This is a genomic window from Mesorhizobium sp. M1E.F.Ca.ET.045.02.1.1 (genome assembly GCF_003952485.1).
Classification (GTDB): domain Bacteria; phylum Pseudomonadota; class Alphaproteobacteria; order Rhizobiales; family Rhizobiaceae; genus Mesorhizobium.
The window spans coordinates 5,909,831-6,025,173 of sequence record NZ_CP034447.1 but is presented as its reverse complement, the minus strand read 5'-3'; the positions used below and the strand labels follow the sequence as shown (position 1 = coordinate 6,025,173).

Sequence of the window (115,343 nt, the reverse complement as noted above, 5' to 3'; positions counted from 1 at the left end):
GCGCCACCCGCGACCGCTCGGCGCTTGCGGTCGTGGCTGACGAAGTGGTGGCCTTGGTCGAGGCGGCGGTGCGCTCGGGCAAGACGAAGCAGAGCGCGCACGCTGCTGATCTCCCCCCTTGAGGGGGAGATGTCGCCGAAGGCGACAGAGGGGGTCGCTGCGCGTGGAGCGCCAGCGCCGTCTCTCGTCGCGGAAGGCGTCGGCGCCTTACCCCCTCAAGGGGGGAGATTGGCTGTCGCGCAGGCTTTCGCCAACCGCAGCTGTACGAAGCTTGCCTGCCTTTGGACTCTGGCCGCCGCAAGCCAAACAAAAAGGGCGGCATCTCTGCCGCCCTTTCCGTATACGCTATGGGACTGAACTTCTTAGAAATCCATGCCGCCCATGCCGCCCATGCCGCCGCCGGGCATGCCGCCCGGCATACCGCCGGCGGCTTCCTTCTTCGGAGCCTCGGCGATCATGGCTTCGGTGGTGACGAGCAGGCCGGCGACCGAGGCCGCGTCCTGGAGAGCGGTGCGCACGACCTTGACCGGGTCGACGATGCCCATGCCGATCATGTCGCCATACTCACCGGTCTGGGCGTTGAAGCCGTAGGTGTTGGCCTTGTTCTCGAGGATCTTGCCAGCAACGATCGAGGCTTCCGCACCGGCGTTGGCCGCGATTTGGCGGGCCGGAGCCTGCAGCGCGCGACGCACGATGTTGATGCCGGCTTCCTGGTCGGAGTTGACGCCGGTGGCCTTGAGGTTGCCCGAGGCGCGCAGCAGGGCGACGCCGCCGCCGGCGACGATGCCTTCTTCCACGGCCGCGCGGGTCGCGTTCAGCGCGTCGTCAACGCGGTCCTTCTTTTCCTTGACCTCGACCTCGGTCGCGCCGCCGACGCGGATCACCGCGACGCCGCCAGCGAGCTTGGCCAGACGCTCCTGCAGCTTCTCCTTGTCGTAGTCCGAGGTGGTCTCCTCGATCTGCTGCTTGATCTGGGCGACGCGGCCCTGGATCTCGGCCTTCTTGCCGGCGCCGTCGACGATGGTGGTGTTCTCCTTGGAGATCGACACCTTCTTGGCGCGGCCGAGCATGTTGAGGCCGACATTCTCGAGCTTGATGCCGAGGTCTTCCGAGATGACCTGGCCACCGGTGAGGATGGCGATGTCTTCCAGCATGGCCTTGCGGCGGTCACCGAAGCCCGGAGCCTTGACGGCGGCGATCTTCAGGCCACCGCGCAGCTTGTTGACGACCAGCGTGGCCAGAGCCTCGCCTTCGACGTCTTCCGAGATGATGAGCAGCGGCTTCGAGGTCTGAACGACGGCTTCCAGGACCGGCAGCATGGCCTGCAGGTTGGAGAGCTTCTTCTCGTGCAGCAGGATGTAGGCGTCTTCCAGATCGGCGACCATCTTGTCGGCGTTGGTGACGAAGTAGGGCGACAGGTAGCCGCGGTCGAACTGCATGCCTTCGACGACTTCCAGCTCGGTGTCGGCGGTCTTGGCTTCCTCGACGGTGATGACGCCTTCGTTGCCGACCTTCTGCATCGCTTCCGCGATCATCTTGCCGACCGACTCGTCGCCATTGGCCGAGATCGTGCCGACCTGGGCGACTTCCTCGGAGGTCTTGATCTTCTTGGCGGCCTTGCCGAGAGCGGTGACGACTTCACCGACGGCGAGGTCGATGCCGCGCTTGAGGTCCATCGGGTTCATGCCGGCGGCAACGGCCTTGTTGCCTTCCTGGACGATGGCCTGGGCGAGAACGGTCGCCGTGGTCGTGCCGTCGCCGGCGATGTCGTTGGTCTTCGAGGCGACCTCGCGCACCATCTGCGCGCCCATGTTCTCGAACTTGTCCTCGAGCTCGATCTCCTTGGCGACGGTGACGCCGTCCTTGGTGATGCGCGGGGCGCCGAACGACTTGTCGATGACGACGTTGCGGCCCTTCGGACCGAGGGTGACCTTCACCGCGTCGGCGAGGATGTTGACACCGCGCAGCATGCGCTCACGGGCATCGCGGGAGAATTTTACGTCTTTTGCAGCCATAGTTAGCTCCTGACAGGGGCTCGGACAGAGCCCGATAATTCAGTTGATGGAGAGACCGATATTCAGCCGATGATGCCCATGATGTCGGATTCCTTCATGATCAGAAGGTCCTCGCCATTGAGCTTGACTTCAGTGCCCGACCACTTGCCGAACAGGATGCGGTCGCCGGCCTTGACGTCGAGCGGCACGAGCTTGCCGTTTTCGTCGCGGGCGCCGGAGCCGACGGCGATGATCTCGCCTTCCTGCGGCTTCTCCTTCGCCGTATCCGGGATGATGATCCCGCCGGCGGTCTTGGATTCGGATTCGACCCGGCGAACGACCACACGGTCATGAAGCGGGCGGAACTTGGACTTTGCCATGTTTTCTTCCTCGAATGAGAACGGTGAGAACTGTTCCTCCATCCGGCGAGGCCGGATATGAGTTAGCACTCACCTAAGGCGAGTGCTAACGTGGCGCTGAAATAGGCTGGCGCCTTGCCAGAGTCAAGGCGCGCGGGAAGGGGCAATGGCGCGAAATTTTTCTGCGCATGACGCGATGCCGAAAAAGGCGGATTGCATGGGCGTATCAAAATAGAAGCGCCGTGTTTCGCTTCGCCGCCGACATTGAGGCAGGCCGCTTGATCGAAGTGCTTGCCGATCATCCGCCGATCGCGGTGCTCTATCCACGCAGCCGCCAACTGTCGCCAAGGGTGAGGGTGTCCGTCGATTGGCTGGTGGATTCTCTTCCAGCGTTGGCGATTGGCGAAAGCCGTGGTGACGTCCGATCTCCCCCCAAGTGGGGGAGATGTCCGGCAGGACAGAGGGGGGCGCGAAGGAACTCGACGCCTCCATTCTTCGCAAAAGCCAAAAGCTACAAAAACAACCGCAATTGCGCATGGATGATCGAGCGATAGTCCTCGATCGTGCGCCGCCCCTCCGCCTCGTCCTGCGTCAGCGCCAGCCGCACGACGCCGCCGGCGAGCTGGAAGATGAGGAACACGATGCGCGCGAAAGCCTCGCGCCGGTCCGGCTCGATCAGCGGCGCGACCGTCTCGCAGAACATCTCCGCCTGCCGCCTGGTCTCGGCGATGTCGAGATTCTTGAGTGCCTTGTCGGCCTGGATCGCGTTCTGCAGATCCTGGATTGCCGGATCGCCGGCGACGCGGCCGCGATAATCGTCGAGCAGCCGGTCGGCCGCCGGGATCACATCGTCGCGCTGCCGCACATTGGCGATGATCTCGCTGAGCCGCGCGCGGCTCTCCTCCGAGAAGCGCTCGTAGAGCATGGCGAGAATCGCCGATTTCGAGGGAAAATAGTGGTAGACGGTGGCGATCGGCCCGCCGGCCAGCGCGCCGACCTCTTTCATCGTCACCGCGTCGATGCCCTTCTCGCCGATCAGCCGCATGGTCGTGGCGAGGATCGCGTCGATGCGCTCGCGGCTGCGCTCCTGCTTGGGCCTGCGCCGAGGTTCCGTCGCCGTTCGTCTTGCTTCCGTCATGCGCCAAATCTCTCGGTGAGAGCTGCGATTTCGCGGTTGACAACAAACTGATCAAGTATCAGTTTCGTCAAATGCTGACAACTTGTCAGTTTTTCATGCGGGCTGCAAGGGAGAGCGCTCGTGACTGTCACCGATGCCGTGCAATCGGAAGATAGCGACTGGCTGGTCGGCAATCCGACCGGCCTGCAACTCGCTTCGGCGCTCTGGATCGGTTCGGTCGGTCTGCTCATCCTCGGATTGCAGCCGGTGCTGCTCGGCGCGCTCTACAGCGAAGGCCATGTCACCGGCGACGAGCTGGCGCTGGTCGCCACCGCGGAGATGATCGCGATCGCCATAGGCTCCGCGATCGTGGCGATGCTCTTGTCGGCGCGCAGCATGCGCTGGAAGAGCGCTGTGCTCCTCGTCCTGCTCGCGCTCGCCAATTTCTGGACGGCCTATGCCGCAAGCCCCAATGCGCTGATTGGCGCGCGCACCCTGGCGGGGCTCGCGGAGGGCGGCCTGGTCGCGGTCGCCACCGAGCTGATCGCCCGCTCGCGCCGGGCCGAGCGCATCGGCGGCTATTTCGTCACGCTGCAGACGTTGGCGCAATGCGCGCTGGCGCTGCTGCTTGCGCTCTATGCCGTGCCCGCGGCCGGCTCGGCCGGCGGCTTCATCGCGCTTGGCGTGGTCTGCCTTCTGTCGCTCGTCGTCGCCTGGACCGTGCCGGACGATTATGCGGACCTGCCTAAGGAAGAGCATTTTGCCAACGTGCTCACCATACCGGCGATCACCGCGCTGCTTTCGATCTTCTGCTATTTCATGTTCTTCGGCGCCGTCTGGGCCTTTCTCGAGCCGCTCGGCGCCGAGTTCGGCATCGACGGCCGCACCGTCGGCCTGATGGTTTCGGCAAGCCTCGCCGCGCAGGTGGTAGGCGCCATGACCGCGACCGTGTTCGAGGCGCACATCGACTACCGCCTCGCCATCACCGTCATCGGCGCGGTCGCGGCCGTCAGCTCGGCGCTGCTGGCGTCGGGACCGGGGCTCCTAGTCTTCTGGGCGGTGGCGTTGGTGATGGGCTTCATCCTGCTGTTCATCGTGCCTTACCAGATCCGGCTCGCGATCACCGCCGACGAGACACGAACAGCGGTACTCCTGGTGCCCGCCGCGCAGCTCTTCGGCCTCGCCATAGGGCCGATCGCGGCCTCGCTGCTGATCGACGGCGACAATTTCCGCCCCGTGCCGGAATTCGCAGCCGCGACCGCGCTCGCCAGCGTGGCGCTGCTCGGCATCTTCGCGCTGGTTGCGCGGCGCCGCATTCCAGCCTGAGCGGGAGGTGACGATGGCGAACGCCTGGAGCAACTGGTCGGGCTTCGTGAAGGCCGCGCCGAAGCTGATCGCGACACCCGCCGACGCCGGCGAACTGGTCGAACTGGTGCGCTCGGCGCCCGGACCGCTGCGCGTCGCCGGCGCCGGTCATTCCTTCACGCCGCTGGTGCAGTCGGACGGCACCATCGTCTCGCTGGAGAAGATCGAGGGGCTGGTCTCGCACGAGGCCGCGGCCAGCCGCGCGCGGGTGAGGGCGGGCACGCGGCTCGGCGCCTTGATGCACATCCTGCAGGATATCGGCCAGGGCCTGCCCAATATGGGCGACATCGACCGCCAGGCGATCGGCGGCGCGCTTGGCACCGCCACGCATGGCTCCGGCCCGACGCTCGGCGCCTATCACACGCAACTCGAGACGGTGCAATTCGTCGACGGGCAGGGCAAGCTGCGTGAATATAGCCGCGCAGGGGATCAGGACATGATCCACGCCACCGGTGTCGCGCTCGGCGCCTTCGGCGTGCTCACCGAAGTGACGATGAACAACGTCCCGACCTATCGGCTGCGCCGCCGCAAATGGGTGCTGCCGATCGGTGACATGCTGCGCGACTTCGAGACGATGATGGCCGCGCACCGCTCGGCCGAGTTCTACTACATCCCGTTTTCCGGCTACGCGCAGTTCATCGCCAGCGATCTCAGCGACCAGCCGACGACGGCTCGGCCGACCGAGGACGACGAGGAGGGGCTGGCGACGTTGCGCAAGCTGCGCACCATGCTGCGCTGGCTGCCCTCGCTGCGCCGCGCGCTGATCAAGGGCGCGGTGAAAAAGGTACCGTCAGAGGACTATGTGCAGGACTGGTTCAACGTCTATGTCAGCGACCGCCGCACCAGGTTCAACGAGATGGAATACCACCTGCCTTACGAGGATGGTCCGAAGGCCCTGGCCGAGATCATCGAATTGACGGAGAAGCACTTTCCGGAAGTCTATTTCCCGATGGAGGTGCGTTCGGTAGCGCCCGACGCGTTCTGGCTTTCGCCCTTCCACAAGAGGCTGACCTGCTCGATCGCCATCCATCACGATGCCGCGAACGATCCGCTGCCCTTCATGCGCGCGGCCGAGCCGATCTTCTTGAAGTATGGCGGCCGGCCGCATTGGGGCAAGATGCACAGCCTCAAGGCCGCGGACTTCAAGAAACTATATCCGTGCTGGGATGATGCTATGGCGGTGCGGCGAGACATCGATCCCGAAAACCGTTTCGTGTCGCCCTACATGGCCGGCCTGTTCGGCATCGAGCCCGGTCCTTTTGGCATCCGACAATGAGCGCCTATTTTGCCGAGCTGTCGAAGGCGCTGAAGGCGGCCGATATCTTTCGGCCCTGCCTGGTGCTCGACCGCGACCGGCTCGACGCCAACATCGCGCTGGTGAAGCAGAGGCTGGCGCCTGGCCTTGCCGTGCGGCTGGTCGACAAGTCGCTGCCTTGCCTGCCGCTGCTTGCGCATATCGCCAGAGCGCTCGGCACCAGCCGCTTCATGACCTTCCATCCGCCGGTGACGCAAGCCGTGCTCGACGCCTTTCCCGAAGGCGACCTGCTCTATGGCAAGCCGATGCCGATGGGTGCCGTCAAGGCGGCGCTGACCAAGGGCGGCGCCGGCTGGCGGTCGCGCGTCTGCTGGCTGATCGACACGCCGGAGCGGCTGGCAGAGTATGGCGCTTTAGCCGCCGCGCTCGATGCCGAATTGCGTTTCGCCTTCGAGGTCGATGTCGGGCTGCACCGCGGCGGCTTTTCCAGTCCCGCCGAGATCAAGGCGCTGACGATCCCGAAGGGCCTGCGCTGCGAAGGCATCATGGCCTATGAGGCGCATGCGCCGGAAATCCCCGGCTTGTTCGGCGGCGCGGCCAAGGCGCTGAAGCAGGCATCGGCGAAAGCCGCCGAATTCGTCGCCGTCCTCGGACCGGACCAGCGCCGCATCCTCAACATCGGCGGATCCAGGACGGCGCTGTTGCATGGCTCAGGCGTGGCCAACGAAGTCTCGATCGGCTCGGCCTTCGTGCTGCCCAAGGATTTCGACACGCCCGGCCTAGACGGCTTCCAGCCGGCCGCCTTCATTGCGACGTCGATCCTGAAGGCGCTCGATCCGGTGCTGCCCGGCCCGGCAGCGGTTTCCCGCACGCTGCAGGCGCTCGGCCTCTTCCCGCGCAAGGGCTGCTATCTCTACGGCGGCAAGTGGATGGCCGAGCCGGTGTTCCCCAAAGGCATGAAACCGAATGGCCTGGTCGGGCTATCGTCCAACCAACAGTTCATGGGCCTGCCGGCCGGGGCGAATGTGAAGCCCGGAGACTACGCCTTCCTGCGGCCGACGCAGAGTGAGGCGGTGCTGCAGCATTTCGGGGCGATTGCAGTGTTTTCCGATGGCCGAATCGTGGAGTTCTGGCCGACACTTCCGATGGGGTGAGGGTGCTTATCTCGCCGCCGTCTCAATCGGATAATGCTTGGCTTCATAAGCCTCCGTAAGGGATGCCAGCACGTCGAAGCGGTCGGCTTCCGGGCTGCCGATGGCCGGTTCATTCTCGAAATAGTGGGTGATCTCAGCAATCGCCCAGTCGTAGTCGGCTTCGGTCTTAATGGGTCGAATGTTTTCCATCACACTATCTCCGCGTCCACCTCACCGTATCCGGCGTCAATGACGAGTGGAACCTCGCAAGATTGTGAAGCTCCACTGATCGATTTATTGACTAAGTCAACTAAATGGTTGATCCTGAGCAGGGCAGGAGGAACATCCATGACCATCCACGATCACCCGGGCAAGCAACGCATCGACGCCGTGCGCGCCTTCAACCGTTTCTACACTCGCCAGATCGGCCTGCTCGACGAAGGGTTGCTGAAAAGCCCGTTCTCGCTGACCGAGGCGCGGGTGCTTTACGAGCTTGCCCATCGCAACGGGCTCGTCGCCACCGATCTCGTGCGCGACCTCGGCCTCGACCCAGGCTATGTCAGCCGTCTGCTGAAGAAATTAGAGGAGCGCGGCCTGGTCGAGCGCATCGCTTCCGAGGCCGATGCGCGGCGCTCGCCGATCGCGCTCACGCCCGCGGGCAGGGACGCCTTCGCGCCGCTCAACCAGGATTCGCATGACCAGGTGCGGACGCTGCTCGATCGTCTCGCGCCCGCCGACCAGGAGCGGTTGGTCAAGGCGATGCGCACGGTACAGGACCTGCTCGGCGACAAGCCCGAACCCAAGGTGCCTTACATCCTGCGACCGCTGCAGGTCGGCGACATCGGCTTGATCACGCATCGCCAGGGCCTGCTGTACGCGCAGGACTATGGCTGGGACGAAACCTACGAGGCGCTCGTCGCCGAGATCCTCGGCGAGTTCGTCAAGAACTTCGTCCCGCAATGGGAGCGCGGCTGGATCGCCGAACGTGAAGGCGAGGTGGTCGGCTCGGTTTTCGTCATGCGCAAATCGCCCAAGGTGGCGAAGCTCAGGCTGCTCTATGTCGAGCCGTCGGCGCGCGGCCTCGGCATCGGCCGGCGGCTGGTCGACGAATGCGTCGCCTTCGCGCGCGCCAAGGGCTACAAGACGCTGACGCTGTGGACCAACGACATACTGGGCTCGGCCCGCCGCATCTACCAGGCGGCGGGCTTCAAGCTGGTGGAAGAAGAGCGCCACCATTCCTTCGGCAAGGACTTGGTCGGCCAGACCTGGAATCTGGAGCTGTAGGCGCCTTTTCCTTCTCCCCTTGCGGGAGAAGGTGGATCGGCGCGCAGCGCCGAGACGGATGAGGGGTGTTCCAGCGGAGTGAGACGTCTGCTCCAGTCGTGGCGTCTAACGCTGGCGAAGGTCTGCGCCAAGCTGGAACACCCCTCATCCGTCGCCTTCGGCGACACCTTCTCCCACAAGGGGACCCACAAGGGGAGAAGGGAAAAGCGTCTCAACCTTTCACCGGCACCCAGATTTCCAGCCCGCCATTGCCGGTATCCGGATCGAATTCAGGCCCGTAGCGCTCGAATTCCGGCGAGTCGGCGATCTCATGGCCGGAGCCCGGCAGCCATTTGTTCCAGATCGTGTTGACGGTCCGGCGGATGGTCGAGATGTGCTCGCGATGCGCGAACACCGCATATTTCTGCGCTGGCACCCGCACGCGATAAAACTCCTTGGGCAGGTCGGAGAAATCCGACACTTCGACGCCGGCGATGTAGTCGAAATTGCCGGCGTCGTCGCCATTGACGCAGACGCCGTAGAAGACGCCGGGGACTTCGCCGGGGATGTTGCCGATATAGGGCCCGAAGCGCTGCCACTGCATCGGAATGCCGGCGCTGGTCTCGCAGCTGTAGCGCTCGCCGAGACCGGCGATGAGGAAGGGGCGGCTGGTCTCGAAGCGCGGCGACTCGAGCGTGGTGAGAAGGGAACTGTCCATTAGAATAGGCTCCACGAGGTCGAGGGTCTGGGTCGAGCCTTGCGCGCGCACCAACTCCGGCGTGGTGCCGAACTGCTCGCGAAAAGCCCGCGTGAAAGCCTCATGCGAGCCATAGCCGGCTTCGAGCGCGACGGCCAGGATATCGCGCGCGCCGCCGGCAAGCTGGCGCGCCGCTTCGCTGAGCCTGCGCGCCCGCATATAGCCCATGACAGACCGTCCGGTGGCGGCGCCGAAGGCACGCGTCACGTGGAAGCGCGACACGCCGCTGCTTGCCGCGACATCGTCGAGCGAAATCGCATCGGGCAGATGGCTTTCGACAAACCACAGCGCTTTCTCGGTCGGGTTCATGGCTCCTCGCATTTGGCGGGGCGACACTAGCCACCGCGCCGACAGCCAGTTTGATCGAAATTGCGCAGTGGGCAATAATGGCGATGCGCATGCCCCGTTGAGCGGGATCGATCGGGTATTGCGCGGGCCGGGAAGGGGTTCCCGATGACGACGGCGACGGCCGATCAGGTCTTCCGGTTTGGCGGGTTCACGCTCGACCTTGCCAAGGGGACGCTGTGCGGCGTCAACGAGCCGCTCTACCTCCGGCCGAAAGCCTACGCGCTGCTTTCGCATCTCGCCCGCAACATGGGCCGCGTCGTTCCGAAATCGGAGCTGATGGATGTCGTCTGGCCGGGCGTCTATGTCACCGAGGATTCGCTCACCCAATCGATCCGCGAGATCCGCAAGGTGCTTGGCGACGATATGGTCCGCACCGTCTCCAAGCGAGGCTATATGCTTGCCGCCGAGGCCGAGGCCGCACCTGAGATCAGCAGCCAGCCGATCGTGGCGGTGGTGCGCTTTCGCAACGACAGCGGCGATCCGGCCGACGAGGCGATGGTCGACGGCTTTGCCGAGGATATCATCAATGGCGTGGCGCGCTTCGGTACCGTCACGGTCCTGGCGCGCAATTCGAGTTTCTCCTTCGCTTCCTTCGGCCGCGCCGAGTGGCCGCAAATCCGTGCCCGCATCGGCGCCGACTACCTTGTCGAGGGATCGCTTCGCCGCCAGGTCGAGCATGTCGTGGTGGCTGTCAGCCTCGTCGATATCGCCACCGGGAGCCAGCTCTGGGGCGACCGCTACCAGTCGCAAGGCGCCGGCCTGTTCGCGATCGAGCGGGAGATTGTCGAACAGATCGTCAGCCGGCTGGTCACGCGGGTCACCAATGCCGGGCTGGAGCAGGCCTCGCGCAAGCCGGTGACCAGCCTTGCCGCCTACGAGCTTCTGCTGCGCGGCTTTGCGCTGCTGCGCGACCCGGCCCAGACCGACCAGCGCGGCGCCGAGGCCTTGTTCGAAGCGGCGATCGCCAAGGATCCGAATTACGGGCTGGCCTACACCTATCTCGCCTTGGCGCGGGCACTGGATGGGGAATTCGGACGCGCCAGCGACGCGGTGCTGGAAAATGCCCGCGACCTCGCCGACAAGGGACTGGCCCTATCGCCCGACCAGCCGACGGGGCATCGCGTGCAGTCGCTGATCCGCCTCTATATGCGCGACCATGTGGCGGCCGAGCATCACATGCGCATCGCGCTGCAGCTCAATCCTTACGATGCCGACAGCATCGAGCAGATGGGCATGCTGCTCACCATGCGCGGCCGGCCGCTGGAGGCGCTGACCTGGCTGGCGCGCGGCATCCGCATCGATCCGCTGCACCCGCACTGGTACCAGTTCGACCGCGCGCTGGCGCTCTACATGATGGGCGAATACCGGCAGGCCGCGGAAGCGCTGGAACTCGCGACGCGCCCCGCGCCCTGGATCAGGACGCGGCTGGCAGCCTGCTATGCCCAGATGGGGGAGATGGAGAAGGCGCGGCGGCAGATCGCCCTCATTGGCGAGGGCGAACCTTTCTCTCCGCTCGATTACGCCCTCCGAGGCGTGCCGTTTGAAAATCCGGCCGATGCCGAGCATCTCGCCGAGGGCGTCAGACTTGCCCTCGGCGTCGCGGCGTCCGCCGGTCAATCGACGACGACCACGATGTAGCGGCCCTGATAGAGCCGGTAATAGGTGCCGCCGCAGCGCCAGACGTCGAAGCCGTTGACCTTGGTGCGGACGCAGCCGGGCGGCAGCGTGGCGACCCAGGTCGTGGTGTGCCTGAGCACACGCCATGTCGTGGTGCGGCGGGCGACGCCCGCCGCGCTGCGTGGCGTCCAGGGCGCACCGATGCGAGCCTCGGCGGTGCCAACCAGCGACAGGGCCGGGACGGCGGTGCCGACGATTTCAATGGTGGTGAGAGCGAGTGCGAGCAAGGCCACGGCCGAGCGGAACTTCTTCATGGATTTCAAAGGCATTTCCGTTTCTCCTGATGTCGATTGAAGTCTAGTGGGAGGATGCGGCAAGCCGGGGCTGTGTCCCGCCAGCGCCGCTAGGTGAGCAACCGCGAAACGCTCGCGGTTGTGACGCCGCCGCCGATCACGTCGGCGACGACGAAGAACTGCCACGGCGGCGTCTCCGCAATGGTTTCAGCTCAGGCGGCCAGCGGCTGAGGTTCGGCGCTGGCCGTGGTCGGTTCGGTCGCCGCGGTGGTCTCAGCGGGCGCCTTGATGCCGAACCAGGTTGCGTAGAGCGTCGGCAGGAAGACCAGCGTCAGCGCGGTTGCCACCATCAGCCCGCCCATCACCGCATAGGCCATCGGCCCCCAGAACACCGTCGGCGCGATCGGGATCATGCCGAGGATGGCGGCCGCCGCCGTGAGCAGGATCGGCCGCAGCCGATGCGTGGTGGCGCTGATCACCGCGGCCCACGGCTCCTCGCCGGCGGCGATGTGCTGGTCGATCTGCGCGATCAGGATGACCGAGTTGCGGATCACCATGCCGATCAGCGACATCACGCCGAGGATCGCCACGAAGCCCATTGGTGCGCCCGACAGGAGCAGCGCGCCGGCGACGCCGATCAGCGCCAGCGGAGCCGTGAGCAGCACCAGCACCAGGCGCTGGAAGCTCATCAGCTGGATCATCAGCACCGTCGCCATGATGAACAGCATCAGCGGGAACACCACGAAGATGCTGGCCTGCGCCTTGGCGCTGTCCTCGATCACGCCGCCCTGTTCGACGCTGTAGCGCGCCGGCAGCTCCGCCTTGAAGGCGGCGATCGCGTTCTCCAGCCGCCGCGTGACGGAGGTGGCGTTCTCGCCTGGCGCGACGTCGCCCTGCACTGTCACGGTCGGCAGCCGGCCGCGGCGCCAGATCAGCGGCGGCTCGGTCTGATAGCTGAGCTTGGCCACCTGCTCGAGCGGCACGTGCCGACCACCGGACGCGCTGATCGTCAGGCCGCGCAGCGTGTCGATGCTGGCGCGTTCGGTCTCCACCGCCCGGGCGACGATGTCGACGAGGTAGGTGTCGTCGCGCATCTGCGTGATCTTGGAGCCCGACAGCACCGCGTTGATCGTCTCCGACAGTTGCTGCGAGGAGATGCCCAGCGCGCGCGCCCGGTCCTGGTCGACGTCGACCTTGATCACCTTGGCCGGTTCGTTCCAGTCGTAGTTGATGTTGCGCACGGCGGCGTCGCTGCCTAGCACCTGCGCGAACTGCTGCGCCAAGCTGCGCGTCTTGTCCGGGTCCGGACCGCTGACGCGGAACTTCAGCGGCCAGCCGACCGGCGGGCCGAGCTCCAGCGGCGTGACGCGGGCCATGACGTCGTCGAAGCCGGTCGCCAGCTCCTTCTCCAGCCGGTCGATGACGGCCTGGCGAACGGCGTGGCCCTTGGTCACCACCACGGCCTGGGCGAAGAAGTCATTGGCCAGCTGCGCGTCGAGCGGCAGGTAGAAGCGCACCGCGCCCTGGCCGACATAGAAGCTCCAATGGTCGATGTCGGGATCGGCGGCGAGCAGCTTCTCGACACGCTCGACCACGGCATCCGTCGACTTGATCGAGGCGGTGCGCGGCAGGGTAAGATCGAGCATAACCTCCGGCCGGTCGGACTTCGGGAAGAATTCCTGGCCGACGAAGCCCATGGCCACGGCCGAGAGCGCGAACAGCCCCGCGGTCGCCGACAGCACGATCCACTTCGCCCGCATCGCCATCTCGAGCAGCGTCTGGAAGCCGCGGGCAATCCGCGACGGCTGATGGCTGCCATGGCCTTTGATGCGATCGGGCAGGAGCGCCACGCCGGTGAGCGGCGTGAACAGCACGGCCACCACCCAGGAGACGACCAGCGCGATCGCCACGACGGCAAACAGCGAGAAGCAGTATTCGCCGGCGCCGCTCTTGGCGAAACCGACCGGCACGAAGCCGGCGATGGTCACCAGCGTGCCGGTGAGCATCGGGAAGGCGGTGGAGGTGTAGGCGTAGGTGGCGGCCGAGATCTTGTCGTGGCCTTCCTCCATGCGCGAGATCATCATCTCGACCGCGATCATCGCATCGTCGACCAGCAGGCCGAGAGCGATGATCAGCGCGCCGAGCGAGATGCGCTGCAGCGAGATGCCGAAATACTCCATGGTGACGAAGGTTATCGCCAGCACCAGCGGGATGGCGACCGCCACCACGACGCCGGGGCGCCAGCCGAGCGCCAGCAGCGACACCGCAAGCACGATGGCGATCGCCTCGCCGAGGCTCTTGGTGAACTCGCCGACGGATTCTTCCACGACATGCGACTGGTCGGCGACCAGACCGAGCTCAGCGCCGAGCGGCAGCTCGGCCTCCATTTCGTGCATCTTCTCCTTGACGTTTTCGCCCAGCGCCAACGCGTCGCCGCCCGAAGTCATCGAGATGGCGATGCCGACGGCAGGCTTGCCGTTGAAGCGGAACATCGGTTGCGGCGGGTCGGAATAGGCACGCTTGACCTCGGCGACGTCGCCCAGCCGGAAGTAGTGGCCGTTGGCGTAGAAGTTGATTGCCTTCAGGCTTTCCTCCGAGGTGAAGCTGCCGGAGACGCGGATGGCGATGCGCTCGGGGCCGGCGTCGACCGTGCCGCTCGGCGTCAGCGCGTTCTGCGCCTGCAGCGCCTGCGACAGCGTGCCGACGTCGAGGCCGAGTGCGGCGATCTTCTGGGTCGAGAATTCCAGATAGATCTTCTCGTCCTGCTGGCCGATCAGGTCGACCTTGGCGACATCCTTCACGGTGAGCAGCCCGGCGCGCAGGCTGCTCGCCAGATCCTTCAACTCGCGATGGCTGAGGCTGTCGGAAGTAAGCGCGTAGATCAACGAATAGGTGTCGCCGAACTCGTCGTTGTAGAACGGGCCCTGCACGCCGGACGGCAGCGTCGGCTTGATGTCGTCGAGCTTCTTGCGCACCTGGTACCAGAGCGGCTGCACCTGGTCGCCGGCGACCGTGTCCTTGAGGTTGACGAAGACGACGGACTCGCCGGGCTTGGTGTAGCTCTTGACGTAGTCGAGGTCCGGCAGCTCCTCGAGCTTCTTCTCGATGCGGTCGGTGATCTGCTCCAGCGTGTCGCCGGCGCTGGCGCCCGGCCACATCGTCTTCACCACCATGGTCTTGATGGTGAAGGGCGGGTCCTCCTCGCGACCGAGGCCGCGATAGGGGTAAAGGCCGGCAAGTGCCGCCGCGATCATCAGGTAGACGATGAAGCTCCGGTGGCGCAGCGCCCATTCGGAAAGGTTGAAACTCGTCATGATGCAAATTCCTCTCAGCGCGCAAAGGCGCGTTCCGCCGGCGGCTGCCGGCAGGCGAAACAAGTGACGGTTGGGGTTCGGTAAGCGCCCGCCGCTTGGCGGGCGCCGTGGCAGTTCAGGCCAGGCTGTGCATGGTGCCCGGCACGCGGTAGGGCGCGCGCTCTGCGGTTCTCGGCTTGATGGCGAGACCGGCGATATAGCGCTGGAAAGCGGCCGCTTCCTGGACCGGCGAGGCAAGCGCGACATGGCCGTCCGGTCTCACCAGATAGGCAGCGTCGCGCTGCAAGCCGGCCTTTTCGGCCGCGTCCGACCAGGCGAAGGCGTGGATCGGGATGCCGGTCGGCGCCAGCATCGCCCGGAAATCGCAGGTGACCTCGCCGTAGACGTGGACCTGCCAGTCGAGCGAGCGCAGCGGCTCGAAATTGTCACCGTTGGGGCCGAGTACATAGGGCAGGCGGTCGCCGCCGCTCACCTTGCCCGCCGTGCCCGCGCTGATCGGTCCGGCGCGATACTCGATCGCCGCCTGCGAGATCACGCCGAAGAAGAAGCGCGAGCCGAAAGAGGTGTGGAGCAGCGCGTTCAAAATCTTCGGCATCAGATAGCGACGGAACAAGCCTATGAACCGCGAGCGGCTGGTGATGAAGCGGAAAGCGGTGTCGGTGCTGTCGATCAGCTTCTGCGCAAATGCGATGCGCTCCGGCTCGTAGCTGTCGAGCAGGCGCGGATCGGCTCGGCCCTGCACGATCGCCGCGAGCTTCCAGGCGAGGTTCACTGCATCGCCCATGCCGGTGTTCATGCCCTGGCCGCCGGCCGGGCTGTGGATGTGGCCGGCATCGCCGCAAAGAAACACGCGGCCGACGCGGAAGCGCTCGGCGACGCGATGGTGGACGCGGTAGGTCGAGAACCAGTTCACCTCGTCGACCGTGACGCCGGTGTCGCGCTCGACATCGGCTCGGATCGCCTCGAAGCTGATCGTCTCGTCGGCCTCATGCGCCTTCGGCACGATACCGATCAGCCTGACCGAGCCGGACTGCCGGACCGGCATGACGATCGCGAAGCCATAGGCGCTGACCGTCGTGTCCATGCCGTTGCGGGTGATCTCGCCGCGCCCCTTCACGTCGGCGACGTAGAAGGACTGCTCGTAAGCGCCGCCGGGAAAGCCGACCTTCAGCCCATGGCGCACGGCGCTGTGGGCACCGTCGCAACCGGCAAGATAGGCGGCGCCGACGGTTTCGGTCCGGCCTACCTTGCTCAAGGTCGCGACGACCGCATCGCCTCTGTCCTGGAAGGTGATGAGCTCGGTGCTTCGCTCGACCTTGACGCCGGCGCGCTCCAGATGCGCGATCAGCACGCGTTCGTGGATGTCCTGCGGCAGCGCGAAGGCGAAGGAATAGGGGCTGATGCCGCGGCCGAAATCGGACAGCGGCAGGCGCGCCGCTATCCCGGCCGGCGTGTGCACGGTGAGTCGCTCGATGCGCACGCCCTCCGCAAGCACGTCGTCGACGATGCCGATCTGGCGGTGGAACTCCAGCGTGCGCGCCTGGACGGCAAGCGCTCGCGATGTTTCGCCGGGAGCTGCGGCCTTGTCAAAGATGCGCACCGGCACGCCGAGCCTGGTCAGCCAGAGCGCGAGCGTCAGCCCGGTCGGACCGGCGCCAGCAATGAGGACCTTTGTCTTGGACACGGTCATTTTCCTTCTCCTTCAACGATACGAACTTTTTCGTGTTCCCGCAGCCGGTTGACGCCGGCGGTGACGACGAGATCGCCTTTGGCGAGCCCGTCGCTGACGACGATGCGATCGGTCTCGTAGCGGGCGACAGAGATTGGCCTCAGCTCCACCGCCGACGACGGTGTGACGACCCACACGGCCGGCTTGCCTTCCTTATCGAACAGCGCGCTGCCCGGCAGCACCATCACCGGCGCGCCACCCATCTCGGCGCGGCCGGCGACGCTTGCGCCGAAGCGCATTTCGTCGGGCACATTCTCGAGCGAGACCTTCACCTGGAAGGTGCGGGTCGCGGCATCAGCCATGGGTGCAATCTCGCGGACGGTGCCGACCGCCGTGATCGCCGGATTGCTAAGCAGCGAGACGGTTACCTGCGGTGGCCGCTTCGTATCGGGCGCGTTGGCGAAGGCAGCTTCCGCGATCGAGAACACCGCATCGCGGCTCTCCGGATCGGCGACGCGCACCACCGTCTGCCCGACATTGACGGACTGGCCGGCTTCGGCCCCGGTCGCGGTGACGATACCGTCGAATTCCGCGCGCAGCTCGCTATAGCCGAGCTGGTCTTTGGCCATGTCGAAGGCGATTTTCGCCGATTTGAGCTTGGCCTGCGCCGAGCGCAGGTTCTTCAGCGTCGCGTCGTAATTGGCCCGCGTCGTAAAGCCCTTGGCGAGCAGCGCGCCGATGCGGGCCTCGGCGGCGCTTGCCTCGACGAGCACCGCCTGCGCCGCCGCGACGTCGGCCTCGGCGCTGGCGAGCCGGTTGCGATAGTCCTGGTCGTCGATGCGGGCGAGCACGTCGCCCTTCCTCACCGTGGCGCCGATCCCGGCGATGCGTTCGATGAGCTTGCCGGATACGCGGAAGCCGAGGTCGCTTTCGAGCCTCGGGCGTATCTCGCCGACGGCGGTGCGGGTGTCCGCGCCGAGCATCGGGGCGACGGCGACGGCCTTGACGAGCTTCGTCTCGGGTGCGGCCGGCGTGGCGTTCGAGGCCTCGCTTCTGGCGCCGTGCCAGACCACGGCGGCACCGCAGGCAAGAACGGCGATCGATCCGGCGACAAGGCGGCGCCTCGACGGCCCGTTACGGAAGAGTGCGGCAATCATGTTGTCTCCATCACCAAGGTTGCGGTCGCACCGGGAGGATGCGGCGACCGGGAAATATGTTGGCTGGAGAGGGGATCGGGCGTTGCGGCCTGTCTTTCGCCAGCCCGATCTTCTTGCGGTTTCCGGCCCGGGAACTCCCGAACGGTTTCTGAAAATTTTCCGATGTTTGGGTGAGACGGCCTTGGAACGGCGCCGGGAGACGCCGATGCCGACGGTCATACCGTCCAGAAATAGCGCACGATGTGGAAGAAGATCGGCGCGGCGAAGACCAGGCTGTCGGTGCGGTCGAGCATGCCGCCATGGCCCTCGATCAAATGCCCCCAGTCCTTGACGCCCTGGTCGCGCTTGATCGCCGAGGCGACGAGCCCGCCGAGAAAACCCATCGTGCAGGCGACGAAGGCGACCGCCGAAGCCTGCAGCGGCGAGAACGGCGTGATGAAGGACAAGAGCGCGCCGAGCAGGCTCGACGCGGCCAGTCCGCCGATCAGGCCCTCCCAGGTCTTCGAGGGCGAGACGGTGGGCGAGAAGCGGTGTTTTCCGAACAGCTTGCCAAAGATGTACTGCAGCACGTCGCTGCCCTGCACGACGATGATCAGGAAGGCGATGAGCAAGAGGTTGCGGCCTTCGAAGCCCGGCACGTTGAGCGTCAGCAGGGCAGGGACGTGGCTGACGCAGTAGACCGAGATCATGATCGCCCATTGCTGCGCGGCGATGCGCTCCAGGAAGCGCTCGGTGTCGCCATGCAGCGCCGTGATCGCGGGCATCAGCAGGAAGCAGTAGACCGGAATGAAGATGACGAAGAGGCCGTACCAGGCGGTCCACACCAGCCAATACTGGAACGGAATGACGATGCCGAACATGCCGAGCAGCACCCAATGGTCGCTGCGACGGCTGTGCGTCAGCGTCACGAATTCGCGCAGCGCCGCGAACGAGATCAGCGCGAACAGGATCGTCATGCCGTAGCGGCCGAAGAAGAAGGCGACCGTCATCAGCGCCACCATGACCCACCAGGCGTTGATGCGCTGAGTGAGGTTGACGAGCGTCGCGCTCAGCGGCTTCGGCGCGTGCATCGAAAGGATGCCGGCGGTGACGCTGGCGGTGCTCAGCACCACGAAAAGGCCGATGATGAGAATGCTGATTTCGTGGCGCATCAATCGTCTCGGTCGGGGCGCGGGTTGAGCGCCAGAAGCGCTGAGCGGGCGCGCTCGAGGAAGGCGCGGCGTTCCTCGCCCGGCGCCACCGCCACCGGTGCGCCGAAGACGACGCGGCAAAGCAGCGGTACCGGCAGGAACTGGCCTTTGGGCAGCACGCGCGACATGTTCTCGATCCAGCAAGGGATCAGTTCGACGTCCGGCCGCGCCATCGACAGATTGTAGAGCCCGGAGCGAAAAGGCAGCAGCTCGTCGCTCATGTTGCGAGTGCCTTCCGGGAAGATGATCAGCGAGTGGCCCTGGTCGAGCACGGAGAGCATGACGGAGATCGGGTTCTCCGCCTCGCTTGTCCATTGCCGGCTGATCAGCACGGAGGACAGCATGTCCTCGGCGATGAAGCGGCGCAGCCGCGACTTGCCCCAATATTCGGCAGCGGCCACCGCATGCGTGATGGCGCGCTCCGTCTCGCTGAGGCAGGCCGACAGCAAAATGAAATCGCCATGGCTGGTATGGTTGGCGAAGTAGATGCGCTGCCGGTCGGACGGCTGGCTGCCGCTCCAGATCGGGCGCACGCCGGTCACGGCCCACGCCAGCGCCGACAGGCCGACGGAGGTGACCGTCTGCAGCAGGGTGAAGGTCCGCAGCGCAAGCTTGCTCATCTGGGCATCCAGAACCCTGCTGTGAGGAACGCGACGACGAAGATCGCGAAGCCGATGCGCTGCCGCACGAGAAGGCGGCGCGTTCCTGCGATGCGATCGTCGAGCGGGCGCGGAGCGGTTGGCGCGGGCTTCAGCCGCATGCGCGAAAGGATGTCGTCGACCGCGGCGCCTCCGGAGGCGTCGTCTGAATGCGTCGCCATCAGCCGGAACAGCAGCGCGTCGAAGAGAAGAAGCGCGGAAAGCCCAAGCACCACGACAGCGCTCGCCGCCGCGACCAGCAGCGCCAGCACGGCAAGGGGCGCGTGGAGCGCGCCGCGCGCCGAGGCGACCAGCGGCGCGACGCTGTCGCCGGCGACGACGATGGCGGTCGGCCATGCCGCCTGCTTGATCAGCATGGCGGCGAAAGCGGCTGTCCGCTGCTGATAGGCTTCGTCCGTCATGCCGGCTCGTCCAGTCCGACCTGAAGATGCACCGGCCGGCCGGACCCGGCGAGCTGCTTGCGCGCCTGCGCCGGCGTGCGCGAGCGGCCGCTGGCGACCAGCCATCGGGCGACGACGGTGGCGCTGCGCTGGAAACCGAGCGCGCAACAGACCAGCACTGTGCCGTGCCTCCGCGCCGGCTCGATCGCCGCCACCGCGTTGTCGAGCGTGTCCGCGGGAGGCGGCAGGAGATCGAGCATGCCGAAGCTCGCCCAGCGGCCAGACGCGTCTCGCGGCCGCTCCAACTCGGCGGCAAGGTCGATCACGGTGCCGAAGCCGCTGGCTTCGCCGCTCGCCGGAAAACGCCCGAGGAATACGCCATCGGTGACCGCCACGACCGGCGGCAGCTTGCGCGTCCAGGCCAGGACATTGATCCTCGCGCCAAGCCGGTAAGGCCACAGCAGGATGCGGCTCGCCAGCGAAACCTGGCCGTCCGCCGTCTTCTGGAACACTTTCGCGCCGGCCCCGGCATAGGCGAAGGCGACGATGGCCAGCGCCAGCGCCGGCCACAAAAGGACAAGCGCGATAGCGGAAAAGAAGACACCGATGGCAGCGCCGGCGAGAACGAGCGCGGCGCCCAGCGCGTAGCACAGCGAAAGCCGCCGTGCCTTGGCATCGGCGGTCAGGCGGAATCCGGCGAAGGGCATCTCGCCCTTGGCTGGAAAGAGCCACAACGCAAAGAAGCCGAGCAGCGCGCCGGTGGGGATGTCGATGAAATGGTGCTGCCAGGTCGTCAGCACCGAGGCGCCGATCAGGAAGCACCAGCCGTGCCAAAGCGCGAGCAGTGGGCCTCCTAGGCGCTGGCGCCAGTGATCCCAGATGATCACCAAAAGCGCGATGTGCAGCGATGGCGCCTGGTTGAACGGCTTGTCGAAACCGCCGAGCACGGCAAACAGGAAGCCGGGCAGGCCGCTCGTTGCCGGCCGCACGAAGGTGGCGGTCAGCGGAAACAGGATGAAGCAGGTGACGGCGACGACCTGCGCGGTGAGGTAGCGGCTGGCCAGCCGGTCGACGCCCTGCCGGCTGTCGTTGAGCAGGAGCGACAGCCCGTAGAACAGGTTGATCGACCAGTAGGGCACGATCGTCCAGGCGAGGAATGGAACATGGTGCTCCCAGGCGAACACGATGCTGCCGACATGCTCGCGCGTCGACGCCAGCCAGTTGGCGAAGCCGTAGGTCGAATAGAAGAGTGGCGCGAGCAACGTGAGCCAAAGCGCTGCCCGGACGACGACACGCCCATAGGGCTCGGCGGATGTGGAGACTGCAAGGCGCGGGGGCTCGGCACTGGTGGGCATGCGTGGGCGGTCCTAGAGCATGATGCCGAAAAGTGTGAAGCGGTTTTCGGACGACATCATGCTCTATCTCTTGATTTAAAGCCGCCTTGCCAACGAGACGGTGAAGATGCCCCATTGGTCGATGCGCTGGTCGAGCTTCTCGAAGCCGGCCGCCTCGACCAGCTGGTCCATCTCGCCTTGCGTGCGCCGCCGCATCACCCAGGCCTGGCCGCCGCGATGCGAGGTTAGGCTGCGCGCGATCATTTCGAGCTGCGGATGCCAGGGCTGGTTGGTGTAGATCAGCAGGCTGCCGGGCTGCATGGCGCGGGCAAGGCCGCCGAGCGAGCGCGCAATCAGCGCGTTGTCGGCGAAGAGTTCGTAAAGGCCGGAGACGATCGCGAGATCCGGCGCCGGGTCGAGCGCCGCCAGCCCGTCGCCGTCGAAGGCGTCGGCGCGCTGGAAAGACACGCTCGCCGGCAATCGCCGCTCGGCGATCAGCTTGCGTCCGAGCTCGACATTGAGGTCGGAATAGTCCCGCAGGCGCACGCTGGCCGGCTGCTCGGTGCTCTTGCCGATCGCGTCCAGCAGGTAGCGGCCGTGGCCGGCGGCGATGTCAAGGATATGGCCGGGCCGTCCGGCGGCCTTGAGCGTTGCCAGCGACGAGCCGATCAGCTCTTCGAGGTTGAGCTTGCGCTGGCGGATCCCTCGCCAGCCGATGGCATCGAGGAAGGTCCGGTCGACCGCGCGGCCGATCGGCCCGAGACCGCGCGCCTCGTTCTCATAGACATAGTCCAGCGTCGAACCGGAATCGAAACCGGTGCTGACGCCGATCTTCATGCCTCGCGAGAACCAACTGCCGATGCGGATGGACGCGCGGCTCATTGCCCAATAGAGGCCCTTTGGCGACAGGAGATCGAGCGGCGAGGCGAGCCGGTCGGCCTCGTCGCGCGTATAGCCGGCGATATCGGCCTGTTTCAGGTCGACGGCAGGCGCCGGTGTCTGGAACTGCGCTTCGAGGAAGGGCCGGATCAAATCGAGCGCCTTCTCGCGGTCGCGTTCGCCCAGCGTGTCATGGAAGAAGCCCGGCAGAACATGCCGCTCCTTGATGCGGCTGCCGAGATTGACGAAGAATTCGTGCTGCGGCGCGGGCCGCACCACCCAGTCGCTGCCCGATAGGAGAAGCTGCGTCGGCACGGTGATGGCGCGGGCATCGGAAACGATGCGCGCCGCGTGCTGGTAGAGCTCGACCAGGATATTCGACGCGATCGGCCTTGTGATCAGCTTGTCGCTTTCGAAGGAAGCGATGCGCACCGGGTCATGGGTCAGCAGCTTCGCCTTGACATAGGAATTGACGAAGAAGCGCCCCTTGATCTTCTGCCAGAGCGCGATGCCTTCCTTGGCGAAGGGGACGTAGAGCTTGACCGAGAAGGCGGGCGAGGCGAGCACCATGGCGCGCAGTTTCGGCGCGTAGTCGTGCACCCACGCCGCGGCAAGCACCGCGCCGAAGGACTGCGCGACGAGCGCGATATCCCGCACGGCAATGCCGTCCCTGGCGGCGATCTCGCGCATGAAGCAGTCGATGTCGCGCAAAAGCGCCGAAAAGGACGGCGCATAGCCGCGCTCGCCGGCGGAGCGGCCGTTGCCGCGGGCATCCCAGGCATAGAAGGCGTGGTCGGGCATGCTGAGTTCATCGACGAGATGCGCCATGCGGCCGCCATGCTCGTGGCCGCGATGGAAGAGCACGACCGCGCCCTTGGCATCGGCCGATGCCGCCGGCCAGAAGCGATAGAATATCTCCGTGCCGTCATGGCTGCGGAAGGTGCGTTCCTGCGCCTGCCGCGCAAGGCTTTCCGCCGGCGCTGCGGCGATCTGTTCGTGAAGCATGGTGTCTCCCTCGGGCGGCATGGCTAGCCTCGATGCTCAGCCGCTGCTGCCAATAAGACCGGCGCGTATCCGGTTTATGGCGGTCAGCAGCGACAGCGTAGCCATGGCCGGAAACACAAATGGCGCGATCGCCGCCGGCCAGAAGCCGGCGGCGGCGAGCACCGCGACCACGCCCAGCGCCAGCGCCCTGTCGCTCTTGCCGAACGGTCCGGCGTAGTTTCGCCCGATCCCGGCGGCGATGCCGAGCACGCCGGCGAACTCGGTGAGCGCCGCGGCGATGGCAAAGGCGACGACGCCCCAGGCGCCGAATTGAGGGAAGGCGGCAAACGGCAGAATCAGCGCGAGATCCGAGACGACGTCGCAGATTTCGTTGAGATACATGCCGAGCGTCGAGGCCTGGCCATGCTCCCGCGCCAGCATGCCGTCGATGGCGTTGAGCGCCATGCGCGCGAAAAGCACGACGGGAATGAGGAAGAGCGGCGCGCGCCAGGCGGGCAACGCCGCGATAGCCGTTCCGGCCGCGACGGAGAGCAGGGCTGCCAGAATGGTTATTTTGTTGGCCGTCACGCCCATTGCGGCCAGCCTGCCGACCAGCGGCCGCAGCCTGTCCTGGAAAGCCGGTTTCAGCGCATAGAGCGTCGGCATTGTGCTGATCCCCCGATCCACGGCGTAAGCTGTATCACGAAGATGCCGAACGGCGCCAGCATACCAGCTAAAACACAGTGAATTTCAGGTGGTTGGCATCCCGCTGTGAAGGCATCGCCTCAGGCCGTCGCCGCTGCCCGTCCATACAGCGCTAATGCATGTCGCCCAAAAGTGCGCAGCGGTTTTGGGAGAACGACATGCAAACCAATGACCTAAAGCGCGTCGCCTCAATTCGTTTTCAGCGCGACGCGCTTTAGCCATGAGCGCTCCGCTTGCTTGCCATGTCGATTTCCGGCTTCTGGAACAATGCGCTCTCTTGAATAGTAAGCACGCTTATTATATATGCCGCTCATGGTTTCGGATGGCATCGACAGATTGGGATTTTTGATCCACGACGTGCAGCGCCTGATGCGCAAGCGCTTCGAGGCGCGCGCCAGCGGGCTCGGCCTGTCGTCGGCGCAATGGCGGCTTCTGGTCCGCGTCGCCAAGGAGGCGGGTGTCGCCCAGGCGCGGCTTGCCGAGCTGCTCGAGATCGAGCCGATCAGCGTCTCGCGCCTTGTCGACAGGATGGAAGAGGGCGGCTGGATCGAGCGCCGCCAGGACGCGACCGACCGGCGTGTGCGCATGATCTTCCCAACCGAGAAGGCAAATGCGGCCTATGCCGACGTCAAGAGCCTTGCCGGCGAGGTCTATGAGGAATCGCTCACCGGCGTGTCGCCGGAAGACCGGCGCATCCTGATCCGGGTGCTGGACACCATCGTGCAGAATCTGACGGACGGCGAAGCGTCGTCGCTGGAAAAGAATACGGAAGGCACAGCAGCATGAACGCGGCAGCCAAGATGGAAGACAACGTCACCAAGCTGGAAATGGAAGCGCCGGCGCAGCCGGCACCAGGTCCGGTTTCGGTGGCGCCGGTACCGCAGCCGGCTCCCGCGCCGAAGAAGAAGCGCCGCACCGGCCGCTTCCTTTTGATGGTCGCCCTGCCGCTGGCGCTGCTCGCCGGTGGCGCCTATGTCTGGGTGACCGGCGGACGCTATCAGGAGACCGAGAACGCCAACCTGCAGCAGGCCAGGATTTCGATCGCCTCCGATACGGCCGGCCGCATCGTCCAGGTCGGCATCGCCGATAACCAGACCGTCAAGCAGGGCGATCTTCTCTTCGTCATCGACCCCGAGCCCTATCGCATAGCGCTCGCCCAGGCCGACGCGGCGGTTGCCGCGGCGCGCCTCAATGTCGAGCAACTCCGCGCCGCCTACAGCCAGGCCATGGCGCAGGAAAAGTCGGCCGGCAGCGAGGTCGACTATGCGCAGTCGCAATATGATCGCGCCGCCGATCTCGCCCAGAAAGGCATCAACGCCAAGTCATCGTTGGATGAGGCCCGCAACGACCTCGACAAGGCCAAGCAGCAGTTGGCGGTTGCTCAGCAGGGCATCGTCAGCGCCAAGGCCGCGCTCGGCGGCAACCCGGACATCGAGACCGACAAGCATCCGACCGTGATGTCGGCTTTAGCCGCGCGCGACAAGGCCGCTTACGACCTCGCGCAGACCACGGTGAAGGCGCCGGCCGACGGCGTGGTCTACCAGGCCTCGTCCTTCAAGGTCGGCCAGTATGTCGCCGTCGGCACGCCGCTGTTTGCGCTGGTCGAGACCGGCGACATCTGGATCGACGCCAATTTCAAGGAAACCCAGCTTACCCATATGAAGCCGGGCCAGAAGGCCGAGATCGTGGTCGACACCTATCCGGGCAGGACCTTCGAGGCGACCGTCAAGGCGATCGGCGCCGGCACCGGCGCGGAGTTCTCGCTGCTGCCTGCCCAGAACGCCACCGGCAACTGGGTCAAGGTCACCCAGCGCATCCCCGTGCGCCTGGAGCTGACCGACCCCGATGCCAGGATGGCGCTGCGCACCGGCATGAGCGCGACGGTCACCGTCGACACCGGCGTGGCGCGCGGCCTGCCGTCGATCTTCGGTCACGCAACGGCCGGCGAGCCAGAGCAATAGGATGGAAAAACAAAGAGTTGGAGCAGGGGATTGGTCTGATGGAAGGCGTGGGAAAGCAAGGCGTTCGAGACGCGCCGCACCGCGGCTTTGACCGAAGCTGAAGCTTTCGACACGGGCCCGTCGGTCCTCAGGTTTCCGGGCGGCAGGCATCCCGCTCGAATAGAGACTTTCGGTCGATGTAACCCCCACATCGATCCTCGCGTCCCACCGCGATGAGGGTCTCTCAACGGAAGGCCTTGCCGCCCGGAAACCTAATGTACACGTTTTCGTTACCTGCTGGAAGTTCAGCACCATGAGCACGCCCGAACCCTTCAAAGAGGTCCCGCATCGCGGCCTGATCACGGTCGCGCTCATGCTGGCGACGATCATGCAGGCGCTCGACACCACGATCGCCAATGTCGCGCTGCCGACCATGACCGGCGACCTCGGCGCATCGCCCGACAACATCAACTGGGTGCTGACCTCCTATATCGTCGCCGCCGCGATCATGACGCCGGTGACCGGCTGGCTTGCCGACCGGTTTGGCCGCAAGGAGCTATTCCTCGCCTCGGTGGTCGGGTTCACCATCTTCTCCATGCTTTGCGGCCTGGCCTGGAGCCTCGATACGATAGTGCTGTTTCGCCTGCTGCAGGGCATGTTCGGCGCGGCGATCGTGCCGCTGTCGCAGACCTTCCTGCTCGACATCAACCCGAAAGAGCGCCACGGCCAGGCGATGGCGATCTGGGGCGCCGGCATTATGCTCGGGCCGATCCTGGGGCCGACGCTGGGCGGCTGGCTGACGGAAAATTTCAACTGGCGCTGGGTGTTCTTCATCAACCTGCCGGTCGGCATCCTCGCCTTCCTCGGCATGGCCGCCTATCTGCCGGTCATCGCCAAGCGCGTGCGCGGCTTCGACTTCTTCGGCTTCGCCATGATCTCGCTCGGCGTCGGCGCGCTGCAGCTCCTGCTCGATCGCGGCGGCGAGGTAGACTGGTTCAATTCGGCCGAGATCTGGATCGAGCTCGCTCTTTCGCTCACCGGCTTCTGGGTGTTCGCCATCCACACGGTGACGGCCGAGCATCCCTTCATCGATCCAAAGATATTCCTCGACCGCAATTTCGTGACCGGCCTGGGCTTCATCTTCGTCATGGGCGTGCTGATCCTGGCCTCGATGTCGCTCTTGCCGCCGATGTTGGCCAATATCTTCGGCTACCCGACCGTGACGATCGGCGTCGTGCTGGGGCCGCGCGGCATCGGCACGATGATCTCGATGCTGGTCGTCGGCCGCATCATGCACAGGATCGATGCGAGGATCCTCGTCGCCATAGGCTTCCTCCTCACAGCGCAGTCGCTCTACACCATGGCGAGCTTCACGCCGCAGATGGACAACTGGCTGATCATCTCTTCGGGCGTCATCCAGGGTCTCGGCATGGGCATGGTGTTCGTGCCGCTGTCGACGGTCGCCTTCGCTACGCTCGACGCGCGCTACCGCACCGACGCCACCTCGCTGTTCAGCCTGGTGCGCAATCTGGGTTCCTCGATCGGCGTGTCGGTGGTCGCGGCGCTGATGGTGCGCAACACGCAGGTGAACCACACCGAGCTGTCGGCCTTCATCAACACGTACAACCCGAACCTGTGGGCCGCCTCGCCGGCCGCCGCAGGCGGCGATCCCGCCGCGCTTTCGCAGGTCGACAGGCTGGTGAACGTCCAGTCGATGATGATCTCCTACATCAACGACTTCAAAATCCTGATGGTGATGACGCTGATTGCCGTTCCGTTCGTCATCCTGCTGCGCAAGCCGAAGGCGGCTCCGGCCAGTGGCGGGCCTGCTGCACATATGGATTGATCTCCATTCGCGCTGCCCCTGCGACGCCGGAGATTGGCGAAGGTGGCCGACCGCGGGGTCTCCCCCCTTGAGGGGGGAGATGGCCGGCAGGCCAGAGGGGGGCGGTCCGACTGGGCTCGGCTTGCTTGCGCACATGAAGGTTGGCGTTCCATGCGCGGCGACCCCCTCTGTCGCCTTCGGCGAAATCTCCCCCCTCGAGGGGGAGATTTGGCGCTCTACCTGCCCAGCACTAGCGCCCAGTAGCGCAGGCTGGGGTCGCGGCCGTCGCGCACGTAAGCCAGCCCGAAGCGACTGAAGTCCGGGTCGAGCATGTTGCGGCGGTGGCCGTCCGAATGCATCCAGATGTCGAACAGTTTCTGCTGGTCGAAGCGGCCCTCGGCGATATTCTCGCCGGCGGCGCCGTGCACCCCGTTGCCTTTCATGCGGGAGGCGAAATCCTTGCCCCACCCGGTGGTGTGGCTCATGCGGGCGCGCGACGCCATGTAGCCCGCCTGCTGGAGCGCGGCCTGCTCGAGCTGTGTGTCCGGCGTCAGTGTCGGCAGTCCGGCCGATGTGCGGATTGTGCTCAACGTGGTGGTAGCGGAGGACGACACGCCGGCGCCTTCGCCGGTTGGCACCGTGACGCTGTTGCAGGCGGCGACGCCGCCAAGGGCCGCAAGGCCGATGGCCTTGAGCAATGTTCGTCTGTCGAGATTGAGGGACATGGTGGTCGGGATGGTCATCGTGCCTCTGATACCGGCGATCATGGCTTTTGCCGGGCAGACGATGAAAATCGCGTGAAGCGCGACATCCCCCGGAAGATCGGCTATGATGGCCGCGTTCTTGAAAGTGGCAGCCACGGGCGGCCACCCCAGGCGGTGACCGCCCCCGCGAAATACGGAGGACGGTTATGGCTGGTTTTCATGTCATGGCGGACGCGCGAGGGATGCATGTGCAGCCCACGGTGCGCCACATCACCACGTCGGACCTATGGGATGCGTTGCGGCTCGGCGCCGAGGATTTCTGGGCCAAGCCTTCGCACTACGTGTTCCTGTGCCTGATCTATCCGGTCGTCGGACTGATCCTGACGCGGTGGTCGTCGGGCTCAAACGCCATCCAGCTCGTCTATCCGCTGATGTCGGGCTTCGCGCTGATCGGGCCCTTCGCGGCGATCGGTCTCTATGAGATCAGCCGCCGGCGCGAGCTCGGCATGGACTCGCACTGGCAGCATGCGCTCGACGTGCGCCATTCGCCGGCGCTACCCTCGATCGCCGTGATCGGCGGCCTGCTCTTCGGGCTCTTCCTTCTGTGGTTGTTCGCCGCGCAGTCGATCTACACCAGCCTGTTCGGCGCCGAGCCGCCGGCATCGGTCGGCACCTTCCTGCGCGACGTGCTGACGACCAGCAGGGGCTGGACGCTGATCCTGCTCGGCAACGCCGCAGGCTTCGTCTTCGCGGTCGTGGTGCTTGCCACAACCGTCATCGCCTTCCCGCTGCTGCTCGACCGCGATGTCGGCGCCGTCTCGGCGATCGAGACCTCGGCGCGTGCCGTGATGGCAAACCCGTTGCAGATGGCGCTCTGGGGCCTGACGGTCGCGGTGCTTCTGGTGATCGGCTCGATCCCGCTGTTTGCCGGCCTTGCCGTCGTCATGCCGATCCTCGGCCACGCGACCTGGCATCTCTATCGCAAGGTGATCGAGCCGGAGCAGATCCGGCCCGCCCGCCGGCCGATGTAGGTCTACGCCGGGGCCGCTAAGGCCGTCTCTACCTTTGCGCCTCGGTCGCCATTTTCAGCGCCAGCGCGGTCAGCACCGTGCCCATCATCCAGCGCTGGACGACCAGCCAGAACGGCCGTCCGGCGAGGAAGGTGGCGATCGAGCCGGCCGTCACCGCGATGATGGCGTTGACGGTGAGGCTGATCGAGATCTGCGTCACGCCCAGCACCAGAAGCTGCGACAGCACATGGCCCTTGGCCAGGTTGATGAACTGCGGCAGCAGCGACAGATAGAGCACCGCCACTTTCGGGTTGAGCAGGTTGGTCATCAGCCCCATGACGAACAGCTTGCGCGGCCTGTCCTTCGGCAGCTCGCGCACCTGGAACGGCGAGCGCCCGCCGGGCCTCAGCGCCTGCCAGGCTAGCCACAGCAGATAGAGCGCGCCGGCGATGCGCAGCGCGTCATAGGCGTAAGGCACGGCGAAGATGAGCGCGGTGATGCCCAAGGCGGCCGACAGCACATAGAACAGGAAGCCCAGCGCCACGCCGCCGAGCGAGATCAGCCCTGCCTTCGGCCCTTGCGATAGCGAGCGCGAGATCAGGTAGATCATGTTCGGCCCAGGCGTCAGCACCATGCCGAGGCAGATCAGCGCGAAAGTCAAATGGTTGGCGGCGTCGGGCACAGGCGTCTCCTGGAAAGCGCGCCTGAGATGTGCCCTGCCTCGCAGAATGGCGCAAGGGCTTCGAGGGCGCCGACCGTTGCGCCAGCCTCGATGCCGCCAAATCCGGCCGTTTCTCGACCAGGAGGTGATAATCCAATACACTTCCATTCACCTGGAAATTCGAGAGCCAGCTTTGCACGGGTCAACGCAATGCAAATCTCCTTCAAGGGCAAAAAGGTTGTTGTAACGGGTGCCAGTCGCGGCATCGGCCGGTCAATCGCTCTGGCATTTGCGGCGGAAGGCGCGGATGTCGCGATCTGCGCCCGCGGTGCGCCGGGTCTCGAAGCGGCTGAGGTCGAGCTGAAGCGGCATGGAGGGGCCATTTTCGCAATGCCATGCGACCTCGCAGAGGCATCTGCGCCCGCGAGCTTTGTGGCGGGAGCCGTTAGCGCGCTCGATGGTATCGACATTCTGGTCAACAACGCGTCGGGCATCGGCATGAGGGATGACGAGAGCGGCTGGCGAGCCAGCATCGACGTCGACCTGATGGCGACGGTGCGCACCACCCAGGCAGCCATCCCGTTCATGGAAAAAGCGGGGGGTGGCGTCATCATCAACATCTCGTCGATTTCCGGTTTCAGGGCGGTGCCGCGCACTTTGCCTTACGCTGCGATCAAGGCGGCGCTCGTCAACTACACAATGGGCCAGGGGTTGGCGCTTGCGCCAAAACGCATCCGGGTAAACGGCATCGCGCCCGGTTCGATCGAATTTCCAGGCGGCGTGTGGGATAACCGCAAGGCGTCCGATCCCCAACTGTATCAGCGCACGCTCGACAGCATACCTTGGGGGCGGTTTGGCACGCCGGAGGAGATCGCGAAAGTTGCTCTGTTCCTGGCGAGCGAAATGGGAAGTTGGATTACGGGGCAAACGATCGCGGTCGACGGTGGCCAGTTGCTGGCCTCAAAGACGGGCCCTTCAGCGACATTGCCTGCATCGTGAAGCATGCTTTCAGAGCCTGGACGCTGACGTTCGACGCCCGTTTCTGATTTCCGGCCTTACCCCACAACCCGCAAATTCGACAGTTCGTTCGCGATCTCCTTGAAGTTGTCCGACAGCGTCGCCCCGGTCGCGTTCCAGAGCAGCTTGGCCGGCTTGCTGGGGTCGGCCGGATCCTTGCGGAAGCGGGAGTCGGACGAGCAGGCCTTGAGCGCATCCATCGCCTTCTTGTCGTCGGCATCGGTCGAGGACATGTCGAGGGCCACCGTCATCACCATGATGTTGCCCGCCTTGGCGTTGTCGCACAGCTTGGCCATCTGCTCGTTCATCGCGGCGGTATAGTTGCCCGACGTGTAGTTGAACTGACCGATGTCGCTCGACGTGCCGCCGAACAGGCGGGTGACCGAGGTGCCGTTATAGCCGACGCCGGTATAGCCGTAGGCGGCGTAGGTCGACTTGTTTCCGGCCGGGTCGGAACTCACCGTCGAATAGGTGTTCTCGCCGTCGGTGAGCACGATGACGACCTTGTCGTTGCCGCGTTCGGTCTCCAGCCTCCCTTCCGTGAAGGGCTCCGCGCTGGAGACGGTGCGCCAGCCCCAGGCCATGCCTTCCGGAACGTTGGTGTTGCCGTTGGGAACCATCAGGTCGATCGCCGCCTTGATAGCGGCGAGCCCGTCCGCATTGGTGACGTCGGTGAGCGGCGTGATCGGGGTCGTGGTGCAACTGTAGTTGGGACCGGCGCCCTTGCTCAGCACCGGCGCATTCATCGGCCGCGGCTGGAAATACTTGGCCATATTGGATTGCCTGGTCTTGCCGGTGGTGCTCGACGGCTCGTCGTTCCACCAGCTGTTGGCGGCGCCGTAGGTCACCGGCTTCGGCTCGTCAGGGTCCTGGGTCACATACCAGTGGTTGCCGGGCTCGTCCGGCGCGAACATCGGCACGAACATGGTGGCGGGGTCGCCTTCGCCGGTGCCGGTGTTGTTGGGGCTGCCCGAAGCCGGCGTGTCGTCGACATTGTAAGGATAGGGCCGCACCTCGACGCATCCCTGCCAACTGGCGAACGGGCCGTAAGTGTCGACATAGTCGTATTCGTCATGGCTGCGCTTGCAGGTGTGGTTGTCGCGGTATTCGTCGCAGACGACGCGCTTGCTGCCGGCGATACGTTCGTGGCTGGTGACGACCTTCATGTCGCGGTAGAGCTCGAAGCGGGTCAGGATCTGGCCTTCCTCCGCGCCCCAGCCGGTGCCTTTCTTGTACCAGATGCCGTTGATCTTCTCGGCGTGTTTGTCGGACGCGCTCAGCGTCGACCAGTCGAAATTCTCGTTGGCTATCGGTGACAGGCCGTAAGTATCCATCCACGGGGCGTTGTCGTTCCGCGGTCCGACATTGACCGAGGCGGCGAAAGGCACGAGGCTGAACTGGACGGGCTTGTCGATCTGCTTGATCTGCGCCGCCTGCTGCGCCAGCGTGTCGACGAGCTGCTTGGCGGCCTGCTTGAGCAGGTCGATGCGCTTCTGCCCGGTGCCGGTGCCTGCCGTCGACATCGAGCCCGAATTGTCGAGCACCATCGCCACTTCCAGCGTGTTCTTCAGCCGCACCTGGGAATTCATGTCGAGCTTGACCGGCTTGTTCGCGTCGGCTTCGCTCACGCCGACGAGCAGTGCCGACGCCGGATAGAAATAGGGGTGGTAATTGAGTGTCGCGCTCATGGTCAGCAAGCCGCCGCCGGCCTGGTTGCTGGGCAGCGTGACATCGAGCGATACGTTCGCGGGATCGATGTTGTTGAGGTTGGCATTGAAGAAGTCGACCGCATAGGCCTTGATCTGGTCGTCCGTCGCGCCCTCGGCAAGTCGCCGCGCCGCGGCGAAGTTGGCGGCGTCGAGTGCGTTCAGCACCATCTGCTTCTGGCGGTTGAGTTCGCTGAAGTCGACGGCCAGCGCCACGGCGCCCATCAGGGGCACCATGGCGATCGCTGTCACCAGGGCATAATTGCCGCGCCGGTCACGGCAAAATCGACGCCAGAATTCGCGCATCTTGGTAGTTGCCCCCTTTCGGATCAGCTGACGATGCGCAGGTTCGACAATTCGTTGCCGATCGCCTTGAAGTCGTCCGACAGCGTGGCGCCGGTCGAGTTCCAGAACAGCTTCGCCGGCTTGCTCGGATCGTTCGGATCCTGGCGGAAGCGCGAATCGGACGAGCAGGTCTTCAACGCGCTCATCTGCGCGGCCTCGGTCGTATTGCCGGCATCGAGGTCGAGCGCGATGGTCATGACGATGATTCCAGCCGCCTTGGCATTGTCGCAAAGCGTGGCGAAATGCTCGCTCATCGCCTTCGTGTAGTTGGCGTTCGAATAATCGGTCTTGCTGACGCTGCTGCTGGTGCCGAGGAACGGGCGGCCATAGGAGTAGGTAGTGTTGTACGGCTTCACATAACCCAGGGCCGAGTAGGTGGATTTGGCGCCGGCTAGGTCGTTGGCTCCCAATGAGTTTGGCGTGTAGTAAGTGTTCGCGCCGTCGGTGAGCACGATGACGACCTTGTCGTTGCCCCTCTCGCTTTCGGACCGGCCATCGGTGAAAGGTGCGGTGCTGGAAAGGGTCCGCCAGCCCCAGGCCATGCCTTCCGGCACGTTCGTGGCGCCGACATCGACCATGGCATCGATGGCCGTCTTGACCGCGCTCGCGCCGGCCGTGGTGGAGACATCGGTCAGCGGCGTAATCGCAGTGGTGGTGCAACTTGTATTCGGTCCTGCGTCCATCCCGTAGGCAAGGGTGACTCCGGTACCTGGACTGAAATATTTCGGCATGTAGCGTTGCCGTTCCGCGTCCGTGCCTGTCGACATATCGACATGCCAATTGCTGTAGGCGGGGCGCCAAGAGCCATCGTTGTTGTCGGTTTCGTCTGGAGCGAACATCGGCACGAACAATGTCGCAGGGGTCGCCGTGGAAGCGGCGGTGTCCTGGATATTATAGGGATATGGCCGCGATTCAACGCAACCGCCCCAACTCGCGATGCTGGCATAGGTTGCTGGTGATGTCGTGGTCGTGCAAACCCTATTCCAGCCCGTGCCGGTGCATGTGGTCGTGGACGTCGTTGTTGCCACGCGCTGCATCTGCTTGTAGAGCGACGTGCGCGTCAGTTCCCGGTCCTTTTGGGTCGCGTCCCAGCCGGTTCCGCGTGCGTACCAAGCGTCGCCGACCTTCTCCGCATATTTGGTCGATCCCCAGGGCGACGCCGTCTGGCTCATCGTCGTCCAGTCGAAATTCTCATGATGGATGGGCGAAATCCCCTTGGGATCCATCCAGCTTGCATATTCATTCGCCGGGCCGACATTGACCGAGGCGGCGAACGGGACGAGGCTGAACTGAACCGGCTTGCTGACCTGCTTCATCAATTGCGCCTGGCCGGCCAACTGGTCGACAAGCTGCTTGGCGGCGCCCTTCAGCAAATCGAACCGCACCTGGTTGGAACCATGGCCGAGTTCGGCCATCGAGCCGGAATTGTCGAGCACCAGCGAGACTTCCAGCGTGTTCTTGAGCCGGATCTCCGACTTTGCCGAGAAATTGACGGTGGTGTCGCCCGCCTTGCCGCCCAGCAGCATGGCCGCCACTGGCAGGAAATAAGGCTCGTATTTCAGGGCTGCCAGCATGACCAGCGTGCCGCCGCCGGCATTGTTGTTGGGCAGGGTCACCGTCAGCGTCGTGTTGGCCGGAAGGACATGCCTGAGATTGGCCTCGAAGAACTGCTTGGCGTAGGCCTTGGCCTGATCGTCGGTCGCCCCACCGACGATCTGCTGCGCCGTGGCGATGCCGGCGGCGTCCAGCGCGTTGAGCGTCTCCTGCCGCTCCCGGACCAACTCCGTGTAGTCGACTGCAAGCGCCACGCCGCCCATCAGCGGCACCATCGTGATAACCGTCATCAGGGCATAATTGCCCCGCCTGTCGCGTAGAAATTCGCGGATCATTGCGTTAGCCCCCGCTAAAGACCCATATCGATGTACGACCATGGTCGTATTTGAGCTGCAACCATGGTCACAAATCTTTAAACTTCACCTTGCGCGAAAACATCAAGAAGGCACCGCCTTTTTGACGGTCCATTAACCCTGCGCTTCCGAACGGGCGATATCGGGGCTCGCCTGCCGGCGACGGCGAAAGCTGATGACAGGATGAAGCGCTTCGGTTATGCGGGACCGGCGGTGACGGCCTCCGGACCAAAGGAATGGCTGTCACGGTTAATCAGGGATCAGATCAGGAAACGGCATGGCGGATTCGCCCGACATCATCGCTTCGCTCGCCGACCTGACGGGAGACTACGCCGCCATTCTGTGCGACGTGTGGGGCGTGGTGCACAATGGCGAATGGCACTTTCCCATTGCCGCCGAAGCGCTGGCCCGGGCGCGCGCGGCCAAAGTGCCGGTGGTGCTGATCACCAATTCGCCGCGCCGCAGCGCCGATGTCGTCGCGCAGATGAACGTGATCGGCGTTCCGGCCGGCGCCTATGACCGCGTCGTCACCTCCGGCGACGTCACGCGTGACCTGATCGCCGAGGGTCCGAGGAAGATCTTCCACATCGGCCCCGAGCGCGACTTCACCCTCTATGACGGTCTCGGTGTCGAGCTCGTCGAGGAATTCGAAGCATCCGGTGTCGTCTGCACCGGGCTCTATGACGACGAGGTGGAGAAGCCCGCCGACTATGCGGAGCTGCTGCGGCGGCTGCGCGCGCGCAACCTGCCGTTCATCTGCGCCAACCCCGATATTCTGGTCGAGCGCGGCGAGCGCACCATCTGGTGCGCCGGCGCGCTGGCGCGCGACTATGCGCAGCTCGGCGGCCGCACGCTGATCGCCGGCAAGCCCTTCGCGCCGATCTACGATGTCGCCATGAAGGAGGTTTCCGGCCTGCTCGGCCACGCGGTCGAGCGCAAAAAAGTTCTCGCCATCGGCGATGGCATGATGACCGACGTCAAGGGCGCCGCCGACAACGGCTTCGACGTGCTTTATGTCTCGGGCGGCATCCACGCCCGCGACTATGGCGATCCGTTGCGGCCCGATCCCGGAAGGCTGGCGGGCTTTCTTTCAAAGCACGGCTACCGGCCGGTCGCCGTCATCCCGCGGCTGCAATAGGCTATAGCGTGGCCATGACGGACGCCTCGGACATGAGTGAAGCTTTCGAACGCATTTCGGCGGTCGCGCCGTTGCCTGCCCATCTGCGCGGCGGCGTCGTGGCGATCGGCAATTTCGACGGCGTCCACCGCGGTCATCTCGCCGTGCTGGAGCGGGCGCTGGCAGAGGCCCGCCGGCGCGGTGTGCCGGCGCTGGTGCTCACCTTCGAGCCGCATCCGCGCAAGGTGTTCAGGCCGGACGTGCCGCTGTTCGTGCTGACGCCGCCGCCGATGAAGGCGCGGCTGTTGGCCGAGCTCGGCTTCGCCGCTCTGGTCGAGCAGCCGTTCACGCGCGACTTCGCCTCGCTCTCGGCCGATGCTTTCGTGACCGACGTGCTGGAGACGAGGCTCGGCATCAGCCACGCCGTCACCGGCTTCGACTTCCATTTCGGCAAGGATCGTCAGGGCGGCCCGGCCTTCCTGATGGCGGCCGGCGAACGCCACGGCTTCGGCGTCACGCTGGTCGATGCCTTCCGCGACGAGGGCGCCGAGGTGGTCTCGTCGAGCCGCATCCGCGCCCTGCTTTGCGAAGGCAAGGTGGAGGAGGCCGCCGGCCTGCTCGGCTACCGGTTCACCGTCGAGAGCGAGGTGATCGGCGGCCAGCAGCTCGGCCGCACGCTGGGCTTCCCGACCGCCAATATGAGGCTTTCGCCGGAAGCCACTCTGAAGGAAGGGATTTACGCCGTCCGTTTCCGCCGCGCCGACGGCATGCTGCATGACGGCGTCGCCAGCTTCGGCCGCCGCCCGACCGTCGACGACAACGGCGCGCCGCTGCTCGAGACTTTTGTGTTCGACTTCTCCGGCGATCTTTACGGCGAGACCTGCCGGGTGTCCTTCTTCGGCTTCCTGCGCCCCGAGCTCAAATTCGATGGGCTCGATGCGCTGGTGGTGCAGATGAAGCGCGACGAAGCCGAGGCGAGGGCGCTGCTCTCCGGCGTGCGGCCACTGTCGGAGCTGGACGCCGCGATCTGCTTTTGAGGTAAGCTATCTCTTCAACGCCAGCCCGATGGCAATAAAACTCCAACCCTGGAAGATCAGGTCGATGGCCAGGAACATGCCGAGCACCCACAGGCTGTTGACAGGCCAGCCCATGGCGATGATCAGGCCAAGCAGGATGGTGATGATGGCGGCCACGAGCAGCCATCCCCAGCCTTGCTCCGGCCGGTGATTGTAGGCCACCCAGGCCCTGAGCAGCCCGGAGGCGACGAGCGCGATGGCCAGCAGAAGCGTCAGCACCGCCGAGGCGAGCAACGGATTATCGAAGGCGAAGAAGCCGGCGACGGCGTAAAGCAGGCCGCTGAGCAGCCAGTAGAAGAAGCGGCCCCAGGTCTTGACCCCGAAGGCGTGGACGATCTCGATGGCGCCGGCCATCAGCATCAGCCAGCCGACGACATAGACCGAGGCGACGGTGGCGATAAACAGATTGCCGAAGGCGATGCCGCCGAAGATCAAGAGCAGCACGCCCAGCGCCACGAACCATCCCCATTTGTCGCGCGTCCGGCCGATCGCGTCGCTCAGGGCATCGTCTTGAAAGGTCATGGTTCGGTTTCCCTCCAGAATTCGCCGCGCATCCTGCGGGTCAGCCGAAGGTAGTCCCGATGGCGTGGCCCGTCCAGCGAGCCGCCTGGCGAAAAAAACGCTTGGGCCGCCGTCACCGATGTTACGGATTTTAAGTCAAATTTTACCGAACCGGCGCCATGGCTTGAGCGCTGCCGGGTGTTCCTGCCGGCCTGTTTCGCGTAAGGGGTGACGATGCGTATTGTCGGGACGATTCCGCTGGTTCTCGCCTCTGGCCTGATGGCCGTCTCCGCAGCCCGTGCGGGCGAGGGGAGCTGGATTTCGGGCGACTGGTATTTGACGCTCGGCGCCACCGGCCTTGTCGCCCCGAATTTCGAGGGCGGCAAGAAGTATATGCTCAGTGCCCAGCCCATCATCTCGCTCGGCAAGGTCGGCCCCGAGGCGCGCTTCACCTCGCGCAACGACAACATTTCGCTGGGGCTGATCGACGACGGCAGCGTACGCGCAGGCCTCACCGGCAAGTTCCTGTTCTCGCGCGACAGCAAGGACGAGCTGGAAGGCCTTGATCCTGTGCACTGGGGCGGCGAAGTTGGCGGCTTCTTCGAATTCTATCCACTCGACTGGGTCCGGGCGCGGGCGGAGTTGCGGCATGGCATTCGCGCCCATAACGGCTTCGTCGCCGACATCGCGGCGGACGCCTTCTACGATGTCACGCCGACGGTCCGCATCTCAGGCGGTCCTCGCGTTTCCTTTGCTTCGTCCGACTATTTCGACGCCTACTACGGCGTCAACGCCAAGGAAGCGGCCGCCTCGGGCCTCAGCGAATACCATCCGGGTGGTGGGCTGAAGTCGACGGGCCTCGGCGGCGCGATCACCTGGAAGGTGACAGATCCGATGACGGCCAGCGTCTTCACTGAATATTCGCGCCTGATGGGGCCGGCGGCCGATTCAAGCCTGGTCAAGGAGCGCGGCGACCGCAACCAGTGGACCGTTGGCGTGTCGACCACCTATCGCTTCAATTTCTCGATGTAGGGCAGGAAACCGGCGCTTTGCCTTGAAATCCGCGCTTTATTCCTGCCGCGCCATCCGCTAAAAGCCACGCGATGAAGAGCTTTTCGCGCCTTTTCGCGATCGCGATACGAATTACGGGCCCGGTGTTCCGGGTGGCCTGAGCGCCACCGGAGCCGCCGGGAGTTTTCGCGCGCTCCTCGCGCTTTGCCCAGAACATGATACTTCAACGCCCGGGCGCTTCCGCCGCCGGGCAATTGAGATGGCAGATCGATGACCGATACCCCTACGACCGATGCGTCCGAGACGATCGACTATTCCAAAACGCTTTATTTGCCGCAGACGGATTTCCCGATGCGCGCCGGCTTGCCCGAGAAGGAGCCGGGCCTGGTCAAGCGCTGGCAGGACATGGACCTTTACCGCAAGCTCAGGCAGGAGACCGCCGGCCGGGAGAAGTTCGTGCTGCATGATGGCCCGCCCTACGCCAACGGCAACATCCATATCGGCCATGCGCTGAACAAGATCCTCAAGGACGTCATCAACCGCTCCTTCCAGATGCGCGGCTACGACGCCAATTACGTGCCGGGCTGGGACTGCCACGGCCTGCCGATCGAATGGAAGATCGAGGAGCAGTACCGCGCCAAGGGCAAGAACAAGGACGAGGTGCCGGTCAACGAATTCCGCAGGGAATGCCGTGACTTCGCCGCTCATTGGATCAAGGTGCAGGGCGACGAGTTCCAGCGCCTCGGCGTCATCGGCGATTTCCACAATCCCTACACCACCATGGCCTACCACGCCGAGGCGCGCATCGCCGGCGAGCTGTTGAAATTCGCCATGTCGGGCCAGCTCTATCGCGGTTCCAAGCCGGTGATGTGGAGCGTTGTCGAGCGTACCGCGCTCGCAGAGGCCGAGGTCGAGTACCAGGACTATGAGAGCGACACGATCTGGGTGAAGTTCCCGGTCGCCAGCCTTGCGCAGCCGGTCGCCGGTGCCGACGCCGCGACGGCGCTGAGCGAGACCGCGCTCGATCTCGTCGAGGCGCATGTCGTCATCTGGACGACCACGCCCTGGACTATCCCCGGTAACCGTGCCGTCAGCTATTCGCTGCGCGTCGCCTATGGCCTCTACGAGGTCACGGCGGCGGAGAATGCCTTCGGCCCGCAGCCCGGCGAGAAGCTGATCTTCGCCGACGCGCTCGCCGAAGAAAGCGCCGCCAAGGCCAAGGTCACCTTGAACAGGCTTCACAGCGTCTCGGCCGAACAGCTTGGAAGCCTTACGCTTTCGCATCCTTTCAAGGGTCTCGCCGGCGGCTACGAGTTCCCGGTTCCGATGGTCGCCGGTGAGCATGTCACCGACGAAGCCGGCACCGGCTTCGTCCACACCGCGCCCAGCCACGGCCGCGAGGACTTCGACGCCTGGATGGACGCGGTTGCCGAGCTGCTTAAGCGTGGCGTCGACACCACCATCCCTTTCCCGGTCGACGATGCCGGCTTCTTCACCAAGGACGCTCCGGGCTTCGGCCCGGACCGCGAGGGCGGTGCGGCGCGCGTCATCGACGACAACGGCAAGAAGGGCAATGCCAACCAGGCGGTCATCGACGAGCTGATCAAGCGCAACGCGCTGTTCGCGCGCGGCCGGCTCAAGCACAGCTATCCGCACTCCTGGCGCTCGAAGAAGCCGGTCATCTTCCGCAACACGCCGCAATGGTTCGTCTATATGGACAAGGAGCTCGGCGACGGCACGACGCTGCGCAGCCGCGCGCTGAAGGCGATCGACGACACGCGCTTCGTGCCGGCGGCGGGCCAGAACCGCATCCGCGCCATGATCGAGGAGCGTCCCGACTGGGTGCTGTCGCGCCAGCGCGCCTGGGGCGTGCCGATCGCCGTCTTCGCCGACGCGGACGGCAACGTGCTGAAGGACGAGGCGGTCAACGAGCGCATCATGGACGCCTTCGAGAAGGAAGGCGCCGATGCCTGGTTCGCGCTCGGCGCCAAGGACCGTTTCCTCGGCAACCACGACGCCTCGAAATGGCATCAGGTGATGGACATCCTCGACGTCTGGTTCGATTCCGGCTCGACGCATGTCTTTACGCTGCAGGACCGTCCCGATCTCAAATGGCCGGCAGACGTCTACCTCGAGGGCTCCGACCAGCATCGCGGCTGGTTCCACTCCTCGCTGCTCGAAAGCTGCGGCACCAGGGGCAGGGCGCCCTACGACACGGTCATCACCCATGGCTTCACCATGGACGAGGAAGGCCGCAAGATGTCGAAGTCGCTCGGCAACACGGTGGTGCCGCAGGACGTGATCAAACAGTCCGGCGCCGACATCCTCAGGCTCTGGGTGGTGACGACCGATTATTGGGAAGACCAGCGGCTCGGCAAGAACGTGCTGCAGACCAATATCGACGCCTACCGCAAGCTGAGGAACACCATCCGCTGGATGCTGGGCACGCTTGCCCATGACGAGGGCGAGGACGTTCCGCTGGACAAGATGCCGGAACTCGAGCGGCTGATGCTGCACCGCTTGTCCGAGCTCGACGAGGTGGTGCGCCAGGGCTACGACGCGTTCGAGTTCAAACGCATCACCCGTGCGCTGCTCGACTTCATGGTGGTCGAGCTCTCGGCCTTCTACTTCGACATCCGCAAGGACGCGCTCTACTGCGACGCGCCGTCCAGCCTGCGCCGCAAGGCGGCGGTGCAGGTGGTGCGCCACCTCTTCGAATGCCTGGTGAAATGGCTGGCGCCGATGCTGCCCTTCACCATGGAAGAAGCCTGGCTCGACCGCCACCCGGATGCCGTCTCGGTGCATCTCGACCAGTTCCCGGTCATACCGCAGAACTGGCGGAACGAGGCGCTGGCCGAGAAATGGCGCAAGGTCCGGCAGGTGCGCCGTGTCGTCACCGGCGCGCTCGAGATCGCGCGCGCCGACAAGCTCATCGGTTCCTCACTGGAAGCCGTTCCGGTGGTCACCATCGACGACGCGGCGCTCGAAGCCGCGATCGCCGATGTCGACATGGCCGAGATGGCGATCACCAGCGACCTGGTCATCGAGCACGGCAACGCTCCGCAGGGCGCCTTCATACTGGACGACGTCAAGGGTGTGGCCGTGGTGGTCGAGAAGGCCGAGGATCGCGGTCTGGTCAAATGCGCGCGCTCTTGGCGCTACACCGCCGACGTCGGGCAGGACCCGGAATTCCCGGATGTCTCGGCCCGCGATGCGGCCGTGCTGCATGAGCTGAAAGCACTCGGGCGTTCGTAGACGCCTGTTCATAAGCCGGTGCAAAAGTGCCACGCCGGGCGGCCCTTATCCGCCCGCGCGTTGCCCTTAATAAGTGGTTGAGGTAAACACGCGACACTCCGGCAGACAAATTGTCGCCGGATTTCCATCGCAAATGCGGGGAAGAAGGGGACCGTGCCCCTGTGGCCGGTGGCGACCGAGAGGCTGTTAGAGTGGGACTTTTTGGCATGACCGAAAGAACGTTTGCGCGCGCCGCGCTGCTGGCGCCGCTTGTGGCATCGGCCATTGCCATGTCCGGCTGTGTCGGCTCGCCGACCTACGGAACCGACAAGACCGCCGCCGAACAGCTCGCCGATGACGTTTCCGGAGCCATCGCCATCACGCCGAAGCACCGCGATCCGATCGACTACAAGCCGCGTCCCGATCTGGTGAAGCCCGCGCCGGGACAGAAGGAAAATCTGCCGGCGCCGCAGGAAAGCATCCAGACGGCGAGCGCCGACTGGCCCGAATCGCCCGAGGCGCGCCGCGCCCGCATCCGCGCCGACGCCACCGCCCACCAGAACGACCCGAACTACCAGCCGGAGGCCGTCGAGGACGTGCAGACCGATCCGGTGGCGGTGAAGAAGGCGATGGCCGATTCGGCTTCCAGCCACCCGCCGCGCTGGTCGCCGGACGATTCCAGCGCGACCCGCACCGCTGAGATCCAGCGCCGCCTCGCGGAGCAGAAGCAGGGCAACCCCAATGTCCGCAAATATCTGAGCGAGCCGCCGCTGGCCTATCGTCAGGCCTCCGACACCGCGCCGCAGAACGAGCTCGGCGAGGACGAGTACAAGAAGGAACGCCGGCTCAAGGCGCAGGCGGAAGGCAAGAAGAGCGGCGGCTGGTTCGACTGGCTGGGCCTGTAAGCTTCCTTGCACAGCCGGCTGCGTCGCTGCTCTATATTTCCCGCTTACCGCGGAAAAAATCCTTGAGGATGAAGGCCGCTTCGCTTTCGCCTAACCCCGGATAGATATCGGGCGTATGGTGGCAGGTCGGTGAAGCGAAGAAGCGCACGCCGTTGACCACAGCGCCGCCCTTCTCGTCGGCGGCGCCGAAATAAAGCCTGCGCAACCTGGCGAACGAGATGGCGCCGGCGCACATGGCGCAGGGCTCCAGTGTCACATAGAGATCGTGGCCGGTGAGCCGCTCGCTGGCGAGTTTCCGGCAGGCCTCGCGGATCGCCAGCATCTCGGCATGGGCGGTGGGATCGGCGAGTTCGCGCGTGCGGTTGCCGGCCTTCGCCACCACAACGTTGTCTTTAGCGATCACCGCGCCGACCGGCACTTCGCCGCGGCTTGCGGCCGCCTCGGCCTCCTTGAGCGCCAAAGCCATGAAATCCGGCCGCTTCACGCGCTTTCCATTCCGATTACTCCTCGCCACCCGACGGTGATCCTGTTATCTAGCGCGTGACCCTGAAAACCGGAATCGGTTTTTGCCGCGCTGCTGTACGCGCAAAATCAAGATGACACTGCCTGCGTTGCGCGTCCGAACGGGCGCGTGCGCTGTAGCAGTCCAAGACGAGCAAGATCCATATGGACGACGATAAGAAATCATCACGACAAAAGGGGCCGCGCAAAGGCGGGTCGAAACCGGCGCCGCGTGGCGACAAGCCGTTCCGCAAGGGGCCGCGCTCCGAGGGCAAGCCCTTCGAGAAGCGCGATGGCGCGCGCAAACCTTATGCACCGCGTGGCGACCGGCCGATGGCCGCCGAAGGCGAGAGGCCGCAGTTCAAGCGAGGCTACAAGCCGCGCGAAGCGGGCGAGGGCACGGAACGCGGCGAGAGGCCGTTCCGCAAGGGACCGCGCCGCGAGGGCACGTCCTTCGAGAAACGTGATGGTGCGCGAAAACCCTATACGCCACGTGGCGATCGGCCGGTGGCTGCCGACGGCGAGCGCCGCGATTTCAAGCGCAGCTATAAGCCGCGCGAAGCGGGCGAGGGTGCCGAGCGCGGCGAAAAGCCGTTCCGCAAAGGACCCCGCCCAGAGGGCAAGTCCTTCGAGAAGCGCGACGGCGCGCGCAAACCCTATACGCCACGCGGCGACCGGCCGATGGCCGCTGAAGGCGAGCGCGGCGAAAGGCGCTTCGACCGTCCCAAGCGCGACTTCGCCGACCGTCCCCAACGTGATTTCGCGGACCGGCCAAAGCGCGATTTCAGCGATCGCTCGCCGCGCGACGCCGCGCCCAGGCAGGGCGGCTTCAAGCCGCGTCCGCGCCCTTCGGAAGCAGCGCCCGAAGCCGGCGAGCGTATCGCCAAGCGGCTGGCGCGCGCCGGCATCGCCTCGCGCCGCGATGCCGAGGAGCTGATCGCCGCCGGCCGCGTCAAGGTCAACGGCAAGGTGCTAACCTCGCCGGCCTTCAATGTCACGCCCGACGACATCATCCATCTCGACGGCACGGAGATCCCGCCGATCGAACGCACGCGGCTGTTCCTGTTCCATAAGCCGGCGGGGGTGGTCACCACCAACCGCGACCCCGAAGGCCGCAAGACCGTCTTCGACGTGCTGCCGGCCGATCTGCCGCGGCTGATGACCATCGGCCGGCTCGACATCAACACGGAAGGGCTGCTGCTGCTCACCAACGACGGCGGGCTGTCGCGTGTGCTCGAGCTGCCGGCCACCGGCTGGCTGCGGCGCTATCGCGTCCGCGTCCACGGCAAGGTCGAGGAGAGCGCGCTCGCCGGCCTGCGCGAAGGCATCGCTGTCGACGGCGTCTTCTACGGTTCGATCGAAGCATCGCTCGATCGCGAGCAGGGCAGCAACGCCTGGCTGACGATCGGTCTGCGCGAAGGCAAGAACCGCGAAGTGAAGAACATTCTTGGCGCGCTTGGCCTCGATGTCACGCGGCTGATCCGCATTTCCTATGGGCCATTCCAGCTCGAGGACCTGCCCGAGGGCCATGTGCTGGAGATCAAGGGACGCGTGCTGCGCGACCAGCTCGGCGAACGGCTGATCGAGGAGTCCGGCGCCAACTTCGATGCCGAGATCACAAAGCCCTTTTCCAACAAGCCGGTGCGACGCAGCGACCCGCGCCACGACGAGGCAGAGCGGCCGAAGTTCACGCGCGAGGGCGACCGCCGTCCAATCGGCGAAGGCGGGCTGATCAAGGCCCGCAAGCGCCGCGAAGGCAGCCGCGACGAGGCGCTGGGCAAGCTGTCGACCAGGCCTGACAGGGCCTTTGGCGAGCGCGGTCCCAAGTCCGGCTTCGGCAAGTCCGAACGCGGCGGCTTCGGCGGCAAGCCGGGCGGCAGCAAACGCGAACCCCGCCCGATCGAGCCGCCCGGCCAGCGCAAGGCCAATGTCTGGATGGCGCCGGGCGCGCGCCCTATCGGCAAGGGCAGGGCGGAGGCCGAAGCCGCCAGGGCCGCCGAGGCGAAGGCGCGCAAGGCATCGTTCAAGCCCGGCGGCAAGGGCAAGCCGTTTGGCAAGCCACGGGGCGATCGACCCGAGGGAAGCGGTGGCGACAGGCCGCGTGGTCCTAAGGCTCCGAGAGGTGGCAATGCGGATCGTCGGCGGTGAGTTTCGCGGGCGTCCGCTGGCGACGCCCCGTTCGAATGCCATCCGCCCGACCACCGACCGCACCCGCGAGGCGGTGTTCAACGTGCTGGCGCATCGCCATGCGGAAAAGCTCGAAGGCGGCCGGGTGCTCGACCTCTTCGCCGGCACCGGCGCGCTGGGGCTGGAGGCTTTGTCGCGCGGCGCCTCCTACTGCGTCTTCATCGAGGAATCGGCGGAAGGGCGCGGCCTGATCCGCGAGAACGTCGAGAGCTTCGGGCTCACCGGCCGTACCAAGATCTTCCGCCGCGACGCCATTCATCTCGGCGAGGCCGGTACGCTTTCGCCTTTCGGTCTGGTCTTCGCCGACCCGCCCTACGGCAAGGGGCTCGGCGAGCGCGCGCTGCGCTCGGCAAAGGCCGGGGGCTGGCTTCTGCCCGGCGCGCTTTGCGTGGTCGAGGAGGCGGCGTCCGCGCCCTTCGAGCCGGGCCCCGGCTTTTCCGTGGTGGACGAGCGCGGCTATGGCGATACGATCATCCGGTTCATCGAGGTCGGGTGAGCAGAGCGTATTTCCCTTCTCCCCTTGTGGGAGAAGGTGGCCGAGCGAAGCTCGGAACGGATGAGGGGTGTTGGACGGAACGCTTCCTTGCAGATACAAGCAGTCGAAGCGATTGTATTTCCATCGCCTCGTTTCTTCCAGCACCCCTCATCCGTCTCGGCGCTGCGCGCCGATCCACCTTCTCCCACAAGGGGAGAAGGAAAAGGCGCAAGCGCCTCGAAAATGACGAACAATTCACTTTGCCTCGCCAGCAAAGCTTTTCTATCGTTGCGCGACCGAAACCGGAGCATTTGATGACATTGAACACCCGAGGGCTGTGCGCAGCACTCCTTGCCGGCACGTTGGCGCTCGCGGCGGCGATGCCGGCGCGCGCCGCGGACGACGCCGAGGTCAAGGATTTCCTGCTCGACAACGGCATGGAAGTGGTGGTCATTCCGGATCATCGCGCTCCGATCGTCACCCATATGGTGTGGTACAAGATCGGCAGCGCCGACGAGCCGCCCGGCAAATCCGGCATCGCGCATTTCTTCGAGCATCTGATGTTCAAGGCGACGGCCAACCACGCCGCCGGCGAGTTCGACCGCGCCGTATCCGAGATCGGCGGCTCGAACAACGCCTTCACCTCCTACGACTACACCGCCTTCCACGAGACGGTGGCGCCCCCGGCGCTGGAGCAGATGATGGGCTTCGAGGCTGACCGTATGCGCAACCTCATCCTCACCGACGACGTCATCAAGACCGAGCGCGACGTGATCCTCGAAGAGCGCCGATCGCGCATCGACGGCAGTCCGCAGGCGGTGCTCGACGAAGAGGTCGACGCGACGCTCTGGCAGAACCAGCCCTACCGCATTCCGGTGATTGGTTGGATGCAGGAGATGGAGCAATTGAACCGCACCGACGCCAAGGCCTTCTATGACAGCTACTACCGGCCGAACAATGCGGTGCTGGTGGTGGCCGGCGACGTCGATCCCGACGCCGTGAAGGCGATGGCCGAGAGGACCTATGGCAAGGTCGCGCGCGGGCCGGATCTGCGGCCGCGCATCCGCCCGGTCGAGCCCGAGCAGAACACCAAGCGCACGGTGACGCTTACCGACGCGCGCGTCTCGGTGCCGAGCTTTTCCGCGCAATGGGTGGTGCCATCCTATCATACCGCCAAGCCCGGCGAGGCCGAGGCGCTCGACCTTCTGGCCGAGATCCTGGGCGGCGATAACCGCAGCCGCCTCTATCAGCAGCTCGTGGTGAAGCAAGGCATTGCCTCCGAGGCCGGCGCCTTCTTCCAGGGCACCATGCTCGACGCCACCAACTTCACTGTCTATGGCGCGCCGCGCGGCGACGCCAAGCTTTCCGATGTCGAGGCGGCCGTCGACGCCGAGATCGCCCGGATCGTCAAGGACGGCGTGACCGACGACGAATTGGAGCGGGCCAAGACGCGCTACGTCCGCTCGATGATCTTTGCCCGCGACAAGCAGGACGACATGGCCAATATGTACGGTTCGACGCTCGCCACCGGCGGCAATGTGAGCGATGTCGAGGAATGGCCGGATCGCATCCGCAAGGTCACCGCCGGAGAGGTCAAGGCGGCGGCCGTCCGCTACCTGGTGCTCGACCGTTCGACCACCGGCTATCTCTTGCCGCAGCAGCAGGCGGGGAATTGACGATGAACGTAGTTTCTGACCGCATGAGCGCCTTTCCTTCTCCCCTTGTGGGAGAAGGTGGATCGGCGCGCAGCGCCGAGACGGATGAGGGGTGTTGGAAGAAACGCGGCCTATCTCGTTGGGCATTGAGGACTGGCGGTTTCCAAGGTCGCGCTCCGTCCAGCACCCCTCATCCGTCGCCTTCGGCGACACCTTCTCCCACAAGGGGAGAAGGAAAGGTGACGCGCATCGTTGCCACCCTCTGCTTCGCCTTGTTCTTCCTGCTGCTGCCTGCGCTTGCCGCCCACGCGGAGATGAACATCCAGGAGGTCAAGTCGAAGAAGGGCGTCACCGCCTGGCTGGTGGAGGACCATTCGATCCCGCTGGTTGCCGTCCGCTTCGTCTTCGATGGCGGCACCGCGCAGGATCCCGCCGGCAAGGAAGGGCTAGTCAATTTGATGACCGGCCTGTTCGACGAGGGCGCCGGCGATCTCGACAGCGAGGCCTTCCAGTCGAAGCTCGACGATGCCGGCGCCGAGATGAGTTTTCAGGCGGCACGCGATGGCACCTATGGCTCGATGCGCATGCTGTCCGATCAGAAGGACGAGGCTTTCGGCCTGCTGAAGCTGGCGGTGAATAGCCCGCGCTTCGACCAGGCGCCGATCGACCGCATCCGCGCCCAGATACTCTCCGGCATCCTCACAAATGAGCGCGACCCCAACACGGTCGCCCAGCAGCGCTGGCTGCGCGCGATCTATGGCGAGCATCCCTACGCGCGGCCGGACGAAGGCAACAAGAAGAGCCTCGCCACCATCACTGCCGACGACCTCAGGGCCTTCCACAAGGCGAATTTCGCCCGCGGCGGCCTGCATGTGGCAGTGGTGGGCGATATTGACGCCGCCGCGCTGGGCGGCAAGCTGGACGAGGTGTTCGGCGATCTGCCGGACAAGCAGACGCTGGCGCCGGTTGCCGACATCGCGCCCAAGCTCGGCCAGCAGCTCGAAGTGAATTACGACCTGCCGCAGACCTCGCTGCAGCTTGCCTGGCCTGGCGTGAAACGGAGCGCCCCCGATTTCTACGCCGCCGTGCTGATGAACGAGATTCTCGGCGGCTCGACCTTCACGTCGCGGCTTTACGAGGAGGTGCGCGAGAAGCGCGGCCTTGCCTATGGCGTCAGCTCGGATCTCGTCGATCACGAGCATTCCAATGCGCTGCTGGTCACCACCGCGACGCGCTCCGACCGTGCCGCCGAGACGCTCTCGATCGTGCGCCAGGTGGTGAAGGAGATGGCCGAGAGGGGGCCGACCGCGGAGGAGCTCGCCGCGACCAAGAAATACATGATCGGCGCCTACGCCATCAACAATCTGGATTCTTCCAGCTCGATCGCCGCGACATTGGTCGAGCTGCAGATCGACAATCTCGGCATCGACTACATCAAGCGCCGCGCCGCGCTGATCGACGCCGTGACGCTTGCAGACGTCAAGGCGGCGGCAAGGAAGCTCCTGTCAACCGATCCGGCGGTGATGGTGATCGGTCCGCCGCTGGTCCAGGTGGCTGGAGGCGGCAAGGGATGAGCCCGACCTTCGCGGTTGCCTTCGGCGGCGGCGGCGCGCGGGGACTCGCGCATATCCATGCCATCGAGGCGCTGGACGATCTCGGCATCAAGCCGGTGGCGATCGCCGGCTCCTCCATCGGCGCCATCATGGGCGCCGGCATGGCCGCCGGCATGCGAGGGGCGGACATCCACGCCTACAGCCGCTCGATCCTCGGCAGCCGCGCCGAGATGGCGGCGCGCATGTGGCGCTCGCGGCCGGGCACGATCGCCGAAGCCATGCAGGGTGGCATCCGCGTCGGCCAGTTCAACATCGAGCGCATCCTGAAAGCCTTCCTGCCGGAGGCCATTCCCGCGACCTTCGAAGAGCTGAAGATCCCGCTCAAGGTGACGGCGACCGACTATTTCGGACACAAGCTCGCGGTGTTCGCAGAGGGCGACCTGCGATCGGCGTTGGCAGCCTCGGCAGCCATTCCGGCCATGTTCCGCCCGGTGACGCGCGATGGTCGGGTGCTGATCGACGGCGGCATCTACAACCCGGTGCCCTTCGACCTGGTCGAGGAGGACGCCGACATCATCATCGCCATCGATGTGGTTGGGGCGCCGAGCGACGCCGAGCGCAAGCACCCGACAACGATCGACCTGCTCTATGGCGCCAATCAGCTGATGATGCAGTCGATCATCGCCAACAAGCTCAGGCAGCATCCGCCGGACATCCTCATCCGCCCGGCCGTCTCGAAATACCGCGTGCTCGACTTCCTGAAGATCGAGACGCTGCTGGCCGACACGGTCGAGATCAAGGACGAGCTGAAGCGCGCCGTCCATAAGGCGATTGCCGAGCATGGCGGCAAGCGGGGCAAGAAGGCGGTGTGAACGATCAACCTCTGGCCGACTCGCTCCACCTGTCGCCAATCTCCGTTGACTTGGACTTCCATGGCTATCAATGCAGTTTATCCACAAATGCGTACAAGTACGCGTTTTGTCATTAACTCTTCATCGAATTGGCTGTTGACGCCCCCCGGGTAAAGTTAATAATGTACTAATATAGGGGTAGCGCGAATTATCTCCCGACCGGCAACAACGAGTTACGGCGCTACTGGGGCAGGGGAAACGCAGCGCGGTTATTATAGCCGTCGCAGCCATCACCATCGAGCCACCGCCTGTCTGTGAACGCCATTTGGGCTGGCGGTTCATAGACGGGCCGTCGGGTTGCGCCTGGTTGCATGGCAATTTGAGCAATTTCTCTTCCCCTTAGACTGGGCGCCGATTCGTCGGCATGGGGTGGTCTGTCGTCGACTAGACGGCAATGAGCGGCGCTGCGGCGCCCGCCAAGGGGTAGAAATAGATGGCTACTACGCAAATTTCCGGTGCAGGCGGCACCACGACGTCGTTCTCCAACACGCCGCAGGCACAGGGCGATGTCTTCAACTACAGCGAGGACACAGCCGTCGTCGTTTCCGGCTCCCAGTCCATCATCCTGCTGGATGTTTTGGCGAACGACTTGGGTGGGAATGCCAAGACCCTCTATTCGATTGACGACGGCACGTCCGCAACGACGTCCACCAAGCAGCCCGCCCCCCTCGACCTGACGACCCAGGATTATCAGACGAGCGGCATCTCCGCCTGGGAGGACATCGGCGGCGGCGTCCGGATCCGCATCAACAACGGCAAGGTCGAGATGGACCTCAGCCAGTATCTGCAGCAGCATTATGGGCTTTCCAGCCTGCAGGCGCTCGGCGCGGGCGACCAGATAAACGAGACCTTCACCTACGCGATCAAGCTCGGCAACGGAACGCTGAGCTGGGCCAGCGTCAACGTCAACATCCAGGGCACCAATGACGGCGCCACGATCACCGCCGCTCCCGGCGCCGACAGTGCCGTGGTTGAAGCGGGCGGCGTCGCCAACGGCACGCTGGGCGACCCCAGCGCGCACGGGCAGTTGATCATTTCAGACGTTGATGCCGGCCAGAACCATTTCCAGACCCCGCCGAGCCTCCAGGGAACCTACGGCAATTTCACCTTCGACACGGCATCCGGCGCCTGGACCTATGCCCTCACCCAGGCCCTAGCTGACCCGCTGACGCAGGGCCAGCACGTCACCGATACCTTGACCGTGACATCGGCCGACGGAACCGCGAGCTACGACATCGTTGTCAATATTACTGGAACCAACGACGCGGCGGTGATCACCGGCGACGCGACCGGTTCGGTCACCGAGGCCTCCGGCGTCGCCAACGGCACGGCCGGCACCTCGCCGGCGACCGGCGATCTCGACGCCACCGACGTCGACAGCCTGACCGACTTCTCGGTGGTGACCAACGGCGTGCACGGCACGCTGAGCATCAATGCGGCCGGCGAGTGGAGCTACGTGCTCAACGAGGACGATGCCGCCGTGCAGGCGCTCAATGCCGGCGATCCGGCGCTGACCGACACCATCACGGTGCAGACCTCGGACGGCACCCAGCAGAACATCGTCATCTCGATCAACGGCGCCAACGACGCGGCGGTGATCACCGGCGACGCGACCGGTTCGGTCACCGAGGCCTCCGGCGTCGCCAACGGCACGGCCGGCACCTCGCCGGCGACCGGCGATCTCGACGCCACCGACGTCGACAGCCTGACCGACTTCTCGGTGGTGACCAACGGCGTGCACGGCACGCTGAGCATCAATGCGGCCGGCGAGTGGAGCTACGTGCTCAACGAGGACGATGCCGCCGTGCAGGCGCTCAATGCCGGCGATCCGGCGCTGACCGACACCATCACGGTGCAGACCTCGGACGGCACCCAGCAGAACATCGTCATCTCGATCAACGGCGCCAACGACGCGGCGGTGAATCACCGGCGATGGCGACGGTCGGCAGCGACCGGCACCGATCCCGTGCGACGACCACCGACCGTCGACAGGCCGACTCGATCTCGGTGGGACCAACGGCGTGCACCGGCACGCTGAGCATCCAATGCGGCCCGGCAGGCGGCACTCGCGGCACGGCGACCGAGCCCCGACTCGCAGGACGACTCGGTGGGACCAACGGCCGTCCGGCCGCTGAGCATCAATCGCCGGCGAGTGACGCACGGCCCCAGCGATCACCGGGCGATGCGACCGGGGGTTCGGTCACCGAGGCCTCCGGCGTCGCCAACGGCACGGCCGGCACCTCGCCGGCGACCGGCGATCTCGACGCCACCGACGTCGACAGCCTGACCGACTTCTCGGTGGTGACCAACGGCGTGCACGGCACGCTGAGCATCAATGCGGCCGGCGAGTGGAGCTACGCGCTCAACGAGGACGATGCCGCCGTGCAGGCGCTCAATGTCGGCGATCCGGCGCTGACCGACACCATCACCGTGCAGACCTCGGACGGCACCCAGCAGAACATCGTCATCTCGATCAACGGCGCCAACGACGCGGCGGTGATCACCGGCGATGCGACCGGTTCGGTCACCGAGGCCTCCGGCGTCGCCAACGGCACGGCCGGCACCTCGCCGGCGACCGGCGATCTCGACGCCACCGACGTCGACAGCCTGACCGACTTCTCGGTGGTGACCAACGGCGTGCACGGCACGCTGAGCATCAATGCGGCCGGCGAGTGGAGCTACGTGCTCAACGAGGACGATGCCGCCGTGCAGGCGCTCAATGTCGGCGATCCGGCGCTGACCGACACCATCACCGTGCAGACCTCGGACGGCACCCAGCAGAACATCGTCATCTCGATCAACGGCGCCAACGACGCGGCGGTGATCACCGGCGATGCGACCGGTTCGGTCACCGAGGCCTCCGGCGTCGCCAACGGCACGGCCGGCACCTCGCCGGCGACCGGCGATCTCGACGCCACCGACGTCGACAGCGCCACCGACTTCTCGGTGGTGACCAACGGCGTGCACGGCACGCTGAGCATCAATGCGGCCGGCGAGTGGAGCTACGCGCTCAACGAGGACGATGCCGCCGTGCAGGCGCTCAATGTCGGCGATCCGGCGCTGACCGACACCATCACGGTGCAGACCTCGGACGGCACCCAGCAGAACATCGTCATCTCGATCAACGGCGCCAACGACGCGGCGGTGATCACGGTTAACGGGGTACAAGACACGTCCGTGACGGAAAAGGGCGGCGTGGCCAATGGCACTCCTGGTGATGCGACGGCGTCTGGCGATCTCAATGCGACCGACGTCGACAATGCCGCGACCTTCAATACGCAGACCGCTGCCTCCAAGAGCTATGGCACGTTCTCGATTGATGCGAACGGAACCTGGAACTACACGCTCGACGACAACAATGCTGCCGTGCAGGCGCTCAACAGCGCTGGCGCGAACACCACGTTGCATGAACTGGTGACGGTGACCACCGTCGACGGAACCCAGCAGGTGATCGACATCACCATACATGGAGCGAATGATGCCGCAGCGCTTTCTTCGGCCTTGTTGAACCTGACCGAAGGCAATGCGGCCGCCGACATCTCGACCTCAGGGTCATTGACCATCTCGGATGTCGACAGCGACCCACACTTCGTCGCCCAGGCCGGCACGGCCGGCAACTACGGCACCTTCGCCATCGATGCCGATGGCAACTGGACCTATACCGCCTCCTCTGCGCATGACGAGTTCGTGGCTGGCCAGCACTATGCCGAGAACTTCGACGTGGTCAGCGCCGACGGCACCCATACCTCGGTCGCCATCGACATCCTCGGCACGGATGACGGCCCACCGCGCTTTGCTCCGACCGACATCCAGCTCACACCTGACACCAGCCCCACCGGGGATGTAAATTTCAATCAGTTCAGCTTCTCGGGAACGCTGAGCGCGACCGACCCGGATTCCGGCAGTTTTGTATACAGCATCACCTCGCAGTCGGATGCGGGCCTGTTTTCGATCAGCGGGAATACGCTCAGCTCGGCAAGTCTCACGACAAGCAACACAGCCACCGTGACCGTGCAGGCCACCCAGGTCGGCGATCCGGCCGGGCCTGCGTATCAGTATACAGAGACATTCCAGTTCATTACCGGCAGCAACGGCAATTCGGGAGAGACCTTCAACAGCCCCAGCAACAACGGTGACGACGTCCTCTACGGCAACGGCGGCGCGGATCAGATTTTCGGCCTGGCCGGCAACGATACGCTGTTCGGCCAAAGCGGCAACGACACGCTGAACGGCGGCGATGGCAACGACAAACTCGTTGGCGGTGTTGGAGCTGATACGCTGACCGGCGGCGCGGGGGCCGACACGTTCTATTATGGATCGGACGTCTCGGATTCGCCGGCAAGTGCCGCAAACGACACCATCACCGACTTCGTGCATGGCGTCGACAAGATCGACCTGTCATCCATAGACGCCAATACCGCCAGCGGCGGCGATCAGGCGTTCCTCTTCGGCGGGCTGAACGCGAATACCGTCGCCAACAGCATCACCTGGTCGGAGGTCGGCGGCAACACCATCGTCCACGTCGACGTGACCGGCAATACGACGGCCGACTTCCAGATCACGCTGACCGGCATCAATCTCGGACTGACGGCAAGCGACTTCGTGCTGTGAGGAAGGAGGTGAGCCCGCGGCCACGCGCGGCTCACCTCGTCTCCCGCAGGCCGACGATTCGAGGTTACGAATTAAGGTTTACATCAGGTTTACGAGCGGATCGCGTGGCCGATTGAGGGATCGGGAGTAGGATTTCTTCAGGGCAAGCAGTTTGGGCAGGGGGCGGTTCTCCGCTGGGTATGTGAGTTTCGACAAGAAATCCAAGATCGTCAGGGATGCGCTTCTCGCCTGCCGCCGCTATTTCCTCTTCGCGGCGGTGTTCAGCCTGGCGATCAACCTGCTTTACCTCGCATCCCCGCTCTACATGCTGCAGGTCTACGACCGGGTGGTCACCAGTGGCAGCGAGACCACTTTGGTGATGCTGACCCTGGTGCTGCTTGCGGCCTTCCTGGCGCTTGCCGGCCTCGACCTCGTGCGGGCCGCGATCCTGACACGCGCCAGCGCCCGGCTCGACCGGCTGCTTTCGGCCAAGATCCTGGCCGCATCGGTCGAGACGCCATCGCAGGGCGCCGCGCAAAGCCAGCCGATCCGCGATTTCGACACGTTCCGGCAGGTGATCACCGGCAGCGGCATCCATGCACTGTTCGACCTGCCGTGGTCGCCGATCTATATCGGCATCATCTTCCTCCTGCATCCCTGGCTCGGCTTCTTCGCGCTGGGCTCCTCGCTGCTCTTGATCGCCATGGCGGTGCTCAACGAATACATGGTGAGGGCGCCGCTCAAGCAGGCCAACGACCTTGCCACCGTCAATTACAATTTCACCGAAATGAGCCTCAGGAACGCGGAAGTCATTCGCGCCATGGGTATGATCGACGGGCTCGTGCGCCGCTGGGGTCGCGACCGCGGCCTGGCGCTGCGGCAGCAGGGGCAGGCCAGCGACCGGGCAGCGCTGATGTCCGGTCTGATACGCTTCCTGCGCCTCACCATGCAGTCGCTGATCCTCGGCGTCGGCGCCTATCTGGTCATCGAGCGGCAGATCACCGGCGGCTCGATGTTCGCGGCGAGCCTGCTGCTGGGCAGGGGGCTGCAGCCGGTCGAGCAGATCGTCGGCCTCTGGCGCAGCCTGATCCTGGCGCGGGCCGCCCTCGACAGGGTCGAGAAGCTGCTGGACGGCGGCGCGCGGAGCGAACGGTCGTTCAATCTGCCGAAACCCACGGGCAAGATCGCCGTCGAGCAGCTCAGCTTCGCTATCCCCGCGGCGCAGAAGGTGCTGCTGCGCGATGTCTCGTTCCGGTTGGAAGCTGGCGAGGCGCTCGGCATCGTCGGCCCTTCCGGCGCTGGCAAGTCGACGCTTGCCCGTCACCTCGCGGGCATCATGCAGCCGAGCCGCGGCACGGTCAGGCTGGATGGCGCCGACATGACGCAATGGGGCAGGGAGGCGCTCGGCGACCATATCGGCTACCTGCCGCAGGACATTGAGCTGTTTTCCGACACGGTCGCCGCCAACATCGGCCGCTTCAAGACCGATGTCGACCGCGAGGTGATCGAGGCCGCCCGGCTCGCCGGCGTGCATGAGATGATCATTCGCCTGCCGCAAGGCTATGAGACGCAGATCGGCGAGGGCGGGGCGGTGCTGTCCGGCGGTTACCGTCAGCGCATCGCGCTTGCCCGCGCCGTGTTCGGCATGCCGAACCTCATCGTGCTCGACGAGCCGAGCTCCAATCTCGACTCCGACGGCGACCGCGCGCTTGCCGAATGCGCGCTGGAGCTCAAGCGCCGCGGCAGCACGGTGATCATCGTTTCGCACCGGCCCTCGACCTTGGCAAATGTCGACAAGATCCTGCTTCTGCGGGATGGCGCCGTCGAAGCCTTCGGCATGAAGAACGAGATCGTGGCTCTGCTCAATCAGCGCGCGGCGCCGATCGCGGTGGCGACCCAATGACCGACATCGCAGCGACCTATCGCAGCCTCTCGGGCGCCGACGAAGCAGGCGCCAACGCGGATTCGATCCGCGGGCCGGTCTGGGTCGGTGTGCTCATCATCGTTGCCTTCTTCGGCGTGTTCGGCGGCTGGGCGGCGGTCGCGCCGCTCAACGGCGCGGTGCTTGCCGATGCGGTGGTGAAGGTCGAGGGCAACCGCAAGAGCGTCCAGCATTTCGATGGCGGCACGGTGAAGGAAATCCGGGTCAAGGACGGCGACATCGTCGCGGCAGGCGATGTGCTGGTGGTGCTGGACGACACCCGCGCCCGTTCCGAATTCAACCTCTATTCCCAGCAATATGCGCTGCTGCGCGCCACCGATGCCCGCATCCGCGCCGAGCTCGACGGGCACGAGGCGGTGGCCTTCCCGAAGGACATCACCGCCGAGCACCAGGCCTATCTGCAGGACGCGATGGCCAACCAGATCGCCGACCTCGAAAGCCAGCGCGCGCAGATGGCGGGCGCCAGGCAGATCCTGCAGAAGCGGATCGCCGAGCTCGACGAGCAGATCGATGGCAAGCAGGCGCGCGTGGAATCCTTTCGCGCGCAGCTCAAGTCCACCCTGGACGAGAAGGCCGGCCTCAACAAATTGCTGAAGGCCGGGCTGACGACGAAGCCTCGCATCCTGGAGCTCGATCGCTCTGCCTCCGACCTGCAGGGCCTGATCGACCAGGCGCTCGGCGAGATCGCGGGAAACCGGCAGAGCAAGGCCGAGCTCGAAAGCCAGATTGCGCAGCTCACCAACGAGCGCCGCGCAAAACTCTCTGCCATGCTGATCGAGACGCAGTCGAACCTCGCCGACCTGGTGCCGAAGATGTTCGCCGCGCAGACCACCGTGGACCGCGCCGAGGTGCGCGCGCCCTATGACGGCCAGGTAATGGACCTCACTGTTTTCTCGACTGGCGCGATCGTCGCCCCCGGCCAGACGATCCTCGACATCGTGCCGACCAGGAATTCGCTGATCGTTCAGGCGCAGGTCCGCGTCGAGGACATATCCAGCCTGCGTGCCGACATGACCGCCGAGGTCCGCTTCACCTCATACAAGCAGCGCACCACGCCGGTCATCCACGGCCGCGTGACCCATATCTCGGCGGACCGCGTCACCGATGCCAAGACAGGCTTTCCCTATTATGTCGCCGACATAGCGGTCGACGCGCAGGAACTCGCCGCCGCGCCCCAGATCCAGCTCTACCCCGGCATGCCGGCATCCGTCATGATCGTGACGGAGGAGCGCACCGCGCTGGACTACATACTAGGCCCGCTGACGGCGTCCCTGCACACCGCGTTCCGCCAGAAGTAGGGGCGGGTCAAGCGCGGCGGAAGCGGATTGAGACGCTTCGCTTCCCTCGGCGTTATACTCCCATATACTTCAACCCCACCTGGCCAATTCTTCGTCGAATTGCCCGTTGACGCACGCTCAGATAGAGTTAATAATGTTCTAATATAGTAGCGTAAACAATCTCCCGACCGGCAACAACGAGTTACGGCGCTACAGGGGGTGGGAAACCGTGCGGCTTTTCGGCCGCCGCATCACCATCGAGCCGCCAGTCGTCGTGAGGCGATGTCGCGTTTTGCTGTTCGCCGGCCGCCGCCGCGGGTTGCCAGACGCTACGCCGATCCTCCTCCCTCTCGAACTTGAGCGCTGAATCTCGGCGCTATTTGCCATGGCCAGTCAGCCGCCTTGCGCGGTCAATGCGCCGATGAGCGCGGCTGACATGTCCCTGATGGGGAGAGGCAAGTCGTGGGGTTCAGTAAGGCGTCGCTCGGGTTGGTGGGCAAGACAACGCTTGGTTCGGCGCAGGCGAAGATCAGGCTTTTCGGCCTGGCCCTCGTCGCATGCGTCGCCGGCTTTTTTCTCTTCGGCTCAGGCCGGCATGCATCGATGGGCTCGATGCTCGTCGCGGTGGCGATGGCGGGTGCCGGTAGCCTGGTGATGTTTCGCGCGCGCGGCGACGCGGCGCAAAATGCCGTCGGCGACGCGCGCCGTCGGCCCGCGGCGGCGCGGAGCAAGCCGTCGGTGAAGCCGACCGGGCAGGTGGCCAACGCCGCTCGCTCCGAGCTGGCCGCGGCACTTGCCAACTGCCGGTCGGCCTTTCTTGCGGTCGGGTTGTTCAGCGGCATGCTCAACGTGCTGATGCTTGCAGGCTCGCTCTACATGCTCGAGATCTATGATCGCGTGCTGCCGAGCCGCAGCCTGCCGACACTCGCGGGCATTTCGATATTGCTCGTCATCCTCTATTGCGGGCAGGGCGTTCTCGATTTCGTGCGCGGGCGCGTGCTGGTGCGCATTGGCGGCGCCCTCGACGAGGCGCTTGGTCAGCGCGTTTATACGTCGGTGCTGAGGTTGCCGCTGAAGGCCGGGCGCGAGCACGACAGCCTGCAGCCGATGCGCGATCTCGACAGCGTGCGCGGCTTCCTGTCCGGTATGGGGCCGACGGCGCTTTTCGACCTGCCGTGGCTGCCGCTCTACCTGATCATCATCTTCATGTTCCACTGGGTGCTTGGCCTTACGGCGCTGTTCGGTGCGATCGTGCTGGTCACTCTGACCATGCTTGCCGAGCGGCTGACGCGAAAGCCGGTATCGGCTGCAACCTTGAGCGGGAACCGGCGCGGTGGGTTGGTCGCCGCCGGCAGTCGCAATGCGGAAGTCGTCGCCGCCATGGGCATGGCCGGCGGGCTTGCCGCACGCTGGGAAGATGCGAACCTCGATTACATTGCCGACCAGCGCAAGGTAAGCGACGTCGCCGGCGGCATCGGCGCGGTATCGAGAATACTGCGCATGCTGCTGCAGTCCTCCATGCTCGGCATCGGCGCCTGGCTGGTTATCGAACAGCAGGCGACGGCGGGCGTCATCATCGCCGCTTCCATCCTCAGCGGCCGCGCGCTGGCGCCGGTCGATCTTGCGATCGCCAACTGGAAGGGCTTCGCGGGCGCGCGCCAGGGCTGGCAACGGCTGACCAAAGTGCTGGCGGCCTTGCCCGCCGAGGCCGAACCCATGCTGCTGCCGGCGCCGAGCGCCAACGTCATGATGCACAATGTTGCGATCATGGCTCCGGGGTCGCAGCGGCTGCTGGTCCAGGATGCCAGCTTCGCCATGGAGGCTGGCCACGCGCTCGGCATCATCGGCCCGAGCGGGTCGGGAAAGTCCACTCTGGTGCGTGCGCTCGTCGGGGCCTGGTTGCCTGTGGTCGGCCGGATAAAGCTGGACGGCGCCGATCTCGATCAGTGGTCGCAGGCGGAGCGCGGCCGCCATATCGGCTACCTGCCGCAGGACGTGGAGCTGTTCGCCGGCACCGTCGCCGACAACATCGCCCGCTTCGAGACGGACGCCGACCCCGCCGCAATCATCGCCGCGGCCAAGGCGGCTGGCGCGCACGACCTGATCGTGGGCTTCCGCCAGGGCTACGAGACCGAGATCGGCGAGCATGGCGAGGCTCTTTCGGCCGGCCAGCGCCAGCGCATTGCCCTGGCCCGCGCCCTCTACCGCGATCCGTTTCTCGTGGTGCTCGACGAGCCGAACTCCAACCTGGACATGGATGGCGAGCAGGCATTGGTGCGGGCGATGCTCGGCGTTCGCGAACGCGGCGGCGTGGTTGTGATCGTCGCTCATCGTCCGAACGTGCTGGCAGCCGTCGATTTCGTCCTGGCGATGAGCCACGGCCGCATCCACGAGTTTGGGCCGAAGGACAAGGTTTTCGCCAAGATGTTCCCCATGCTGCGGGCGGTGCCCACGGCCAATCCGCCGCCGCGGGCGGCCGCGGAAGGCACTCCGCAGGCTGCCGCCAATGGAACCGAGGGAGGGAACTAGCGTGGCTGCGCCGGGCACCTCCCATGCATCGATCCGCTTCTACACACGGCTTGGGCTTGGAGCCGTGCTCCTGCTTGCCGGAGGCGTCGGCGGCTGGGCCTCGGTCACCGAGATCGCCGGCGCGGTCATCGCCCCCGGCACGCTCGTCGTCGACTCCCACGTCAAGAACGTGCAGCATTCGACCGGCGGCATCGTTGCCGAGATCGATGCCCGCGATGGCGACCTCGTGAAAGTCGGCGACCTTTTGCTGCGTCTCGACCGCACCGTGCCGGCTGCCAATCTAGCGGTGGTGAGCAAGGCGCTCGATCAGTTGACGGCGCGCAAGGCGCGGCTCGATGCCGAGCGCCGGGGCGCTGACAGCATCACTTTTCCTGCCGACCTCCTTGCTCGTTCGGCCGATCCCGATGTCGCCGAGGCGATCTCCGGCGAGAAGCAGCATTTCGAGACGCGGCGCACGTCCCGCGCCGGCCAGAAGGGCCAGCTCGGCGAACGCATCGTCCAGCTCGAGAAGGAGATCGCCGGCGACACCGCGCAGATGGAAGCCAAGAGCAAGGAGATCGAACTCGTGCAAAAGGAGCTCGCTTCCGTGCGCGTGCTCTGGGGCAAGAAGCTCATCTCCATCGATCGCCTGACCTCGACCGAGCGCGAGGCGACGCGCCTGGATGGCGAGCGCGGCCAGCTCGTCGCCGCGCTGGCGCAGGCGCAGGGGCGCATCGCCGAGATCAAGCTGCAGATCATCCAGATCGACCTCGACCTCAGCACGGAAGTCAACCGCGACCTGCGCGACATCGACGGCAAGACGGGCGAACTCTTCGAGCGCAAGGTCGCCGCGGAGGATCAGTTGAAGCGGGTCGACATTCGCGCGCCGCAGGACGGCGTCGTGCAGCAGTCGCTCGCCTACACCATCGGCGGCGTGATCCAGCCCGGCCAGACGATCATGCAGGTCGTGCCGGACAATGACAGCCTTGCGGTGGAGGCCAAGATCGCGCCCAGCGATATCGACCAGCTATGGGGCGGCCAGTCGGCATCGCTGCGTTTTTCCGCATTCAACCAGCGCACGACACCGCAGATCGAAGGCGTGGTGGAGAGAATCTCGCCCGACATTACCACCGATCAGCGCACCGGCGTCAGCTATTACACCGTGCGCATCAAGACGACCGCCGCCGAGGTCGCGCGCCTCGGCGAGGTCAAGCTGGTACCCGGCATGCCGGTGGAATCCTTCATCAAGACCGGAGACCGTTCGGTGATGTCCTACCTGGTGAAGCCGTTGCAGGACCAGATCACCCGAGCCTTTAGAGAGTAAGCCCGCCCAGGCGGGAAAATGAAAACAGAAGCCACGAAAGAACAGCAGCCACGATAAGTAACCGAATCCGAAAGCTAGGGGAAATGTTATGGCGTCTAGCGATATCAGCGACAATCTGACCAACGATCCGCTCGCAACACCCGATTCCACCGTGACCGGAAGCACCGATCCGACTTCCTCCGACGCCGTGCCGCCGCTTGCGGTCGCGGTCGACCAGGCCGATGCGGACTACGCGCCCGGCGAGACGGTGGGGATCACGGCCACCGACGTCGAGGATGGCGGCTCGCTCACGTTTTTGGTTGCCCACCACAGCGCGGGCGCCGACGGGATCCTCGGCACCGCGGATGATGTGCTCACCTACGATCTCACCGCAACCGGTACGCCCTGGGTCGTCACCGATGGCGGCGCCGGTGATCTGGATGGCGTCGTCAACGGCACGATCCAGACCTCGTGGTACGTCAATGCCGACGCGGCAAACCAGGCATTCACGCTCACGGCGACAGACCAGGCAGACGGCCGGGTCGCGACCGTAAACTTCACCGATGCGGTGAACGCGCCTACCTACGATCTGACCTTCAAAACCACCGTAACCATCAACGGCGCCCTCTTTTCGTCCTCGGATGTCGTGACCGGCGCAGGAACAGGTTTGCTTGATCCTTTCGTCCGAATTTCGGCTTCAGGTAACAACACGTCGGAGCAGGGGTATAATACCGACTTTAACGCTTTTATTCTTGATAATACCTCCAAGGGCGGTAGTCAGTACGTTCATTCAGTGAACATTGCCGACATTCCGATTCAATTCATAAATGGCGTCGGCTACTATCGATTTGATCTCGACATCAACGAGTCCAACGTCGCCACGTCCCAAAACCTTTCCCTGGATTCGCTCCAGATCTGGCAGGCCTCTGCAGGCGATTTGCATGATTACGCACCCGGAGCGACCCCGAGCCAGGGCACCGGCGCCTTCCCGGCGGGGGATAACGCTTCGCTGATCTACAATCTGGATGCCGGCGGCGACAAGTTCGTCGGGCTGAACGGCGAGCTTCAGCCGGGCAGTGGCAACACCACCGATATGTCGTTGCTGGTTCCCATCAGCAATTTCGATCCGACCAAGCCCTATATCTATCTCTATTCCGGGTTCGGCTACCAGACCGGTACTTATCAAGGACCTGGGGAAACAGCACAGAGCACCTGGACGGCCGATTCCGGCTTCGAGGAATGGAACCGGCAGATCGGCCAGGTGATCGACGGCCACAAATTCAACGACCTGAACGCCGACCACGTCTGGCAGGCCGGTGAGCCGGCTCTCAGCGGCTGGACGATCTATCTCGACATCAACGGCAACAACTCCTTGGATCTGGGCGAGCCGTCTACGGTCACCGACGCAAACGGGTACTATCACTTCACTGTCACGCCCGGCACCTACACGATCCGAGAGGTGCAGCAGGCAGGATGGTCGCAGGATGCGCCGAATAACGCGCAGGGCGAGTACACCGTCACCTTGGCGGCGGGCGAGGAGAGCCACAACAACGACTTCGGCAATTTCCAGCTCGGCTCGATCTCGGGCCACAAGTATGAGGATGCCGACGGCAGCCTGGCGACGACCGGCGACGAAACCGCGGTGAGCGGATGGACGATCACGCTCTACAATGACGCCAACCACAACAACACCGCCGATGCTGGCGAGCAGGTGGCGCAGACGACCACGGACGGCAGCGGCTTCTACCAGTTCACCGGGCTGTTGCCCGGCGACTACCTGATCAAGGAAGAGAGCCAGTCAGGCTGGACGAATGTCAGCCCGGTGCAGATCGACCAGAACAACCTCACCTCCGGCCAGAACCTGACCAACCAGGACTTCGTCAACTTCGAGAAGTTCTCGATCTCCGGCACCAAGTACGAGGACCTGACCGGCGACGGCAAGAGCGGGGACGACACCGCCTGGTCGCATGATCCGGTGACGATCTTCATCGATGACGACAACAGCGGCGACCTGAGCGCCGGCGACCGCACGACGACGACCGATGCTTCCGGCAACTGGTCGATCGGCGGGCTGACGCTGGCCGATGTCGGCAAGAACATCTACGAGGTTGTGCCCGGCGGCTCCGAGCAGACCGGCGTCTTGGTGCAGACCATCGACAACCCCGGCAGCGGCGGCACCGACAGCGGCAACGACTTCACCAACTTCGTCGCCTTCTCGATCTCCGGCACCAAGTACGAGGACCTGACCGGCGACGGCAAGAGCGGGGACGACACCGCCTGGTCGCATGATCCGGTGACGATCTTCATCGATGACGACAACAGCGGCGACCTGAGCGCCGGCGACCGCACGACGACGACCGATGCTTCCGGCAACTGGTCGATCGGCGGGCTGACGCTGGCCGATGTCGGCAAGAACATCTACGAGGTTGTGCCCGGCGGCTCCGAGCAGACCGGCGTCTTGGTGCAGACCATCGACAACCCCGGCAGCGGCGGCACCGACAGCGGCAACGACTTCACCAACTTCGTCGCCTTCTCGATCTCCGGCACCAAGTACGAGGACCTGACCGGCGACGGCAAGAGCGGGGACGACACCGCCTGGTCGCATGATCCGGTGACGATCTTCATCGATGACGACAACAGCGGCGACCTGAGCGCCGGCGACCGCACGACGACGACCGATGCTTCCGGCAACTGGTCGATCGGCGGGCTGACGCTGGCCGATGTCGGCAAGAACATCTACGAGGTTGTGCCCGGCGGCTCCGAGCAGACCGGCGTCTTGGTGCAGACCATCGACAACCCCGGCAGCGGCGGCACCGACAGCGGCAACGACTTCACCAACTTCGTCGCCTTCTCGATCTCCGGCACCAAGTACGAGGACCTGACCGGCGACGGCAAGAGCGGGGACGACACCGCCTGGTCGCATGATCCGGTGACGATCTTCATCGATGACGACAACAGCGGCGACCTGAGCGCCGGCGACCGCACGACGACGACCGATGCTTCCGGCAACTGGTCGATCGGCGGGCTGACGCTGGCCGATGTCGGCAAGAACATCTACGAGGTTGTGCCCGGCGGCTCCGAGCAGACCGGCGTCTTGGTGCAGACCATCGACAACCCCGGCAGCGGCGGCACCGACAGCGGCAACGACTTCACCAACTTCGTCGCCTTCTCGATCTCCGGCACCAAGTACGAGGACCTGAGCGGCGACGGCAAGACGGCGGACGACATTCCATGGTCGCACGATCCTGTGACGATCTACATCGACGAGAACGGCAATCACGTGTTCGATCCAGGTGTTGACCTTTCGACGACGACCGATGCCAGCGGCAACTGGTCGATCGGCGGGCTGACGCTGGCCGATGTCGGCAAGAGCATCTACGAGGTGGTGCCGACCGGCTCCCAGCAGACCGGCATCCTCGTGCAGACGGTCGATAATCCCGGCAGCGGCGGCATCGACACCGGCAACGACTTCACCAACTTCCTGCCGCCGCCTGGCCAGGGCTTGACGCCGGGCTTCTGGAAGAACCATCTGGATATCTTGACCCAGGAGTTGGGCGAGTTCCATTCGGGCTGGACCTCCAACACCTCCTTTGAGACCATTTTCGGCTTCCAGAACCTGTCGAAGATCCCCGGAACGCCCTCGATCGCGGATGCGTTGGGAGCCCACGGTGGCGGCGTGAACCACCTCGAACGCTCCTCGGCGGCGGCGTTTCTCTCCGCTGCCGTCACTGCCGTGCCCGACGGCCCCGGTGGTAAACCGGAGCTCAATTTCAGTTTCTCCGCGGCGACGAGTTCGAACCCAGCCATCATCGCTATTCTCAATCAGATTGACGCGAACCACGACCACACGCTCCAACCGGGCGAGGTGACTGCCGCAGTGCGGGACGTCCTCAACGACACCGGCGCCCCGACCTCCAACTTCGGCCTGACCGGTCAACCGGGGATAGAGGATATCGCCAGCGCCTTCGACGCGATGAACAACCAGACGCATCCGGACGCCAGCGTCTTCCTCATTTAACGAGCTGTGCGCAAATCTCGTCCAAACAGTGATCGGGGGCATCTCGCCCCCGATCGCTCGGGCCGCGCGGGCAATCAACCTGTCGCCCGCGATCAGACCTCAAGACCGAGGATCGCTCGGTGATGCCCTGTCTGATGAAACCGCTGCGGCAGTAGGCTATTGTTTCGCTTTTCCCGGCGTGTACTCCAGCGCCACCACGCCATTGCTGAATGGCACGGCCGAGATCAGCTCCAGCGCAATCGGCTCCTCGGTTGGAAACAGCGGCTTGCCCTGGCCGACGGCACTCGGATAGACCAGCAGCCTCAGGCGGTCGATGAGGCCGTGGCTGAGCAACTGCCGGGCAATGCTCAAGCTGCCGTGCACATAGATGTTTCCGCCGCTGCCTTGCTTCAGCTTTGCGACCGACTCGGGCAGGGGCCCGGCGACCAGCTCCGCCGGCTGCCAGTCGAGCGCCTTCAGGCTGGTCGAGGCGACATATTTAGGCAGCGCGTTGAAGCGGTCGGCGAAATCCCCGGTTTCGGAGGGCCATGAGCCGGCAAAGATCTCGTAGGTCGTGCGGCCGAGAAGCATGGCGCCGCTGTCGGCGAGCTCGTCCTCCTTGAACGCGTTCATCTCATCGTTCCAGGTCACGCCCGGCAACTTCTCGACCTCTGCAATGCCGTCGACGCTGATGAACTCCGTGATGATGAGCTTCCGCATGATGGTCTCCTTCTTTCGGGCAGCCGCGGGGGTGCCTTCAGAGGACGCACGAGATGATGCTTTCCCGACAACAAAAAAAGCCCGCCGGTGAGGGCGGGCTTCTTGCTTTGGCTGGAGGGCCCTTGCTTAGTTGAACTTGTACTTGGCGTCGATCCGCACGGTGTGGAAGGACGGCGTCGAGGTGATGCTGCCGTCCGGCGCGCCCAGATCCGCCGAGAAGTCGTGCTTCTCGAACTGCGAATAGCGGTATTCGATGCCGACCGTCATCTTGTCCGACATGGCCGTTTCCAGGCCGCCGCCGACGCAGAAGCCGTTCGAGCCCCAGTCGATGATGTCGCCGATCGGGTCGGATGCGTTGAGATCGAAATGCTGCCAGCTATAGCCGGCCAGCGCATAGGCCAGCGTCGCTTCGTTGACCTTCATGCCGACGCGGCCGAGCACGTCGAAGCCATAGTCGGTGTCAAGATTGATCTGGCCGCCGCCGAGATCGAGCTCCGAGGTCATGCCGGAATAGCGCGCATCGACCATGACGCCCGCAACCCAGCTGCCGAAATCCTGGTCGTAGCCGAGGCTCGCTTCGCCGAACACGCCTTCGCCGCCGAGCCCGTTGAACTCCACGCCGGCCGGCGGAACATCGATCTGGTGCACGGACGCGCCGGCGCCGAGCCCGCCGCCGACATAGAAGCCGGTCCAGTTGTAGCTCGGCGTCTCGAAGCCGGCAGCCCCGCCATTGGCGGCGTTGAAGCGATAGCTGGCGGCCACCTGGAAGGTATGGCGAGAGGTGTCGAGGTTGAGCGTGCCGTCCGGCGCGCCGAACTGCGAAAGCAGGTCGTCCGTGGTGCTGAAGCGCGTGTAGCGATATTCGCCCTTGAGCGTCCAGTTGGCGTTGATGGCGGCTTCGGCGCCAATTCCGAGGAAATAGCCGCCCTGATCCCAGTCCATGCCGAAGCCGGCATTGGTGTCGAGCTTGTACTTCTGCCAGGCGTAGCCGCCCAGCACGTAAGCCAGCGTGTTCGGCGTCAAGAGATAGCCGGCGCGCACGCCGACGTCGAAGCCGTAGGTCTCCTTGACGTCGGCATCGAGGCCGAACGCGTCGAGCGAAGTCTTGATGGTGCCGACGTGAGCGTCGAGCAGGGCGCCCAGCAGGAAGCGCTGCGAGACCATATAGTCGTAACCGACGGTGGCTTCGCCATAGATGCCTTCGCCGCCGATGCCGTTGAGCGAGGCGCCCGGAAGGATATCGCCGCTGATCTCATGTACATTGGCGCCGGCGCCGACGCCGAAGCCGACATAGAGACCGCTCCAGTTGAAGCCCGGCGCCGCCTGCTCCTGCACAACGTCGGCGGCATGCGCGGCGGACGTCAAGGCGAGAACCGAAACGGCAGACAAAAGAATAGATTTCGCTGAAAAGCGCGTAAGCATAGCCCCAAACCCCATTTAAGAACCCGCCGCGTTTCTAGCAGGGGTTGTCTCAATCAGTGGTGGCAGAAATGCCACATGGGTAGGCAATCTGCCGTAACGAAAGGCGGAAACCGGCGATGCACCCAGAAATGGTCGGTCCGGTTGTGGATAGCCGCGGCGCCTGGACTTGCCGCTCGGTTGTAGCTGGGCCAGCCGCATGGACTGGCGGCTCGCGCGTACGCTCCCTTGGCTCGAGAAGACCAAGCTGCAGCGCTTTCCCCGTGCCTGGAATCTTGCCGCATGCCAGGGTTTGGCGGACCGCTCCCGCAAGTTACGCTGCGTTTAGCTCCGCCGTGTAAGAATCCGGACTCCGGAGGGCAGCTGGGCAATGTTGGACAACTACGAGGTGGACCGCTTTGGCGTGATCCACCAGATCGACTTCACACCGATCAAGTACGACAAACAATACATCTCCTATTACGAGGACCTGAGCGACCGGACCATCAAGCTCGGTTATCAGCGGCTTGGCTGGGTTCTGGGGGTAACCGGCGAGATCCCTCGCTCGGTGCTGGAGATTGGATACGGCACCGGCACCTTCGTCGAAGCCGCCAAGATTACCGGGGTCGCCGACTGCGCCGGCTGCGATATCGCCGAGTTTCCGCTGCCCACGGGTGTCCGCTTTGTCGGTTGGGATGAGGCGCTCGCCGGCGCGTGGGATCTCGTCGCCATGTTCGACGTGCTCGAACACATCCCGGATCTGGGGTTCCTAAGCCGCCTCAAGACCTGGCACCTAGCCGTCGCCGTCCCTTACTGCCGCTGGCGCGAGCTCGGCGCCGCCGGCGACGCCTGGTTCCGCACCTGGCGCATGCGCCTCCCCAACGAGCACCTGCACCACTTCGACCGCGACTCGCTGGTGGCGCTGCTTGCGCACAACGGCTACGAGTGCGTGACGCTGAACTCATTCGAGGACGGCATCAGGCTGCGGCCCGGCGAAGCGGGCCCGAACATTCTGTCCGGGTTTTTCAGGAAGCGGTAGGCGTTTCCATCGGCGCCCGCCAAGGTATAGCCGGCGAGGGGGCTCATGCGGGGACTACGCCACGTCTGCCGCGATGAACCAATCGTTGACTTCCCGTAATTCAGCACGAGCCTCTTCGAACCTACCCTGTGACCGCAATAGCTTCGCCAGACTGTTGGTTGCCTGCAACTCCCAGCTCCTGGCGCTCTGCCGCCGCGCAAAGGCAATCGCCTCGCGGAAGGAAGCCTCCGCCGCTCTGTCTCCTGCTCCATTTGCAAGTTCGATCTCACCGCGAATGCGAAGCAGGGCAGCTGTAAAGTAATGCTCGCCGATCTTTCCGGCCTCGCGCAGACCTTTCTCAACGGTCTCCGCCGCTATATCGAATTGCCCAGAGTTCATGAAAGCCTTGGCCAGTAAACCTAAATAACACGACTTGTCGACCTCCTGATCTTCAAGATCACTTTCGGTCAATGCCATCATGTGGCTTCCCCCCGGACTGTCATCGAGGTCAGATGCAGCCAGGCCGCCAAAAAAGCGCGCCACCCTTTCCCAGAGATTGAAGCCGTTTTCCTGCGCCAGCGGCAGGAGTTCATCCGCCAGTCGAGCGATCAAACTGCTCTCTTCGCGGAAGGCGAACAACACGCATCCGTTTCCCAGGCAGGCGGCCAGGCGATATGCCGACTGCTGCCGAACGGTCGCCTCCGCCTCGCGGTAGAGTTTCAGCGCTTGATGGCGATATCCCAGAATATGCAAGGTCCACGAAAGATAGATCATGGCCATGCTCGGAAAGTCGCTGCCGACCTTGTCTGCACTGCCCTTGTAGCTGAGAGCGTGCTCGAGATATTGCCGGGCCGCCACCAACTCGCCCTGACAGAACAGAGTCATCCCCTTGAACTGCAAACCTATGACGAGCGCGTTCAGGTAATCGCCCTGCTCGCCGACCCGAATTAACTCATCGCTGGCCGCAAGGGCCTTGCCAAACTGGCCTGAATTGAAATGGGTTCCGAAAAGCCCGTCGAGCGCCCTGATCGTCGATTCCGGTTCGCCGAGCTTCCCGCTCAGTGCTATGGCCCGCTGATATGCGGCGCTGCCTTCGCCCGTCACGTAGCCTTGCGCGGCATAGAGCACGTCGCCCAACTCCAGTTCGAAGCGAAGCAGCCTGCGGCTGCGATCGTCGGATTCAGGAAGGAGCTTTGCGGCTTCAAGGCCCTTCCTGAAAATACGCACTGCGTCGGCTTTTGCCCAGGTCTTAGCCGCCTTCACCCCTGCCAGCAGCCAGTAGTCGGCGGCGCGATCGAACAGACCTGCGTCGGCGAAATGTTCGGCGAGCACTTCGGGATAGGCTGCGTTGTGGTCGCGCAGTTCGAGACATTCGGCAATCGATTGGTGAACCTGCTGCGCGCGTTCGTGCAGCATCGTGCCTCTGGCGGCCTGCTGCAGGAGCACGTGGGTGAACGAAAAGCCCGCGCCGGCCGTCCCTCGCTCGGCTACGATCAGCCCCGTGCGCGTCAGGTCGCCAACTGCGGCGCGCAACTCCGCTTCGGGCCAATCGCAAATCTCGTGCAGGACGTCGAAATCGAATTTGCGGCCGATCGCCGCCGCGATCTGCGCAACTTCCTTGGCGGGCCCCAGCCTGTCGAGGCGGGCAAGCAGCGAGAACTGCAGGGAGTTTGGAATGTTGTTCGCAAGTGACGAACGCTTCGGCTGAGGCGCGTCCAGCCGCAACCCGGTTTCGACCACGCTCCGAGCAAGCTCCTCGATGTAGAGCGGGACGCCTTCACTGCGATCGAGCACCACTGAAACATCGGCAGCGAGCGCATTCGGACTGATGTCATGGACAATCGCCTCGGCATCCTCGCGGCCGAGCGCTTCAAGCCTGATGTGATGCACATCCGGCCTGTCGAACCATGGAACGGTTGCGTTGTTCCTGCTCGATACGAGCAACAGCGCAGGCGTCGAAGCCAGGCTGGCGACGATTTTGTCGAGAAGCTCGCGCGAGGTCGCGTCGGCCCATTGCTCATCTTCGAACAGGATCAGGATCGGGGTGGTACGCGCCAGATAACTGACCAGATCCATGAGCGCTTGCTCGGCGATGTTTCGCTGTCGTTCGGCGCTTATCCCCTCGAGCCTGTCCGGCCTGGTCGCAGGTATGCCGAGCAGGCTCGAGAAGATCGCCAGCGCGACGTCGCTGTACACCGAACCGATCGACAATGCGTTGCTGAGCTTTCGCAGCTTTTCTTCCGTCGAGTCAGCGTCCTCGATCGTTGCGATCCTCTGCAACTCTGCGAGGAATGGATAAAGGGTGCTGTTCTCAAAGGTCGGAGAACATTGCATGGTCAGTTGCGGAAAGCTGCGCAGGCGCTGCTGGACTTCGTTGAGCAACCGGGATTTGCCGATCCCCGACTCTCCCGAAACCCATACCGCATTGCCGCGCCTGTCGCGCGCGACGGTCTCCCAGCGCTCCATCAGCAGTCGCAATTCGGCGTTGCGGCCGCACAGCTTGGTCATATGCGCGCGCTTTGCAAAGCGGGTCGGGACCATGCGCTGCCGTTGCACCTGCCAGACCTGGACTGGCTCGGCGAATCCCTTCAGCTCATGTTTGCCGAACGTGGTGAAATCAATCGCGCCGCTCGCGGCCTCGAAGGTCGCCGCGTCGACAAGGATCGTATTCGGCTTGGCCAGTACCTGCAGCCGCGCCGCCAGATGCGCGACGTGGCCGAAGGCGACGGTGGACACTCCGCTCGGCGCACCGACGAACTCCCCCACCACGACCTGGCCGCTCGCGATACCCAACCTCACTTGCAGCGGATATCCCTGTTTTGCCGAGATGGTGGCCACCGCATCGATGATCTCGAGTGCCGCCAGCACCGCGAACTCGCTGTCGTCCTCGCCGGCTATTGGATAGCCGAAATAGACCTGGATGGCGTCGCCGATGTAGCTGGCGGTCACGCCCTTGTGGCGCCGAACGACGCTGCTGCAGGTCTGCAGAAAGCTCTCGATCAGGCGTTGGAAATCCTCGGGATCCAGGCGGTCGGCATATTCGGTCGACCCCACCATGTCGCAGAACAGGATGGTGAGATAACGCCGCTCCGCAACAGACTTCGCCGGACTGCTGGGCAAAATCGGGCTAGCCAATGGAACCGGCGTGGTCAAGCTCCGGGACCCTCCTTGGTGCGGCGACCATGTAGCGCCCGGTCATGTTATCGCAAATCCCGGCGCTCACCAGCCGCTTTCGATCGCGTCAAGGTGGATCATCGAAGCTCGCCGCACTGAACATCGGCGTAGATCAAATGGTCTGCCTCGCTGAATGCCGCCTGGCTCTGGTCGAAGCAGAACCGTTTGGGCACCAGGCGGATCAAGGTGCGTCGGTTGCATTCGCCAGGCAGGTCGATCTGGAAGGTGCGCGGCGAGATCGACGGCGTCGGATCGCTCCATTTCGTGTGACCGGCAAACGAAACGTTCTCGATCAGCAAGCTGGAGCCGGCTGAGCCGACTGGACCGGAGATGGCCTCGATGCTGGTGCCCTTTGCCTCCTCGATGCTCGGATATTCACCGTTTTGCGGCGGATCCCCGTTTGCCGGAATCGCGCCCGCGCTGACTGCCACATTGATCCTGACATCGTCGCGCTCTGGGACACCCCCGTAGCCGTTGCGAAAGGTCCAGCTTACGCGAAGGACACGATTTCTAACCGCCTCTCCGGGCGGTGGAGGCAAAACCTGGATCTTGGCATCGGCGAGCGAAGAGCCTTCATCCTCCGCCTCTGGCGCCGGGCAGCCAGTGTAGAGCGGGCGGTAGCCGCACTCGGAGCCACCGGCTCCCCATAGACAGTCGCTCAGCTTCCGCCAATCCTCTGAGCTCAGTCGCGGTGCGCTGGAGGACAGGTCATTGCCGGAACCCGGCAACATCCAGGGATGGATGCCGCCGCTGCCGGCCGCCCAGTCCGTCCGGTGTGCGGCTATCTCGCCATAGACCGTCTGTTCCTCGTGCAACTCGAGCAATTGAACCCAGGTTGGCAACGTGACCGTCGGCTCATGCCCCGCTGCGTCCGCGGCAAAACGGCGGCCCGTGACTTGTGTGGTAAGCGTATGGCAGCTTGTGCAGTTGCCCGTCGGATCTTCGACCGTTCTGGCCTGGCTGAGTTCATTGCGGTAGGTGCCGGTGTAGCCGGAGCCGACCACGCGGAACGGCGCGCCCGGCAGCCGCGGCCGATGCGGTAGAAAATCTCCCAGGCTGAAGGCGGTCGATCTGGAATCGCCGGCTGAACGGAAACCGACCCTGCTCTGTTCAATGTGCGGATCGATCACATAGGGGCTTTTGTTGTCATGGCATGCATGGCACGAGATCTGGAACGTGGGATCGTAGATTTTCTGCGCCGCAGCCCTTCCGACTTCATCGGAATAGTTGCGCCCGCCCGGCGGAACGAAGGGCTTTGACCAATCGAACTCGCTCCAGTCCTTGCGGCCGTCGAAGAAGACAATTTCTCCGGATTTCCGGTTGAACCCGATGGTGCCGAAGACGGAAAACCTCGGGTCCGATCGCGTCCAGAAGGGATCGGTGCTGACCTCCTGACTGATATTGGATTTTCTGCAGAGGAACAGCCATTCAACGTTGCCGCGCACGACCCTTACGACACGTGAGTTCAGCCCACAGTAGGTCGTGCTGCCGGTCAGCGAAGGCTTGTCGCACTTTGGCAATGTCGCCGTCCATTTCACCACCTCGCCGTTCTCGTTCCTGTGCTCGAACTCCAGCGGAGAGCCCGGTTTTATCGGATTGGGCTTGAGGTCGACGACATTGCCGTCGACTTCAACCGGAATGACCTTCATTTGCGGGCTGTCGCAATCGCCGTCGGGAATAGGACCGAACACCGCCCGCGCTTCATCGCCGGACCTGGTTATGACGTCGGTGCTCTTCGAGGCCGGCGCCCAGAAGATGTCGGGGTTCCATCGCGTAACGGCGTCGGCGAACGACCTCCGATCAGATTCAGCCTGAGCGAAAGCGAAATCGGAGCCTTGCCTCTCACCGGCTTGCGGCGTCGATACAAAAGCTAAATGTCGAAGCCCGATCGCCCCGGACAACAGGAGAAACGCAATGCCGAGGACAGCGGCGATCAGCGCAACGACACGCATTTCAGCCCACTGGAGCGTGCCAGTGAAACCATAGCCGATCTTCAGGCGTCATCGCTTCTTGGCTGCGACAGAGCCAACAACATAGTCGGCGTAGACTGTGAGCGATTGAAATCGCCACGTGCCGTCGTTGCCCTTCACAAAGGAGGCCCGGGCATCCGCCGAATAGTCAAGAACCGGTGCCGGAGAGTGGGAGTCCTGCAGAGTGACCAGGACTATCGATTTGGTATTCACTGTCTTATCGTCAACCACATCGAACAAGGTGTTGGTTACCAGATGCCGGGTCTGGAGTTGATCGGTTTTCATTTTCTTTAATATTATTTTCATCTGCTCAAGAAGATCGTCTGGCGACTCCGGGCCAAAGTCGAGTGTCAACTTGAGGATACTGTCGCCTGAACTGCAAATCTGATAGTAAGACGATTTCGGTTCCGCAAAGAGGGCAGTGAACGCGGCCGCATTTCTTTCGTCGATCGTCCAGGCATAGCGGGACAAAAGATCTTGAATTGCCTGGCGATCTTCGGCCGGAGGATTCTCGAGATTCCAACCGGAAGTAGCATCTGCGCATGAATCAGCTGAAGCAGTGCCGCTGAAAGCAACACAGAACCCGAAAACCAGGGCAAAATTTCTCAAACAATTAGTGATTATGCCTTTCCGACGCTCGCTCATGATGGCCCCCTCTATGGAGCTTGATGGGAAAGTACCCGTTTATCTTATACCACACCGAAAAAGGTGTCAGTCGAAATCAGTGACGTTCGCGGCCACGGACATGATTTCGTGTTCCTGAATTTCTGAATTTGCGGTAAGTTTGAATCCCCCGGCCCGCAGCAATTCATACCCAATTGCCAGGTGGCCGCGGGCGATTCTGGTATGTTATGGCAAACTAAAAACTCGCGTAGACGCAGCAACACCGTCTAATCGTGGTTATATGGGGGCGTAAAATGCCAAGTATTGTTCGGAAATTGGCACTTATACTGTCGTTTTTTTTTAGCGTTATCCCGCTGGCGTTTGCGCAGCAGAATCTGGAAATTGAGATAGTTCTGCAATCGCGCCTGCCTTCTTATGGAAACGATACCCCCCTTATTATTGACTTTACTCTCACCAACCGATCGCGCAGCTCGATCAGGGTGCTCAGCTGGACCACGCCGATCAACGGCGTCTCCGCGGACTTGTTCTCAGTGACGAGGGGATCGCAGCCAATTCAGTATATAGGCCGTTTGGCAAAGCGAGGAGAGCCCACTGAGGCTGACTTCATCAATATCGAGCCCGGGCAATCGATTTCGGCGCCCGTCGATCTGTCATTGTACTACGCTATCTATGAAGCAGGGAACTATGCCGTTACCTATGATACCGAGGGAGCGGATCTGCTGGTCGGCCGTCCAGGCGCCCTGAGACGGGCGGCAGTTGTGAGCAACGCTGCCACGTTCAGGCTTCTGTCAGGTCGGATTCCTCCACAGCGGGTACCGCTGTCGGTGCCCGAATTCGACCAGTGTGACAGTTCTCAACAGGATGATCTTGGAGCTGCGCTGGCGGAAGCAAGCAACATAGCCTCGGCTGCCCTGCAGGTTTTGCAGAACACGCCTCCAGCCCAGCAACCCAGTTCCCAAAGATATCTGACCTGGTTCGGGGCGCATACCGCGGGGCTGTACGCAAGGGTCGCCGGAAATTTCTCGAAGATTTCGGATGCTCTCAGAAACAAGGCGATATCATTTGGATGCCACGGCAGCGATTGCGAACCAATCGACTATGCATATGTCTACCCGGACCAGCCTTACAAGATTTTTGTCTGTAGCAAGTTCTGGTACGCCGCCCTGCAAGGAACGGATTCGAGATCCGGAACCATCATACACGAAGTGAGTCACTTTGGCGTCGTCGCGGCGACAAGGGATTATGTCTATGGCCAAAATGACGCCAAGACACTCGCGGCTGAAAACCCACCTAGAGCCACATATAACGCTGACAATCATGAATACTTTGCCGAGAACAACCCGGATCTTCCGATGTGAGGAACGCCACACGCAACTGAGCTAGCATGGTCAGTTGGGAAGAGGCGCTTGCTTAGCTCTTGGGATCTCGTCGCCATGTTCGACGTGCTCGAGCACATCCCGGATCTGACTTTCCTCGGCCGCCTCAAGACCCGGCACCTGGCCGTCGCCGTCCCTTATTGCCGCTGGCGTGAGCTCGGCGCCGACGGCGACGCCTGGTTCCGCACCTGGCGCATGCGCCTCCCCAACGAGCACCTGCACCACTTCGACCCCGACTCGCTGGTGGCGCTGCTCGCCTACAACGGCTACGAGTGCGTGACGCTGAACTCATTCGAGGACGGCATCAGGCTGCGCCCCGGCGAAGCGGGCCCGAACATTCTGTCCGGGTTCTTTAGGAAGGTGTAGGCCTGCCAAGGCAGTGCCGGGCAGGGGGGCGTCCTCACGCGCGGCCTTCAGCTCCGCGAGCCAATCGGCGCATCGGGCGAGGAAAGATTGGCTCAACGGGGGATCGCAACCGGGTGTGCTACGGCATGTGCGCCGATAGATCATCGAATTGCGATGCGCCTAAAGACTTTGAGCAACCTAATTTGAGCACTATCTATAATTAACGTGTATTACTCAATTCAATAGGATATTGCGCAAAATTGTCAATTAGACTATCCGGTTATTCCCGCTTTCGCGAAAAGGTGCGCGGGAGACACCAATCAGAACTCGTGCATTCGTTGCTAGTCCAAGAGAGGAACAAGGGACGCCTGAATCGGCTTAAGACAAGAGGATTCCAGCTTGCGGGCCGGGTATTTGTCTGACATAATTTCGCGTTTCTAAGTTTTACACTGGGCAATTGGGGCATAGTGATGGCTAAGGAATCTTCGACGGCCGCTTCTTCAGCAAGCAAAGCGGAAGCAAATCTGATAGGTAATGCAGAGGGAAACGGGCTGAACTTTATGGCTCCCCAAGCGCGCGACGGCGGGCCCGGCGGTGACGCTCCAGGTGTCGACAAGATACGCGATCTGCTGTTCGGCAATCAGATGCAGGACTATGATCGCCGCTTCTCCAAACTTGAGGAACGGTTCCTGCAGCGGTTCAAGGATGTCGAATCCGAGGCCAAGCGCAATCTTGAGACCTACGAGTCGAATGCCAAGAAGCAGGTCGACTCGCTGGCGACGCAGTTGCGGAACGAAAAAGATGCGCGGGCCGAGGCCGACAAGGAGATCGACCGCAATCTTCGCGATCAAAATCAGGCGCTTGAAAAGCAGGTGCGCGCTTTGTCTGATCAATTGAGCGAGCTCGAGCGCGAAATAGCGGATCGCATGAACAGAAGCGACCAATTGCTGCGCGAGGAAATCAAGCAAAAGAATGAAAGCGCTCAAATGCTGATGGAGAAGATCTTTTCCGATCTCAGCAACGTCAAGACCGACCGGAATCTTTTGGCCGGCCTGTTTGTCGAGGTCGCGAAATGTCTCAATCAGGATCCCGTCGGCAGCAAGGGCAATTCGGAGCGTGGCTGGAAAGTGAGTTGATCGGAAGTTGACGTCGAGCGTCGAACCAATCAGCCTTCCTCAAAGACCAGCTTCGAACGATACCGGGATTGATCGCGAGGCTCTGGCTCGCCTGTTGGTGGAAATTGCCCGGAACGTCGATCCGGACAACCATGCGCTTTACGAAGGAATCCCAGCCGCCGATCATCGGCTGGAAAGGCTTCGCCAACTGCTCGTCGGCCACGAAATCTCGGAACTTTCACGCGTTACGCACCTGCTCGACGAACCTGAGCAGCTTGCGGCTGCAGTGGGGAGCGTTCTCCCCACCGCAGCCGCAGGGGCGTCTCTTGTGCAGCTCGGCGAGGCCCTTGCGCCAGCTGTCGAGAGGGCTGCGCAACGGTCCATCCAGAAGAACCCCAGCGCGCTGACCGATATATTGTATCCGGTGTTTCTGCCGGCCATTCGCAAGTCGATTGGCGAAAAGATTGACCAGACCTTCCAGTCGCTGAATGAATCTTTAAGGCATATATTTACCTGGCATGGCCTCAAGTGGAGATTTGAGGCCTGGAGAACGGGAACAAGCTTCTCCGAAGTCGTTCTCAAGCATTCTCTCGTCTATCGCGTGGAGCATGTCTTTCTCATCAGCCGCAGCTCCGGGCTTTTGATCGCGCATGTAACGGCCGAAAACGCGACCAGCGAAGACCCTCAACTGATTTCCTCGATGCTCAGCGCAATCCAGGATTTTGTGAAGGACTCGTTCAACGAGAAAGAAAACAGCGGCCTGGACACCATCCGGTTCGGAGAGCTTCGCCTCTGGTCGGAAGTCGGACCGTTTGCGACGCTGGTTGCGGTGATCAGGGGAAATCCGCCGGAGGAGTTGCATGACGTAATCCGCGACGTATTGCTTCGCATCCATGATCAGTCCTCGCAGGCTTTGGAGCGCTTCGACGGGGACACCTCGCAGTTACCCGGCGTAGAGACCCAGTTGCAGACCTGTGTCGAGCTGCAGCATACGGATTCAAAAGAGGGATTCCCGTGGCTGGTGGTGATGGCAGCCCTGCTGATTCTGACTGCGGCAGGCGCCTGGTTCTTTCTTTCCTGGCAAGCCGGGCAGCGCTGGCAGACGTATCTGTCGCGACTGGCGACGCAGCCGGGGATCGTCGTTTCCAAACAAGAAATTCGCGGCGGCCAGTTCTACATTGCCGGCCTGAGAGACCCGCTCGCCGCCGACCCGCAGTCGCTGTTGTCGGGAACGGAGGTCGATCCCGCCCGCGTTCATTCAAACTGGCAGTTCTATCAGAGCCTCGAGCCGGAATTCGTGCTGAAGCGGCTGACGGCGTCGCTGGCGCCGCCGGATTCGGTGCGGCTTTCAGTAGTCAATGGTCGCATCGTCGCCGAGGGTGAGGCGACCACCACATGGATCAACCGGGCGCGGGCCGCCGCCCAGCAGCTTTCGGCAGGCGGCCCGGTCTTCGACATCTCCGGGGTCCGCGATGTGAGCGCCGAGGAACGCTGGCAGGCCTATGTGTCGCAACTGGAGACCCAGCCTGGCATCATCGTCGCCGATCAGAATGTGCGCGACGGCCAATTCTATATCACCGGTCTGAGAGACCCGCTTGCCGCCGACCCGCAGTCGCTGTTGGCCGCAACGCAGGTCGATCCCGCGCGTGTTCATGCAAGCTGGCAATTCTACCAGAGCCTTGAGCCGCAGTTCGTGCTGAAGCGGCTGACTGCGTCGCTGGCGCCGCCGGATTCTGTGCGGCTTTCAGTAGTCAATGATCGCATCGTTGCCGCGGGTGAGGCCACCACTGCGTGGATCAACCGGGCGCGGGCCGCCGCCCAGCAGCTTTCAGCCGGCGGCCCGGTCTTCGACATCTCCGGGGTCCGTGATGTGAGCCCCGAGGAGCGCTGGCAGGCCTATGTGTCGCGACTGGAGACGCAGCCCGGCATCATCGTCGCCCAACAGAATGTGCGCGATGGCCAATTCTATATTACCGGCCTGAGAGACCCGCTTGCCGTCGACCCGCAGTCGCTGCTGTCGGGGACGCAGGTCGATCCCGCTCGTGTTCATGCAAGCTGGCAATTCTATCAGAGCCTTGAGCCGGTGTTCGTGTTGAAGCGGCTGACGGCGTCGCTGTATCCGACGGATAAAGTGCGACTTTCGATCGTCAATGACCGCATCGTTGCCGAGGGTGAGGCTCCCGACACCTGGATAGATCGGGCGCGCGCAGCGGCACGACAGCTTTCAGTAGGCGGACCGGAGTTCGACATCTCCAAGGTTCGTGATGTGAGCCCCGATGCACGCGCGGCGGAGCATTGGCAGTATTATGTGTCGCGACTTGAGGCCCAACCGGGAATCATCGTTGCTCAACAAACGGCGAGGGGCGGACATTTCTACATTTCCGGTCTGAGAGACCCTCTTGCCGCCGACCCGCAAGCTCTGCTGTCCGGAACGGAGGTTGATCCTGCCCGCGTTCATTCACAGTGGCAATTCTATCAGAGTCTTGATCCGAAGTTCGTGGTGAAGCGGCTGACGGCGTCCCTGTCCCCGCCGAAATCGGTTCGGCTTTCGATCGTCCAGGGTCGCATCGTTGTCGTGGGCGAGGCTCCTGCCGGCTGGATCAGCCGGGCGCAGGCCGCCGCCGACCAACTTTCGGCGGACGGAGTGGTTCTGGATGTCTCGCAACTGCGCGAGTTGAACCTTGCAGAACTTAATCATTTGAGAGAGGCCATCCAGACGACCGATATTTTCTTCTCTTCCGGTAGAGTTGTCCCGGGACCGGAGCAGACGCCGATACTCGACAGATTGGCTGATCAGTTGAAGGAATTCGCCGAAAATGCCCGCAAGGCAGGCGTGACAGCGCGGTTCATGTTGACCGGCCATTCGGACACAACGGGCCGTGAGACGGCCAACGCGTCGATCAGCGCCGCCCGCGCCGAGACAGTTCGCGCGCTTCTCAACAAGCGCGGCGTCGCTCCGGAACTGCTGCTGGTTCGGGGCGCCGGCACCTTTGAGCCGGCGGTGCCCGAAAATGAAAATAGTCGAACTGGGAACTCCACCAATCGCCGGGTTTCGGTTACGGTGAACCTGGAGTAGTGCGGAGCCCAGGATGCTGCAAAAAAAGATCTGCATGTTGGGTGGGTTTGCTGTCGGAAAGACGAGCCTGGTACGCAGGTTTGTCCAAAGCATCTTCTCGGAAAACTACCTGACCACGGTTGGCGTGAAAATCGACAAGAAGAGCGTCACGTTACCGGACAAAACCGTGGATCTGATTTTGTGGGATTTGGCCGGCGAAGACGATATCGGTTCATTCCGCGTCAGCTATGTACGAGGTGCGACCGGGCTCGTGCTTGTCGTCGATGGAACCCGGCCCGCTACTCTTGCCGTGGCGCTCACGCTGCGCGAGCGGGCCGAGGCCGAATTCGGCGCCATGCCGTTCGTATTGCTGTTCAACAAATCCGATCTGGCCGATCGGTGGGCAATATCGGATGGTGAGATTGACGAACTGAAGCAACGTGGATGGCAAATCTATCTGACAAGCGCGCTTTCGGGCGAACATGTTGATGATGCGTTTCGTCAGCTTGCTTCGATGATCGCCAAGTAGACCATGCCCAGAGTGCCGAAAGAAGTCAGAAGCTGGATATACGATTTCTTCTATAATGAGCGCTCTGCCGCATATCTGAAAATTGACGCCCGGCAATACATAGTCGCGAAGGGCGGCAGCACCGAACATTACGGGCTCTCGTCGCTTCGCATTGGCAAGCCCGTTGCCGATCAGCTTGAATTCATGGAAGGGCTGCTTCCTTGCCCGGAGCTTCCATATCAAATGCCCATGGTGGAACTGCCCGGCGGGCGTGTCGCGGACCTTCATCTCTTTGGCGACGGCGGCACGGTGTGGCTGCTCTTTCTCGACGCTACTCCCGAACGCGACAACCAGCAGCGGCTTCAACAGAAGGCATATGAAATGACGCTCCTGCAGGAGAGAGAGCGTCAACTCAATGCGAAGCTGCAGTCGACGAACGAGGCATTGAGGGAGAGCCAGGAGGGTTTGTCGCGCGAATACCGGCGCGCCGAATCCCTGCTCCTCAACATTCTTCCCGCATCGATCGCGGAGCGGCTGAAAGCGGACGAGCAAATTGCAGACAACCACGCAGAGGTCAGCGTGCTTTTTGCCGACATCGTCGGTTTTACGGAAAGAGCGCGGAGCGTCGGAGCCACGACGACGCTCGCTATCTTGAATTACTTCTTCAAGGCGGCGGATCTGCTCTCGGAACAACACGGCTGCGAAAAGATCAAGACCATCGGCGATTGTGTCATGGCGGTCGCCGGCCTGCCCACCGCGCGATCCGACCATGCGCAAGCCCTTGCGAACTATGCGCTTGAGCTGCGGGACGCGGCCAGGCGGGAGCGCTTCGCCGGCGAACCGCTAAGTCTCAGAATTGGAATTCACTCCGGACCGATCGTGGCGGGCGTCATAGGCAAAAGGCGGTTTGTCTATGACCTGTGGGGCGACACCGTCAATCTCGCCGCGCGCATTCAAAAGGCCGCGGAGCCTGATGAAATCCGTATTTCGGATGCAACCCACCAATTGCTCGGATCGGATTTTACTTGCGACCCGCTCGGGGAAACGGAATTGCGTGGCACCGGTCGTGTGCGAATGTGGCGGCTCCCGGCCTGATTTGCCGCTTGGCGGTGCCGACCCACCTTAAGCCAGTCAAACATCATTGTTTAGAATGTCCGCAGAGGTGCGCGAAGCTGTCGAGCACCAAGCGACCGCCAACGGTCTGTCCTGGGTCAACTCAGGACATCGGATCCTGAGATGCAACGTCCGCTGTCATTCTTCCCTGCACCGCCAGCAATTTGCGTTGGTTCGGTGGGAGGACGACGCGGACCTGTACTAGCTAGCGCGAGCGGACAGCTGCTTCTGTTATCCCACCCCCCTTGCCAACCCCTCCACCTTCCCTTAATCTCGCCTTTGAGAAAACCTTTTCCCAAATCGCTCCGCGTCCGCTGACCTCACCCGTCATCTTCGCGCAGGCGGCAAGAGAAAACCTTTTCCCAACTCAGGGAATTCGCCGCGACCATGTCTTCCGACGCCGAGCCAGCGCCAGTTTCCGCCAAGCCGCCGGTCACCCTGCGCGAGGTGGCGGCCGCGGCCGGGGTCAGCGTGGCGACGGCGTCCAAGGCGCTGAACGGGCAGGGGCGCATGACCGCCGAGACGCGCGAGCGCATTCGCGAGACGGCGCGGCGGCTCGGTTTCCGGCCGAACAGCCTGGCGCAGAGCCTACTTCGTAAGCGGAGCTTTACCGTCGGCCTGCTCACCAACGATACTTATGGCCGCTTCTCGCTGCCGCTGATGGCGGGCGTTTCGGATGCGCTGGTCGACAATGGCGTGTCGGTGTTCCTGTGCAATGTCGAGGACGACACGCGGCTCGGCCAGTTGCATGTCGAGGCCATGCTCGACAAGCGCGTCGACGGCATCATCGCCACGGGAAAACGCATCGACCGCCACCTGCCGGTCGACCTCTCCAATCTGCGCGTGCCCGTCGTCTATGCCTTCACCCAGCCCGATCCCGGCGCGGTAGGCCTTGTCTCCGACGATGCCGGCGGCGCGCGGCTGGCGGTCGAGCACTTTTTGCGGCTCGGGCGCCGCCGCATCGCCCATGTCAGCGGCCCGGAGAGCTTCGCGGTGGTGCACGCGCGCGCGCAAGCCTACCGCGATGTTCTCGAGGAGAACGGCCTGCCGGTCGCCGAGCCGCTGCTGGGCGCCTGGTCGGAAGCCTGGGGCCACGAGGCGGTGGCAAAGCTGTTCGGCAAGGCGGGCAGGGAAGGCTGGCCGGACGCGGTCTTCTGCGGCAACGACCAGATCGCCCGCGGCGTCATCGACGCGCTGCGCGAGCGCGGCATCAGCGTGCCCGACGATGTCGGCGTCATCGGCTTCGACAATTGGGAGATCGTGGCCGAGGCGACGCGCCCGCCGCTCACCTCGGTCGACATGAATCTTTCGACGCTCGGCCGCGAGGCCGGGCTTGCCCTGCTTTCGCTCGTGGGCGGCCAGCCGGCCGCGCCGGGCATCAGGAAACTGCCGTGCCGGCTGGTGGTGCGTCAGTCATGCGGCCGTCCGCCGGGCGGCTGAGGCAGAAACGAAACGGCCGTCGCGCAACGGCCAAACCGGGAGGAGAACCATGAGGAGGAATATCGTGAAGACCTTGATCGCCAAGTTCGCGCTTGCCGCGGCCGTGATCGGCGGCGGCCTGCAGGCCGCGTCCGCCGAGACCGCCAACATCTGGGTGCGCGCCGACGGCTCGAACTTCATGCCGCGCATCGTCGACGCCTTCAACAAGGCGCATAAGGACCAGATCAAGCTCGACATCATTCCGAACGCCGAGATCATCCCGAAATATGGCGCCGCCGCCGCCGGCGGCACCGCGCCCGACGCGCTGTCGCTCGACCTGATCTACACGCCGTCCTTCTCCGCCGCCGGCCAGCTCGAGGACATCACCGACTGGGCGAAATCCTTGCCCTATTTTTCCAGCCTGTCGCCGGCGCATGTGAAGACCGGCACCTATAAGGGCCGCATCTACGGCCTGCCGTTCTCGGCCGACTCATCGGTGCTGATCTGGAACAAGAAGCTGTTCAAGCAGGCGGGGCTCGATCCCGAGAAGGGGCCGGCCAACTGGGCCGAGATCGAGGCCGACGCCGAGAAGGTCAACGCGCTCGGCGGCGACATCAAGGGCTTCTATTTCTCCGGCAATTGCGGCGGCTGCAACATCTTCACCTTCACACCGCTGATCTGGGCCTCGGGCGGCGACATCCTCTCCGAGGATGGCTCGAAGGCGACGCTGGACAGCCCGCAACTGCGCGGCGCCATCGACCTCTACCGCTCGATGGTGAAGAAGGGCCTGGTGCCTGAAGGCGCGCAGACCGACACCGGCGCCAATTTCTTCGCCGCCTTCGCCGGCGGCAAGATCGGCATTTCGCCGTCCGGCGCCTTCGCCATCGGCGCGCTCAACACCCAATATCCCGACGTCGACTACGGCATCACTTTCCTGCCGGGCAAGGATGGCGGCTGGTCGTCCTTTGCCGGCGGCGACAATTTCGTCGTCACCAAGGGCACCAAGAAGATCGCCGTGGTGAAGGAGTTTTTGGACTTCGCCTATTCGCTGGAAGGCCAGACCATCCTCGCCAAATACGGCAGCCTGCCGGTGCGCGGCGACATCGCCAAGGACGCGCTGAAGGACCTCGATCCGCGCTACCAGGTGGCGGCCGAGGCGATGGCCAAGGGCAAGACCCCCTATACGGTGGTGTTCAACGACCTGATCAACTCCGCCAATGGGCCGTGGACGCAGATGGTCAATGAGGTGTTCTTCGGCGACGATGTCGACGGCGCAATTTCGAACGCGCAAGAGACCATGCAGTCGATCATCGACCAGGCGCCGCAGAAGTAGGCGCCGGCCCTAACCTCCCCCTCGAGGGGAGGTCGGACCGCAGGTCCGGGTGGGGTCGCCCGCGAAGTGCTCGACGCTATCTCCCCGTCGGCGCGCTTCACGGAGGACCCCACCCCCGGCCTGCGGCCGGACCCTCCCCTCAAGGGGGAGGGGGACGCCGCGCTGAATGACAGGACTATTGCGTTGAGAAAGCTCACTTGCATTGCCGGTTCGGAGCATCGCGAGGTTCGCGCTCCCCTTCTCCCCTTGTGGGAGAAGGTGTCGCCGAAGGCGACGGATGAGGGGTGCTCCAGGGAAAGCCAGCGTCTCACTCCGCTGGAACACCCCTCATCCGTCTCGGCGCTGCGCGCCGATCCACCGCCCGGGGGCGAGCCACGGGTCTCGCCCCGTCCTTCGGACCCCACAAGGGGAGAAGGGGGAGCGAAACCATGACCGCCATCATCGCCACCTCCGCTCTCGCCCGGACGCGCGCCGGCGTCAGCCGCCGGCAATGGATGGGCATGCTCTATGTCCTGCCGGCGGTGGCCCTCGTCACCGTCTTCTTCGTCATCCCGCTCGGCATGACGGCGTGGATGTCGCTGCACAACTGGCCGCTAATGGGCGAGCATGCCTTCATCGGCCTCGACAACTATTTTGCGATCCTGCGCGACACCCGCTTCTGGAACGCGCTCAAATTCACCTTCTACTACACGGTGGTCGTCACCATCGCGATCTTCGCCGTCGCCTTTCCGCTGGCGATCTTCATCGAGCGGCCGCGTCCGCTCACCAATCTCTACCGCACCGCCTTCTTCATGCCGGCGGTGGTGGGATTCGCATCGGCGAGCCTGCTCTGGTCATGGCTCTTGAATGTCGATTCCGGCCTGTTCAGCCCGGCCGCCTTCGACCTCGGCCTGACCGAGAAGAAGGTCAATCTTCTCGCCACCTTCCAGCCGGCCTTCTGGTCGATCATCGCCATGGTGGTCTGGAAGGTCGCCGGCTTCACCATGATCATCCTGATGACTGGGCTGCAGTCGATCCCGCAGGACCTGCAGGAGGCCGCCGTCATCGACGGGGCAGGGCCGTTCGCGAGGTTCAGGGCGATCACCTTGCCGCTGATGCGCCGCACGTTGGCGCTGGCGCTGATCCTGTCGGTCGCGGGCTCGATCCTCGCCTTCGACCAGTTCTACATCATCCTGCGCGGCGGCCCGCGCAACCAGACGCTGACGGCCGTGTACTGGATCTTCAACCAGTCCTTCGTGTCGTTCAAGCTCGGCTACGGCGCGGCGCTCTCGATGGTGCTCTTGATCATCCTGGTGGCGCTCAGCCTCATCCAGCTCTGGCTGCTGCGCAAGCCCGAGGGGCTCGACTGATGGCCGAGGTGATGTCACAGAACCGCAAGGCGGCCTTCAACCTCGCCAGGCATTCCACCGGCATCATCGCCTCGGTGCTGTTCCTGGCGCCGATCGTCTGGACCGTGCTGTCGACCTTCAAGCCGGCGCAGGAGGCGCGCCAGCCGCCGCTGCCGCCCTGGCCGACCACCGGCTTCTCGATCGAGAATTATCAGACGCTGAACAGCTTCGGCGACGGGCTCTGGGCCTCGGCGCAGAACAGTATCTATGTCTCGGCAATGACGGTGTTGCTCTCGGTGCTGGTCAGCGTGCTCGCCGGCTACGGCTTCTCGCGTTTCCGCTTCCCGTTCCGGGATTTCTTCTTCGTCCTCATCCTGTCGACGATCATGATCCCGTTCCAGTCGATCCTGACGCCGATCTTCCTGGTGCTGACGAGGCTCGGCCTCCACAACACGCTGACGGGGCTCGTCTGCGTCTACGTCACGCTGCAGTTGCCGTTCTCGATCTTCATGATGCGCAACGCATTCGATGCCGTGCCGCGCGAGATCGAGGAGGCCGCGCGCATGGACGGCGCCAACAACGTCACCATGCTGGTCAAGGTGATGCTGCCGCTGGTCTGGCCGGGCGTCGTCACCATCGCGCTGTTCGCCTTCCTCGGCGCCTGGAACGAATTCCTGGCGGCGCTCGTGCTGATGACCGACCAGTCCAAGTTCACCCTGCCGGTGATGATGACCGCGCTGCAATCCGGCCGCTTCGGCGCCATCGACTGGGGCGCGGTGCAGGCGGGCGTCACGGTGATGATGGTGCCCTGCCTGATCCTGTTCCTGGCGCTGCAGCGCTTCTACATCCGCGGCCTGATGGCCGGGGCCGTCAAATGATTTGCCGCATTCGAATGGAGTGACGTTATGACCGCATCGCAGCCCGCCGCCGCAACCGACACTGCCAAGCCGAAGCTCGCCTTCCGGCCGCTGCCGGTGCCGCAGGTCGATGTCCGCGGCTTCTGGGGCGACCGGGTCGATGCGGTGGCTAGCAAGACCGCCGGCATCCTCTACGACCGCTGCGTCGAGGCGCGCATGCTGGAGCAGATCGATCCGGACCGGCCGTCGCCGGGCGTCGTCATTCCGTTCCATTCGCCGTCGCCGGATGAGGCGGGCGCCCAGGGCGCCGAGTTCACCGGATCGACGGTGACGACGCAGATGTTCTGGGATTCCGACTGGGGCAAGACCATCGAGACCGCGGCCTATTCGCTCTACCGTCGCCGCAATCCGGAATTGGAAAAGAAGATCGATGCCGTCATCGACATGTACGGCAAGCTGCAGCAGCCGGACGGCTATCTATCGAGCTGGTACCAGCGCATCCAGCCCGGCCTGCGCTGGACCAACCTGCGCGATTGCCACGAGCTCTATTGCGCCGGCCACCTGATCGAGGGCGCCGTCGCCTACTACCAGGCGACGGGCAAGCGCAAGCTGCTCGACATCATGTGCCGCTATGCCGACCACATCGCCTCGATGTTCGGCCCGGAACCCGGCAAAAGGAAGGGCTACTGCGGCCATGAGGAGATCGAGCTGGCGCTGGTCAAGCTGGCGCGAGCGACGGGCGAGAAGAAATACATGGAGCTCGCCAAATATTTCATCGACCAGCGTGGCCAGCAGCCGCATTATTTCGACGAGGAGGCGCGCGCCCGCGGCGCCGACCCGAAGGCCTATCATTTCAAGACCTACGAATACAATCAGTCGCACAAGCCGGTGCGCGAGCAGGATAAGGTCGTCGGCCACGCGGTCAGGGCGATGTACCTCTTCTCCGGTATGGCCGACATTGCGACCGAATATGGCGACGACAGCTTGCGCGCGGCACTCGACAGGCTGTGGGACGATTTGACGACCAAGAGCCTCTATGTCACCGGCGGCCTCGGGCCGTCGGCGCACAATGAAGGCTTCACCAGCGACTACGACCTGCCCAACGAGACCGCCTATGCCGAGACCTGCGCCTCGGTCGGCCTGGTGTTCTGGGCGAGCCGCATGCTCGGCATGGGGCCGAACGCCAGCTACGCCGACATGATGGAGCGCGCGCTCTACAACGGCTCGATCTCGGGCCTGTCGCTCGACGGCTCGCTGTTCTTCTACGAGAACCCGCTGGAGAGCCGGGGCGGCCACCATCGCTGGAAGTGGCACCGCTGCCCGTGCTGCCCGCCCAATATCGGCCGCATGGTGGCCTCCATCGGCTCCTATTTCTACGGCCTCGCCGACGATGCGCTGGCCGTGCATCTCTACGGCGACTCGACCGCCCGCTTCGAGATCGCCGGCCGGCCCGTCAGCCTCGTCCAGACCAGCAACTATCCATGGGACGGCGCGGTCGCGATCGAGATCGAGGCGGAGACGCCGGTCGAGTTCACGCTTCACCTGCGCATACCCGCCTGGTGCCGCAAGGCGGCGCTGCAGGTGAATGGCAAGTTGGTCGATCTCGATACGGCGACGAGCGACGGCTACGCCGCGATCCGGGGCGAATGGTGCCAGGGCGACAGGGTCGAGCTCGACCTCGAAATGTCGATGGCGCGCCTCTTTGCCAATCCACACGTGCGGCAAGACATCGGCCGCGTGGCGCTGGCGCGCGGCCCGCTGATCTACTGCGTCGAGGAAACCGACAATGGCGGCGGGCTGCATCGCATCGCCCTGCCGCGCGAGGCCAGGCTCGAGGCGCATGCCGAGCCGAACCTGCTCGGCGGCATCGTCACGCTTTCGGCTATCGGCAGCCGGGCCGAGACGGAGAACTGGGGCGGCGATCTCTACCGCGCCGAGCCGCCTGCCATGGACGAAACGAAGCTCAAGGCGGTCCCGTACTTCGCCTGGGACAACCGCGATCCCGGCGAGATGCTGGTCTGGCTAAGGGAAGGATGAGGGTCGGCCCTGCGCCGTTATCGCGCGCGGCGCGCCAGCATCACGATCGAAGTTGCGGTCGCGCAAGCCTATTGAATGCCGGCTGCCGGAACGTCGACATTCATGCTCACTTCGGTCACCAGCTTGCGCCGAAGGGCCGTGACGTAGTCGTGCGCTCCCTTCGGTGACATCACGAAGGCTTGTGAGCCTCCGATGACGGATCGCGCAAAGTAGGATGCCAGCGGTTGGGCGGAATCCTCGTCGTCCGCCGGAATGGCGATCGCGTTGATCGTGTATCCCCTGGCGATGGCGTTTTCCCGGCTCGGCTGGACGGGCAGCCCGTCATTGTTCTCGCCGTTGGAGGAGATATCGATCACCTTCTTCATGGCATTTCCGGGAAACTCCCCGAGTAGAAGGCTTCCGACGTCGATTGCCGCCGAAACCGAAGTCCCGCCCCGGCCTCGACGGAGGTAGCCGGTATCGCCTTTTCCTCTGATCACCGACGCTGCTGCCTTGGCGTCTTCCAGGCCGCAGATGCGCGTCCAAGGCAGCACGGTGCGCGAGTAGCCGGGGCTCGACCATTCGAAATAGGCCACGCCGATGCAGCCGATGTAATTCTGGGAGATGGCGCTGATGATCTCGGGCGAGGTGAGCGCCGCGGCATGCCCCTCGCGCTGCAGGTCGGCGATCTTGGGATCGATCGAGGAGGAGAAGTCGACGGCGAAGACCACGGCGACGTCGACGTTCATCTTCGCGCCATCGACGTTGGCGGCCTGCGTGGCCGGCGCCCAAAACGCCGCGGCGGCGAGCGTCGCCAGTCTCAGCAAGGAATGGGCACGCTTTCCGGCTTGCCGGTCCGGCGACGCAGGAAATCTGCCGCGCGCCTGTGCGCGACAGAAGGCTGCGTCCGCAAGCAGGAGCAAGTTGGCTGTGAGCTTCGACATCCGCCGCACCCCCGGACCGGAAACCTGTGGCAGGTTTCAGTCATCCCTAATTCAGCGAAGCCTAATTGATGTATCGTCACGGCCGCGCTTGGAGGCGGGGCCCCGGAGGTTCCACAGCGTTAGTTTTGAGTTAGAATCTGGAGAAGGAGGCGGGCAGTTCCTCCCAAAGCTACTCCACCTTCTCTACAAATTGCAGGAACTCAACCGGCGGGAGCAGGTTGAGCTTCCTGGCAACCTTCATGTTCACCAGATAGGCAAACTTGTCGATAGCTACGACCGGCATGTCGCCGGGCTTGGCGTTCTCCATCAGGATCTTGGCCACTTGGTCTCCCGCAAGCTTGCCGACGTCGTAGTCGCGGGCGGCCACCGACATCAGCGCTTGGGACTCGCCGACCAGATGCTCGTAGGGGCTGAGAACTGGCAGGCCGTTAGCCACGGCAGCACTGGTGAAGGCGTCGGCGTTCTTCTCCAGGAACGTGCTCGACCCCAGATAGACGAACTGCACGCCGGCTTGTTTCAACTGGGCGGCGGCGCCCGGAAGCTTGGCTGGATCCGGTGAGCCGTCTGGAAGTGCCGGGAGCGGCAAGGCATCGAAAGCGAACTTCATTTTCTGCGACAATGCCGTCAGTTCCTCCATCTTCTTCACGGAGTTGGGCTCGCTGCGATCGAACAGGAGACCCAGATGGTCGAAACTCGGCAGGTAGCGCTTGATGCTCTTGATGTTGACGCTTTCGGGGACCCTGTTTCGGGTGCCGGTCACATTGGCGCGGCCTGTTTTGTCGTAGCTCTCGATGATGCCCGCCCCGACCGGGTCGGCCACGACGGTGAACACCACCGGGATGTCGTTGAGAAATTCGGGATTCTGCTGATCCTTCAACGTGCCGACCATGCCGAGCGTGGTCTTTGTGCCCCAGGTGACCACCACGTCGGCCTTGCGCTGGCGTGCGTCCTTGATGAAGCCGGGCAGCTTGCTCTTGTCCTGTGCCGCATCGTCAACGACGAAGCTGACATCGACTTTCTTTTCCTCGAGCGAATCCTTCACGCCTTTACAGACATCCTCGCAGCCCAGCCAGGTGATCATCACGACAGTCTTCTTCGCCGCTTCCGCCTGAGGCGGGAGAACGACGCAAGCAGCCAGAACGGCCCCGATCAACATGCAATTTGCGAATTTCATGCTTTCCTCCCCTCGATGATCGGCAAGCCGAGGCTCGCCACGTGGTGGATGAAATACGTGCCAACGCCGGCTAGGACCAAAACGGCGATGAGGCCCATTCCGGCGGAGTAGCCAAACCGTCCTGCGACGCCGGCAATGACGATCAGGCCCGCCACGCTGCCGAGTCGCTCCATGACCCTTACCGTGCCGAGGAGTCTTTCCGAGCCGATATGGGCCAGCCGACCTTCCGCCAATTCCAGCACCGTGGCCGTCCGCGGCCCGGTCACCAGCCCGTAGCCGAGACCGGTTCCGATTGCGGCAGTTACCATGGTCCAGCTGGTGGTAACCGCCGCCGCCGCGAGCAGCGTCACGCCGCCAAGCAGCGCTCCGGCTATGGTGATGATCACTGCCGGAACCTTGTCCGCCGGAAGCCGCCCGTAAAGCGACCCCGACAGGATGACCATGAGGAAATAGATCATCATCATACGACCGGTATCGGCTGCGGAGGCGCCCAGCGCATTCATCTGCAGCGACAGCAGGTACGAGATGAAGACCTGATCGAGGATCGTCTGGGGCAGGATAATGCCAAACAGCAGTGTCGCGAACTTCCCGTCAGCCATCGTTCCAAGTAACTGCCCCAGGCTGGCGCGATCGCCCGTTTTGGCCATCGCCGAAACCTGGCTGGCTGCGGGCAGCATCTGGGTGATCATGGCAGCCGAGGTCAGGATCAAAGCTGCGCAGACCAGGAACACGCTTCGCTCGCCCAGGCGGTCGGCCATCACGCCGCCCAATGCAGTTCCGGCATAAAAGCCGCCGAACAGTGCCACATGGAACAGGCCGAGCGCCTGGCCGCGTTGCTCCTTTGGGGCAGCGTCGATGACGTAGTCTTGGCAGGAGAGCGAAGCAAAGGCATAGCCAATGCCGCTGAGAACACTGAAAAAGATGATTTCCACTACATTGCTGGAAATAAAGTAGCCAATGTTGGCGAGAGCCGCTGGGATCGATGCAAACAGGAACAGATTGCGGTGGCCAAAGCGCTTGGATAGCGGTCGCGCATAGGGTGAGCCGGCAACGATGGCGATGAGATAGGCGGCCAGCGGCAAGCTGATGACGATGCCTGGATTGAGCCAGGTCAACGGGTTGTCAGCGTCGCGGACATAAAGCGAAAAGAACGACAGCGAAAAGGAGTCGGCCGCTGCGATCAGGAACAGGGGAAGCCGCACATCGCTGAGACTGCAGAACCTCATGATCAACGGCCTGCCGGCCGGGATGATGAGACCCGGTTCCAATTGCAGGGCGCGGTTGCCATCGGGCAGTCCACGAACGGCCGCCATCATTGCGCCAAGCCGCTCCGCCCTCAAAGAAAGGGCTTGGCCCAGCCGATCGACGGCGCTGATCCCGTGTGCCAGTATGCTGCGGGAGAAATCACCGGCCGCCTGCAGCTTCAGAATGTAGTCGAGGCGGTTCAGCGGTGCGGCCAGCGAGTGGTTGGTCATGACCGAGACCAGTTCGACCGCCAAAAGAATTGTGACCAAAGTCACGACCAGGAGGTCGAGGACCACATCCCGGAACTCGCGCGACAGGTAGCCGGCATTCTTGATGACGACGAGATTGGCGATCGCCTTGCCGTCGACGACGATCGGCACCACGGTCCCGGTCTCACGCGTCGTAGCCGTCGGGGGCCGATCGCCCGCCTCCAGGATAGGGCGGTTGGTGACAAGCGCGAAGTAGGAGATTTCGGGAAAGTCGTGAAGCAGAGATCTGAAGAAATCCCGTCCCCCAACCATCATGTCGAGCGACACGCCGGCCTGGAGCGTGCGGGCGATGGCGTCATTGGCTATGGTGCCGATAAGCTTTGTACGTCTTTCAAGTTCGGGGGCGAAGGATTGATCTATGCTCCGGTAGGCGACGGCGCCGAGCGACGCGGTTACCCCCAATACCAGGGCGGCAATGAGCAGCGTAAGCCTCCGCGATACCGCAATAGCCATGGGGCAGTCAGGAACCGAGATCACGTCAGCGCCCTGCACGCCTGCCGGTGGACTGCCTCCGCGGTCGGCTGGCAGCAGCGCCGTAAGGTTCGCCAGTGCCATGCGGTATTTTGCGGTGCCGGCGACAAGCGCGGTGTGAAAATCGGCAAAATCGCGGCCCGCCACTATGGTGTCATCTTCGGCGTGGCTGGCGATATCGTCGAGGGTTTGAACGGTCGCGCGCAGCCGGTAGCGCAGCGCAAAGTAGGCCAGTGCCGAGAATCCGGCCAGGAGTGCTGCCGCCGACATCCGGATCTGCGAACTGATCAGGCTATTGTGCGTCCGCAATTCCTCCGTCGGGTAGATGACTGCTAATGCACCTGACGGTTCACCGCTCTCGTCCAGTATGCTCGCGCCGCTGACCAACGCGGTTGCTGTCTCAAGATCCCACATGCCATTTGAGCCCTCTTCCATGGCGCGCCCCATTTGCCGCGCGGTGAATGGAATGGGCACGTCCGACACCGACCAGACGACCTTGCCCGATAGATCGAGCAACACGATGTTGGAGATGGCCGGGTCTGTCTGAGAGGCCCGGTTCAGCAGGGCCTCTGCATTGCGTATCGTAGCGATCGGCAGACCCAACTCCGAGACCGACCTGAAAGGGGCGGCGGTTGCCGCTGCGATGACCGAAAGGCGTTGTCGCAAAAGCTGCGAATAGACGGCTTCATTCTGTAATTTTACAAGAACAGACAAGACAGCAATGACAATAGTAAGGACAATAGTTAAGGAAAGCCAGATTCGCGTAAGTAGAGTCATTGGTTGCTGTCTGGCCTTATAATTTATTATTTTCAATTCTATTTAGAGATAGAATCGATTTATTCATATGCAGCAGGAGTCGCCCGAAATCTGGCCGAACGATCAGCGGCGCCGGCTGCATGTCACTGCCCTACGCCTCCGTGGCAGCACTCTAGTTGATTTGCCGTCACGACAGCGCTTGAAGGCGCGGTCTTACGGTTTGCGAAGCGTTAGTTTTGAGTTAGGATTCCGTCAGGCTCGGGGCCCTAAGCAATGGCAAGTTGGGACAGCTGCGCTGTCGGCAGAATCTCACTCCTCGGCGGTTTCCAGATTGAAAAGGAAGCTGGCGGTCCGGTTTGGTTGACCGGAAAACGAGGCCCGGCGATCCTCGCTTATCTGGCCCGCTGCCCAAGCATGGCCGCGCCAAGGGAACGGCTGGCTGATCTCTTGTGGAGCGACAGCGACAGCGAACACTCGCGCAACAGTCTGCGTCAAACGCTCAGCGTCCTGCGACGGGATCTGTCGCGAGCGGGCATGGATATCCTTCACGCCCGCAAGGACCTGATCGGCCTCAGGCCTGACGCCGTACGGGTTGACGTCGAGGATTTTGAAACCGGTCTGTCGGCACGTTCTGCACCGGATCTCGAAACTGCCCTGGCGCTTTACACCGGGCCGTTTCTCGATGGCTTTTATGTCGGGAGCAACGCTTTCGACGATTGGGCGGCATCGGAACGTGAAAGGCTGCTGAGCCGCGCGATTCAGTCATTGGAAAAGCTCGCTCGTCTCGTGGACGGTGAAAGCGGACTGGCCGTGGCTGATCGAATTCTGGCCATGGAGCCGACTCGAGAGGAGTCCTACCGCCTGAAGATGGAGCTGCTCGTGGCGTGCGGCCGGCGAGACAAGGCCCAGCGAACGTTCGAAGCTTGCAGAAGCGTGTTGAAGAACGAGTTCGGTGTCGACGTCAGCCCGGAGACGAGAGCGCTTTGGCAATCTCTTTCTGTCGCCGATATTTCATCAAGCCAGCAATCGACAAACGGTGTTCCGGGCGGTCAGCGCCTGGGGCGTCCATCCATCAGCGTCGCCGACTTCGTCAATCTGACGGGCGAGCGCGGCGACGATTTTTTCGCCAAGGGCCTGGTCCATGACATCACCACGGCGCTTTCCGAGGTGGCCGACTACGTCGTGCTCTCCGGCCTCCCGCCGCTTGAGAAGGGTGGCGAGGAATCCAAGGCGACGACAGCCCCGCGTGCCCGCTACATGCTCAACGGCAGCATCCAGAGGTCCGGGGACGAACTGAGGGTGAACGTTCAGTTGGTCGACGCCGCCGATGGCCACAATATCTGGGCGCAGAAATTCGATGGCCACTCGCAGGACGCGCTCGAATTCCAGGACAGGATCGCGCAGGCGGTTGTGCTGGCGGTCAGCCTCGAACTTCAACTGACCAATTGGAAGGTCCGCGACAAGAGCCCGCCGGGCACCCCCGAAGTGCGCAGGTTGGTGAATGAAGCTCTGATGAAGTACTTCGAGATGACACGGGACTCGCTCCTGGTGTCGAAGGAACTCGCCGAAAAGGCCCTGTCGATTGCGCCCGAAAATGCTCGGGCAAAGCGGACACTCTCGATCGCGATCACGATGGGACTTGCATTTGGTGCGCTGCCTGGCAAGCGCGAGCACATCGACAATGCGATCCGGCTTGCCGAAGACGCGGTAAGGGCCGTGCCGGATGATGAAATCGCCCGTTGCATCCTGTCTTTTGCCTATTTGCGCGACGGCCGGATCGACGAGGCGATCGTCGAATGCCGTCACGCGGTCAGCCTCAACCCGAGCTATCCGAGCGGCCACGGCGATCTCGGCGAGCTCTACGGCCTGCGCGGCCAGGTGAGCGAGGCGCTGCGCGAGGCCAATGAAGCGATCCGGCTCGGCGCGCACGACGCCATTGACTTCTGGCGCCATCATGGCCTGACTGTGGCGCTGTTCGCCGGCGGCGACGACCGCCGGGCGCTCGAAGTCGCCCGCAGGGTGGTCAGGACAAAGCCGGGTTTCGTCCGCGGCGCCCTTTACTGGGCGGCCGCTGCTTCGGCGACCGGCAACAATGAAGAAGCCTCACGCGCCATCCATCATTGCCTGTCGCAGCTTCCACATCTCAACCTGGGCAATGTCTGTCCCGGTTTTATGCCGCGCTATGTGAAGGATGAGCATCACGCCCGGTTTCTCGAAATGCTGGCGCGAGCCGGCCTTCCGAACTCTTAACTTCGCGATGCCGGAGCGCCGGCATTGCGCTCATCCTCGAGCGCGGCCCGCACAAGTGCGTTTGCTGCCCACGCCGATAGGGCTTCGCCCTCCGCGACGCCGAGGCCGCAGACATCGCGCTGGACGATAAGCGCCTCCCAGCCGATCACCATGGCAAGCGCCCCAACGAGCTGGTTCCAGCGCTTCGGGGCCAGCCGATCCCGCAACGGCGACAAAGCCTGCTCGATCCATTCGATCCGGCGGTAGCCACGGCGCGGTGCGCCCTCCGCTGGCGGTTCTCCATCGATCGTGAGCTTGATCAACGAACGGCCGAGCTTTTCGATCTCGGGACTGACATGATGCAGCGCGCGGACCAGATGCCCCACGCGGGCCTCGCCGTCATCGCTCGCCTGCTCGATGGCGCGATCGACCGACGCTTGGGCGAGCGCGCCGACGGTCGCGTCGAGCAGCAGCTGATCGAAGCTCGGAAAGTAGAGATAGACGGTTCGCCGCGACACGTCGGCCGCGGCCGCCACGTCGTTGACGGTCGGCGTCTCGCCGCGGGCGAGCAGCGCGATCGCGGCGTCGACGATCGCCTTGCGGGTGCGCCGCTTCTGCGCGGCGCGAGGGTGCTGATTGACATTCATGCAAGCTGAGTATACCGAAGTGCATTAATTGCACAAGAGTGCAATATAGACATCAAGCACATTGAAAGGGGCTTTCATGACAATCTCCAGCCATACCGCCGACGACGCACGTTTCCTTGGACCGGGTGAGGGGGAGGCGATCTGGTTCCTGAGAAACCGCATGACGGTGAAGGCCACCGAGGCCAGCACCGGAGGCGGCTTCGGCCTGCTGGAATCGCTCATCGCGCCGGGTTTCTCGCCGCCGTTGCACGTCCATCACCGCGAGGACGAGTCCTTCTACGTGCTGGAGGGGGAATTGACGATGAAATGCGGCGATCGCACCTTCCGGGCGACCGCGGGCTCGTTCGTGTTCCTGCCGAGAAACGTTCCCCACACTTTCGTGGTCGAGGGCGACAAGCCTGCGCGGATGCTGACGCTGCTGACGCCCGGCGGCGGCGAAGGGGTTTTCATCGACGGTGGACGGCCGGCAGAGGCGGAAGGATTGCCGCCGGCGACGCCGCCCGACATCGAGGCTCTCAAGCGTGTGAGTGCCCGCTATGAGGCCGAAATCATCGGGCCGCCAATGGCGCCGACCGCCAGCCACGCTGCGGCCGTCGCTTAGCCTTGCTAAAGGTGCACGTAAGCCGTCAGCGGCAGGTGATCGGAGGCGACCCGCGAGAGCGGCGTGTCATGCGCTTCGACGGCCGAAACCATGCCGTTGCGGTTGCCCATGATCCGGTCGAGCGCCAGCACCGGCAGGCCGGACGGGAAGGTAGGCACGGCAGGAGGCGTGTGGCCGAACGTCGTGTGCAGCGTGTTGAGCGCCGAGCGGTTGCCCAATCGCCACTCGTTCAGGTCGCCGAGCAAAAGCGTCGGCCTTTCATCCGCGCTGCTCATGATGTCGAGCACGACGCGGGCCTGTTCCGACCGCGAGCGGCGCAACAGCCCGAGATGGGCCGCGATGACGCGCAGCGTCCGGCTCTCGTCGAGATCGATCTCGGCGACCAGCGCCCCGCGCGGCTCCAGGCCGGGCAGCTTGATCTGGTGCACATCGCGCACGGTGCCGCGCTTGAACAGGAGCACGTTGCCGCGCCAGCCATGGCCCTTGCCGTTTCCGAGAACCGGCACCGGCACCAGACCTGTTTCCAGTTCGAGGTGCGCAAGGTCGAGCAACCCGGCGCGGTCGCCGAAGCGGTTATCGGCCTCCTGCAGCGCGATCACATCGGGGCTGATTTCCCGGATCACGCGCGCGGTCCGCTCGGGGTCGAATTTGCGGTCGGTGCCGATGCATTTGTGGACATTGTAGGAGGCGACCACCATCTCGGCGCCGTTCACCCGCTTGCGGGGCGTCGACATTGCCTTGCGTGCATTTCTGCCGCGGATCGACAGGAGCACGGTCTCCGGAAGGCTGCGTCGGTTTCTGTCCATATGTCTGCTGCTCGTCTTCCTCGTCTATAGATAGGGCGATCCCAGCCACAGCAATCGGTCGAAAACGCGAATGACGAACGGCCGGGCCATCAGCGTCTGCAGTGTTACCGGCTGGGCGGAAGCGATCGCTGCGCCGATGCGGGCATCGATCTCTCCGGCGAAATTGGCATCCAGGACCTCCATGTCGATCTCGAAATTCAGCCTGAGCGACCGGGCGTCGAGATTGGACGAGCCGACATAGGCCCACACGCCGTCGATAGCCATCAGTTTCGAATGGTCGAACGGGCCGTTGTGGCGCCAGACCCGGCAGTAATTCTTCAGAACCTGGTCGAACTGCGCCGTCATGGCATGGTCGACGAGGAAAAGGTTGTTCACCGCCGGCACCACGATGTCGATCTCGACGCCGCGCCGGCCGGCCGTGGTCAGCGCGCTGATCAGCTCGCGGTCCGGCAGGAAATAGGGCGACATGATGCGGATCGATTTGCGGGCGACCGAAAACGCCCCCATCAGCAGCTTGTGGTTGGTTTCGTTCGAGGCGTCCGGCCCCGTCGCCACGGCCCTGACCAACATCGGCTGACCGGGCGGCGGCGCGGTTCGTTCGACTTGCCAGACATCGCCCTTCAGCGCCTCGTTGCCGGCGAAGCGCCAGTCCTCGGCCGCCACCGAGAACAGGTCGGCCACCACCGGCCCGGTGATCTCGAAATGCGTGTCCCTGGAACTCTCGGAGCCGGCGAATTCGGCCGAAAATCCCTTGCGGATGTTCATGCCTCCCGTGAATGCCACCGTGCCGTCGACGATCAGGATCTTCCTGTGGGTTCTGAGATTGGCATAGGGAAGTCTCAAGCCCATGACGATGTTGCCGTTGAAGAGGTCTGCCGTGATGTCGGCCTCTTTGAGCTGCTTCAGGATGCTGGGCACCGAATAGCGCACGCCGACGGCATCGATCAGCACGCGCACCGTGACGCCGCGTTTGGCCGCGCCGGAGAGCGACTGGACGAACATCTGCCCGACCGCGTCATTGTCGAAGATGTAGGTTTCGAGAAGCACGCTCTTTTGCGCGTCGTCGATTGCCCGGCACATCGCCGCATAGGCCTCGTCGCCGGTTTCGAGCACGGCGATCGTGTTTCCCGAGGTGAGCGGCCGCCGCGCCACCCTGTCGCCCAGCGTCTTCAGCCCGATGAAGTGCTGGCCGTAATGAGCGTCGATCAAGGCTTCCATGGCCAAGTGGCGGTCGTGCCTTGCCTCGGCTGCCTCGCCGGTGACCGGCCGCAAGGCGCTGATCGTCGCGCGGCGGATGCGGTTGATGCCGGCGACGGCGTAGATGATCGCGCCGAGGAAGGGCGACAAGAGCATCACGCCCACCCAGCCGGTGGCGGCGCGCACGTCTTCCTTCGTCATGATGGCATGGACGATGCCGACCGCCGCCATCGCCAGGGAGAGGGCGAGGATAAGCGTGGACCAGTGACTCGCAATCGCCTGCAACATCGCCCCGACTATCGAGCGGGGACGAGCGGAAGGCAATGCGGCAGGTGAGTGCGGGACGAAAACAAGTACTTAGCGGGATGACCGGGGCGAATGACAACCAACACCGTCCGTGAGCTGATCGTCGGCTTTGACCTGAAGCCGATGATGATCATCATCTCTCAAGACGCGAACGTCAGCTCGCGCCGCAATATCGGACGTCAAAGCCACGTTGATCAACTTCCAAAAGCGGACTTCGCCAGCGCCCGCACCGGAACTTCGCGGCTGCGGACCTACTGAACAGTCTCTGCGAGCCTCGGCCACCGCTTAACCGGCGGTTGAAGCGGAAGTTATTGGCAGACGGTCGGGAAGGCATGATCGGGTCCATTCTTTTGGGCTGACAAACCACACCCACCAACACCAGAATTAGATCCGCTCTTGGGAGGCTGGACTATCAAAGACGAATACCTAAAAGAGATTAAGCCCAAACCCGCCTCTTGAAGGAGGAGAAAAAATGAAACGCATCGAGATGGAGATGAGCGGCGGCTGCCAGTGCGGTGCCGTGCGCTACCACGCAAGCGCTATGCTCGACAACTCGCATCTCTGCCATTGCCGCATGTGCCAGAAAGCCTCGGGCAACATCTTTGCCGCGCTCGTCGCCGCGCCCGATGAGGCGCTCACCTGGACACGCGGCAAGCCGAGCGTCTGGGAGAGCTCGGAGCTTGTCGAGCGCGGCTTCTGCGCCAATTGCGGCACGCCATTGTTCTTCCACCACCTCGAAAACGGTCGCACCAACCTGATGATTGGTTCGCTTGACGATCCGCACGCCTTCCCGCCGCTTGCCAATACCTGCACCGAGAACATGGTGGCATGGTTCGATACGATCGCGGGCATAGAAAATACCGGTGCGACCGAAAACAACGGAGCCGATTGGGCCGCGGCGATCAAGGAGAGTAACAACCAGCACCCCGATCACGATACCACCTCATGGGCGATGAGGGAGCGTGATGGCTGAGTCCTATTCCGGCGGTTGCCGGTGCGCGCTGTCCATTGCCGCTATTCCGAAAAGCCGTCGTGCCGGAAAACCAGCGACAGCAACGGCTTACTTCAAGATGATGCACGCAGGGTGCCTGAAGGTCTGCTCTGTAGCTAGTTCGTGCCTCGAAGCAGCCCGTCAGCTTCCGGCCTTTTGCGGTCATTCGACATCGGTAGTGAACGACGCTAGTGGCATGTAGTGGGCGTTGGGCTTGTACAGCTTGTCAAAATTCACCCCCGCCCGGCCGACAGTCTTAGCCATGGCGCAAGGTGGAAAGCCGCCATCAAGAGAGGTACATAGGGCCGCAAACTTCGCGTAATTCTCCGCCTAGCCCCACTGTCGAAGCTGCGCCTTACCTTCCGATTTGCGACGCTGCCGACATCAACTCCTGAGTGTTCGGGGCGCCGAATAGGCCGCCATCGAGCACCTCGTTGGAAGTCCAGCGAACGACGCCATCGCGGTCCAGCAAGAACTGACCGACGAGCTGCCCAATGCCTGTGGCCATCATCTGTTGATCCGCTTCCGTGATATCGTAGCTGTCCTTCTTGTTCAGATATTCGAGCGCCGCAAACGGATCCATCGGTTCCGGCATCTCGCCCGGCAAGTCGACCCGTATCGACTTCACATCGCTCATCGAAACCTTTTGCGGCCATGCGCTCTCGTCTTCGGTGATCTGCATATTCGGCAATCCAAAGGCACGGTGTGAAGTCCGCTCCGGATCGGATGCCGCGAGGAGGCCGAGCATCGGATGGTACCGGAGGTAGAGGCGCGCCCGCTCGATAGGTGTGTTGACCACTGTGAGGCTTTCGATGCCCTTTTCGTTGAGGGCTGGGGTGAGTTGCGAAAGCATGGCGATATGGCGCCTGCAAAAAGGACAATGGAGACCCCGGTACAGCCCAACCAGCACCGGTCTCTCGCCTCGGAAATCGTCGATGGCGATCTTGCCCTCCCGGGTAATCGCGTCGAGCACGACATTGGGCGCCGTTTCGCCAGGTTGCAGCGGGCCTGTGTTGAGACGTTCTGACATGCTGATCCCTCCTCGCGGGTCAATCCACAACGGATGTGCGGGCGGGTGGCTTGAGCCCATGTGCGGCACATACGTCCTTGGGCATGCTGAAATGGCGGTCGGCCTTAGGACGGCGTCGAGGTCGGCGTCGATAGTCAATTTATAGCACGGAGAGGGCGGACGCTAGTTCTTACGGAGGGCAACGCTTTCACCAGACGGTGTTTCACGAGCCGGGCAGGCTTTGTGATAGCCAGGTGCGCCAAGGTCTGGATGTGCGCGACTTCGCTGAGGCTGTCGTCAAGTCTGACAGGGGTTGCGCCTCGTGACTGAAAATGGTCGCCGAATTGCGAAAGAGATGTGTGGGCGGACATGACAGACGACGGGAGCAACGATCGCCACCGGGGCGCGGAGGGCTCATCCCACAGCGCGTCGTCGAGAGAAATGGGGACCCGAACTGGAAAAGCTCGTCCGTCGGCTGACCTCGCAGGCATTTGTTGGTACCATGATGCACCAATCGTGACTGCAGACGCCAGCCTGGGTGAGGGCTGTAAGTAATTATGTCATTCTCCGAACGACCCAGAGCGACCGTCCCGCATGCGCGATTCCGGACACGAGTCGAAGGCGAGGATCATCTTTGAGCCGGTCAGCCTCAACCACATCAAGAACTAGGATCCGCTGATCGGTCTCGTTTGCGTTCGGCGTAATCCAGCAGCGTTGATCCTCGCAGCAAAGCCCGGCTTCCGGATGCTCCTGGAGGTACTCAATCGCATATTCGGCGTCCACTTTTCTCGGTCCCGCGTCCACGGACATTTGCTCTTCTCCTCCAAGCCCTACTGCCCGGGCTTGTGGGAAAGCCGATCCAGCGCATCTTGAAGCGCAGTGGCGGCGCCGCCACGCTCGTCGGCGGACATCAGCTCCGGTTCAAGTTCCAGCCTGAAATGCGGCAGCTCGGTTCGAACGGCGCGACAAGCGCCCGCTAGATTGGCCTTCAGATCGATGACGCGGTAGGTGGCGACGGGATAGGCGATCCCCTTGACCTGGACGTGCCCCATCTCCTCGCAATCGATCGTGTCCTTCACTTGCGCAAACGTCTCGTAGGAAATGAGGATGGCCCCCGGTGCCGCCTCCTGTTCCAGGCGCGAGGCGAGATTCACGGCGCCGCCGATTATCGTGTAGTCCATCCGGTCCTCGCTGCCGAAGTTACCGACGGTGCAGTAGTCGGTATGGATGCCGATGCGGCAGCGCAGCGGTGTTTCGATCCCCATGTCCCGCCAGACTTCGGTAAGCTCGCTGATCCGCTTTTGCATGGCAAGCGCCATCTGTACGCAAGCCAGCGCGTCCTCCTTGACGCCGCGCGTCTCAGGGTCGCCGAAAAACATCAGGATCGCGTCGCCGACGTACTTGTCGATCGTGGCACCATGATCCGACGCGATTTTCGACATTTCCGTCAGGTAGTGATTGAGGAGCTGGGTGAGATCCTCGGACTCCATCTTGTCGGTGGTCTCGGTAAAGCCGGCGATGTCGGAGAAGCATATGGTCAGCTTCTTGCGCTGACTGGCGATTCTAACGTCTTGGCGGCCAGTGAATATCGAGCTGTACACTTGCGGCGCCAGATATTTGGCCAGCTTGCTGGAAAGCGCCTCTAGGGCAGCGGACTTCTCGGCGAGGTTCTCCTCCCTTCGCTTCAACTCGGTGATGTCCGAATAGACGGCGACCGTGCCGCCGGCGCTGATCCGCCGTTCGCTTATCATGATCCATCGTCCGTCGCCTCGCCGCTGCACCCATGGTTCGCCAGGGTTGCGGTGCCGCCACAGGCGCTCGGCAACCCATTCATCGACCCGCCCCTCGGCATCCCTGATGTAGCCGCGCTCGGCCGATCGGCGAATGATCTCCTCGAATGCCGTGCCGGGGGTTAGCTCGGCCTCCAGACCGGCGTATAGCAGTTCGCGGTAGCGGCTGTTGCTCAGGACAAGCCGGTCCTCTCTGTCGTAGAGAGCGAAACCTTCGGAAATGCTTTCGATGGCATCGACCAGCCGCTGACGCGCTTCTGCAACGTCGCGCAGGTTCTTTTCCTCGACCTCGACGGCGGTATCCCGGAAGAGGCTCAGTGCCTCGGCCATGCGCCCGATTTCGTCGCTGCCCGCGGCCGGCAGCGGCGCACGAAGATCGCCGCCCGCGATCGCGAGCATCCCCTGGCTCACCGCTCCCAGACGGGCGAGAAGGCTGCGGTCGACATAGAGCCAGACGACCAGAACCGAGCTCAACAGGCTGAGAAAGGCGGAGCCGAGGACAACTCCGGTGCCGTAGCGCTGGACGAGCGCGGCTTCGCGACCGGAGGCAGTGATCTCGCGATCCGCTGCTGCGACAAGACGGTCGACGGCAGCGGTGAGACTGCGCGACAGCCGATTGTTTTCGGCCAGAAGCTTTTCGCCCTGCGCGAGGACCGCAAGCTCCTCCTCCCGAGCCTTCGGGATGCTGTTCTCACCATCGGCTAGTGCCTTGAACTCGTCCACCCGCTGGCGGAAACGGGCCTGCAGCTTTTGGTCGATCTCCGAGGAAGCCGTTTCCAGGGCGGCAAGCGAGCGGCGCAGCGGAAACAGAATCAACGCCAGGTCGCCTCGCGTTGGCGCGGTCGCGGCCTTGACCAGCGCGTCGTTGACCGCCGAGATCTCCAGCTGCGCCTTCTGCTGGGGGATGTAAGCCGCGGTCGCCTGGACCATGTCGGCCATTGCCCCTGCGCGTCGATCGGGCGACAGCGACCTATCGGCCGCGACCGCCCGCCATTGCGGGAGCCTGGAATCCATCACCAGGATGCCGGTGGCCAGAAGGCGGTGGCTTCCAGTCGTCGTCGCGGTGAGGTCGTTCAGGAGTTCCTCCTTGCGGGCGACCACATCGAGCCGCGCGATAACCAGAGAGTCGAGCTCCTTCAGGTTGCGCCTCAAAACAATCGCGGCTTCCTCGATCTCGGCCAAAGGCACTGTGCCCAGCGTGGCGTCTCTGAGGTCCGTGCGCAGCGCCTCGAGGCGGGACATCTCGAGCGCGACGGCAGCCGAGACCTCGCTGTGCTGAGCCCTGCTTGTCGCCGCCAGCACCGATGGCGCGGCTGCAGCGACCCGTTCGGCCTGGCGCGACAATTGGAGGGAGGCCAGTGCCGACGGCACCCGATCCGTGGTAATTCGGTCGACGACGTCGCCGACTTGAAGGAAGGCATAAAGCGCCGCAGCGGTTGCCAGTACCGCAAGTGCGCTGATCCCGAAAAAGGCGAACAACAGCCGGCCGCGTATGCCGAGGCGTTCAAGCATCGCGGTGAGTCGGAACAATCCAGCCACACTGGTCTGCATCGGACTAGACGTCTCAGGCGGCACGCCGGCGCTCGGCGAAGCCTATTCAACCGGCACGTACTCCCCGCCCTTCCAGACGTACCAAACCCAGCTCTGCCTCGTGAGGTCACCCTTGTCGTCGAAGTCGACCCGGCCAATGACGGTGTCGAATTGCTGTTCGTGCAGTGCCGCGATGACCGCCTTCGGCTCCAGCGAACCTGCCTTCGCGACCGCCTGAGCCCAGACCTGAACCGCGCAGTAGCTCAACAGCGTGTAGCCCGCGGGCTCGAAGTTCTCCGCACGGAACTGCTCCACGATTGCGGCCGCGCCGGCATTTCGCCGCGGGTCCGCCGGGAAGGTGAACAGGGTTCCCTCCGCCGCTGAGCCTGCGATCAGGGCGAATTCCTCGGTGGCCAAGGCATCTCCGGATATGAGCTGGACCGTGTAGCCACGGTCGTGTGCGGCGCGAGCGATCAGCGCAACGTCGGCATGATACCCACCCACATCCAAGGCAGAGACGCCGGCGGCTTGCAACGCAGCGACCTCGGCTGAATAGTCGTCCTTCCCGGGCGCGTATGCGTCGTAAACAGCTTCAGTCACGCCCCGTTTGTTCAGCTGCTTCCTGGTCTCGTCGGCGAGACCCTTTCCATAGGTCGAATTGTCGTGAAGGATTGCAATCTTCTTGTCGCCCCAGCGATCGGCAAGGTAGTTGCCGGCGATGAACCCTTGCGCGTCGTCGCGGCCAATGGTGCGGAAGACATTGCTACGGCCCTGTTCGGTCAGCTGCGGATTGGTCGAGCCTGGGGATATTTCGACGACGCCCGCCTCCGCGTACACTTTTGATGCGGGGATCGAGGCCCCAGAGCAATAATGCCCGACGACGAGCACCACCCCGTCAGCCACCAGCTTCTGGGCGGCCGCGACCGCTTGCTCGGGATCGCAGAAATCGTCGACCGAGATGAGCCTCACCTTCTGGCCGAGCACGCCGCCCGCCGCGTTGACGTCGGCCACCGCCATCTCCGCACCGCGCTGCCCTTGCTCGCCGATCCAGGCAAGCCGTCCTGTCATGGCAGCCGAGACCCCGATCAGCACCTCGGCCCTCGCGGAACTGAACACGGCCGCGAGAACTATGATCGCTATGGCGATGACACGGTGCATGTGTGCACCCCTTGTGGACATTAGCTTACGCTAATCCTGTCAGGGCCGACAGCCCCTTCGGCAAGCGCGAGTGTCTCGGATGTTATTGGAGCGCAATTGGCGAAGCGATGCGCCACTTGAATGGCGAGTCACAACTTCGTTCGCTGAGGTCGGAATCGCGCGCCGAGTCCAGACGGCCGCACTGCGGTCATTCGAGAACTGGCAACTGGTCGCTTCTGGCGCGCCTAGCGGGCACTTTAACCGCAACCTCAAATCTCATCCCCGCCTTCCCACCAGCCGCAGCCACGGCGCCAGGTGGAAAGCCGCCATCAGAAGATACATCGGCACCATGCCGCTGAGCACGGAGGCTCCAGGCCCGGGCATGCACATCATGTCCTGCCCGCCATAGGCGGCCGTGAGCAGCGCCATGATCGCGAAGGTCGGCGCCGCAGCGAGGCAGAGCCAGTCGGCGAGGCCGAAGCCGCTCAGGGCGGACGGGCTAGGGGTGTTCGTCCTTTCGATGGCGAAATCCGAGTTCTCGATGCTCATCTCATCCACCTGCAAATGGTCTGATTTTCAAGGCTTGCGGAGATCGGCTCTGGCGGCGCGGCTGGCGCCGCCAGAGTCGCTTCGCGCTCAGGCGTCCTTGTTGCGGAACGCCGCTTCGCCGGCATCCGACACCTCGACCCATCTCTGGTCGGGCGCGGCGCCTTCCTCATAGTTGTCGTGCCAGTTCCACCACTTGTAGGTCTGCGTCTGCGGATAGCCCTTGGGCGAATCCTCCCACACCTCCTGGCGGCCGAGCGGGGTGACGTCGAGATAGCTCCACACGGTGCCGAAAGCCTCGTCGCCGCGATTGTTGACGAAATACGTGCGGAAGATGCGGTCGCCGTCGTGGATGAAGACGTTGTGGCCGTGCCATTCGTCGACGCCGAAATCCTTATCCCAGCTGTCGGTGATGGTGTACCAGGGCATCTTCCAGTCCATCCGCTGCTTCAGCCGCTGAATGTCGGCCTGCTGCGCGCGCGAGGCGTAGACGAGCGTGGTGTCGCGGGCGTTGAGATGGGCGAGGTTGCCGACCTGGTCGGCGCCGAGCGAGCAGCCGCGGCAGGCGTGTTCCGGCCAGCCATAGACGCCCGGCTCGAAGAAGGCGCGGTAGATGATCAACTGCCGGCGGCCTTCGAACAGGTCGAGCAGGCTCGCCTTGCCGTTCGGGCCTTCGAACACATAGTCCTTCTCGACAAGCATCCACGGCATGCGGCGGCGTTCGGCGGCTAAAGCGTCGCGGGCGCGGGTCATGGTCTTTTCCTTCACGAGCATCTCCTCGTGCGCGCCTTCCCAGGCCTCTCGCGAAACGACCGGTGGTGTGTGCATTTGCTGGGTCATTGCTCATTCTTTCGGTTTGGTTGAGGGTGACGCGGACAGACATAGGGCCTGACGGCGCGATGGTGAGAGTTACAAGTGTGACGCGATTTGATCCGGCGGGCCCAGAAGCGGGCCCAGAAGCGGGCATCGAGGCGGGCATCGCATGGACTCGCTGATCAACGCCGCCGGCCGCGCGTTGGCATCGGGTGACCCGCTCGGCGCCCTGAAGCGCGTCGCTCTGCGCGACGACGCGCCGGCGCTGGCGCTGCGCGGCATCGCCATGGCGCAGCTCGGCGACTTCGCCAAGGCCAAGGCGCTGTTGAAGAGCGCCGCCCGCGCCTTCAGCCCGAAAGAGGCGGTGGCGCGAGCCCGCTGTGTCGTCGCCGAGGCCGAGATCGCGCTCGTCTCGCGCGATCTCGGCTGGCCGGAGAAGGCGTTGCGGGCCGCCCGAGCGACGCTTCAATCGCATGGCGACCGTGTGAACGCGGCCTATGCCGGAAGCCTCGAGGCGCGGCGCCTGATCCTGATCGGCCGGCTCGACGAGGCCGAACGCCTGCTTGCCGGCTTCGATCCGGCGCCGCTGCCGCCGGTCGCCCGCGTCGCCCACGAGCTCGCCGCCGCCGGCATCGCGGTCAGGCGTCTGAGGACGAAGGTGGCACGCTCGGCGCTCGGCCGGGCGTCGCTCGCGGCCTACCAGGCCAACATTCCCGCGTTGAGGGCCGAGGTCGAAAGCGCGGCGCTGGTGATGAATGCGCCCGTGGCGCGGCTCGTCGCGCGAGGCGCGGAGAAAGCGCTGTTGCTTGATGAGGTCGAGATGCTGCTGGCATCCGGGGCGCTCATAGTCGACGCCTGCCGCAACGTCGTGCGCAAGGCCGATACGGTGGTCTCGCTGGCGACGCGGCCGGTGCTGTTCGCGCTGGCGCGCACGCTGGCCGAAGCCTGGCCGGCCGATGCTTCGCGGGAGGTACTGCTGAGACGCGCCTTCAGGGCCAGGCACGCCGATGAATCGCATCGTGCGCGGCTCAGGGTCGAGATGGGCCGGCTGCGCGCCGAATTGGGCGCGCTGGCCGAAATCAACGCGACGGCGGCCGGCTTCGCCCTCACGCCGCTGAACGCCGCCGAGGTCGCGGTGCTGGCGCCGCCTGTCGAGGAGGAGCACGGCGCTGTGCTCGCCTTCCTCGCCGACGGCGAGTCTTGGTCGAGCTCGGCGCTGGCGATCGCGCTCGGCGCCAGCGCGCGCACCGTGCAGCGGGCTCTGGAAGAGCTTTCGACGGCAAGCAAGGTGCAGGCGGTCGGCCGCGGCAGGGCGCGCCGCTGGATGATGCCGCCGATGACCGGATTCCCGACTGTGTTGTTACTCCCGGGTCCGCTGCCGAGCGACTAGTCTCCCGGCCATTGTTCAGATGGAGATCGAAAATGAAACGAGCCGCTGCCGAGATCCTGCGCGAATATGGACCCTTTCCGGACGCCGAGCGCGTCAATGGCGTCACCTACGACGGCAAGAATGTCTGGTTCGCCACCGGCGATAAGCTGAAGGCGCTTGACCCGGAGAGCGGCAAGATCGTGCGATCGATCGACGTCGCCTCGCATGCCGGGACCGCCTTCGACGGCGAGCACCTCTACCAGATTGCCGAGGACCGCATCCACAAGGTCGACCCCAAGACTGGCAAGGTCGTCGCCACCATCCCGGCCCCCGGCAATGGCGGCGATTCAGGCATGGCCTGGGCCGAAGGTTCGCTCTGGGTCGGCGAATACAGGGCACACAAGATCCATCAGATCGATCCTGAAACGGGCAAGGTGATCCGCACCATCGAGTCGAAGCGCGTCGTCACGGGCGTCACCTGGGTCGATGGCGAGCTCTGGCACGCCACCTGGGAAGGCGAGGAGGGCGACCTGCTGCGCATCGATCCCGAGACCGGCGACGTGCTGCAGGAGGTAGCGATGCCCTCCGGTGTGTCTGGACTGGAATCCGATGGTGGCGGCTGCTTCTTCTGCGGCGGCGGCAGCAGCGGCAAGATCAAGGCCGTGCGCCGTCCCGGACACGCTGGCAAGCAACCGTAGCCGGCGGCTGACCGAGACGAAACAGGCGGCCTCAGGCCGCCTCGCGCGCCGGCTGGGCAACGCCCTTGTTTGAGACCTGGCCGGCATTCGGCCTGTCGATATGCGCCCAGGCCGGCCGCTCGAACAGGAAGTTTCCGAAGCCGGTGCGCTTGATGATGAAGTAGAGCACTACCGGGCTGATGACCGAGACGAGCAGCACCGCGAGGCTGAGCATTCCGGTGTCGGTCAGAAGGCCGCTGGCGAGCGCCAGACCGCGGAAGATCGACATTGGGATGGTGAAGGCGACATAGACGACCAGCGAATGCTCCCCGAGCCAGCGCAGCCATTCCATCGAAGCGAATTTCGACAGGAAGCCACCCAGCACGCAAAGCGCCACCGCGCCCGCGACGGCCAGCGCAAGATGCAGCGGCGGCCATGCCGCAAGACCCATCTGCATGCCGACCGGCTGAACGGCATAACCCGGCGAATAGACGAGCAGGCCGTTGACGGTCGCCCACACGACCAATCCGGCGACGGCGATCGCCGGACGGGCTTGCGTCCACGCAACGAGCCGGAACACCAGCGGCGCCATGACGAAGCCGAGATAGAAGAACACGAAATAAGCCGCGAACTGCTCGAAGACATAGCTATCTGGACGCGGCGCCCACATCTGCAGCGCGGCAGCAGCCAAGATGACGATCCAGTGCGGCACGTGAAGCTCGCGCAGGACGCGCGCGACGATGCCGAACACCGCCAGCATGTAGATGAACCACAGCACGCCATAGGGTTGGACGACGGCCATCGCGAGGTCGTGCAGCATGCCGGCTGGATCGCGGCTGAAGATGCCGATCTTCAGCCCGATCGAGATGATCGCCCACAGCACGTAGAAATAGAGGTAATGCACGACGCGCCGGTCGATATAGCGCCGCCATGGCCGGTCGATCACCTGCGACAGGAAAAGGCCTGAGATCAGAAAGAATTCCGGCATGCGGAAAGGCGTCGCAAAGCCGATGGCGTAATGGAGGAAGCCGACGCCGCCGGTGTATTCACCGGTGTTGTAGGCGGAATACATCATCACCACCAGGATGATCGAAAGACCTTTTGCCGTGTCCACCCACGGCATGCGCATCGGGCTGCTCATGAACGAACTCGAGGAAAATTCACCTGCGCCATAGTATCGGACGGGCCGAACTCTAGCAGCACGAAGCTTCGGATATCGTAAACGCGGAATTTTACGCAGTGGTGTTATCCGTCGCCTTGCGATTGGGGTTAACGCGCCGTCTCACGCATCGCCACCGCCACGATCGCGCCGGACAGGAAGGTCAGCGCCGCGATTGCTGCGATCGCAACAGCGAAGCCGAAGAAGTCGGCGATCAGGCCCGCCGACAGCGCCCCGATCGCATAGCCGAGGTCGCGCCAGAAACGGTAGACGCTGAGCGAGCGCGCCCGCCAGGAGGGATGCGAGGCGTCCGACACCGCAGCGATCAGGCTGGGATAGACCATCGCCGTGCCGAGGCCGAGAAGGAGGCTCGCCAGCAGCCACCAGCCGAAATCGCGCGTCATGGCGGTGGTGAGAAGTCCCGCCGCCTGCACCCACATGCCGGCGACGATCAGGCCCTTGCGGCCCCACTGATCGCTGAGCGGCCCGGTCGCGACCTGGAACACGCCCCAGACGGCAGGATAGACCGCCTTGAGGATGCCGATCCGCTCGACGCCGAGCCCATTGGCGACGAAGAAGAGCGGAAAGAGCCCCCAGCTCATGCCGTCGTTGAGATTGTTGACGAGGCCCGCCTGCGAGGCCGCGAACAGGTTGCGGTCGCGAAAGGAGGTCAGCAAGAAGATCTCTCGGAAGCCGAGCGGGGAAGCAGCTTTGGGATGGTTGGCCAATTCCAGCCGCACATGCTCGCGCGTGTCGCGCACCAGAAGGATCGACAGCGCGGCGCCCAGGATCGCGTAGCCGACGCCGAGATAGATCGGCACCGGGCGCAGCCCGTAGCGGCTTGCCAGATAGCCGGTGAGAAAAGCGGTGATGCCGACGGCGAGATAGCCGGCGAACTCGTTGAGGCCGACGGCGAGCCCGCGCGATTTCGGCCCGACCAGATCGACCTTCATGATCACCGTCATCGACCAGGCAAGCCCCTGGTTGATGCCGAGCAGCGCGTTGGCGGCGACGATCCAGCCCCAGCTCGGCGCCGCGATGATTATGAAAGGCACCGGCAGGCCGAACAGCCAGCCGAGGACGAGCACCCGCTTGCGGCCCCATGTGTCGGCAAGCTGTCCGGAGACGAGATTGGCGCAGGCCTTGACCACGCCGAAGCTGACGATGAAGGAGGTGACGAGCGTGGTGGAAGCGACGCCGAATTCCTCCGCGCCGATCAGCGGCACGACGGTCCGCTCGATGCCGACCATGCCGCCGACGAAGGCGTTGATCAGCACCAGCAACGCGAATTGCTTCCAGTTGGCCTTGAGGCCGAGCGCGACGCCGGATGCGACTGCGCTCAAGATTGCGCTCCGGCGTTCGCGGCCCGGGTTTTGGCGGCGTTCGGCGGCGGGGGAGGGATGTCGGAGGTCATGGCGGCGACGAACTGGTCCTCGTCCTCGATGCGGAAGGCCTTGTTGAAGCGCCGTTCGAAGCCGATCGTCGATGTCGGCTTGCCGCTCAGCGATCGCCCGCACACCGACCCGGAATAGGCGCCCGGCAGCACCTCGATATGGTCGGGCAGTTCCTTCAGCCGTCGTACGCTGGCATAGAGCGCCCGGGCGCCGTCCTCGGCACTCGAGGCAAGCTCGGTGCGGCCGAGATCGCCGACCATCAGCGTGTGGCCGGTGAGCACGAACCAGGGTTCGGTCGACCGGGTCCGGTCGGTGACAAGGAGGCTGAGGTGCTCCGGCGTGTGGCCCGGCGTATGCATCACGGTCGCCGTCACATTGCCGAGCTCCAGCACCTCGCCGTCCTTCACCCGCCGGAACGGGAAGCCCGCCTCGGCGCCTTCGAACAGCACGTATTCGGCGCCGGTCGCCTCGGCCAGCGCTCGCCCGGCCGAGATATGGTCGGCGTGGATATGCGTGTCGACGACGTAGAGGATGCGCATGCCGGTCGCGCGCGCGGCCTCGACATAGGGCGCGATGTCGCCGACCGGGTCGACGACCGCCGCGGAAGCCTTGCCGCCGCAGCCGAACAGGTAGGAAGCGGCAACCGGGTCGGTATGCAGGAACTGCCTGAGAATCATCGCTTTTCCTCCGCGCCGTGCGCCAACCCGTGCGAGCAGCCCGGCTTGACAGCAATGGTCGAAACCGTCATTCAATTATTCTATTGAATGACGGTAGAAAGGCCGATGTCAATCCGCAATCCGAAACAGGCGCTCTACGAGCAGTTCGCGGTCGTCGCCAAGGCGCTCGGCCATCCGCTGCGCCTGGAAATGATCGAGCATCTGGCGCAAGGCGCACGCAGCGTCGAAGCGCTGGCGGCCAAGCTCGGCCAGCCCGTCGCCAACATCTCCCAGCATCTGCAGGCGCTGCGCCGCGCCGGCATCGTTTCGGCCCAGCGGGATGGAAAATTCGTGCATTACTCGCTCGCGGATGACAGCGTGCTCAATGCCTTCGCGTCGGTGCGCGCGGTCGCCGAGCGGCAGCTCGCCGAAGTCGATCGCATTGTGCGTGGCTATTTCGGCGCACGTGACGACATGCGGCCGGTCGGGCGCGACGAACTCCAGGGGCTGATGCGAGACGGCCTGGTGACGCTGATCGATGTCCGCCCGCCCGACGAGTTCGCGCTCGGCCATGTGCCCGGCGCGATCAACGTTCCGCTCGGCGAGATCAAGGCCTGGTCCCGCGGTGCCGATACCAGCCTGGAAATCGTCGCCTACTGCCGCGGCCCCTGGTGCGTGATGTCCTTCGAGGCGGTGGCCGCGCTGCGCTCGCTTGGCCATTCCGCGCGCCGCCTGGAGGACGGCATGCCGGAATGGAAAGCCGCCGGCCTGCCGGTGGAAATGGTCGCCTGACGGTGTGGCTGATTAGGCGGGGCGGAATGCCCGCGGGCCGAAAGGGCCCGCGGCTGCGGCATTTGCGTTCATTGGATCTGTTCCCGAGATTACAGGGGCCTCTCTGCAGGGCGAGGATGGCGAGGGCCGGCAAACGGATCGATCCCGACCCTCACCGAAGTGCTCGCCATCCCGACCCGGATCAGCCAGCTACGGGCGTGTTGAGAAGCTGCTGCTCCCAAAGATACGCGATGCCGCTGCCGCCGAAGTGCTGGATGAGAATCTCGGTCAGCTCCTCGACATGCTCGGTGCGCGCCCAATCGCGTTGCCATTCGCCAGCGAGCGCCATCACGGTCATCACGTTCGCGCCGGCCACGATCATTCGCTGTATAGCAACTTCGTGAGACTCCTTCGAAATCCCGCCCGACGCGTCGGTGATCACGGTCACGTCCCAGCCTTCGCCGGCGGCCTGGATCACAGGCATTGCGACGCAGACCTCGGTCCACAGGCCGGCGATGATCAGCTGCTTGCGGCCGGTCGCCTTGACGACGTTCACCACATTCTCGTCCTGCCAGGTGTTCACCCAGGTGCGATCGATGACTTCCTGGTCCGGAAATACGTCGGTGATCTGCTTAAAGAGAAGTCCACCGCGCGCCGCGATCACGCTGGTGAGAATGGTCGGAACATTGAAGGCTTTTGCTAGCTTCGCCAGCGCGGTCGTGTTGTTGACCACCATGTGCGGATCGTGGCTGTTCAGGTTCGCGAGTTGATAAGGCTGGTGATCGATCAGAACGAGGACCGAGTCTTCAGGACGAAGAAGCGAATCAAGTCCGTTACGAGGGGTCATCAAGACTTCCTTTCTCTGCCGCTATGGACGGCAATGGGGTGACGGGAGACATGCGTCAGGGGGCGACGTTGCCTGGACGCAATTTGCTGTTCCTTTTGGCGATGCGGTAGTGCCATAGTCAGGCAAGCTGTGTCGCGAAACGAGGAACGCCAAATTGGACATCGAAGATCTACAGACATTCGTCGCTGTGGCCGATGCCGAGGGCGTATCGGCTGCCGCGCGCCGGCTCGGCGTCTCCAAGTCAATCGTCAGCCGGCGGCTTTTCCGGGTTGAAGCGGAACTCAGCGTCCAACTGCTTGCCCGCACGACCCGCGGCGCCGCGCTTACGGAAGCGGGAATCACGTTCAGAGACCATGCGGCCCGAGCCATCGCCGAGATCGATACGGCCAGGGAAACGATGCTCCCAACCGGTGAGCTGCGCGGCCGCCTGAGGGTTGCCATGCCGCTTTCTTTTGGCCCGACCCACTTCGCTCCCGTGCTTGCGGAAATGGCGCAACACCACCCGCAACTCCAAATCCATACCTCCTACAGCGATCGCTTCGTCGATCTGATCGCCGAAGGTTTCGATTGCGCGATCCGGGTTGGTTACCTTCAGGACTCCAACCTGATCGCGAAGCGCGTCGGGCCGATCTATGGAAAGCTTGTCGCAAGCCCGGATTACATCAAAGCGCACGGTTCACCTGAGACGGTAGAGCAACTCGTCAACCATCAGGCCCTCATGCAAGGAACGGAAGCCTGGCAGTTCATGGATGGCGACAAGATCGTCACGGTTCAGCCGCAGGGCAGGTTCAAGGCCGACAACGCTACGGCGCTTGCCGCCGCCGCAGTGGCAGGGCTCGGCATCGCCTGGCTCCCTGATTGCATCACGTATGACTATGTGGCCTCCGGTGCGCTCGTTCCGATTATGACACGCTATCCTCCACCTTCGGCAGGCGTGTATGTCGTCCGGCCGCCGGGTCAGCACCCCGCACGGAAAGTCCGGATCCTTATCGAAATGCTGATCGAGTACT

The 115,343-nt window shown here is 63.9% G+C and carries 90 protein-coding genes and 1 pseudogene (2 of these 91 running past the window's edge); 49 read left to right on the top strand and 42 right to left on the bottom strand.

Annotation, left to right across the window (positions count from 1 at the left end):
* Positions 1 to 122, top strand: partial view of a TetR/AcrR family transcriptional regulator gene (locus EJ070_RS29120; protein WP_126094446.1) — the final stretch only. It extends 496 nt beyond the left edge of the window; only the last 122 of its 618 coding nucleotides appear in the window; its start codon lies beyond the left edge, outside the window; its stop codon occupies positions 120 to 122.
* A gap of 240 nt (positions 123 to 362) precedes the next feature.
* On the opposite strand, the gene groL is transcribed toward EJ070_RS29120, so the two are convergent.
* From groL to EJ070_RS36445, 3 genes are all read right to left on the bottom strand, one after another.
* A complete protein-coding gene (gene groL / locus EJ070_RS29115) occupies positions 363 to 2,015 on the bottom strand; it encodes a chaperonin GroEL (RefSeq protein ID WP_126094445.1) in 1,653 nt (550 codons plus the stop codon).
* Between the two features lie 62 nt (positions 2,016 to 2,077).
* Positions 2,078 to 2,374 carry a co-chaperone GroES gene (groES, locus tag EJ070_RS29110; RefSeq protein WP_073987612.1) on the bottom strand — a complete coding sequence of 99 codons (297 nt, stop codon included), beginning with the start codon at positions 2,372 to 2,374 and terminating at the stop codon, positions 2,078 to 2,080.
* A 62-nt stretch (positions 2,375 to 2,436) separates the two neighbouring features.
* The gene (locus EJ070_RS36445; protein WP_189350117.1) at positions 2,437 to 2,655 is read right to left on the bottom strand and encodes a hypothetical protein; all 219 of its coding nucleotides are present in this window, start codon (positions 2,653 to 2,655) and stop codon (positions 2,437 to 2,439) included.
* On the opposite strand from EJ070_RS36445, the pseudogene EJ070_RS37650 reads away from it, so the two are divergent.
* Positions 2,614 to 2,730, top strand: a pseudogene (locus tag EJ070_RS37650) (LysR family transcriptional regulator); the annotation flags it as partial. The gene EJ070_RS36445 and the pseudogene EJ070_RS37650 overlap by 42 nt on opposite strands.
* A 134-nt stretch (positions 2,731 to 2,864) precedes the next feature.
* Here the strand turns inward: EJ070_RS37650 and EJ070_RS29100 are convergent.
* Entirely contained in the window at positions 2,865 to 3,491 is a 627-nt protein-coding gene (locus tag EJ070_RS29100; RefSeq protein WP_126094444.1) for a TetR/AcrR family transcriptional regulator, read from the bottom strand.
* Positions 3,492 to 3,611: 120 nt separating this feature from the next.
* Between EJ070_RS29100 and EJ070_RS29095 the strand changes: the two genes are divergently transcribed.
* From EJ070_RS29095 to EJ070_RS29085, 3 genes are read left to right on the top strand one after another with little or no spacing between them, the layout of a single operon-like run.
* Entirely contained in the window at positions 3,612 to 4,796 is a 1,185-nt protein-coding gene (locus tag EJ070_RS29095) for an MFS transporter (RefSeq protein WP_126094443.1), read from the top strand.
* A 13-nt stretch (positions 4,797 to 4,809) separates the two neighbouring features.
* Positions 4,810 to 6,111: a D-arabinono-1,4-lactone oxidase gene (locus EJ070_RS29090; protein WP_126094442.1), complete on the top strand. Its 1,302-nt coding sequence runs from the start codon at positions 4,810 to 4,812 to the stop codon at positions 6,109 to 6,111.
* Positions 6,108 to 7,244, top strand: a complete 1,137-nt coding sequence (locus EJ070_RS29085; protein WP_126094441.1) for an alanine racemase — start codon at positions 6,108 to 6,110, stop codon at positions 7,242 to 7,244. The genes EJ070_RS29090 and EJ070_RS29085 overlap by 4 nt, the downstream gene beginning before the upstream one ends.
* 6 nt (positions 7,245 to 7,250) lie before the next feature.
* Here EJ070_RS29085 and EJ070_RS29080 read toward each other — a convergent pair whose 3' ends face one another.
* A complete protein-coding gene (locus EJ070_RS29080; RefSeq protein ID WP_126094440.1) occupies positions 7,251 to 7,433 on the bottom strand; it encodes a transcriptional regulator in 183 nt (60 codons plus the stop codon).
* A gap of 138 nt (positions 7,434 to 7,571) precedes the next feature.
* Between EJ070_RS29080 and EJ070_RS29075 the strand changes: the two genes are divergently transcribed.
* Entirely contained in the window at positions 7,572 to 8,507 is a 936-nt protein-coding gene (locus tag EJ070_RS29075) for a bifunctional helix-turn-helix transcriptional regulator/GNAT family N-acetyltransferase (protein ID WP_126094439.1), read from the top strand.
* Positions 8,508 to 8,718: 211 nt separating this feature from the next.
* On the opposite strand, the gene EJ070_RS29065 is transcribed toward EJ070_RS29075, so the two are convergent.
* Positions 8,719 to 9,552, bottom strand: coding sequence for an AraC family transcriptional regulator (locus EJ070_RS29065; RefSeq protein WP_126094438.1), 834 nt, complete (start codon positions 9,550 to 9,552; stop codon positions 8,719 to 8,721).
* A 144-nt stretch (positions 9,553 to 9,696) separates the two neighbouring features.
* Here EJ070_RS29065 and EJ070_RS29060 point away from each other — a divergent pair, with 144 nt between their 5' ends.
* The gene (locus EJ070_RS29060) at positions 9,697 to 11,229 is read left to right on the top strand and encodes a winged helix-turn-helix domain-containing protein (RefSeq protein ID WP_126094437.1); all 1,533 of its coding nucleotides are present in this window, start codon (positions 9,697 to 9,699) and stop codon (positions 11,227 to 11,229) included.
* On the opposite strand, the gene EJ070_RS29055 is transcribed toward EJ070_RS29060, so the two are convergent.
* The 10 genes from EJ070_RS29055 to EJ070_RS29010 form a co-directional block, all read right to left on the bottom strand.
* The gene (locus EJ070_RS29055; RefSeq protein WP_245464704.1) at positions 11,205 to 11,537 is read right to left on the bottom strand and encodes a hypothetical protein; all 333 of its coding nucleotides are present in this window, start codon (positions 11,535 to 11,537) and stop codon (positions 11,205 to 11,207) included. The genes EJ070_RS29060 and EJ070_RS29055 overlap by 25 nt on opposite strands.
* Positions 11,538 to 11,713: 176 nt before the next feature.
* Positions 11,714 to 14,815 (bottom strand): efflux RND transporter permease subunit, encoded by a 3,102-nt coding sequence (locus EJ070_RS29050; protein ID WP_281059630.1) that lies wholly within the window; start codon positions 14,813 to 14,815, stop codon positions 11,714 to 11,716.
* Positions 14,816 to 14,930: 115 nt separating this feature from the next.
* Positions 14,931 to 16,505: an FAD-dependent monooxygenase gene (locus EJ070_RS29045; RefSeq protein ID WP_126094436.1), complete on the bottom strand. Its 1,575-nt coding sequence runs from the start codon at positions 16,503 to 16,505 to the stop codon at positions 14,931 to 14,933.
* Entirely contained in the window at positions 16,502 to 17,641 is a 1,140-nt protein-coding gene (locus tag EJ070_RS29040; protein ID WP_126094435.1) for an efflux RND transporter periplasmic adaptor subunit, read from the bottom strand. The genes EJ070_RS29045 and EJ070_RS29040 overlap by 4 nt, the downstream gene beginning before the upstream one ends.
* Positions 17,642 to 17,856: 215 nt before the next feature.
* Positions 17,857 to 18,792: a phosphatidate cytidylyltransferase gene (locus EJ070_RS29035; protein ID WP_126094434.1), complete on the bottom strand. Its 936-nt coding sequence runs from the start codon at positions 18,790 to 18,792 to the stop codon at positions 17,857 to 17,859.
* Positions 18,792 to 19,451: a lysophospholipid acyltransferase family protein gene (locus EJ070_RS29030; RefSeq protein ID WP_126094433.1), complete on the bottom strand. Its 660-nt coding sequence runs from the start codon at positions 19,449 to 19,451 to the stop codon at positions 18,792 to 18,794. Before EJ070_RS29030 ends, EJ070_RS29035 begins: the two co-directional genes overlap by 1 nt.
* Positions 19,448 to 19,891: a hypothetical protein gene (locus EJ070_RS29025; RefSeq protein WP_126094432.1), complete on the bottom strand. Its 444-nt coding sequence runs from the start codon at positions 19,889 to 19,891 to the stop codon at positions 19,448 to 19,450. The genes EJ070_RS29030 and EJ070_RS29025 overlap by 4 nt, the downstream gene beginning before the upstream one ends.
* On the bottom strand, positions 19,888 to 21,225 hold the full coding sequence (locus tag EJ070_RS29020) for a phosphatase PAP2/dual specificity phosphatase family protein (RefSeq protein ID WP_126094431.1): 1,338 nt from the start codon (positions 21,223 to 21,225) through the stop codon (positions 19,888 to 19,890). Before EJ070_RS29020 ends, EJ070_RS29025 begins: the two co-directional genes overlap by 4 nt.
* Before the next feature lie 75 nt (positions 21,226 to 21,300).
* The gene (locus EJ070_RS29015) at positions 21,301 to 23,088 is read right to left on the bottom strand and encodes a bifunctional alpha/beta hydrolase/class I SAM-dependent methyltransferase (RefSeq protein WP_189350115.1); all 1,788 of its coding nucleotides are present in this window, start codon (positions 23,086 to 23,088) and stop codon (positions 21,301 to 21,303) included.
* Between the two features lie 36 nt (positions 23,089 to 23,124).
* On the bottom strand, positions 23,125 to 23,733 hold the full coding sequence (locus EJ070_RS29010) for a CDP-alcohol phosphatidyltransferase family protein (protein WP_126094429.1): 609 nt from the start codon (positions 23,731 to 23,733) through the stop codon (positions 23,125 to 23,127).
* 351 nt (positions 23,734 to 24,084) lie between these two features.
* Here EJ070_RS29010 and EJ070_RS29005 point away from each other — a divergent pair, with 351 nt between their 5' ends.
* The 3 genes from EJ070_RS29005 (at position 24,085) to EJ070_RS28995 (ending at position 27,558) form a co-directional block, all read left to right on the top strand.
* Positions 24,085 to 24,558 (top strand): MarR family transcriptional regulator, encoded by a 474-nt coding sequence (locus tag EJ070_RS29005; RefSeq protein ID WP_126095943.1) that lies wholly within the window; start codon positions 24,085 to 24,087, stop codon positions 24,556 to 24,558.
* Complete coding sequence (locus tag EJ070_RS29000; RefSeq protein WP_126094428.1) at positions 24,555 to 25,733, top strand: HlyD family secretion protein; 1,179 nt, start codon at positions 24,555 to 24,557, stop codon at positions 25,731 to 25,733. Before EJ070_RS29005 ends, EJ070_RS29000 begins: the two co-directional genes overlap by 4 nt.
* Before the next feature lie 292 nt (positions 25,734 to 26,025).
* Positions 26,026 to 27,558, top strand: coding sequence for a DHA2 family efflux MFS transporter permease subunit (locus tag EJ070_RS28995; RefSeq protein WP_126094427.1), 1,533 nt, complete (start codon positions 26,026 to 26,028; stop codon positions 27,556 to 27,558).
* 215 nt (positions 27,559 to 27,773) lie between these two features.
* On the opposite strand, the gene EJ070_RS28990 is transcribed toward EJ070_RS28995, so the two are convergent.
* Positions 27,774 to 28,280: a CAP domain-containing protein gene (locus EJ070_RS28990; RefSeq protein WP_126095942.1), complete on the bottom strand. Its 507-nt coding sequence runs from the start codon at positions 28,278 to 28,280 to the stop codon at positions 27,774 to 27,776.
* 167 nt (positions 28,281 to 28,447) lie between these two features.
* Between EJ070_RS28990 and EJ070_RS28985 the strand changes: the two genes are divergently transcribed.
* A complete protein-coding gene (locus EJ070_RS28985; RefSeq protein WP_126094426.1) occupies positions 28,448 to 29,272 on the top strand; it encodes a DUF2189 domain-containing protein in 825 nt (274 codons plus the stop codon).
* Between the two features lie 28 nt (positions 29,273 to 29,300).
* Here the strand turns inward: EJ070_RS28985 and EJ070_RS28980 are convergent, their stop codons facing one another.
* Positions 29,301 to 29,933, bottom strand: coding sequence for a LysE family translocator (locus EJ070_RS28980; RefSeq protein WP_126094425.1), 633 nt, complete (start codon positions 29,931 to 29,933; stop codon positions 29,301 to 29,303).
* Positions 29,934 to 30,122: 189 nt separating this feature from the next.
* On the opposite strand from EJ070_RS28980, the gene EJ070_RS28975 reads away from it, so the two are divergent.
* Positions 30,123 to 30,911, top strand: coding sequence for an SDR family oxidoreductase (locus EJ070_RS28975; RefSeq protein WP_245464703.1), 789 nt, complete (start codon positions 30,123 to 30,125; stop codon positions 30,909 to 30,911).
* Between the two features lie 56 nt (positions 30,912 to 30,967).
* Here the strand turns inward: EJ070_RS28975 and EJ070_RS28970 are convergent, their stop codons facing one another.
* A complete protein-coding gene (locus EJ070_RS28970) occupies positions 30,968 to 32,941 on the bottom strand; it encodes a pilus assembly protein (protein ID WP_126094423.1) in 1,974 nt (657 codons plus the stop codon).
* 23 nt (positions 32,942 to 32,964) lie between these two features.
* Positions 32,965 to 34,869 (bottom strand): pilus assembly protein, encoded by a 1,905-nt coding sequence (locus EJ070_RS28965; RefSeq protein WP_126094422.1) that lies wholly within the window; start codon positions 34,867 to 34,869, stop codon positions 32,965 to 32,967.
* Positions 34,870 to 35,164: 295 nt separating this feature from the next.
* Between EJ070_RS28965 and EJ070_RS28960 the strand changes: the two genes are divergently transcribed.
* Both EJ070_RS28960 and EJ070_RS28955 read left to right on the top strand, forming a co-directional pair.
* Positions 35,165 to 36,025: a TIGR01459 family HAD-type hydrolase gene (locus tag EJ070_RS28960; RefSeq protein WP_126094421.1), complete on the top strand. Its 861-nt coding sequence runs from the start codon at positions 35,165 to 35,167 to the stop codon at positions 36,023 to 36,025.
* Positions 36,026 to 36,057: 32 nt separating this feature from the next.
* On the top strand, positions 36,058 to 37,041 hold the full coding sequence (locus tag EJ070_RS28955; protein WP_126094420.1) for a bifunctional riboflavin kinase/FAD synthetase: 984 nt from the start codon (positions 36,058 to 36,060) through the stop codon (positions 37,039 to 37,041).
* A 6-nt stretch (positions 37,042 to 37,047) separates the two neighbouring features.
* Here the strand turns inward: EJ070_RS28955 and EJ070_RS28950 are convergent, their stop codons facing one another.
* Complete coding sequence (locus EJ070_RS28950; protein ID WP_126094419.1) at positions 37,048 to 37,602, bottom strand: HdeD family acid-resistance protein; 555 nt, start codon at positions 37,600 to 37,602, stop codon at positions 37,048 to 37,050.
* Positions 37,603 to 37,815: 213 nt separating this feature from the next.
* Here EJ070_RS28950 and EJ070_RS28945 point away from each other — a divergent pair, with 213 nt between their 5' ends.
* From EJ070_RS28945 to EJ070_RS28935, 3 genes are all read left to right on the top strand, one after another.
* On the top strand, positions 37,816 to 38,613 hold the full coding sequence (locus tag EJ070_RS28945) for a MipA/OmpV family protein (protein WP_126094418.1): 798 nt from the start codon (positions 37,816 to 37,818) through the stop codon (positions 38,611 to 38,613).
* Positions 38,614 to 38,862: 249 nt separating this feature from the next.
* On the top strand, positions 38,863 to 41,847 hold the full coding sequence (gene ileS, locus EJ070_RS28940) for an isoleucine--tRNA ligase (RefSeq protein ID WP_126094417.1): 2,985 nt from the start codon (positions 38,863 to 38,865) through the stop codon (positions 41,845 to 41,847).
* Positions 41,848 to 42,053: 206 nt separating this feature from the next.
* Positions 42,054 to 42,731, top strand: coding sequence for a hypothetical protein (locus EJ070_RS28935; RefSeq protein ID WP_126094416.1), 678 nt, complete (start codon positions 42,054 to 42,056; stop codon positions 42,729 to 42,731).
* Positions 42,732 to 42,762: 31 nt separating this feature from the next.
* Here EJ070_RS28935 and EJ070_RS28930 read toward each other — a convergent pair whose 3' ends face one another.
* On the bottom strand, positions 42,763 to 43,215 hold the full coding sequence (locus tag EJ070_RS28930; protein WP_126094415.1) for a nucleoside deaminase: 453 nt from the start codon (positions 43,213 to 43,215) through the stop codon (positions 42,763 to 42,765).
* A gap of 182 nt (positions 43,216 to 43,397) precedes the next feature.
* Between EJ070_RS28930 and EJ070_RS28925 the strand changes: the two genes are divergently transcribed.
* The 12 genes from EJ070_RS28925 (at position 43,398) to EJ070_RS28870 (ending at position 65,651) form a co-directional block, all read left to right on the top strand.
* Entirely contained in the window at positions 43,398 to 45,380 is a 1,983-nt protein-coding gene (locus tag EJ070_RS28925) for a pseudouridine synthase (RefSeq protein WP_126094414.1), read from the top strand.
* The gene (gene rsmD / locus EJ070_RS28920; RefSeq protein WP_126094413.1) at positions 45,361 to 45,915 is read left to right on the top strand and encodes a 16S rRNA (guanine(966)-N(2))-methyltransferase RsmD; all 555 of its coding nucleotides are present in this window, start codon (positions 45,361 to 45,363) and stop codon (positions 45,913 to 45,915) included. The genes EJ070_RS28925 and rsmD overlap by 20 nt, the downstream gene beginning before the upstream one ends.
* Positions 45,916 to 46,208: 293 nt before the next feature.
* Positions 46,209 to 47,570, top strand: coding sequence for a pitrilysin family protein (locus EJ070_RS28915; protein ID WP_126094412.1), 1,362 nt, complete (start codon positions 46,209 to 46,211; stop codon positions 47,568 to 47,570).
* Between the two features lie 218 nt (positions 47,571 to 47,788).
* Entirely contained in the window at positions 47,789 to 49,123 is a 1,335-nt protein-coding gene (locus EJ070_RS28910) for a pitrilysin family protein (RefSeq protein WP_126094411.1), read from the top strand.
* The gene (locus EJ070_RS28905; protein WP_126094410.1) at positions 49,120 to 49,974 is read left to right on the top strand and encodes a patatin-like phospholipase family protein; all 855 of its coding nucleotides are present in this window, start codon (positions 49,120 to 49,122) and stop codon (positions 49,972 to 49,974) included. The genes EJ070_RS28910 and EJ070_RS28905 overlap by 4 nt, the downstream gene beginning before the upstream one ends.
* A 472-nt stretch (positions 49,975 to 50,446) precedes the next feature.
* Positions 50,447 to 52,051 (top strand): VCBS domain-containing protein, encoded by a 1,605-nt coding sequence (locus EJ070_RS28900; RefSeq protein WP_126094409.1) that lies wholly within the window; start codon positions 50,447 to 50,449, stop codon positions 52,049 to 52,051.
* Positions 51,946 to 54,624, top strand: a complete 2,679-nt coding sequence (locus EJ070_RS28895) for a VCBS domain-containing protein (RefSeq protein ID WP_126094408.1) — start codon at positions 51,946 to 51,948, stop codon at positions 54,622 to 54,624. Before EJ070_RS28900 ends, EJ070_RS28895 begins: the two co-directional genes overlap by 106 nt.
* A gap of 181 nt (positions 54,625 to 54,805) precedes the next feature.
* Positions 54,806 to 56,506, top strand: coding sequence for a type I secretion system permease/ATPase (locus EJ070_RS28890; protein WP_126094407.1), 1,701 nt, complete (start codon positions 54,806 to 54,808; stop codon positions 56,504 to 56,506).
* Positions 56,503 to 57,843: an HlyD family type I secretion periplasmic adaptor subunit gene (locus EJ070_RS28885; RefSeq protein ID WP_126094406.1), complete on the top strand. Its 1,341-nt coding sequence runs from the start codon at positions 56,503 to 56,505 to the stop codon at positions 57,841 to 57,843. Before EJ070_RS28890 ends, EJ070_RS28885 begins: the two co-directional genes overlap by 4 nt.
* Before the next feature lie 441 nt (positions 57,844 to 58,284).
* Positions 58,285 to 60,351 (top strand): type I secretion system permease/ATPase, encoded by a 2,067-nt coding sequence (locus EJ070_RS28880; RefSeq protein WP_245464702.1) that lies wholly within the window; start codon positions 58,285 to 58,287, stop codon positions 60,349 to 60,351.
* Between the two features lies 1 nt (position 60,352).
* Positions 60,353 to 61,654 carry an HlyD family type I secretion periplasmic adaptor subunit gene (locus EJ070_RS28875; protein ID WP_245464701.1) on the top strand — a complete coding sequence of 434 codons (1,302 nt, stop codon included), beginning with the start codon at positions 60,353 to 60,355 and terminating at the stop codon, positions 61,652 to 61,654.
* Positions 61,655 to 61,742: 88 nt separating this feature from the next.
* Positions 61,743 to 65,651: an SdrD B-like domain-containing protein gene (locus tag EJ070_RS28870; protein ID WP_126094404.1), complete on the top strand. Its 3,909-nt coding sequence runs from the start codon at positions 61,743 to 61,745 to the stop codon at positions 65,649 to 65,651.
* 156 nt (positions 65,652 to 65,807) lie between these two features.
* Here the strand turns inward: EJ070_RS28870 and EJ070_RS28865 are convergent, their stop codons facing one another.
* The gene (locus EJ070_RS28865; RefSeq protein WP_126094403.1) at positions 65,808 to 66,350 is read right to left on the bottom strand and encodes a dihydrofolate reductase family protein; all 543 of its coding nucleotides are present in this window, start codon (positions 66,348 to 66,350) and stop codon (positions 65,808 to 65,810) included.
* 126 nt (positions 66,351 to 66,476) lie between these two features.
* The gene (locus EJ070_RS28860) at positions 66,477 to 67,772 is read right to left on the bottom strand and encodes an outer membrane beta-barrel protein (RefSeq protein ID WP_126094402.1); all 1,296 of its coding nucleotides are present in this window, start codon (positions 67,770 to 67,772) and stop codon (positions 66,477 to 66,479) included.
* Between the two features lie 367 nt (positions 67,773 to 68,139).
* On the opposite strand from EJ070_RS28860, the gene EJ070_RS28855 reads away from it, so the two are divergent.
* Positions 68,140 to 68,787 (top strand): class I SAM-dependent methyltransferase, encoded by a 648-nt coding sequence (locus tag EJ070_RS28855; protein WP_126094401.1) that lies wholly within the window; start codon positions 68,140 to 68,142, stop codon positions 68,785 to 68,787.
* Between the two features lie 54 nt (positions 68,788 to 68,841).
* Here EJ070_RS28855 and EJ070_RS28850 read toward each other — a convergent pair whose 3' ends face one another.
* The 3 genes from EJ070_RS28850 to EJ070_RS28840 all read right to left on the bottom strand — a co-directional run bounded on the left by EJ070_RS28850 (position 68,842) and on the right by EJ070_RS28840 (position 74,555).
* Positions 68,842 to 71,919, bottom strand: a complete 3,078-nt coding sequence (locus tag EJ070_RS28850) for an adenylate/guanylate cyclase domain-containing protein (protein ID WP_126094400.1) — start codon at positions 71,917 to 71,919, stop codon at positions 68,842 to 68,844.
* Between the two features lie 98 nt (positions 71,920 to 72,017).
* Positions 72,018 to 73,892, bottom strand: a complete 1,875-nt coding sequence (locus EJ070_RS28845) for a hypothetical protein (protein WP_126094399.1) — start codon at positions 73,890 to 73,892, stop codon at positions 72,018 to 72,020.
* A 48-nt stretch (positions 73,893 to 73,940) separates the two neighbouring features.
* A complete protein-coding gene (locus tag EJ070_RS28840) occupies positions 73,941 to 74,555 on the bottom strand; it encodes a nuclear transport factor 2 family protein (protein WP_126094398.1) in 615 nt (204 codons plus the stop codon).
* 272 nt (positions 74,556 to 74,827) lie between these two features.
* Between EJ070_RS28840 and EJ070_RS28835 the strand changes: the two genes are divergently transcribed.
* The 11 genes from EJ070_RS28835 (at position 74,828) to EJ070_RS28780 (ending at position 89,020) form a co-directional block, all read left to right on the top strand.
* Positions 74,828 to 75,892 (top strand): M35 family metallo-endopeptidase, encoded by a 1,065-nt coding sequence (locus EJ070_RS28835; RefSeq protein ID WP_126094397.1) that lies wholly within the window; start codon positions 74,828 to 74,830, stop codon positions 75,890 to 75,892.
* Positions 75,893 to 75,967: 75 nt separating this feature from the next.
* A complete protein-coding gene (locus tag EJ070_RS28830; protein WP_245464700.1) occupies positions 75,968 to 76,276 on the top strand; it encodes a class I SAM-dependent methyltransferase in 309 nt (102 codons plus the stop codon).
* A gap of 449 nt (positions 76,277 to 76,725) precedes the next feature.
* On the top strand, positions 76,726 to 77,391 hold the full coding sequence (locus EJ070_RS28820) for a hypothetical protein (RefSeq protein WP_126094396.1): 666 nt from the start codon (positions 76,726 to 76,728) through the stop codon (positions 77,389 to 77,391).
* A gap of 7 nt (positions 77,392 to 77,398) precedes the next feature.
* Complete coding sequence (locus EJ070_RS28815) at positions 77,399 to 80,446, top strand: OmpA family protein (RefSeq protein ID WP_126094395.1); 3,048 nt, start codon at positions 77,399 to 77,401, stop codon at positions 80,444 to 80,446.
* 13 nt (positions 80,447 to 80,459) lie between these two features.
* Positions 80,460 to 80,954, top strand: a complete 495-nt coding sequence (locus tag EJ070_RS28810; RefSeq protein WP_126094394.1) for a Rab family GTPase — start codon at positions 80,460 to 80,462, stop codon at positions 80,952 to 80,954.
* A 3-nt stretch (positions 80,955 to 80,957) separates the two neighbouring features.
* Positions 80,958 to 82,028: an adenylate/guanylate cyclase domain-containing protein gene (locus tag EJ070_RS28805; RefSeq protein ID WP_126094393.1), complete on the top strand. Its 1,071-nt coding sequence runs from the start codon at positions 80,958 to 80,960 to the stop codon at positions 82,026 to 82,028.
* A gap of 405 nt (positions 82,029 to 82,433) precedes the next feature.
* Positions 82,434 to 83,486 carry a LacI family DNA-binding transcriptional regulator gene (locus EJ070_RS28800; protein WP_126094392.1) on the top strand — a complete coding sequence of 351 codons (1,053 nt, stop codon included), beginning with the start codon at positions 82,434 to 82,436 and terminating at the stop codon, positions 83,484 to 83,486.
* A 64-nt stretch (positions 83,487 to 83,550) separates the two neighbouring features.
* On the top strand, positions 83,551 to 84,798 hold the full coding sequence (locus EJ070_RS28795; RefSeq protein ID WP_126094391.1) for a sugar ABC transporter substrate-binding protein: 1,248 nt from the start codon (positions 83,551 to 83,553) through the stop codon (positions 84,796 to 84,798).
* Between the two features lie 428 nt (positions 84,799 to 85,226).
* Positions 85,227 to 86,147 carry a sugar ABC transporter permease gene (locus EJ070_RS28790; RefSeq protein WP_126094390.1) on the top strand — a complete coding sequence of 307 codons (921 nt, stop codon included), beginning with the start codon at positions 85,227 to 85,229 and terminating at the stop codon, positions 86,145 to 86,147.
* On the top strand, positions 86,147 to 87,004 hold the full coding sequence (locus tag EJ070_RS28785; protein WP_126094389.1) for a carbohydrate ABC transporter permease: 858 nt from the start codon (positions 86,147 to 86,149) through the stop codon (positions 87,002 to 87,004). Before EJ070_RS28790 ends, EJ070_RS28785 begins: the two co-directional genes overlap by 1 nt.
* A gap of 27 nt (positions 87,005 to 87,031) precedes the next feature.
* Positions 87,032 to 89,020 (top strand): glycoside hydrolase family 127 protein, encoded by a 1,989-nt coding sequence (locus tag EJ070_RS28780; RefSeq protein ID WP_126094388.1) that lies wholly within the window; start codon positions 87,032 to 87,034, stop codon positions 89,018 to 89,020.
* A gap of 68 nt (positions 89,021 to 89,088) precedes the next feature.
* Here EJ070_RS28780 and EJ070_RS28775 read toward each other — a convergent pair whose 3' ends face one another.
* The 3 genes from EJ070_RS28775 to EJ070_RS28765 form a co-directional block, all read right to left on the bottom strand.
* Complete coding sequence (locus EJ070_RS28775) at positions 89,089 to 89,748, bottom strand: DUF1194 domain-containing protein (RefSeq protein ID WP_126095940.1); 660 nt, start codon at positions 89,746 to 89,748, stop codon at positions 89,089 to 89,091.
* A 364-nt stretch (positions 89,749 to 90,112) separates the two neighbouring features.
* Positions 90,113 to 91,117, bottom strand: a complete 1,005-nt coding sequence (locus EJ070_RS28770; RefSeq protein WP_126094387.1) for an ABC transporter substrate-binding protein — start codon at positions 91,115 to 91,117, stop codon at positions 90,113 to 90,115.
* Positions 91,114 to 93,816 (bottom strand): MFS transporter, encoded by a 2,703-nt coding sequence (locus tag EJ070_RS28765; protein WP_189350113.1) that lies wholly within the window; start codon positions 93,814 to 93,816, stop codon positions 91,114 to 91,116. Before EJ070_RS28765 ends, EJ070_RS28770 begins: the two co-directional genes overlap by 4 nt.
* A 315-nt stretch (positions 93,817 to 94,131) precedes the next feature.
* Between EJ070_RS28765 and EJ070_RS28760 the strand changes: the two genes are divergently transcribed.
* Positions 94,132 to 96,108, top strand: coding sequence for a BTAD domain-containing putative transcriptional regulator (locus EJ070_RS28760; protein WP_126094385.1), 1,977 nt, complete (start codon positions 94,132 to 94,134; stop codon positions 96,106 to 96,108).
* On the opposite strand, the gene EJ070_RS28755 is transcribed toward EJ070_RS28760, so the two are convergent.
* A complete protein-coding gene (locus tag EJ070_RS28755) occupies positions 96,105 to 96,734 on the bottom strand; it encodes a TetR/AcrR family transcriptional regulator (RefSeq protein WP_126094384.1) in 630 nt (209 codons plus the stop codon). The genes EJ070_RS28760 and EJ070_RS28755 overlap by 4 nt on opposite strands.
* Before the next feature lie 76 nt (positions 96,735 to 96,810).
* On the opposite strand from EJ070_RS28755, the gene EJ070_RS28750 reads away from it, so the two are divergent.
* Positions 96,811 to 97,335 (top strand): quercetin 2,3-dioxygenase, encoded by a 525-nt coding sequence (locus tag EJ070_RS28750; protein WP_126094383.1) that lies wholly within the window; start codon positions 96,811 to 96,813, stop codon positions 97,333 to 97,335.
* Positions 97,336 to 97,340: 5 nt separating this feature from the next.
* Here the strand turns inward: EJ070_RS28750 and EJ070_RS28745 are convergent, their stop codons facing one another.
* Both EJ070_RS28745 and EJ070_RS28740 read right to left on the bottom strand, forming a co-directional pair.
* Positions 97,341 to 98,141: an endonuclease/exonuclease/phosphatase family protein gene (locus tag EJ070_RS28745; RefSeq protein ID WP_126094382.1), complete on the bottom strand. Its 801-nt coding sequence runs from the start codon at positions 98,139 to 98,141 to the stop codon at positions 97,341 to 97,343.
* 24 nt (positions 98,142 to 98,165) lie between these two features.
* Positions 98,166 to 99,626 carry a phospholipase D-like domain-containing protein gene (locus tag EJ070_RS28740; RefSeq protein ID WP_126094381.1) on the bottom strand — a complete coding sequence of 487 codons (1,461 nt, stop codon included), beginning with the start codon at positions 99,624 to 99,626 and terminating at the stop codon, positions 98,166 to 98,168.
* A 90-nt stretch (positions 99,627 to 99,716) separates the two neighbouring features.
* Here EJ070_RS28740 and EJ070_RS28735 point away from each other — a divergent pair, with 90 nt between their 5' ends.
* Together EJ070_RS28735 and EJ070_RS28730 are read left to right on the top strand one after the other, a co-directional pair.
* Complete coding sequence (locus EJ070_RS28735) at positions 99,717 to 99,902, top strand: hypothetical protein (RefSeq protein WP_126094380.1); 186 nt, start codon at positions 99,717 to 99,719, stop codon at positions 99,900 to 99,902.
* 214 nt (positions 99,903 to 100,116) lie between these two features.
* Positions 100,117 to 100,617 carry a GFA family protein gene (locus EJ070_RS28730; protein WP_126094379.1) on the top strand — a complete coding sequence of 167 codons (501 nt, stop codon included), beginning with the start codon at positions 100,117 to 100,119 and terminating at the stop codon, positions 100,615 to 100,617.
* A gap of 373 nt (positions 100,618 to 100,990) precedes the next feature.
* Here the strand turns inward: EJ070_RS28730 and EJ070_RS28725 are convergent, their stop codons facing one another.
* From EJ070_RS28725 to EJ070_RS28700, 5 genes are all read right to left on the bottom strand, one after another.
* Entirely contained in the window at positions 100,991 to 101,665 is a 675-nt protein-coding gene (locus EJ070_RS28725; RefSeq protein WP_126094378.1) for a peroxiredoxin-like family protein, read from the bottom strand.
* Between the two features lie 809 nt (positions 101,666 to 102,474).
* On the bottom strand, positions 102,475 to 104,946 hold the full coding sequence (locus EJ070_RS28715) for an adenylate/guanylate cyclase domain-containing protein (protein WP_126094376.1): 2,472 nt from the start codon (positions 104,944 to 104,946) through the stop codon (positions 102,475 to 102,477).
* An 81-nt stretch (positions 104,947 to 105,027) separates the two neighbouring features.
* Positions 105,028 to 106,122, bottom strand: coding sequence for a branched-chain amino acid ABC transporter substrate-binding protein (locus EJ070_RS28710; protein WP_126094375.1), 1,095 nt, complete (start codon positions 106,120 to 106,122; stop codon positions 105,028 to 105,030).
* Between the two features lie 255 nt (positions 106,123 to 106,377).
* Positions 106,378 to 106,650 carry a hypothetical protein gene (locus EJ070_RS28705; protein WP_126094374.1) on the bottom strand — a complete coding sequence of 91 codons (273 nt, stop codon included), beginning with the start codon at positions 106,648 to 106,650 and terminating at the stop codon, positions 106,378 to 106,380.
* Positions 106,651 to 106,737: 87 nt separating this feature from the next.
* Positions 106,738 to 107,487 carry a DUF899 family protein gene (locus EJ070_RS28700; RefSeq protein ID WP_126094373.1) on the bottom strand — a complete coding sequence of 250 codons (750 nt, stop codon included), beginning with the start codon at positions 107,485 to 107,487 and terminating at the stop codon, positions 106,738 to 106,740.
* Positions 107,488 to 107,629: 142 nt separating this feature from the next.
* Between EJ070_RS28700 and EJ070_RS28695 the strand changes: the two genes are divergently transcribed.
* Together EJ070_RS28695 and EJ070_RS28690 are read left to right on the top strand one after the other, a co-directional pair.
* Positions 107,630 to 108,850 carry a helix-turn-helix domain-containing protein gene (locus EJ070_RS28695; protein ID WP_126094372.1) on the top strand — a complete coding sequence of 407 codons (1,221 nt, stop codon included), beginning with the start codon at positions 107,630 to 107,632 and terminating at the stop codon, positions 108,848 to 108,850.
* Positions 108,851 to 108,882: 32 nt separating this feature from the next.
* On the top strand, positions 108,883 to 109,527 hold the full coding sequence (locus EJ070_RS28690) for a DUF5074 domain-containing protein (protein ID WP_126094371.1): 645 nt from the start codon (positions 108,883 to 108,885) through the stop codon (positions 109,525 to 109,527).
* Positions 109,528 to 109,558: 31 nt separating this feature from the next.
* On the opposite strand, the gene EJ070_RS28685 is transcribed toward EJ070_RS28690, so the two are convergent.
* The 3 genes from EJ070_RS28685 to EJ070_RS28675 all read right to left on the bottom strand — a co-directional run bounded on the left by EJ070_RS28685 (position 109,559) and on the right by EJ070_RS28675 (position 112,736).
* Positions 109,559 to 110,647 carry an acyltransferase family protein gene (locus EJ070_RS28685; RefSeq protein ID WP_126094370.1) on the bottom strand — a complete coding sequence of 363 codons (1,089 nt, stop codon included), beginning with the start codon at positions 110,645 to 110,647 and terminating at the stop codon, positions 109,559 to 109,561.
* Between the two features lie 128 nt (positions 110,648 to 110,775).
* Positions 110,776 to 112,008 carry an MFS transporter gene (locus tag EJ070_RS28680; protein WP_245464699.1) on the bottom strand — a complete coding sequence of 411 codons (1,233 nt, stop codon included), beginning with the start codon at positions 112,006 to 112,008 and terminating at the stop codon, positions 110,776 to 110,778.
* Positions 112,005 to 112,736: an MBL fold metallo-hydrolase gene (locus EJ070_RS28675; protein WP_126094369.1), complete on the bottom strand. Its 732-nt coding sequence runs from the start codon at positions 112,734 to 112,736 to the stop codon at positions 112,005 to 112,007. The genes EJ070_RS28680 and EJ070_RS28675 overlap by 4 nt, the downstream gene beginning before the upstream one ends.
* A 105-nt stretch (positions 112,737 to 112,841) precedes the next feature.
* Here EJ070_RS28675 and EJ070_RS28670 point away from each other — a divergent pair, with 105 nt between their 5' ends.
* Positions 112,842 to 113,507 (top strand): metalloregulator ArsR/SmtB family transcription factor, encoded by a 666-nt coding sequence (locus EJ070_RS28670; RefSeq protein WP_126094368.1) that lies wholly within the window; start codon positions 112,842 to 112,844, stop codon positions 113,505 to 113,507.
* Between the two features lie 181 nt (positions 113,508 to 113,688).
* Here EJ070_RS28670 and EJ070_RS28665 read toward each other — a convergent pair whose 3' ends face one another.
* Entirely contained in the window at positions 113,689 to 114,333 is a 645-nt protein-coding gene (locus EJ070_RS28665) for a hydrolase (RefSeq protein ID WP_126094367.1), read from the bottom strand.
* A 154-nt stretch (positions 114,334 to 114,487) separates the two neighbouring features.
* Here EJ070_RS28665 and EJ070_RS28660 point away from each other — a divergent pair, with 154 nt between their 5' ends.
* Positions 114,488 to 115,343: the 5' portion of a LysR family transcriptional regulator gene (locus tag EJ070_RS28660; RefSeq protein WP_126094366.1), read on the top strand. 38 nt of this gene lie beyond the right edge of the window; the window shows 856 of its 894 coding nt (coding positions 1–856); the start codon lies at positions 114,488 to 114,490; its stop codon lies beyond the right edge, outside the window.

Bases quoted from the DNA above. Each gene is read 5' to 3' on its own strand.
- EJ070_RS28740 (WP_126094381.1), bottom strand. From the start codon at position 99,626: ATGTTGCAGGCGATTGCGAGTCACTGGTCCACGCTTATCCTCGCCCTC.
- EJ070_RS28840 (WP_126094398.1), bottom strand. From the start codon at position 74,555: ATGAGCGAGCGTCGGAAAGGCATAATCACTAATTGTTTGAGAAATTTT.
- EJ070_RS28705 (WP_126094374.1), bottom strand. From the start codon at position 106,650: ATGAGCATCGAGAACTCGGATTTCGCCATCGAAAGGACGAACACCCCT.
- EJ070_RS28895 (WP_126094408.1), top strand. From the start codon at position 51,946: ATGGCGACGGTCGGCAGCGACCGGCACCGATCCCGTGCGACGACCACC.
- EJ070_RS28985 (WP_126094426.1), top strand. From the start codon at position 28,448: ATGGCTGGTTTTCATGTCATGGCGGACGCGCGAGGGATGCATGTGCAG.
- EJ070_RS28935 (WP_126094416.1), top strand. From the start codon at position 42,054: ATGACCGAAAGAACGTTTGCGCGCGCCGCGCTGCTGGCGCCGCTTGTG.
- EJ070_RS28670 (WP_126094368.1), top strand. From the start codon at position 112,842: ATGTCAATCCGCAATCCGAAACAGGCGCTCTACGAGCAGTTCGCGGTC.
- EJ070_RS29000 (WP_126094428.1), top strand. From the start codon at position 24,555: ATGAACGCGGCAGCCAAGATGGAAGACAACGTCACCAAGCTGGAAATG.
- EJ070_RS28915 (WP_126094412.1), top strand. From the start codon at position 46,209: ATGACATTGAACACCCGAGGGCTGTGCGCAGCACTCCTTGCCGGCACG.
- EJ070_RS29060 (WP_126094437.1), top strand. From the start codon at position 9,697: ATGACGACGGCGACGGCCGATCAGGTCTTCCGGTTTGGCGGGTTCACG.
- EJ070_RS29050 (WP_281059630.1), bottom strand. From the start codon at position 14,815: ATGACGAGTTTCAACCTTTCCGAATGGGCGCTGCGCCACCGGAGCTTC.
- EJ070_RS28865 (WP_126094403.1), bottom strand. From the start codon at position 66,350: ATGCGGAAGCTCATCATCACGGAGTTCATCAGCGTCGACGGCATTGCA.
- EJ070_RS28735 (WP_126094380.1), top strand. From the start codon at position 99,717: ATGACAACCAACACCGTCCGTGAGCTGATCGTCGGCTTTGACCTGAAG.
- EJ070_RS29085 (WP_126094441.1), top strand. From the start codon at position 6,108: ATGAGCGCCTATTTTGCCGAGCTGTCGAAGGCGCTGAAGGCGGCCGAT.
- EJ070_RS29010 (WP_126094429.1), bottom strand. From the start codon at position 23,733: ATGCCGACGCTCTATGCGCTGAAACCGGCTTTCCAGGACAGGCTGCGG.
- EJ070_RS29055 (WP_245464704.1), bottom strand. From the start codon at position 11,537: ATGCCTTTGAAATCCATGAAGAAGTTCCGCTCGGCCGTGGCCTTGCTC.
- EJ070_RS28800 (WP_126094392.1), top strand. From the start codon at position 82,434: ATGTCTTCCGACGCCGAGCCAGCGCCAGTTTCCGCCAAGCCGCCGGTC.
- EJ070_RS28830 (WP_245464700.1), top strand. From the start codon at position 75,968: ATGTTCGACGTGCTCGAGCACATCCCGGATCTGACTTTCCTCGGCCGC.
- EJ070_RS28780 (WP_126094388.1), top strand. From the start codon at position 87,032: ATGACCGCATCGCAGCCCGCCGCCGCAACCGACACTGCCAAGCCGAAG.
- EJ070_RS28820 (WP_126094396.1), top strand. From the start codon at position 76,726: ATGGCTAAGGAATCTTCGACGGCCGCTTCTTCAGCAAGCAAAGCGGAA.
- EJ070_RS28695 (WP_126094372.1), top strand. From the start codon at position 107,630: ATGGACTCGCTGATCAACGCCGCCGGCCGCGCGTTGGCATCGGGTGAC.
- EJ070_RS28955 (WP_126094420.1), top strand. From the start codon at position 36,058: ATGAGTGAAGCTTTCGAACGCATTTCGGCGGTCGCGCCGTTGCCTGCC.
- EJ070_RS29015 (WP_189350115.1), bottom strand. From the start codon at position 23,088: ATGCTTCACGAACAGATCGCCGCAGCGCCGGCGGAAAGCCTTGCGCGG.
- EJ070_RS28860 (WP_126094402.1), bottom strand. From the start codon at position 67,772: ATGCTTACGCGCTTTTCAGCGAAATCTATTCTTTTGTCTGCCGTTTCG.
- EJ070_RS28770 (WP_126094387.1), bottom strand. From the start codon at position 91,117: ATGAAATTCGCAAATTGCATGTTGATCGGGGCCGTTCTGGCTGCTTGC.
- EJ070_RS29045 (WP_126094436.1), bottom strand. From the start codon at position 16,505: ATGACCGTGTCCAAGACAAAGGTCCTCATTGCTGGCGCCGGTCCGACC.
- EJ070_RS29075 (WP_126094439.1), top strand. From the start codon at position 7,572: ATGACCATCCACGATCACCCGGGCAAGCAACGCATCGACGCCGTGCGC.
- EJ070_RS28885 (WP_126094406.1), top strand. From the start codon at position 56,503: ATGACCGACATCGCAGCGACCTATCGCAGCCTCTCGGGCGCCGACGAA.
- EJ070_RS28710 (WP_126094375.1), bottom strand. From the start codon at position 106,122: ATGCACCGTGTCATCGCCATAGCGATCATAGTTCTCGCGGCCGTGTTC.
- EJ070_RS28785 (WP_126094389.1), top strand. From the start codon at position 86,147: ATGGCCGAGGTGATGTCACAGAACCGCAAGGCGGCCTTCAACCTCGCC.
- EJ070_RS28845 (WP_126094399.1), bottom strand. From the start codon at position 73,892: ATGCGTGTCGTTGCGCTGATCGCCGCTGTCCTCGGCATTGCGTTTCTC.
- EJ070_RS28995 (WP_126094427.1), top strand. From the start codon at position 26,026: ATGAGCACGCCCGAACCCTTCAAAGAGGTCCCGCATCGCGGCCTGATC.
- EJ070_RS28905 (WP_126094410.1), top strand. From the start codon at position 49,120: ATGAGCCCGACCTTCGCGGTTGCCTTCGGCGGCGGCGGCGCGCGGGGA.
- EJ070_RS28855 (WP_126094401.1), top strand. From the start codon at position 68,140: ATGTTGGACAACTACGAGGTGGACCGCTTTGGCGTGATCCACCAGATC.
- EJ070_RS28775 (WP_126095940.1), bottom strand. From the start codon at position 89,748: ATGAACGTCGACGTCGCCGTGGTCTTCGCCGTCGACTTCTCCTCCTCG.
- EJ070_RS36445 (WP_189350117.1), bottom strand. From the start codon at position 2,655: ATGATCGGCAAGCACTTCGATCAAGCGGCCTGCCTCAATGTCGGCGGC.
- EJ070_RS28945 (WP_126094418.1), top strand. From the start codon at position 37,816: ATGCGTATTGTCGGGACGATTCCGCTGGTTCTCGCCTCTGGCCTGATG.
- EJ070_RS28675 (WP_126094369.1), bottom strand. From the start codon at position 112,736: ATGATTCTCAGGCAGTTCCTGCATACCGACCCGGTTGCCGCTTCCTAC.
- EJ070_RS29025 (WP_126094432.1), bottom strand. From the start codon at position 19,891: ATGACGGACGAAGCCTATCAGCAGCGGACAGCCGCTTTCGCCGCCATG.
- EJ070_RS28835 (WP_126094397.1), top strand. From the start codon at position 74,828: ATGCCAAGTATTGTTCGGAAATTGGCACTTATACTGTCGTTTTTTTTT.
- EJ070_RS28965 (WP_126094422.1), bottom strand. From the start codon at position 34,869: ATGATCCGCGAATTTCTACGCGACAGGCGGGGCAATTATGCCCTGATG.
- EJ070_RS28745 (WP_126094382.1), bottom strand. From the start codon at position 98,141: ATGGACAGAAACCGACGCAGCCTTCCGGAGACCGTGCTCCTGTCGATC.
- EJ070_RS28665 (WP_126094367.1), bottom strand. From the start codon at position 114,333: ATGACCCCTCGTAACGGACTTGATTCGCTTCTTCGTCCTGAAGACTCG.
- EJ070_RS28900 (WP_126094409.1), top strand. From the start codon at position 50,447: ATGGCTACTACGCAAATTTCCGGTGCAGGCGGCACCACGACGTCGTTC.
- EJ070_RS28810 (WP_126094394.1), top strand. From the start codon at position 80,460: ATGCTGCAAAAAAAGATCTGCATGTTGGGTGGGTTTGCTGTCGGAAAG.
- EJ070_RS28730 (WP_126094379.1), top strand. From the start codon at position 100,117: ATGAAACGCATCGAGATGGAGATGAGCGGCGGCTGCCAGTGCGGTGCC.
- EJ070_RS29020 (WP_126094431.1), bottom strand. From the start codon at position 21,225: ATGCCCACCAGTGCCGAGCCCCCGCGCCTTGCAGTCTCCACATCCGCC.
- EJ070_RS28685 (WP_126094370.1), bottom strand. From the start codon at position 110,647: ATGAGCAGCCCGATGCGCATGCCGTGGGTGGACACGGCAAAAGGTCTT.
- EJ070_RS29100 (WP_126094444.1), bottom strand. From the start codon at position 3,491: ATGACGGAAGCAAGACGAACGGCGACGGAACCTCGGCGCAGGCCCAAG.
- EJ070_RS29005 (WP_126095943.1), top strand. From the start codon at position 24,085: ATGGTTTCGGATGGCATCGACAGATTGGGATTTTTGATCCACGACGTG.
- EJ070_RS28970 (WP_126094423.1), bottom strand. From the start codon at position 32,941: ATGCGCGAATTCTGGCGTCGATTTTGCCGTGACCGGCGCGGCAATTAT.
- EJ070_RS28790 (WP_126094390.1), top strand. From the start codon at position 85,227: ATGACCGCCATCATCGCCACCTCCGCTCTCGCCCGGACGCGCGCCGGC.
- EJ070_RS28805 (WP_126094393.1), top strand. From the start codon at position 80,958: ATGCCCAGAGTGCCGAAAGAAGTCAGAAGCTGGATATACGATTTCTTC.
- EJ070_RS29080 (WP_126094440.1), bottom strand. From the start codon at position 7,433: ATGGAAAACATTCGACCCATTAAGACCGAAGCCGACTACGACTGGGCG.
- EJ070_RS28725 (WP_126094378.1), bottom strand. From the start codon at position 101,665: ATGTCAGAACGTCTCAACACAGGCCCGCTGCAACCTGGCGAAACGGCG.
- EJ070_RS28925 (WP_126094414.1), top strand. From the start codon at position 43,398: ATGGACGACGATAAGAAATCATCACGACAAAAGGGGCCGCGCAAAGGC.
- EJ070_RS28870 (WP_126094404.1), top strand. From the start codon at position 61,743: ATGGCGTCTAGCGATATCAGCGACAATCTGACCAACGATCCGCTCGCA.
- EJ070_RS29030 (WP_126094433.1), bottom strand. From the start codon at position 19,451: ATGAGCAAGCTTGCGCTGCGGACCTTCACCCTGCTGCAGACGGTCACC.
- groL (WP_126094445.1), bottom strand. From the start codon at position 2,015: ATGGCTGCAAAAGACGTAAAATTCTCCCGCGATGCCCGTGAGCGCATG.
- EJ070_RS28715 (WP_126094376.1), bottom strand. From the start codon at position 104,946: ATGCTTGAACGCCTCGGCATACGCGGCCGGCTGTTGTTCGCCTTTTTC.
- EJ070_RS29035 (WP_126094434.1), bottom strand. From the start codon at position 18,792: ATGCGCCACGAAATCAGCATTCTCATCATCGGCCTTTTCGTGGTGCTG.
- EJ070_RS28960 (WP_126094421.1), top strand. From the start codon at position 35,165: ATGGCGGATTCGCCCGACATCATCGCTTCGCTCGCCGACCTGACGGGA.
- EJ070_RS29065 (WP_126094438.1), bottom strand. From the start codon at position 9,552: ATGAACCCGACCGAGAAAGCGCTGTGGTTTGTCGAAAGCCATCTGCCC.
- EJ070_RS28990 (WP_126095942.1), bottom strand. From the start codon at position 28,280: ATGACCATCCCGACCACCATGTCCCTCAATCTCGACAGACGAACATTG.
- EJ070_RS28950 (WP_126094419.1), bottom strand. From the start codon at position 37,602: ATGACCTTTCAAGACGATGCCCTGAGCGACGCGATCGGCCGGACGCGC.
- EJ070_RS29090 (WP_126094442.1), top strand. From the start codon at position 4,810: ATGGCGAACGCCTGGAGCAACTGGTCGGGCTTCGTGAAGGCCGCGCCG.
- EJ070_RS28690 (WP_126094371.1), top strand. From the start codon at position 108,883: ATGAAACGAGCCGCTGCCGAGATCCTGCGCGAATATGGACCCTTTCCG.
- EJ070_RS28755 (WP_126094384.1), bottom strand. From the start codon at position 96,734: ATGAATGTCAATCAGCACCCTCGCGCCGCGCAGAAGCGGCGCACCCGC.
- EJ070_RS28750 (WP_126094383.1), top strand. From the start codon at position 96,811: ATGACAATCTCCAGCCATACCGCCGACGACGCACGTTTCCTTGGACCG.
- groES (WP_073987612.1), bottom strand. From the start codon at position 2,374: ATGGCAAAGTCCAAGTTCCGCCCGCTTCATGACCGTGTGGTCGTTCGC.
- EJ070_RS28760 (WP_126094385.1), top strand. From the start codon at position 94,132: ATGGCAAGTTGGGACAGCTGCGCTGTCGGCAGAATCTCACTCCTCGGC.
- EJ070_RS28975 (WP_245464703.1), top strand. From the start codon at position 30,123: ATGCAAATCTCCTTCAAGGGCAAAAAGGTTGTTGTAACGGGTGCCAGT.
- rsmD (WP_126094413.1), top strand. From the start codon at position 45,361: ATGCGGATCGTCGGCGGTGAGTTTCGCGGGCGTCCGCTGGCGACGCCC.
- ileS (WP_126094417.1), top strand. From the start codon at position 38,863: ATGACCGATACCCCTACGACCGATGCGTCCGAGACGATCGACTATTCC.
- EJ070_RS28700 (WP_126094373.1), bottom strand. From the start codon at position 107,487: ATGACCCAGCAAATGCACACACCACCGGTCGTTTCGCGAGAGGCCTGG.
- EJ070_RS29040 (WP_126094435.1), bottom strand. From the start codon at position 17,641: ATGATTGCCGCACTCTTCCGTAACGGGCCGTCGAGGCGCCGCCTTGTC.